At 76.4% G+C, this 115,343-nt stretch carries 106 protein-coding genes and 3 tRNA genes (2 of these 109 running past the window's edge); 39 read left to right on the plus strand and 70 right to left on the minus strand.

The features are described 5' to 3' along the window. Positions 1-613, minus strand: partial view of a heat-inducible transcriptional repressor HrcA gene (gene hrcA / locus GY42_RS06165; protein ID WP_046528666.1) — the 5' portion only. 410 nt of this gene lie to the left of the window's left edge; the window shows 613 of its 1,023 coding nt (coding positions 1-613); its start codon is at positions 611-613; the stop codon falls past the left edge of the window. 169 nt (positions 614-782) lie between these two features. On the opposite strand from hrcA, the gene GY42_RS06170 reads away from it, so the two are divergent. Beyond that, positions 783-1,652: a DUF3097 domain-containing protein gene (locus tag GY42_RS06170; RefSeq protein WP_046528667.1), complete on the plus strand. Its 870-nt coding sequence runs from the start codon at positions 783-785 to the stop codon at positions 1,650-1,652. Between the two features lie 66 nt (positions 1,653-1,718). On the opposite strand, the gene GY42_RS06175 is transcribed toward GY42_RS06170, so the two are convergent. Further along, positions 1,719-2,681: a hypothetical protein gene (locus tag GY42_RS06175; protein ID WP_152667225.1), complete on the minus strand. Its 963-nt coding sequence runs from the start codon at positions 2,679-2,681 to the stop codon at positions 1,719-1,721. Positions 2,682-2,826: 145 nt separating this feature from the next. Between GY42_RS06175 and GY42_RS06180 the strand changes: the two genes are divergently transcribed. Then, positions 2,827-3,216 carry a DUF4870 domain-containing protein gene (locus GY42_RS06180; protein ID WP_046528669.1) on the plus strand — a complete coding sequence of 130 codons (390 nt, stop codon included), beginning with the start codon at positions 2,827-2,829 and terminating at the stop codon, positions 3,214-3,216. Positions 3,217-3,276: 60 nt separating this feature from the next. On the opposite strand, the gene hemW is transcribed toward GY42_RS06180, so the two are convergent. Next, positions 3,277-4,515, minus strand: coding sequence for a radical SAM family heme chaperone HemW (gene hemW / locus GY42_RS06185; protein WP_046528670.1), 1,239 nt, complete (start codon positions 4,513-4,515; stop codon positions 3,277-3,279). A 31-nt stretch (positions 4,516-4,546) separates the two neighbouring features. Continuing rightward, complete coding sequence (lepA, locus tag GY42_RS06190) at positions 4,547-6,427, minus strand: translation elongation factor 4 (RefSeq protein WP_046528671.1); 1,881 nt, start codon at positions 6,425-6,427, stop codon at positions 4,547-4,549. A gap of 139 nt (positions 6,428-6,566) precedes the next feature. On the opposite strand from lepA, the gene GY42_RS06195 reads away from it, so the two are divergent. Beyond that, positions 6,567-7,286 (plus strand): maleylpyruvate isomerase family mycothiol-dependent enzyme, encoded by a 720-nt coding sequence (locus GY42_RS06195; RefSeq protein ID WP_046528672.1) that lies wholly within the window; start codon positions 6,567-6,569, stop codon positions 7,284-7,286. 21 nt (positions 7,287-7,307) lie between these two features. Here GY42_RS06195 and GY42_RS06200 read toward each other — a convergent pair whose 3' ends face one another. Genes GY42_RS06200 through GY42_RS06210 form a run of 3 tightly spaced genes read right to left on the minus strand, consistent with a single transcriptional unit; the run spans position 7,308 to position 10,647 of the window. Next, entirely contained in the window at positions 7,308-8,147 is an 840-nt protein-coding gene (locus tag GY42_RS06200) for a transglutaminase family protein (RefSeq protein WP_046528673.1), read from the minus strand. Further along, positions 8,144-9,073, minus strand: coding sequence for an alpha-E domain-containing protein (locus tag GY42_RS06205; protein WP_046528674.1), 930 nt, complete (start codon positions 9,071-9,073; stop codon positions 8,144-8,146). Before GY42_RS06205 ends, GY42_RS06200 begins: the two co-directional genes overlap by 4 nt. Then, complete coding sequence (locus GY42_RS06210) at positions 9,067-10,647, minus strand: circularly permuted type 2 ATP-grasp protein (protein WP_046528675.1); 1,581 nt, start codon at positions 10,645-10,647, stop codon at positions 9,067-9,069. Before GY42_RS06210 ends, GY42_RS06205 begins: the two co-directional genes overlap by 7 nt. Before the next feature lie 70 nt (positions 10,648-10,717). Between GY42_RS06210 and GY42_RS06215 the strand changes: the two genes are divergently transcribed. Then, on the plus strand, positions 10,718-11,242 hold the full coding sequence (locus tag GY42_RS06215; RefSeq protein ID WP_236686729.1) for a type II toxin-antitoxin system PemK/MazF family toxin: 525 nt from the start codon (positions 10,718-10,720) through the stop codon (positions 11,240-11,242). A gap of 145 nt (positions 11,243-11,387) precedes the next feature. Continuing rightward, the gene (gene rpsT / locus GY42_RS06220; RefSeq protein ID WP_046528676.1) at positions 11,388-11,648 is read left to right on the plus strand and encodes a 30S ribosomal protein S20; all 261 of its coding nucleotides are present in this window, start codon (positions 11,388-11,390) and stop codon (positions 11,646-11,648) included. Positions 11,649-11,766: 118 nt separating this feature from the next. Here rpsT and GY42_RS06225 read toward each other — a convergent pair whose 3' ends face one another. Both GY42_RS06225 and GY42_RS20005 read right to left on the minus strand, forming a co-directional pair. Continuing rightward, positions 11,767-13,095, minus strand: coding sequence for a helix-turn-helix domain-containing protein (locus GY42_RS06225; RefSeq protein WP_046528677.1), 1,329 nt, complete (start codon positions 13,093-13,095; stop codon positions 11,767-11,769). 114 nt (positions 13,096-13,209) lie between these two features. Continuing rightward, positions 13,210-13,338, minus strand: coding sequence for a hypothetical protein (locus GY42_RS20005; protein ID WP_255430519.1), 129 nt, complete (start codon positions 13,336-13,338; stop codon positions 13,210-13,212). 195 nt (positions 13,339-13,533) lie between these two features. On the opposite strand from GY42_RS20005, the gene GY42_RS06230 reads away from it, so the two are divergent. Further along, positions 13,534-14,301 carry an EAL domain-containing protein gene (locus GY42_RS06230; protein WP_046528678.1) on the plus strand — a complete coding sequence of 256 codons (768 nt, stop codon included), beginning with the start codon at positions 13,534-13,536 and terminating at the stop codon, positions 14,299-14,301. Between the two features lie 125 nt (positions 14,302-14,426). Here GY42_RS06230 and holA read toward each other — a convergent pair whose 3' ends face one another. The 5 genes from holA to leuS all read right to left on the minus strand — a co-directional run bounded on the left by holA (position 14,427) and on the right by leuS (position 21,883). Next, a complete protein-coding gene (gene holA / locus GY42_RS06235) occupies positions 14,427-15,392 on the minus strand; it encodes a DNA polymerase III subunit delta (protein ID WP_046528679.1) in 966 nt (321 codons plus the stop codon). A 115-nt stretch (positions 15,393-15,507) separates the two neighbouring features. After that, positions 15,508-17,061, minus strand: a complete 1,554-nt coding sequence (locus tag GY42_RS06240) for a ComEC/Rec2 family competence protein (protein WP_052748235.1) — start codon at positions 17,059-17,061, stop codon at positions 15,508-15,510. After that, positions 17,058-17,870, minus strand: coding sequence for a ComEA family DNA-binding protein (locus tag GY42_RS06245; RefSeq protein WP_052748236.1), 813 nt, complete (start codon positions 17,868-17,870; stop codon positions 17,058-17,060). Before GY42_RS06245 ends, GY42_RS06240 begins: the two co-directional genes overlap by 4 nt. A 99-nt stretch (positions 17,871-17,969) precedes the next feature. Beyond that, positions 17,970-18,923, minus strand: a complete 954-nt coding sequence (locus GY42_RS06250; RefSeq protein WP_082131699.1) for a DegV family protein — start codon at positions 18,921-18,923, stop codon at positions 17,970-17,972. Between the two features lie 44 nt (positions 18,924-18,967). Beyond that, positions 18,968-21,883, minus strand: coding sequence for a leucine--tRNA ligase (gene leuS / locus GY42_RS06255; protein ID WP_046528681.1), 2,916 nt, complete (start codon positions 21,881-21,883; stop codon positions 18,968-18,970). A 90-nt stretch (positions 21,884-21,973) separates the two neighbouring features. On the opposite strand from leuS, the gene GY42_RS06260 reads away from it, so the two are divergent. Further along, complete coding sequence (locus GY42_RS06260; RefSeq protein ID WP_046528682.1) at positions 21,974-23,875, plus strand: helicase HerA-like domain-containing protein; 1,902 nt, start codon at positions 21,974-21,976, stop codon at positions 23,873-23,875. Here the strand turns inward: GY42_RS06260 and GY42_RS06265 are convergent. The 5 genes from GY42_RS06265 to GY42_RS06285 all read right to left on the minus strand — a co-directional run bounded on the left by GY42_RS06265 (position 23,807) and on the right by GY42_RS06285 (position 32,390). Then, positions 23,807-25,093, minus strand: coding sequence for an MFS transporter (locus tag GY42_RS06265; RefSeq protein ID WP_046528683.1), 1,287 nt, complete (start codon positions 25,091-25,093; stop codon positions 23,807-23,809). The two genes, GY42_RS06260 and GY42_RS06265, sit on opposite strands and share 69 nt — an antisense overlap. Positions 25,094-25,169: 76 nt before the next feature. Then, entirely contained in the window at positions 25,170-25,850 is a 681-nt protein-coding gene (locus GY42_RS19345; RefSeq protein WP_046530623.1) for a metal-dependent transcriptional regulator, read from the minus strand. Between the two features lie 1,702 nt (positions 25,851-27,552). Beyond that, positions 27,553-29,610, minus strand: a complete 2,058-nt coding sequence (locus GY42_RS06275; protein ID WP_082131376.1) for a metallophosphoesterase family protein — start codon at positions 29,608-29,610, stop codon at positions 27,553-27,555. A gap of 107 nt (positions 29,611-29,717) precedes the next feature. Then, on the minus strand, positions 29,718-30,500 hold the full coding sequence (locus GY42_RS06280) for an LLM class F420-dependent oxidoreductase (RefSeq protein WP_201775301.1): 783 nt from the start codon (positions 30,498-30,500) through the stop codon (positions 29,718-29,720). Positions 30,501-30,599: 99 nt separating this feature from the next. Further along, positions 30,600-32,390, minus strand: a complete 1,791-nt coding sequence (locus GY42_RS06285) for a hypothetical protein (RefSeq protein WP_201775257.1) — start codon at positions 32,388-32,390, stop codon at positions 30,600-30,602. A 291-nt stretch (positions 32,391-32,681) separates the two neighbouring features. Here GY42_RS06285 and GY42_RS06290 point away from each other — a divergent pair, with 291 nt between their 5' ends. The 3 genes from GY42_RS06290 to GY42_RS18110 all read left to right on the plus strand — a co-directional run bounded on the left by GY42_RS06290 (position 32,682) and on the right by GY42_RS18110 (position 35,375). Continuing rightward, positions 32,682-33,683: a glutathione S-transferase family protein gene (locus GY42_RS06290; protein ID WP_046530626.1), complete on the plus strand. Its 1,002-nt coding sequence runs from the start codon at positions 32,682-32,684 to the stop codon at positions 33,681-33,683. Positions 33,684-33,795: 112 nt separating this feature from the next. Further along, positions 33,796-34,254 (plus strand): MarR family winged helix-turn-helix transcriptional regulator, encoded by a 459-nt coding sequence (locus tag GY42_RS06295; RefSeq protein WP_046528685.1) that lies wholly within the window; start codon positions 33,796-33,798, stop codon positions 34,252-34,254. 29 nt (positions 34,255-34,283) lie between these two features. After that, the gene (locus GY42_RS18110) at positions 34,284-35,375 is read left to right on the plus strand and encodes a DUF6544 family protein (RefSeq protein WP_152667227.1); all 1,092 of its coding nucleotides are present in this window, start codon (positions 34,284-34,286) and stop codon (positions 35,373-35,375) included. Between the two features lie 4 nt (positions 35,376-35,379). Here the strand turns inward: GY42_RS18110 and GY42_RS06305 are convergent, their stop codons facing one another. Continuing rightward, positions 35,380-36,012 carry a CYTH domain-containing protein gene (locus GY42_RS06305; RefSeq protein ID WP_046528686.1) on the minus strand — a complete coding sequence of 211 codons (633 nt, stop codon included), beginning with the start codon at positions 36,010-36,012 and terminating at the stop codon, positions 35,380-35,382. A gap of 173 nt (positions 36,013-36,185) precedes the next feature. Here GY42_RS06305 and GY42_RS06310 point away from each other — a divergent pair, with 173 nt between their 5' ends. Both GY42_RS06310 and GY42_RS06315 read left to right on the plus strand, forming a co-directional pair. Next, the gene (locus GY42_RS06310; RefSeq protein WP_052748238.1) at positions 36,186-37,964 is read left to right on the plus strand and encodes an alpha/beta hydrolase; all 1,779 of its coding nucleotides are present in this window, start codon (positions 36,186-36,188) and stop codon (positions 37,962-37,964) included. Positions 37,965-38,186: 222 nt separating this feature from the next. After that, complete coding sequence (locus GY42_RS06315; RefSeq protein WP_046528687.1) at positions 38,187-39,848, plus strand: DEAD/DEAH box helicase; 1,662 nt, start codon at positions 38,187-38,189, stop codon at positions 39,846-39,848. A gap of 115 nt (positions 39,849-39,963) precedes the next feature. On the opposite strand, the gene GY42_RS06320 is transcribed toward GY42_RS06315, so the two are convergent. Continuing rightward, on the minus strand, positions 39,964-41,031 hold the full coding sequence (locus GY42_RS06320) for a sigma-70 family RNA polymerase sigma factor (protein ID WP_233421264.1): 1,068 nt from the start codon (positions 41,029-41,031) through the stop codon (positions 39,964-39,966). Between the two features lie 116 nt (positions 41,032-41,147). Between GY42_RS06320 and GY42_RS06325 the strand changes: the two genes are divergently transcribed. After that, the gene (locus GY42_RS06325; protein WP_046528688.1) at positions 41,148-41,540 is read left to right on the plus strand and encodes a VOC family protein; all 393 of its coding nucleotides are present in this window, start codon (positions 41,148-41,150) and stop codon (positions 41,538-41,540) included. Between the two features lie 51 nt (positions 41,541-41,591). Continuing rightward, positions 41,592-42,110, plus strand: coding sequence for an NUDIX domain-containing protein (locus GY42_RS06330; RefSeq protein ID WP_046528689.1), 519 nt, complete (start codon positions 41,592-41,594; stop codon positions 42,108-42,110). Between the two features lie 148 nt (positions 42,111-42,258). Here GY42_RS06330 and GY42_RS06335 read toward each other — a convergent pair whose 3' ends face one another. Continuing rightward, positions 42,259-44,934 carry a phosphoenolpyruvate carboxylase gene (locus tag GY42_RS06335; protein WP_046528690.1) on the minus strand — a complete coding sequence of 892 codons (2,676 nt, stop codon included), beginning with the start codon at positions 44,932-44,934 and terminating at the stop codon, positions 42,259-42,261. 119 nt (positions 44,935-45,053) lie between these two features. Here GY42_RS06335 and GY42_RS06340 point away from each other — a divergent pair, with 119 nt between their 5' ends. Continuing rightward, positions 45,054-45,491 carry a hypothetical protein gene (locus GY42_RS06340; protein ID WP_236686730.1) on the plus strand — a complete coding sequence of 146 codons (438 nt, stop codon included), beginning with the start codon at positions 45,054-45,056 and terminating at the stop codon, positions 45,489-45,491. 8 nt (positions 45,492-45,499) lie between these two features. Here GY42_RS06340 and GY42_RS06345 read toward each other — a convergent pair whose 3' ends face one another. Continuing rightward, complete coding sequence (locus GY42_RS06345; protein WP_046528691.1) at positions 45,500-46,114, minus strand: NADPH-dependent F420 reductase; 615 nt, start codon at positions 46,112-46,114, stop codon at positions 45,500-45,502. An 81-nt stretch (positions 46,115-46,195) separates the two neighbouring features. Here GY42_RS06345 and GY42_RS06350 point away from each other — a divergent pair, with 81 nt between their 5' ends. From GY42_RS06350 to GY42_RS06360, 3 genes are all read left to right on the plus strand, one after another. After that, entirely contained in the window at positions 46,196-46,696 is a 501-nt protein-coding gene (locus tag GY42_RS06350; RefSeq protein ID WP_046528692.1) for a MarR family winged helix-turn-helix transcriptional regulator, read from the plus strand. 137 nt (positions 46,697-46,833) lie between these two features. Further along, the gene (locus GY42_RS06355; protein ID WP_046528693.1) at positions 46,834-47,592 is read left to right on the plus strand and encodes a DinB family protein; all 759 of its coding nucleotides are present in this window, start codon (positions 46,834-46,836) and stop codon (positions 47,590-47,592) included. Between the two features lie 86 nt (positions 47,593-47,678). Next, the gene (locus GY42_RS06360) at positions 47,679-48,083 is read left to right on the plus strand and encodes a pyridoxamine 5'-phosphate oxidase family protein (protein WP_046528694.1); all 405 of its coding nucleotides are present in this window, start codon (positions 47,679-47,681) and stop codon (positions 48,081-48,083) included. A 47-nt stretch (positions 48,084-48,130) separates the two neighbouring features. On the opposite strand, the gene GY42_RS06365 is transcribed toward GY42_RS06360, so the two are convergent. The 3 genes from GY42_RS06365 to GY42_RS06375 all read right to left on the minus strand — a co-directional run bounded on the left by GY42_RS06365 (position 48,131) and on the right by GY42_RS06375 (position 50,883). Next, entirely contained in the window at positions 48,131-49,192 is a 1,062-nt protein-coding gene (locus tag GY42_RS06365) for a serine hydrolase domain-containing protein (RefSeq protein WP_046528695.1), read from the minus strand. A 111-nt stretch (positions 49,193-49,303) separates the two neighbouring features. Beyond that, complete coding sequence (locus GY42_RS06370; RefSeq protein WP_175578557.1) at positions 49,304-50,026, minus strand: response regulator; 723 nt, start codon at positions 50,024-50,026, stop codon at positions 49,304-49,306. Next, a complete protein-coding gene (locus GY42_RS06375) occupies positions 50,023-50,883 on the minus strand; it encodes a sensor histidine kinase (protein WP_052748239.1) in 861 nt (286 codons plus the stop codon). The genes GY42_RS06370 and GY42_RS06375 overlap by 4 nt, the downstream gene beginning before the upstream one ends. Positions 50,884-51,015: 132 nt before the next feature. Here GY42_RS06375 and GY42_RS06380 point away from each other — a divergent pair, with 132 nt between their 5' ends. The 4 genes from GY42_RS06380 (at position 51,016) to soxR (ending at position 53,814) form a co-directional block, all read left to right on the plus strand. Continuing rightward, positions 51,016-51,726: an ABC transporter ATP-binding protein gene (locus GY42_RS06380; RefSeq protein ID WP_046528696.1), complete on the plus strand. Its 711-nt coding sequence runs from the start codon at positions 51,016-51,018 to the stop codon at positions 51,724-51,726. Positions 51,727-51,731: 5 nt separating this feature from the next. Then, positions 51,732-52,514 (plus strand): hypothetical protein, encoded by a 783-nt coding sequence (locus GY42_RS06385; RefSeq protein WP_046530633.1) that lies wholly within the window; start codon positions 51,732-51,734, stop codon positions 52,512-52,514. After that, positions 52,511-53,230 (plus strand): hypothetical protein, encoded by a 720-nt coding sequence (locus GY42_RS06390; protein WP_052748241.1) that lies wholly within the window; start codon positions 52,511-52,513, stop codon positions 53,228-53,230. Before GY42_RS06385 ends, GY42_RS06390 begins: the two co-directional genes overlap by 4 nt. Positions 53,231-53,298: 68 nt before the next feature. Then, entirely contained in the window at positions 53,299-53,814 is a 516-nt protein-coding gene (soxR, locus tag GY42_RS06395) for a redox-sensitive transcriptional activator SoxR (RefSeq protein WP_152667228.1), read from the plus strand. 62 nt (positions 53,815-53,876) lie between these two features. Here soxR and GY42_RS06400 read toward each other — a convergent pair whose 3' ends face one another. From GY42_RS06400 to GY42_RS06480, 18 genes are all read right to left on the minus strand, one after another. Further along, positions 53,877-54,872, minus strand: a complete 996-nt coding sequence (locus tag GY42_RS06400) for a LacI family DNA-binding transcriptional regulator (protein ID WP_046528698.1) — start codon at positions 54,870-54,872, stop codon at positions 53,877-53,879. A gap of 157 nt (positions 54,873-55,029) precedes the next feature. After that, on the minus strand, positions 55,030-56,121 hold the full coding sequence (locus GY42_RS06405) for a Gfo/Idh/MocA family protein (protein WP_046528699.1): 1,092 nt from the start codon (positions 56,119-56,121) through the stop codon (positions 55,030-55,032). Between the two features lie 4 nt (positions 56,122-56,125). Beyond that, positions 56,126-57,232 (minus strand): Gfo/Idh/MocA family protein, encoded by a 1,107-nt coding sequence (locus GY42_RS06410; RefSeq protein WP_046528700.1) that lies wholly within the window; start codon positions 57,230-57,232, stop codon positions 56,126-56,128. 23 nt (positions 57,233-57,255) lie between these two features. Beyond that, positions 57,256-58,422, minus strand: a complete 1,167-nt coding sequence (locus tag GY42_RS06415) for a Gfo/Idh/MocA family protein (RefSeq protein WP_046528701.1) — start codon at positions 58,420-58,422, stop codon at positions 57,256-57,258. Positions 58,423-58,607: 185 nt separating this feature from the next. Beyond that, the gene (locus tag GY42_RS06420) at positions 58,608-59,492 is read right to left on the minus strand and encodes a transketolase family protein (protein ID WP_046530635.1); all 885 of its coding nucleotides are present in this window, start codon (positions 59,490-59,492) and stop codon (positions 58,608-58,610) included. Further along, entirely contained in the window at positions 59,492-60,178 is a 687-nt protein-coding gene (locus GY42_RS06425) for a transketolase (protein ID WP_046528702.1), read from the minus strand. Before GY42_RS06425 ends, GY42_RS06420 begins: the two co-directional genes overlap by 1 nt. Positions 60,179-60,324: 146 nt before the next feature. After that, positions 60,325-60,397: transfer RNA gene (locus GY42_RS06430), tRNA-Ala, on the minus strand. 101 nt (positions 60,398-60,498) lie between these two features. Next, on the minus strand, positions 60,499-61,197 hold the full coding sequence (locus tag GY42_RS06435; protein ID WP_046528703.1) for a histidine phosphatase family protein: 699 nt from the start codon (positions 61,195-61,197) through the stop codon (positions 60,499-60,501). Further along, a complete protein-coding gene (gene rsfS / locus GY42_RS06440) occupies positions 61,194-61,577 on the minus strand; it encodes a ribosome silencing factor (RefSeq protein ID WP_046528704.1) in 384 nt (127 codons plus the stop codon). The genes GY42_RS06435 and rsfS overlap by 4 nt, the downstream gene beginning before the upstream one ends. Before the next feature lie 64 nt (positions 61,578-61,641). Next, on the minus strand, positions 61,642-62,403 hold the full coding sequence (locus GY42_RS18955; protein ID WP_152667229.1) for a hypothetical protein: 762 nt from the start codon (positions 62,401-62,403) through the stop codon (positions 61,642-61,644). A gap of 547 nt (positions 62,404-62,950) precedes the next feature. Beyond that, on the minus strand, positions 62,951-63,568 hold the full coding sequence (gene nadD, locus GY42_RS06450) for a nicotinate-nucleotide adenylyltransferase (protein WP_082131383.1): 618 nt from the start codon (positions 63,566-63,568) through the stop codon (positions 62,951-62,953). Positions 63,569-63,570: 2 nt separating this feature from the next. Further along, the gene (locus tag GY42_RS19595) at positions 63,571-63,726 is read right to left on the minus strand and encodes a hypothetical protein (RefSeq protein WP_163276453.1); all 156 of its coding nucleotides are present in this window, start codon (positions 63,724-63,726) and stop codon (positions 63,571-63,573) included. A 133-nt stretch (positions 63,727-63,859) separates the two neighbouring features. Beyond that, positions 63,860-65,167 carry a glutamate-5-semialdehyde dehydrogenase gene (locus GY42_RS06455; RefSeq protein ID WP_046528707.1) on the minus strand — a complete coding sequence of 436 codons (1,308 nt, stop codon included), beginning with the start codon at positions 65,165-65,167 and terminating at the stop codon, positions 63,860-63,862. Positions 65,168-65,286: 119 nt separating this feature from the next. Then, positions 65,287-66,435 (minus strand): glutamate 5-kinase, encoded by a 1,149-nt coding sequence (proB, locus tag GY42_RS06460; protein ID WP_046528708.1) that lies wholly within the window; start codon positions 66,433-66,435, stop codon positions 65,287-65,289. A 108-nt stretch (positions 66,436-66,543) separates the two neighbouring features. After that, positions 66,544-68,061 carry a GTPase ObgE gene (gene obgE, locus GY42_RS06465; protein WP_046528709.1) on the minus strand — a complete coding sequence of 506 codons (1,518 nt, stop codon included), beginning with the start codon at positions 68,059-68,061 and terminating at the stop codon, positions 66,544-66,546. A 112-nt stretch (positions 68,062-68,173) separates the two neighbouring features. Further along, positions 68,174-68,431 (minus strand): 50S ribosomal protein L27, encoded by a 258-nt coding sequence (gene rpmA / locus GY42_RS06470; RefSeq protein WP_046528710.1) that lies wholly within the window; start codon positions 68,429-68,431, stop codon positions 68,174-68,176. A 58-nt stretch (positions 68,432-68,489) separates the two neighbouring features. Next, complete coding sequence (gene rplU / locus GY42_RS06475) at positions 68,490-68,798, minus strand: 50S ribosomal protein L21 (protein WP_201775302.1); 309 nt, start codon at positions 68,796-68,798, stop codon at positions 68,490-68,492. Between the two features lie 293 nt (positions 68,799-69,091). Further along, positions 69,092-72,331, minus strand: coding sequence for an Rne/Rng family ribonuclease (locus tag GY42_RS06480; RefSeq protein WP_046528712.1), 3,240 nt, complete (start codon positions 72,329-72,331; stop codon positions 69,092-69,094). Between the two features lie 474 nt (positions 72,332-72,805). On the opposite strand from GY42_RS06480, the gene GY42_RS06485 reads away from it, so the two are divergent. Genes GY42_RS06485 through GY42_RS06505 form a run of 5 tightly spaced genes read left to right on the plus strand, consistent with a single transcriptional unit; the run spans position 72,806 to position 80,870 of the window. Further along, complete coding sequence (locus tag GY42_RS06485) at positions 72,806-74,332, plus strand: cytochrome ubiquinol oxidase subunit I (RefSeq protein ID WP_046528713.1); 1,527 nt, start codon at positions 72,806-72,808, stop codon at positions 74,330-74,332. A gap of 14 nt (positions 74,333-74,346) precedes the next feature. After that, positions 74,347-75,402: a cytochrome d ubiquinol oxidase subunit II gene (gene cydB, locus GY42_RS06490; protein ID WP_046528714.1), complete on the plus strand. Its 1,056-nt coding sequence runs from the start codon at positions 74,347-74,349 to the stop codon at positions 75,400-75,402. 37 nt (positions 75,403-75,439) lie between these two features. Beyond that, positions 75,440-77,221 (plus strand): thiol reductant ABC exporter subunit CydD, encoded by a 1,782-nt coding sequence (gene cydD / locus GY42_RS06495; protein ID WP_082131385.1) that lies wholly within the window; start codon positions 75,440-75,442, stop codon positions 77,219-77,221. Next, a complete protein-coding gene (gene cydC, locus GY42_RS06500; RefSeq protein WP_046528715.1) occupies positions 77,218-79,101 on the plus strand; it encodes a thiol reductant ABC exporter subunit CydC in 1,884 nt (627 codons plus the stop codon). The genes cydD and cydC overlap by 4 nt, the downstream gene beginning before the upstream one ends. 17 nt (positions 79,102-79,118) lie before the next feature. Continuing rightward, a complete protein-coding gene (locus tag GY42_RS06505; protein WP_052748242.1) occupies positions 79,119-80,870 on the plus strand; it encodes a sensor histidine kinase in 1,752 nt (583 codons plus the stop codon). A 158-nt stretch (positions 80,871-81,028) separates the two neighbouring features. Here GY42_RS06505 and GY42_RS06510 read toward each other — a convergent pair whose 3' ends face one another. Continuing rightward, positions 81,029-81,655 (minus strand): response regulator, encoded by a 627-nt coding sequence (locus tag GY42_RS06510; RefSeq protein ID WP_046530638.1) that lies wholly within the window; start codon positions 81,653-81,655, stop codon positions 81,029-81,031. Positions 81,656-81,739: 84 nt separating this feature from the next. Here GY42_RS06510 and GY42_RS06515 point away from each other — a divergent pair, with 84 nt between their 5' ends. Then, positions 81,740-82,684: an NAD(P)-dependent oxidoreductase gene (locus GY42_RS06515; protein WP_052748243.1), complete on the plus strand. Its 945-nt coding sequence runs from the start codon at positions 81,740-81,742 to the stop codon at positions 82,682-82,684. A 12-nt stretch (positions 82,685-82,696) separates the two neighbouring features. Here GY42_RS06515 and mutM read toward each other — a convergent pair whose 3' ends face one another. From mutM to GY42_RS06570, 11 genes are all read right to left on the minus strand, one after another. Then, positions 82,697-83,662 (minus strand): bifunctional DNA-formamidopyrimidine glycosylase/DNA-(apurinic or apyrimidinic site) lyase, encoded by a 966-nt coding sequence (mutM, locus tag GY42_RS06520; protein ID WP_046528716.1) that lies wholly within the window; start codon positions 83,660-83,662, stop codon positions 82,697-82,699. Between the two features lie 3 nt (positions 83,663-83,665). Continuing rightward, positions 83,666-84,388 (minus strand): ribonuclease III, encoded by a 723-nt coding sequence (gene rnc, locus GY42_RS06525; RefSeq protein WP_046528717.1) that lies wholly within the window; start codon positions 84,386-84,388, stop codon positions 83,666-83,668. A gap of 46 nt (positions 84,389-84,434) precedes the next feature. Next, positions 84,435-84,632 carry a 50S ribosomal protein L32 gene (rpmF, locus tag GY42_RS06530; protein ID WP_046528718.1) on the minus strand — a complete coding sequence of 66 codons (198 nt, stop codon included), beginning with the start codon at positions 84,630-84,632 and terminating at the stop codon, positions 84,435-84,437. Positions 84,633-84,634: 2 nt separating this feature from the next. Beyond that, complete coding sequence (locus GY42_RS06535; protein WP_046528719.1) at positions 84,635-85,213, minus strand: YceD family protein; 579 nt, start codon at positions 85,211-85,213, stop codon at positions 84,635-84,637. Between the two features lie 154 nt (positions 85,214-85,367). Next, positions 85,368-85,874, minus strand: coding sequence for a hypothetical protein (locus tag GY42_RS06540; protein ID WP_046528720.1), 507 nt, complete (start codon positions 85,872-85,874; stop codon positions 85,368-85,370). Continuing rightward, positions 85,871-86,365, minus strand: coding sequence for a pantetheine-phosphate adenylyltransferase (gene coaD, locus GY42_RS06545; RefSeq protein WP_046528721.1), 495 nt, complete (start codon positions 86,363-86,365; stop codon positions 85,871-85,873). The genes GY42_RS06540 and coaD overlap by 4 nt, the downstream gene beginning before the upstream one ends. A gap of 164 nt (positions 86,366-86,529) precedes the next feature. Next, the gene (gene rsmD, locus GY42_RS06550; protein ID WP_046528722.1) at positions 86,530-87,108 is read right to left on the minus strand and encodes a 16S rRNA (guanine(966)-N(2))-methyltransferase RsmD; all 579 of its coding nucleotides are present in this window, start codon (positions 87,106-87,108) and stop codon (positions 86,530-86,532) included. Then, a complete protein-coding gene (locus tag GY42_RS06555) occupies positions 87,105-88,796 on the minus strand; it encodes a DUF6297 family protein (RefSeq protein WP_236686732.1) in 1,692 nt (563 codons plus the stop codon). Before GY42_RS06555 ends, rsmD begins: the two co-directional genes overlap by 4 nt. Continuing rightward, a complete protein-coding gene (locus GY42_RS06560; protein ID WP_046528723.1) occupies positions 88,793-89,479 on the minus strand; it encodes an ABC transporter ATP-binding protein in 687 nt (228 codons plus the stop codon). Before GY42_RS06560 ends, GY42_RS06555 begins: the two co-directional genes overlap by 4 nt. 13 nt (positions 89,480-89,492) lie before the next feature. Beyond that, positions 89,493-91,730: an ATP-dependent DNA helicase RecG gene (locus GY42_RS06565; RefSeq protein ID WP_046528724.1), complete on the minus strand. Its 2,238-nt coding sequence runs from the start codon at positions 91,728-91,730 to the stop codon at positions 89,493-89,495. Between the two features lies 1 nt (position 91,731). Further along, a complete protein-coding gene (locus tag GY42_RS06570) occupies positions 91,732-93,261 on the minus strand; it encodes a DAK2 domain-containing protein (RefSeq protein ID WP_046528725.1) in 1,530 nt (509 codons plus the stop codon). A 364-nt stretch (positions 93,262-93,625) separates the two neighbouring features. Between GY42_RS06570 and rpmB the strand changes: the two genes are divergently transcribed. From rpmB to GY42_RS06595, 5 genes are all read left to right on the plus strand, one after another. Then, positions 93,626-93,817, plus strand: coding sequence for a 50S ribosomal protein L28 (gene rpmB / locus GY42_RS06575; protein WP_046528726.1), 192 nt, complete (start codon positions 93,626-93,628; stop codon positions 93,815-93,817). Between the two features lie 399 nt (positions 93,818-94,216). Further along, positions 94,217-95,335 carry an alpha/beta hydrolase gene (locus tag GY42_RS06580; protein ID WP_046528727.1) on the plus strand — a complete coding sequence of 373 codons (1,119 nt, stop codon included), beginning with the start codon at positions 94,217-94,219 and terminating at the stop codon, positions 95,333-95,335. Further along, on the plus strand, positions 95,332-96,105 hold the full coding sequence (locus tag GY42_RS18115; RefSeq protein ID WP_160309399.1) for a DUF998 domain-containing protein: 774 nt from the start codon (positions 95,332-95,334) through the stop codon (positions 96,103-96,105). The genes GY42_RS06580 and GY42_RS18115 overlap by 4 nt, the downstream gene beginning before the upstream one ends. After that, positions 96,102-96,797, plus strand: a complete 696-nt coding sequence (locus GY42_RS18120) for an alpha/beta fold hydrolase (protein WP_052748245.1) — start codon at positions 96,102-96,104, stop codon at positions 96,795-96,797. Before GY42_RS18115 ends, GY42_RS18120 begins: the two co-directional genes overlap by 4 nt. Positions 96,798-96,883: 86 nt before the next feature. After that, positions 96,884-97,408: a GNAT family N-acetyltransferase gene (locus GY42_RS06595; protein ID WP_046528728.1), complete on the plus strand. Its 525-nt coding sequence runs from the start codon at positions 96,884-96,886 to the stop codon at positions 97,406-97,408. Here GY42_RS06595 and GY42_RS06600 read toward each other — a convergent pair. Then, positions 97,393-98,388, minus strand: a complete 996-nt coding sequence (locus tag GY42_RS06600; RefSeq protein ID WP_046528729.1) for a thiamine-phosphate kinase — start codon at positions 98,386-98,388, stop codon at positions 97,393-97,395. The two genes, GY42_RS06595 and GY42_RS06600, sit on opposite strands and share 16 nt — an antisense overlap. Before the next feature lie 93 nt (positions 98,389-98,481). Here GY42_RS06600 and GY42_RS06605 point away from each other — a divergent pair, with 93 nt between their 5' ends. After that, positions 98,482-98,955, plus strand: coding sequence for a DUF3515 family protein (locus GY42_RS06605; RefSeq protein ID WP_046528730.1), 474 nt, complete (start codon positions 98,482-98,484; stop codon positions 98,953-98,955). 48 nt (positions 98,956-99,003) lie between these two features. Here the strand turns inward: GY42_RS06605 and GY42_RS06610 are convergent, their stop codons facing one another. Continuing rightward, on the minus strand, positions 99,004-100,164 hold the full coding sequence (locus GY42_RS06610) for a D-alanine--D-alanine ligase family protein (RefSeq protein WP_046528731.1): 1,161 nt from the start codon (positions 100,162-100,164) through the stop codon (positions 99,004-99,006). A 155-nt stretch (positions 100,165-100,319) separates the two neighbouring features. On the opposite strand from GY42_RS06610, the gene GY42_RS06615 reads away from it, so the two are divergent. Beyond that, positions 100,320-101,558, plus strand: a complete 1,239-nt coding sequence (locus GY42_RS06615) for a trans-sulfuration enzyme family protein (protein ID WP_046528732.1) — start codon at positions 100,320-100,322, stop codon at positions 101,556-101,558. Positions 101,559-101,612: 54 nt separating this feature from the next. Here GY42_RS06615 and GY42_RS06620 read toward each other — a convergent pair whose 3' ends face one another. The 5 genes from GY42_RS06620 to leuC form a co-directional block, all read right to left on the minus strand. After that, positions 101,613-102,632, minus strand: a complete 1,020-nt coding sequence (locus GY42_RS06620) for an NAD(P)H-dependent glycerol-3-phosphate dehydrogenase (protein WP_226239144.1) — start codon at positions 102,630-102,632, stop codon at positions 101,613-101,615. After that, positions 102,629-103,378, minus strand: coding sequence for a lysophospholipid acyltransferase family protein (locus tag GY42_RS06625; protein ID WP_046528733.1), 750 nt, complete (start codon positions 103,376-103,378; stop codon positions 102,629-102,631). Before GY42_RS06625 ends, GY42_RS06620 begins: the two co-directional genes overlap by 4 nt. Before the next feature lie 47 nt (positions 103,379-103,425). Next, a complete protein-coding gene (gene murA / locus GY42_RS06630; RefSeq protein WP_046528734.1) occupies positions 103,426-104,757 on the minus strand; it encodes a UDP-N-acetylglucosamine 1-carboxyvinyltransferase in 1,332 nt (443 codons plus the stop codon). A gap of 158 nt (positions 104,758-104,915) precedes the next feature. Next, on the minus strand, positions 104,916-105,584 hold the full coding sequence (gene leuD / locus GY42_RS06635) for a 3-isopropylmalate dehydratase small subunit (RefSeq protein WP_046528735.1): 669 nt from the start codon (positions 105,582-105,584) through the stop codon (positions 104,916-104,918). A 33-nt stretch (positions 105,585-105,617) separates the two neighbouring features. After that, positions 105,618-107,081 carry a 3-isopropylmalate dehydratase large subunit gene (gene leuC / locus GY42_RS06640; protein WP_046528736.1) on the minus strand — a complete coding sequence of 488 codons (1,464 nt, stop codon included), beginning with the start codon at positions 107,079-107,081 and terminating at the stop codon, positions 105,618-105,620. Positions 107,082-107,200: 119 nt separating this feature from the next. On the opposite strand from leuC, the gene GY42_RS06645 reads away from it, so the two are divergent. After that, complete coding sequence (locus GY42_RS06645; protein WP_013117541.1) at positions 107,201-107,920, plus strand: IclR family transcriptional regulator; 720 nt, start codon at positions 107,201-107,203, stop codon at positions 107,918-107,920. 269 nt (positions 107,921-108,189) lie between these two features. Here the strand turns inward: GY42_RS06645 and GY42_RS06650 are convergent. The 5 genes from GY42_RS06650 to GY42_RS06670 all read right to left on the minus strand — a co-directional run bounded on the left by GY42_RS06650 (position 108,190) and on the right by GY42_RS06670 (position 111,020). Then, positions 108,190-108,262, minus strand: a tRNA-Glu gene (locus GY42_RS06650). A gap of 143 nt (positions 108,263-108,405) precedes the next feature. Continuing rightward, positions 108,406-108,477: transfer RNA gene (locus tag GY42_RS06655), tRNA-Gln, on the minus strand. Between the two features lie 165 nt (positions 108,478-108,642). After that, on the minus strand, positions 108,643-109,101 hold the full coding sequence (locus tag GY42_RS06660) for a DUF6912 family protein (protein WP_046528737.1): 459 nt from the start codon (positions 109,099-109,101) through the stop codon (positions 108,643-108,645). Positions 109,102-109,126: 25 nt separating this feature from the next. Next, complete coding sequence (locus GY42_RS06665) at positions 109,127-110,368, minus strand: AAA family ATPase (protein WP_046528738.1); 1,242 nt, start codon at positions 110,366-110,368, stop codon at positions 109,127-109,129. A gap of 1 nt (position 110,369) precedes the next feature. Beyond that, positions 110,370-111,020, minus strand: coding sequence for a hypothetical protein (locus GY42_RS06670; RefSeq protein WP_046528739.1), 651 nt, complete (start codon positions 111,018-111,020; stop codon positions 110,370-110,372). A 180-nt stretch (positions 111,021-111,200) separates the two neighbouring features. Between GY42_RS06670 and GY42_RS06675 the strand changes: the two genes are divergently transcribed. Beyond that, positions 111,201-111,425: a helix-turn-helix domain-containing protein gene (locus GY42_RS06675; RefSeq protein ID WP_046528740.1), complete on the plus strand. Its 225-nt coding sequence runs from the start codon at positions 111,201-111,203 to the stop codon at positions 111,423-111,425. 80 nt (positions 111,426-111,505) lie between these two features. Here GY42_RS06675 and GY42_RS06680 read toward each other — a convergent pair whose 3' ends face one another. Further along, positions 111,506-112,063: a hypothetical protein gene (locus tag GY42_RS06680; RefSeq protein WP_226239141.1), complete on the minus strand. Its 558-nt coding sequence runs from the start codon at positions 112,061-112,063 to the stop codon at positions 111,506-111,508. A gap of 100 nt (positions 112,064-112,163) precedes the next feature. Here GY42_RS06680 and GY42_RS06685 point away from each other — a divergent pair, with 100 nt between their 5' ends. Beyond that, complete coding sequence (locus GY42_RS06685) at positions 112,164-113,105, plus strand: LysM peptidoglycan-binding domain-containing protein (RefSeq protein WP_046528742.1); 942 nt, start codon at positions 112,164-112,166, stop codon at positions 113,103-113,105. Further along, complete coding sequence (locus GY42_RS18125) at positions 113,102-113,746, plus strand: Rv3235 family protein (protein ID WP_052748246.1); 645 nt, start codon at positions 113,102-113,104, stop codon at positions 113,744-113,746. The genes GY42_RS06685 and GY42_RS18125 overlap by 4 nt, the downstream gene beginning before the upstream one ends. A gap of 59 nt (positions 113,747-113,805) precedes the next feature. On the opposite strand, the gene secA is transcribed toward GY42_RS18125, so the two are convergent. After that, on the minus strand, positions 113,806-115,343 hold the 3' portion of the coding sequence (gene secA, locus GY42_RS06695; RefSeq protein ID WP_046528743.1) for a preprotein translocase subunit SecA. It continues 1,276 nt past the right edge of the window; 1,538 of the gene's 2,814 nt are visible here — the last part of the coding sequence; its start codon lies off the right edge, out of view; the stop codon is at positions 113,806-113,808.

The raw sequence follows: 115,343 nt of genomic DNA on the forward strand, positions 1-115,343 counted from the left end.
GCGTGAACTCCGCCGCGAGGTCCTGCAGCGCGCCGTCCAGCTCGGCCAGCCGCATGCCGGCGGCCGCGACGTTGAGGCGCACGCGCAGCCGCGCGACGACCGACTCGTCGAGGTCCTCGCGGAGCTCGAGCGTGCGCTGCTCGACGCGCCCGGTGGTCGTGATGATGACGACCAGCAGGTGCCGCGCGCCGACGGGCACGAGCTCGACGTGCCGCAGGGCCGAGCGCCGCAGCGACGGGTACTGCACGACCGCGACCTGGTGGGTCAGCTGCGCGAGCAGCCGCACGGCGCGGTCGATGACGTCGTCGAGGTCGACCGCCTCCTCCAGCAGCAGGCCGATCGCGCGCTTCTCGGCCGCCGAGAGCGGCTTGACGCCCGAGAGCTGGTCGACGAACACGCGGTAGCCGAGGTCGGTGGGCACGCGACCGGCCGAGGTGTGCGGCTGGACGATGAGCCCGGCGTCCTCGAGCGCGGCCATGTCGTTGCGGATCGTCGCCGGCGACACGCCGAGCGCGTGCCGCTCCGTGAGCGCGCGCGACCCGACCGGCTCGCGCGTCGCGACGTAGTCCTCGACGATCGCGCGCAGCACGTCCAGCCGACGGTCCTCGCTCATCTCGCCTCCTCCGTCGCCCGTGCGCCCACCCGTGCGGGGGGCGCCCCGCGGCCCGTGACGTAGCACTCGCCCGGACCGAGTGCCAATTCTACGCGGTCCCTCCGGCGGGACCACGGCGAGGCAGCGCGTCACCCGTCACGTCCCGCACGGACCTCCTAGAGTCTCCCGCGTGACCCACGACCGCTACGGCTCCGACGTGCTGTCGTCGGACCGCTCCGCCCCGCGCACCGCGCACCACCGCCCGCCGCGCACGGCGCGCGACCAGCCGGCCGAGCACGGCCTCGTCGTCGAGGACGTCGAGACCGGCTGGGTCGGCGCGGTCGTGCGGGTCGAGAAGTCCGGCGGGCAGCACGTCGTCGTGCTCGAGGACCGGCGGGGCCGCACGCGGACCTTCCGGCTCGGCCCGGGTTTCTGGGTCGACGGCGAGCCCGTCGTCCTCACCGCGCCCGTGACGTCCCGCGCGCCCGCCCGGCCGACCCGCACCGCGTCCGGGTCGGTCGCCGTGCCCGACGCACCGGCGCGCGTCGCGCGGGGCTCACGCATCTGGGTCGAGGGCAAGCACGACGCCGAGCTCGTCGAGAAGGTGTGGGGCGACGACCTGCGCGTCGAGGGCGTCGTGGTCGAGCTGCTCGACGGCGTGGACCACCTCGCCGACGCGCTGCGCGAGTTCCGGCCGAGCGCCGACCGGCGCGTCGGCGTGCTGGTGGACCACCTCGTGCCGGGGTCGAAGGAGAGCCGGATCGCCGCCGAGGCCGTCCGCGGCGTGCCCGCGGGCAGCGTGCTGGTGCTGGGGCACCCGTACGTCGACGTGTGGCAGGCCGTGCGCCCCGAGCGGCTCGGGCTCACGTCGTGGCCCACGATCGAGCGCGGCACCGAGTGGAAGCGCGGGATCCTGCGCGAGCTCGGGTGGCCGGCCGCCGAGCAGGCGGACGTCGCGCGCGCGTGGCAGCGGATCCTGCGCTCGGTGCGCTCGTACGCGGACCTCGAGCCGAGCCTGCTGGGACGCGTCGAGGAGCTCATCGACTTCGTCACCGCCTGACACGACCCGGCACGACGAGGCCCGCCCGGGGAGCCCGGGCGGGCCTCGTGCCGTGCACCTTGGCCGTCAGGCCGCGATCTGCCCGTTCGTCACGCGGCGGTACGCGTACGCGGAGAACAGCGCGGCGACCGGGCCGGCGACCAGCACGCCGACGAAGCAGGCGATGATGCCCACCACGACGATCGCGATGGCGACGAGCACCACGAGCACCGAGGACCCGACGTTGCGGGTCTGCAGCTGCACCGACTCGCGGATCGCGTCGATCGCGCCGAGGTTGCGGTCGACGATCAGGTGGTAGCCGAAGAACACGAAGTACGTGATGGCGATCTGCGCGAGCGCGCCGAAGAACGGGATGAACGTGAGGACCCCGTTGGCGACCGCGAGCAGCAGGCCCAGCACGAACACCTGGGCCACGTGCGAGAAGTCGAACATGTCGGCCAGCGACACCGGACGCCCGGCCGTGACCTTGAGCGCGGTGCCGATGACGGCGGCGCTGAACAGCGACCCCAGCAGGATCGTCACGGCCGTGACGACCGCACCCGCGATGCCGGCCGAGGCCAGCGCGAAGCCGGCGCCGACGCCGCTGCCGTCGCGGCCGATCAGCGAGCCGAAGCCGCCGAAGATGCCCGACACGAGCGACGTCACGACGCTGATGCCGATGAACCACAGCAGCGTGCCGACCAGGAACGTCACCCAGTTCTGACCGAACTTGGAGAACGCCCACGAGAAGCCGTTGCCGATGTCGACCTGGCCCGGTGCCGGCGCGTACGGCTGGCCGTAGGGCTGCTGGCCGTAGGGCTGACCCGCCGGCTGGCCGTACGGCGACGCCGGCGGCGTGGTGCCGTACCCCGGGGGCGGCGGGTAGGCGCCGCCCGGGGCGGGGTGGGCGCGCCCGGCTGCGGCGCGGCGGGCGGCACGTCGCCGCCCGGCTGGCCGTGGCCCGGCGGGGGCGGCGGCACGTCGCGGCCGTCCTCGTCGCGGGGCGGCACGCCCCCGGTGTTCTCGCTCATCAAGGACCCTCCAGGTCACAGGAAGGGACGTGGGCCGTCCCGCGGGTCAGAGAACCGAAACGCGACAGAACGTGTCAAGTCCAGAAGTCCCGATCCCGCCACGTGCAGCCGTCCGCACCTGTACGCTACGCGCGGACTTCACCCCCTGCGACCGGAGCACCCACGTGACCCACCCCGCCGACGGACCACCGGCCTGGGGCCCGCCGCCACCCGCCCCGCCGCTGCGGCCCGACGAGGAGCGCACGTGGGCGATCCTGGCGCACGTGCTCCCGCTGCTCGGCCTCGGCTTCGTGCCGCCGCTCGTCGTGTGGCTCGTCTTCCGCGGCCGCGGGCCGTTCCTCGAGCACCACGCCAAGGAGTCGCTCAACTTCCAGCTCGCGTCGCTCGTCGCCCTCGCCCTGGCGGCCGTCGTGGCCGTCGTGACGTTCGGGCTGCTGTCGCCCGTGCTGCTCGGCGTGCTCGTGGCGTGGGTCGTGCTCGGCGTCCTCGCGGCCGTCGCCGCGAGCCGCTGGGAGTGGTACCGCTACCCGCTGACGATCCGCTTCGTCCCCTGACGGCGACGCCGCCGGTCCGTGGCGGGTCCGGCGAGCGCCGGCACCGGGGCGGACGGCGCGTCAGACGACGAGCGCGCGCACTACGGCGTCGGCCAGCAGCCGCCCGCGACGCGTGAGGACGACCCGGCGCTCGCCGTCGGCACCCAGCGCGGCGCGGCCGTCGACCAGGCCGTCCGCGACGAGCCCCGCGACCGCGGCCCGTGCGGCGGGCTCGAGGTCGGCGACCGGCAGCCCCTCGGCGACGCGCACGCCCAGCATGACGCGCTCGAGCTGCGCGGTGCCCGCGTCGACGAGCTCGCGGCCCGCGGCCGGGCTCAGCCCGCGTCCCAGCCGGTCCGCGTAGGCGCGCGGGTGCTTGACGTTCCACCACCGCACGCCGCCGACGTGGCTGTGGGCGCCCGGGCCGATCCCCCACCAGTCGTCCCCGCGCCAGTACCCGAGGTTGTGCTGCGACGCGTCCGCGGGCGTGCGGGCCCAGTTGCTCACCTCGTACCAGCGCAGCCCGGCGGCCGTGAGCAGGTCGTCGACGAGCTCGTACTTGGTCGCCTGGTCGTCCTCGTCGGGCAACGTCAGCTCGCCGCGGCGCACCTGCACCGCCATGCGCGTGCCGGGCTCGACGACCAGCGCGTACGCGCTGACGTGGTCGACCCCGGTGCTCAGCGCGACGTCGACCGAGCGCCGCCAGTCGTCGAGCGACTCCCCCGGCGTGCCGTAGATGAGGTCGAGCGACACCCGCAGCCCCGCGTCGCGCGCCCACCGCACGACGTCCGGGACCCGCGCGGGGTCGTGCGTGCGCTCGAGCGTCGCGAGCACGTGCGGCACGGCCGACTGCATGCCGAACGACACGCGCGTGACGCCGCCCGCCGCGAGGCGCGCGAGCCCCTCGGGCGTCACCGAGTCGGGGTTGGCCTCGGTCGTGACCTCGGCACCGGGCGCGAGCCCCCACGTGTCGCGCACGCCGGCCAGCAGGCGCGCGAGGTCGTCGACCGGCAGCAGCGTCGGCGTGCCGCCGCCGACGAACACGGTCGACACCGCGCGGTGCGGCACGCCCGCGTCGCGCAGCACGCGGTCGGCGAGCGCGACCTCGCCGAGCGCGGTCGACGCGTAGGCGTCGAGGCTCGCGCCACCGCCCAGCTCGGTCGCGGTGTAGGTGTTGAAGTCGCAGTACCCGCAGCGCACGGCGCAGAAGGGCACGTGCAGGTAGACGCCGAACCGGCGCGCGTCGGCACCGGCCGCCGCCGACGCGGGCAGCGTGCCGTCGGGCGGTGCGGGGTCGCCGTCGGGCAGCGCCGGGCTCACGCGGCGCCGCCCTCGACGGGCGCCGTCGCGCTCACTTCTTCTTCGCGTCCTTGGCGTCCTTGCCGCCGCTGCCGCCGTCGGACGAGAGCGCGGCGATGAAGGCCTCCTGCGGCACGTCGACCCGACCGATGGTCTTCATGCGCTTCTTGCCCTCCTTCTGCTTCTCGAGCAGCTTGCGCTTGCGGCTGATGTCGCCGCCGTAGCACTTGGCGAGGACGTCCTTGCGCATCGCGCGGATGGTCTCGCGCGCGATGATCCGCGAGCCGATCGCGGCCTGGATCGGCACCTCGAACTGCTGGCGCGGGATGAGCTCCTTGAGCTTGGCCGTCATCATGACGCCGTACGCGTACGCCTTGTCCTTGTGGACGATCGCGCTGAACGCGTCGACCTGCTCGCCCTGCAGCAGGATGTCGACCTTCACGAGGTCGGCGGCCTGGTCGCCGGTCGTGTCGTAGTCGAGGCTCGCGTACCCGCGCGTGCGCGACTTGAGGTGGTCGAAGAAGTCGAACACGATCTCGGCGAGCGGCAGCAGGTAGCGCATCTCGACGCGGTCCTCGGACAGGTAGTCCATGCCCTGCAGGTCGCCGCGCCGCGACTGGCACAGCTCCATGATCGTGCCGACGAACTCCGACGGCGTCAGGATCGTGGCCTTGACGACCGGTTCGCGGACCTCGCGGATCTTGCCCGCGGGGAACTCGCTCGGGTTCGTCACGACGACCTCGGTGCGGTCCTCGAGCGTGACGTCGTAGACGACGTTCGGCGCGGTCGAGATGAGGTCGAGGTCGAACTCGCGCTCGAGCCGCTCGCGCACGATCTCGAGGTGCAGCAGGCCGAGGAACCCGACACGGAAGCCGAAGCCGAGCGCGACCGACGTCTCGGGCTCGTAGTTCAGCGCGGCGTCGTTGAGCTTGAGCTTGTCGAGCGCGTCGCGCAGCGCCGGGTAGTCGGACCCGTCGATCGGGTACAGGCCCGAGAAGACCATGGGCTTGGGGTCGGAGTACCCGCCCAGCGCCTGGTCCGCGGGCTTGGCCGCGTTCGTCACGGTGTCGCCGACCTTCGACTGGCGCACGTCCTTCACGCCGGTGATGAGGTAGCCGACCTCGCCGACGCCCAGGCCCTTGGTCGGCACGGGCTCGGGCGCGATGACGCCGATCTCGAGGAGCTCGTGCGTCGCGCGCGTCGACATCATGACGATGCGCTCGCGCGGGTCGAGTCGGCCGTCGACGACACGGACGTAGGTGACGACGCCGCGGTAGGTGTCGTACACGGAGTCGAAGATCATCGCGCGGGCCGGCGCGTCGGCGTCGCCGACCGGCGCCGGCACGGTCTGCACGATCCGGTCGAGGAGCGCCTCGACGCCCTCGCCGGTCTTGCCGGACACCTTGAGCACGTCGGCCGGGTCGCCGCCGACGAGCCCGGCGATCTCCTCGGCGTACTTCTCGGGCTGCGCGGCCGGCAGGTCGATCTTGTTGAGCACGGGGATGATCTGCAGGTCGTTCTCGAGCGCGAGGTAGAGGTTCGCGAGCGTCTGCGCCTCGATGCCCTGCGCGGCGTCGACGAGCAGCACGGCGCCCTCGCACGCGGCGAGCGAGCGCGAGACCTCGTACGTGAAGTCGACGTGGCCGGGCGTGTCGATCATGTTGAGCGCGTACGGCGTGCCGTCGAGCTCCCACGGCATGCGCACGGCCTGCGACTTGATCGTGATGCCGCGCTCGCGCTCGATGTCCATGCGGTCGAGGTACTGCGCGCGCATGGCGCGCGCCTCGACGACGCCCGTGAGCTGCAGCATGCGGTCGGCGAGCGTCGACTTGCCGTGGTCGATGTGCGCGATGATGCAGAAGTTGCGCAGCAGCTCGGGCGCGGTCGCCGACGGGCGGATCCGCGCGGCGGCGGTGGCGGACGGGATGGGCAACTCGGCGTTCTCCGGCTTCTGGACGGGCTCGACGGGCGCTCGCGCCGACGGCGCTCGACCACGCGCGCGGCGTGATCACGACGGTCGGTGGCGGCCCCGGCCCTGTCGGGGTGTCGGTGGCGGGCAGCACCATGGTCCCATGACGGACGCCCTGGGCCACCCACCCGTCGCGACGACGGCCGTGCTGGCGGATCTGCAGGACCGGTTCCTCGCGTCGGTGCGCGAGGTCGACGCCGAGGTGCGCGTGCCCTGGTGCGGCCGCTGGCGCGTGCGGAACCTCGTCGAGCACCTGGGTCGGATCCACCACTGGGCGGCCGGGCAGGCGCGCCGCCGCCAGGAGACGTCGCTCGGCCGCGGGCCGTTCGTGCTCGACGCGTTCTACGCCGCGCAGGCCGCCGAGCTGCGCGAGACGCTCGCCGGGCTCGACCCCGACGCGCCGGCGTGGACGCTGGACGACTCCGGGGTCGTCCGGTTCTGGCACCGCCGTCAGGTGCACGAGACGCTCGTGCACCTGTGGGACCTGCGCGCGGCCGGCGGCCTGCCGCTCGACGTGGCGCCCGCGCTCTGGGCCGACACGGTCGACGAGGTCGTCACGGTCATGCACCCGCGCCAGGTGGCCCTGGGGCGCGCACCCGGGCTGCCGGGGCGGGTGCGGCTCGTGGCCGACGACGCGCACGGCACGTGGGACACGACGGCGGCACCCGACGCGCCCGCGGAGCCGTCGGTCATCGTCCACGGGCCCGCCGAGCGGCTCGCGCTGCTGCTGTGGGGCCGCACGACGCCCGCCGACGCCGCGCTGGCCGTCACGGGCGACCGCGCCGCGCTCGACGCGGCGCTCGCGGGGCGGATCACGCCGTGACGCGCGCCGAGGAGCGGCCGGTCACGCCTCGCGCGTGATCCGCACCCGCACCACGAGGTCCTGCGTCTGCGCGCCCGCGTAGATGCCGCGCAGGGGCGCGACGTCGTCGTAGCAGCGTCCGCGCGCGAGGACCACGTGGTGCTCGCCCGCCGGCACGCGGTTGGTCGGGTCGTAGCCGTACCACTCGCCGGCCCACCACTCGACCCACGCGTGCGACTCCCCCGTGACGGTCGTCCCGACCTCGCCCGACGAGTCCGGGTGCAGGTACCCCGAGACGTACCGCGCGGGCACGCCGATCGCGCGCAGCGCACCGAGCGCGAGGTGCGCCATGTCCTGGCACACGCCCGTCCGGCTCGCCCACGCCTCGGCCGCCGGCGTGTGCACGGTGGTGACCCCGGGGATGTACTCCATCTCGTCACGCAGCGCGCGGCACACCGCCTCCGCGGCCGCCGCCGGCTCGAGCCCCTCGGCCGCGGACCGCGCGAGCGCGACGACGTCGTCGGGGACGTCGGTGGCGTCGGTCGTGCCGAGGTGCTCCGCGAGCCGGTCGCGCACCTCGGGCCCGTGCAGCACGTCCCACGCGACCGACTGCGACGGCGCCGGGCGCTCGGCCACCTCGACGACGTGCTCGGCCGTCAGCACGAGCGAACGGTGCGGCGCGATCACCTCGAACGCGGTGACGTGCGTGCCCCAGTAGTCGCGGAAGTCGTGCGACCACGTCTGCGGCTGGATCTCGAGCCGTGTCTCCAGCACCGACTGGCCCGGCAGCGACAGCGGCGTCATGCGCGCCTCGTTGTACGACGCGACGACCGGGTCGGCATACCGGAACGTCGACGTGTGGACGATCCGCAACCTGCTCACAGCGCCTCCCCGACCCACGTCAGCTCCGCCCCGGACGGGAAGTACCGCGCCCGGATCGCGTCGGACGCCGCCGAGCACGCCCGCTGCACGAGCTCCATCTCGCGCGGGAGGTCGTCGAGGACCTCCAGCAGCGGCCGGTACTCGAGGTTCGAGCGCACGTGCCCGATGTGCCGGCGCGCGTCGTCGATGCCGGCGCGGTCCGCGACGGGCTCGAGCGCCGTGAGCGAGGCCTCCGCCTCGTTGAGCGCGTACACGATGGACCGCGGGAACAGCCGGTCGAGCAGCAGGAAGCCCGCGGCACGCTCGTCGGACGCCGTGCCGCGGTACGTCCGCAGGAACGCCTCGTGCGCACCGCACGAGCGCAGCAGCGTCGACCACCCCGGGCCGGCGGACCCGAGCAGCGCGCGCGTCGTCAGCAGACGGGCGGTCATGTCGGCGCGCTCGATCGCGCGGCCCAGCACCAGGAAGTGCCACGTCTCGTCGCGCGACGTGGTGGACTCCACGATCCCCGCGACGATCGCGGCCCGCTCGCGCACCCACGTGAAGTAGTCGTGCGGTCGTGCCGGCCGCATCTGCGAGGGCAGCTGGTTCCAGCTCGCGTTGAGGCACTCCCAGAGCTCGGTCGAGACGATCTCGCGCGCGCGCCGCGCGTTCTCGCGCGCCGCGACCAGCGCACCGGCGATCGACGACGGCGAGAACCTGTCGTACCCGAGCACGTCGAGCACGTGCTCGCGCCCCACCTCGACGTGGTCCGGCGGCGCCGGGCGGTCCATCACGGACAGCAGCGAGCGGCAGGCCAGGTCCTCCTCGGCCCACGGGTCCTCGAGCAGGATCTGCACGTGGACGTCGAGCAGGCGCGCCGTGTCGTCGGCGCGCTCGACGTAGCGGCCGATCCAGAACAGCGACTCCGCGATGCGGCTCAGCACGTCGTCCCCCCGACCGCGAGCGTCTGCTGCTGCTGCATGACCTGCACGCGCCGGTCCGACGGGTTCGAGTCGATCGGGACCGACGCGTCCTTCGGCACGGTCTGCGGCACCGTCTGCCCCGTGCCGGGCGCGCGGCGCGGCACGCGCCCCCCGAGCACCCAGGTGTCCTTCGACCCGCCGCCCTGCGACGAGTTCACGACGAGCTGCCCCTCCGGCAGCGCGACGCGCGTCAGCCCGCCGGGCAGCACGTAGACCGACTCGCCGTCGTTGACGGCGAACGGCCGCAGGTCGACGTGCCGGGGCCGCAGACCGTCCTCGACGAGCGTGGGCACGGTCGACAGCTGCACGACCGGCTGCGCGATCCAGCCGCGGGGGTCCTCGCGGAGCCGCCCGCGCAGCTCGTCCAGCTCGGATCGCGTCGCCCGCGGCCCCACCACGAGCCCCTTGCCCCCGGAGCCGTCGACGGGCTTGACCACGAGCTCGTGCAGGCGGTCGAGGACCTCCTCGAGCGCGCCGGGGTCCTCCAGGCGCCACGTGTCGACGTTCGGCAGGATCGGGTCCTCGCCCAGGTAGTACCGGATGAGGTCCGGCACGTAGGTGTACAGCAGCTTGTCGTCCGCGACCCCGTTGCCGACGGCGTTCGCGAGCGTCACCGTGCCGAGCCGCGCGCACGTCATGAGGCCCGGGCAGCCCAGCAGCGAGTCCGAGCGGAAGACCACCGGGTCGAGGAACTCGTCGTCGACGCGGCGGTAGATCACGTCGACGCGGCGGCGGCCCCGCGTGGTGCGCATCCACACGCGTCCGCCCGCGACGTACAGGTCACGCCCCTCGACGAGCTCGACGCCCATGGTGCGCGCGAGCAGCGTGTGCTCGAAGTACGCCGAGTTGTACACGCCCGGCGTCAGCACCACGACGGTCGGGTCGTCGACGCCCGCCGGTGCCGCCGCCATGAGCGCGGCGAGCAGCCGCCGCGAGTAGTCGACGACCGGCCGGATCCGCAGCGTCGCGAACAGCTCGGGGAACGTCTGGGCCATCGCCCGGCGGTTCGACAGCACGTAGCTGACGCCCGACGGGACGCGGACGTTGTCCTCCAGCACCCGCCACCCGCCCAGCGAGTCGCGCACGAGGTCGATCCCCGACACGTGCACGCGCACGCCGTTGGGCGGCTCGACGCCACGTGCGGCGCGGTGGAAGTGCGTCGAGGACACGACGACCGAGCGCGGCACGACGCCGTCGGCGACCGCCTTCTGCGGGCCGTACACGTCGGCGAGGAACGCCTCGAGCGCACGCACCCGCTGCGAGACCCCGGGCGCGACGTGCTCCCACTCGTCGCCCGCGAGCACGCGCGGCACGACGTCGAGCGGGAACGGCCGCTCCTCGCCCGCGAAGTCGAAGGTCACGCCCTGCTTGAGGTACGAGCGCGCGAGCGTGTCGGCCCGGGCCCGCAGCTCGCCCGCCGAGAGCTGCGCGAGCGCCGAGTGCACCTGCCGGTACGCCGCGCGGGCCTCGCCCTCCGGCCCGATCATCTCGTCCCACGCGGTCCCCGCCGGGTAGTCGTCGAAGAGGTCCGCCATGCCGCGAATGTAGCCGGACCGTGTCAACGTCGCGTTACGGGACGCACCGCTCACCCCTAGGCTCCTGGACGTGCGCACCGGACGACTGGCGGGACTGCTGCGGCAGGCCACGCGTGCCCTGCTCGCGCCGACGCGCGAGCGGGCGCCGCAGACCCGACCCGGCCCTTCCGCGCCGTCCGCGGGAGGCGCGGCGGCCACGCCGCCGGGCGGGGGCGTCCGACCCGCGTACGCGCCGCGCGACGACGGCCGGCCCGACCCCGGCGAGGTCGTCTGGACGTGGGTGCCCTACGAGGAGGACGCCACGCGCGGCAAGGACCGCCCCGTCCTCGTGCTGGCCGTCGAGGGCCCCGTGATCGTCGCGCTCATGCTCACGAGCAAGGACCACGACCGCGACGCCGCGGACGAGGCACGGCACGGCCGGACGTGGCTCGACGTCGGCACGGGCGCGTGGGACCCCCGCGGGCGGCCGAGCGAGGTCCGGCTCGACCGCGTGCTGCGCCTGCCCGCCGACGCGGTGCGCCGCGAGGGCGCCGCGCTCGACCGGCGGCGCTACGACGCCGTGGTGCGCGCCGCCGCACGGCTGCACGGCTGGTAGCATCGTCAGTTGCGTGTCCGCTCCGGGTCGGTGTGGACACACGCGCAGGCCTTTCCCGAGGGTGTCCCCACGCCCCAGTCCCGGCGCTGCGCACGCCCTCTACGACCTGTCAGATCGCTTCGGCGAACACAAAGAGAGTCCACACGTGGCGAACATCAAGTCCCAGATCAAGCGCATCCGCACGAACGAGAAGGCCCGGCTGCGGAACAAGGCCGTCAAGTCGGAGCTGAAGACGTACGTGCGTCGCGTCCGCGAGGCCGTCGCCGGTGGCGACAAGGAGGCTGCCGCGACCGCGCTCACGGTCGCCTCGCGCAAGCTCGACAAGGCCGTGTCGAAGGGCGTGATCCACGCCAACCAGGCCGCGAACCGCAAGTCGGCGCTCGCGAAGGCCGTCAACGGCCTCTGAGCCCGCCGCGCAGCTTCCACCTGCGCGCACGGTCACCTCGCGGTGACCGCACGAACGCCGGAAGGGCGGCACCCCCGCGGGGGTGCCGCCCTTCCGGCGTTCGTGCGTCGGGGCAGCCTCAGCTCTCCAGCGCCCACGTCTCGCGCGGCACGCCCGCCGGGACCGACGGCTGGAAGCCGGCCTCGCGCAGCGCACGGTCGAAGGCCCGGGCCGCGGCCTCGACGTCACCGCGCCGCAGGTACCGGTCGCCCAGGTCACGCCAGACGCCCGCCGAGTGCCGGGTCGCCGCCATCATGCCGAGCATGTCGGCGCCGCGCTGGTACGCGTCGGCCGCCCCGTCGTGGTCGCCCTGCGCGTCGAGCACGTCGCCGAGCGCGATCCGGGCCGTGGCCGCCTCCAGACGCGGCGCGTCCCCCAGACCCGCGAGCGCCGCCCGCGCGTCCGTCTCGGCCGCGGCACGGTCGCCGAGCAGCAGGTGCGCGCGCGAGCGCTCGACCTGCAGCCGCGCGACGTCGAGCGCCGACCCGACCGCCGTCAGCCCCGGCTCGGCCCGCTCGATCTGCTCAAGCGCGCCACGCGGGTCCGCCGGGTCCGAACGCAGCAGGAGCCACGCGTAGTTGACGCGCAGCCGCGGCAGGTCGCGGTCCGGCTCACCCTCCGAGAGCAGTGCGAGCGCGCGCTCGGTGTAGCGCTGCGCGAGCTCGTAGTCACGACGCTGCTCCGCGACGAGCGCGGCGTTCCAGTAGACGCTGCCACGCCCCCGGGGGGTGCCGAGCGACTCGGCGAGCCGCACGAGCTCGGCCGCGCGGTGCGTCGCGTAGAGCAGGTCCCCCCGCTCGACGTACGCCCACAGCACGGTCGACGCGAGACGCAGGTGCTCGTCGGTGCCGACGAGGTCCGCGCCGTCCAGCTCGGCGAGCGTGCGCTCCCCGACCTCGACCGCACGGTGCAGGTCCCCTGCCTCGAGGTAGCAGCCCACGAGCGCGGTCGTGAGGGTCGCCGCGCGCAGGTGGTCCGGGCGCTGCTGCGTCTCGAGGAGCAACGGCTCCAGGAGCGCGATCGCGGTCTCGAGCTCACCCAGCAGCTCGTGCGCGCGCGCGAGCGTGGTGTGCGCCTCGATGCGCAGCGTGGGCGTCACGACCGACAGGTCGAGCCCGCCGATCCGCTGGACGGTGCCGGCCGCGTCCCCGCTGGCCAGGTCCAGCCGCGCGTAGTCGAGCTCGAGTCGCGTGCGGGCCTCGTTGGGGCCGTCCTCGCCGTGCTTGAGGAACTCGAGCGTGGTGCCGAGCCGCTCGGCCAGCACGCCGAGCGCGGCGTCCGTCGGCTCGCGGTGCCCGGCCTCGATGAGGGAGATGTAGCTGGGCGAGAACGCGCTGCCCGCCAGGGCCGTCTGGGAGAGCCCAGCGGCCAACCGCGCCTCGCGGACACGGTCACCGATAGTCGTCATGAGAAGTCATTGTACGTATGACCTCTGGGTGCGCCAGACCCCATCGTCCCGGCGCGTCCACGCGGGTGCGGCGCCACGCCCGTGCGTGACGCCGCGACCCACGGATCGATCAGATCAGTGGAAGTCCTTGCAGCAGCCGCTCGCTCCACCGTTGAGCGAGGCGGACGCCGAGACGGCGGGCGTGGCGACCGCGAGCGAGCCGACGACCGCGAGAGCGGCGAGTGCGCTGGCCAGAGCCTTCATGTCGTATCTCCTGTCCGGTGTCTACGTATCTCCTGGGAACCGATGCCGACGGGCCTCCAGGCAGGCGGGCCGTCGCGGACAGGGTGACACACGGCACACCGTCGCCGCGACCCTGCGTTCACCCGGACGAGTGGTCCACGATTCCACCCGGCGGCCGAGGGATCACACGGTGCGACCTGTGGTGTCATAGTCCCCATGACATCGGACGGGCCCGACGCGGTCCTCGCGCAGCTGGGGGCGGCGGTCGACGCCGCGATCCCGCGCTCGCTCGCGCAGGCCTGGCAGGAGCACGTGGCGCACGCGCCCGTGCTCGTCGCGCGCCAGGGCATCTACTCGACGCACGGCCGCCCCTTCGCCTACCAGCTGTCGTACCGCGGCCCGGGTCTCCACCCCGAGCTCGCGCGGGAGTGGGGCCCCCTCGAGCACGAGCAGGCCACCGACCACGTGCTCGGCGCCACGTTCGGTCGCGCCGACCTGGAGCGCGTCGCGCACGGGCGGCTGCTGTTCGTGCGCTGCCCCCGCGCCCACCTGGTCGGGGACCTCGCGGTGCCGCACCGTCCGGACCGGCTCGTCATCGAGGTGAGCGCGACCGCCGACGTCGACGCGGCGGCCCTCGCCGGGCTGCGCCGGCTGCGGGAGGAGGGCTTCCGCATCGCGATCCCCGCGTTCGCGGACCGCCCCGAGCAGCGACGCCTGCTCCCCCACGCCGACTTCGTCAAGATCGACGTCCGCGACCTCGACGTCGAGGGCCACCCCGTCGTGCGGGTCGCGCGGTCGTTCGGCGCGATGCTCGTGGCCGAGTACGTCGAGACCGCGGACGAGCTGCGGCAGGCGCGCGACCTCGGGTTCACGCTGTTCCAGGGCAACCTCATCGAGCGCGCGGGCGTGCTGGACCGGGCCGACGACAGGCCCGTCGGCAGCGACGCCGGGCGGCAGCAGGGCGGACGACCCTTCCGCCCGTGACCTCGGGCGGGTGAATCCCGCACGCCACCGAGTCATGCCTCGCGCAGCGGTCCGTGACGCGCGGACGCGCACGACGGGCCGCTCGCAGCCCGCCGCCGCCCCGGGACGTGACGCCTCCGCAGACCTCAGCGGTCGACGGCGGCGGCGACGCGGAGCACGGCACGCTCGACCGCGAACCGCGGGTCTCGTCCTTCGCCCTTGACCTCGGCGTCGGCCTGCGCGACCGCCGAGATGGCGACCGCGAGACCCTCGGGCGTCCACCGCCGCAGGTCCTGCGCCGCGCGGTCGACCTGCCACGGCGCCATGCCGAGCTCCCGCGCAGCAGCCGCTCCCCTGCCGCGGACCGCACCGACCTTCGCGAGCGTCCGCAGGCGTGCCGCGACGGCGGCGACGATCGGGACCGGGTCCAGCCCTGTCGCGAGCGCGTGCCGCAGCAGGGCGACGGCCTTGCCCGCGTCGCCCGCGACGGCGGCGTCGGCGACCTGGAAGCCCGTGGCCTCCACGCGCCCCCCGTGGTACCGCTGCACCGCCTCCTCGCCGATGAGGCCCGTGGTGTCGGCGACGAGCTGCGCGCACGCGGCCGCGAGCTCGCGCAGGTCGGAGCCCACGGCGTCGACGAGGGCGCGCACGCCCCGGGCGTCGGCCCGGCGCCCGGCACGCCTCAGCTCGTCCTGCACGAACGCCGACTTGTCGGCGTCGGTCTTGACGGGGTCGCACGCCACGGTCGGCACCTGGGCCCGCTTCGCGGCGTCGAGGAGGCGCTTGCCGCGCTGCCCGCCTCCGTGGCGGAGCACCACGACGACGTCGGGCACGGGGTCGGCGAGGTACGCCTCGGCGTCGAGCAGGAGCGCGTCCCCGGCGCGCTCGACGCCCTCGACGAGCACGACCTTGCCCTCGGCGAAGAGCGACGGGCTGGTGAGGACCGTGAGCTCTCCCGCCGCGTAGGTCGCGGCGTCGACGCGCGTCACCTCGACGTCGGGGTCCGTCTCCCGCACGCGCGCGACGATCCGCTCGCTCGCGCGCTCGGACAGGAGCGCCTCGGCGCCGCTGACGAGCACGACCGGTGCGGGCTCGGCCTGCGACCACGGCACCCCGGCGGTGCCACCGCCGCGACCCGATCGCGCGGAGGTGCCACGGGAGGATCGAGCGGGGGCTGCCACGGGTCCAGCCTGCCAGACCCCGACGACACCGCCGCGCGCCGTCCGGTCACCCGTGCCGGGGCCGCACGAGCGCGGCCACCGCCACGACCACGAGGACCGCGCTCGCGGCCCCGACCGGACCGGGCCACCACGCCAGACCCGCGGCGGGCAGCCGCGCGACCCACCTCGCCACCGCCGCCACCCACCAGCACGCCGCGCCCGCGACCGCGGCGAGCGCCGCGCCGCCGGGTGGCCACACGGTCGCGACGAGCGCGGCGAGCAGCCCCAGCACGGTCGCGGGCGCGATCGCGGGCACCACGGCGAGGTTGGCGAGCACGGCCCACGGCCCGAACGTGGGCCACACCGCCAGCGCGACCGGCAGGCACCCGACCTGGGCGGCCACGGGTGCCGCGAGCAGGCCGGCGGCGTCCCGGCCGCACAGCGGGGCGAGCCGTTCGACGAGCGGGCGCGCGAGCAGCACGAGGCCCGCCGTCGCCGCGACCGACAGCCCGAAGCCCACGTCGACGGCGAGCCACGGGTCGGCCACCAGCAGCACCACGACCGCCGTGGCGAGCGCCGCGGGTCCCACGGAGCGGCGTCCCACGACGAGCCCGAGCAGACCGACGCCTCCCATCACGGCCGCCCGCACGACGCTCGGCTGCGGTCCGACGACGAGCAGCATCAGACCACCGGCCGCCGCGACCGCGGCCGCACGGACCACGAGCGGTGCCCGCAGCGCGCCGGCGAGCGCGAGGACCAGCGCACCCACGATCGCGAAGTGCGCGCCCGACACGGCCGTCACGTGCGTCAGCCCGGCGGTGCGCATCGCCGCCACCAGGTCCTCGGGCACGGCGCGCGTGTCGCCGACCGTCACGGCGGGCAGCAGGCCGCGCACGTCGGGCGGCAGCGGAGCCGCCACGGACCGCGCACCGGCACGCACGCGCTCCGCCCAGGTGTGCGCGGTGCGCGGGTCCGCCGTGACCGACGCGGGCCCGCGCACGCTCAGCCGCACCGCCGCGCGTCCCGCGCGGTCGGACGGGGAGAGCGTCCCGCGCAGGCGCACGACCGCGTCGGTCGGGAGCCCGGCCGGACCGAGCGTGGTCACGGGCGCCGCGACGGCCCGCCACGCCCCGTCGACCCGCACCGCGGTGGCCGCGACGGTCACGCGCTCGCGCGGCGCGGAGCCCGCGGTGACGGCGCGCGCGTCTCCGCCGACACGTCCGACCAGCTCGACCGCGTCTCCTCGGGCGGCCGCGGCGGCGAGCACGTCGGGTTCCGCCGCCGCCCGCTGCGCACCGCCCGCGACCAGCACGGCCGCGGCGGTCGCGAGGGCGAGCGCCGCGACCCGGGCGACCCGCCCCGGCAGGCCGCGACCCGCCGCGCGCGGGGCGGGTGCGGTCGCGCGACGCCACCGGGCGCTCGACGCGCCCGCCACGCGGCCCGCCGCCGCGGCGAGCACCGCCGCAGCGGCGGCCGCCAGCAGCCAGCCCGCGCCGGTCGCCGCGGGTCGCAGGACGCCGGGCGCGAGCGTGACGACGAGCGCGGCGCCCCACGCCGCGACGGCGGGCGGCACGAGGCGCAGGTCCGCAGCGGTCGTCGCGGCCGACGGCGACGCGCTCACACGCGGACCCGCGCACGCAGGTCGGCCATGAGCGCGGGTCCGATGCCGGGGACGTCGTCGAGCTCGTCGACGCTCGTGAAGGGCGTCCGGGTGCGGTGCTCGACGATGCGACCCGCGAGCACGGGCCCGACCCCGGGGAGCTCCTGCAACGCGGTCGCGTCGGCGCGGTTCAGGTCGACGAGCCCGTCGTCCGGCGCGGAGCCGTCGGGCGCCGCGGCGAGCTGCTCGCCGACGACCGGGACGCGGAGCTGCTCGCCGTCGGTCACCGTGCGCGCGAGGTTCAGGGCGCCGAGGTCCGCGTCCGGCGTGCCGCCGCCGGCCGCGGCGAGCGCGTCGGCGACCCGGGCGCCCGCGTCGAGCCGCACGACCCCGGGGGTCCCGACCGCGCCGACCACGTGCACGACGACGCCGCCCGGTGCGGTGGCGTCCGGTGCGGGGGCCGGGCCGCTCGCACCGGACGGGACCGCCGCCCCGGGTACGGGCAGCTCGACGGCGTCGCCTCGGGGCGCCGTCGACGCCCGGAGCGCGACGCCGCCCGCCGCGAGCGCGAGCACGAGGACCGCGGCGCCGACGGTCCGCCAGGACGGTGCCCAGCGCGTGCGCGGCGGGTGCGGCGCGGGCGGGCGCTCGACCCGGTCGGCCGCGTCGGCGAGGGCGGTGGCGACGTCGGGGTGCCACGGCTCCGGGGCGACGGGCCGCGGCGTCCAGCCCGTGTCGCGACGGTCCGCGACGGGCGTCGCCGGCGGTGCCGCGAGGGCCGCGAGCCGGCGGGCGACGTCGGGCGGGACGGGGGGACGGTCGGGACGCACCGTCGCGACGCTAGGGACCGTGACCGCCGAGCGGGTGCGCCGCTCGTCCCCGCGGGAGCGAGCGGCGGGTCCGTCGTGCTGTGGGCGGCTCGCCGGGCGTCAGGCGTCGGCGACGACCACGGCCAGAAGGCCCGGGCCGACGTGCGCGGCGAGCACCGCACCGGCGTCCGCCACGACCGTCTCGACCACGCGCGCCCCCGGCGTCGCCGCGAGCCTGGCGGCGAGCGCGTCGGCGACGTCGGAGGGCCCCACGTGGTGCACGCCCACGCGTGCCGCAGGTCGCGCGGCGAGCTCGGCGGCCGCGACCTGCTCGAGCCGCTCGCGCGCCGCACGCCGCGTGCGGATCTTCTCGGCCACGACCAGCCGGCCGTCCTGCAGCGACAGCAGCGGACGCAGACCCAGGACCGTGCCGAGCGCCGCGGCACCTGCGCCGAGGCGTCCGCCGCGCCGCAGGTGGTCGAGCGAGTCCACGAGGAACCACACCTGCGTGCCGCGCGCCGCCTGCGCCGCGACGCGCGCGACCCGCTCGGCGTCCGGCCACGTCGGCGCGGCGTCGGGCTCACGGCGCGTGACCCGCGCGACCCACCGCCGGACGGCCGCCGCGCGACCGTCGGCCGGCGCCGCCGTGACGTCAGGACCGGCGAGCTCCGACGCGTCGAGCGGCGTCGCGGCGCACCGGGCCGCCGCGAGCGCCGCGAAGCCGAGACCGAGGGCGGCGCTCCGCGAGTCCACGACGCGCACCGGCACGGGGCTCACGGTCGCCGCGGTGCGTGCCGACCGGACGGTCCCCGACATCTCGCCCGACAGGTGCACCGAGACGATCTCGTGCGCGCCGGCGGCCGCCGCGCGCTCGTAGGCGGCGGCGAACGCGGACGGCGGCGGCTGCGACGTCGTCACCTTCGCGCCGCGCTCGAGCGCCTGCAGCAGCTGCTCGGGCGTGACGTCGACGCCCTCGACGTGGCGCGCGCCGTCGACGCTCACGTCGAGCGGGACGACGTGCAGCCCGACCTGCGCGGCGAGCGCGGGCGGGAGCGCCGCGGTCGAGTCGGTCACGACCGCGACGCGCGGCACCGCCGCGGCGCCCCTCGGCGTGCCGGTCAGGCCGGCACCACGTTGACGAGCTTCGGCGCCCGGACGACGACCGTGCGCACGTCGCGCCCGGCGAGCGCGCGCTGCACGCCCTCGTCGGCGAGCGCGAGCTCGCGCAGCGCGTCGTCCGTCACCGACGTCGGGACCTCGGCGCGCCCACGGACCTTGCCCTGCACCTGGAACACGCACGTGACGGTGTCCTCGACGAGGTGCTGCGGGTCGGCCTGCGGGAACGACGCGTGCACGACCGACTCGTCGTGGCCCAGGCGGGCCCACAGCTCCTCGGTGATGTGCGGCGCGACCGGCGCCGTCATGACGACGAGCGCCTCGACGGCCGCGCGCGGTGCACGCTCGAGCGTCGTCAGGTGGTTGTTGAGCACGATGAGCTTGGCGATCGCGGTGTTGATGCGCATCGCCTCCATGTCCTCGCGGACGTCGGCGATCGTGCGGTGCAGCACGCGCAGCGTCTCGGCGGACGGCGCGTCGTCGCTGACGACGAGCTCACCGGTCGTCTCGTCGACGACGTTGCGCCACAGCCGCTGCAGGAAGCGCTGCGCCCCGACGACCGCGCGCGTCTCCCACGGCCGGGACAGGTCGAGCGGACCCATCGACATCTCGTAGACGCGCAGCGTGTCGGCCCCGTACGCCTCGTACATCTCGTCGGGCGACACGGCGTTCTTCAGCGACTTGCCGATCTTGCCGTACTCGCGGTTGACGGGCTGGCCGTCCCACGTGAAGCCCGTGGGCGACGCCTCGTCCTCGACGACCTCGGCCGCGGGCACGTAGACGCCGCGCTCGTCGGTGTACGCGTAGGCCTGGATGTAGCCCTGGTTGAACAGCTTGTGGAACGGCTCGGCGCTGCGCACGTGGCCCAGGTCGTAGAGGACCTTGTGCCAGAACCGCGCGTACAGCAGGTGCAGCACGGCGTGCTCGACGCCGCCGACGTACAGGTCGACGCCGCCGGGCGAGCCCGCGGGCTGCGAGCCGTGGCCCGGGCCCATCCAGTACTCCTCGAGCGCGGGGTCGACCAGGCGGTCGTCGGCGTGCGGGTCGAGGTAGCGCAGGTGGTACCAGCACGAGCCGGCCCAGTTGGGCATGGTGTTGGCGTCGCGCCGGTAGGTCTTGGGCCCGTCGCCCAGGTCGAGCTCGACGTGCAGCCAGTCGGTGTTGCGGCCCAGCGGCGGCTCGGGCTCGGAGTCGGCGTCGTCGGGGGCGTAGGTGCGCGGCGAGAAGTCGGGGACCTCGGGCAGCTCGACGGGCAGCGCCGAGTCGGGCAGCGCGATCGGCGTGTCGTCCTCGTCGTAGACGACCGGGAACGGCTCGCCCCAGTAGCGCTGCCGGCTGAACAGCCAGTCGCGCAGGCGGTAGGTGACGGTGCGCTCGCCGACGCCCTTGGCCTCGAGCCACGCGACGATGCGCTCCTTGGCCTGCGCGACGTCGAGCCCGTCGAGGCTGATCTCGTCGTTCGACGAGCCGACGACCAGGCCGTCGTGCGTGCGCGCACCGGGCGGCGTGCCCTCGGGCGCGTCGACCGTGTAGACCACCGGCAGCCCGAACGCCTCGGCGAACTGGAAGTCGCGCTCGTCGCCCCCCGGGACCGCCATGATCGCGCCGGTGCCGTAGCCCATGAGCACGTAGTCGGCGGTGAAGACGGGCAGCAGCTCGCCGTTCACGGGGTTGACGGCCAGGTGGCCCGTGAAGACGCCGGTCTTGCGGCCCGCGTCCTGCTGGCGCTCGCGCGCCGTCTTGGCGGCGGCCTGCGCGCGGTACTCGGCGACCGCGTCGGACGGCGTCGCGTGGCCGCCGGTCCACGCGCTCGACGTGCCGTCGGGCCACGCCGCGGGCACCTCGTCGAGCAGCGCGTGTTCGGGCGCGACCACGAGGAACGTCGCGCCGAACAGCGTGTCGGGTCGCGTGGTGAAGACCTCGACCTGCTCGCCGCCCTGCACCGCGAAGCGCACGCGTGCGCCCGTCGAGCGGCCGATCCAGTGCCGCTGCATCGACTTGACCTTCTCGGGCCAGTCGATGCGCTCGAGGTCGTCGGTCAGGCGGTCGGCGTACGCCGTGATCCGCATGTTCCACTGGCGCAGGTTGCGCTGGAAGACCGGGAAGTTGCCGCGCTCGGAGCGCCCCTCGGACGTGACCTCCTCGTTGGCCAGCACGGTGCCCAGCCCGGGCGCCCAGTTCACGGGCGTGTCGGACAGGTACGCCAGGCGGCGCGAGTCGATCACGCGGCGGCGGGTCGCGGCGTCGAGGTCGGCCCACGTCGCACCCGGCGTGACGCCCTCGACGTCGGCGGGCAGCGCGCGCGTGCCGGCCTCGTACTCGGCGACCAGCTCGGCGATCGGGCGCGCGCGCCCGGTGCCGCCGTCGGGGCGCACGGCGTCCTCGTCGTACCAGGACTGGAAGATCTGCAGGAAGATCCACTGCGTCCAGCGCACGTACTCGGGGTCGATCGTCGCGAACGAGCGGCGCGGGTCGTGCGCGAGGCCCAGCCGGCGCAGCTGGCGCTGCATGATCGCGATGTTCGCCTCGGTCGTCACGCGCGGGTGCTGCCCCGTCTGCACCGCGTACTGCTCGGCGGGCAGGCCGAACGCGTCGAAGCCCAGCGCGTGCAGCACGTTGTCGCCGCACATGCGCCGGTAGCGGCCGACCACGTCGGTCGCGATGTACCCCAGGGGGTGCCCGACGTGCAGGCCCGCGCCCGACGGGTACGGGAACATGTCCATGACGAAGAACGCGCGCGAGCCCGGCTCGGCGTGCCGTCCGGCGCCGTCGGTGAGCGCCCCGACCGGGTTGGGCGTGTGGAACGTGCCGCGCCGGTCCCACTCGTCCTGCCAGCGCAGCTCGATCTCCTGCGCGAGGGCGGCGGTGTAGCGGAACGGGACGTCGTCGGGGGTCGGGTTCGGGGACTGGTCGCTCACCCGGGAATCCTATCGACGCCGCACGGTCGCCCGGCGCCGCGGCCCGCGCCCGGACCGGCGCGGCGCCCGGTTCGTCCCTAGGATCACGTCATGTCGGACAGCACGCCGTCGTCGTCGGGCAGGTCGTCGGACGCGCCCGCGGGAGCCACCGCGGACGCCGAGCTCGCGCGGCTCGAGGCCGCGGCGGCGCGCGCGACGGCCGACGCCGCGCGCGCCCGCGCCGACGCCGCCGAGGCGGAGGCCGCCGCAGCGACCGCCGCGCTCGCGGCCGCCCGCCGCGCCGCCGCCGGTTCCGGGGGCGACGACGTCACGGCCTCCCCGCCGAGCGGGGCCGGCGACGACGTCACGACGCCCCCGCCGAGCGCGACCGCGTCGGCGACGACGGACGCACCGGGCGGGCCCGACGCGGGCGTCTCCGACCTGGAGCGCGCCGTGACCGCGGGCTACGTCGCTGCGGGGCCCACGCTCGACCTGGGCGTCCTGCTCGAGGACGGCACGCCCCGGCCCGGCGCGGTCGTGCGGCTCCCGCTGGGGATGCTCAACCGGCACGGGCTCGTGGCGGGCGCGACCGGCACGGGCAAGACCCGCACGCTGCAGCTCATGGCCGAGCGCCTGTCGGCGGCCGGCGTGCCCGTGCTCGTCGCCGACGTCAAGGGCGACCTGACCGGCCTGGCCGAGCCGGGCGCGCCCTCCCCGGCGCTCGCCGCCCGGACCGCGGCCCTCGGTCAGGAGTGGGCGGCGACGGGCTTCCCGGTCGAGCTGTACGCGCTGGGCGGCGAGGGCGACGGCGTGCCGCTGCGCACCACGGTGACCGACCTCGGGCCGCTGCTGCTGGCCAAGGTCCTCGGGCTCAACGCCACGCAGGAGTCGAGCCTGGGCCTGGTGTTCCACTGGGCCGACCGGCAGGGCCTCGCGCTGCTCGACCTGGCCGACCTGCGCACGACCCTGCAGTGGCTGACGAGCGACGAGGGCAGGCCCGAGCTGACGGGCATCGGGGGGCTGTCGGCCGCGACGGCCGGCGTGATCCTGCGTCAGCTCGTCGCGCTCGAGGCGCAGGGCGCCGGGGCGTTCTTCGGGGAGCCGGCGTTCGACGTGACCGACCTGCTGCGCACCGCGCCGGACGGGCGCGGCGTGGTCTCGGCGCTCGAGCTGCCCGGCGTGCAGGACCGCCCGGCGCTGTTCTCGACGTTCCTCATGTGGCTGCTCGCGGAGCTGTTCGAGGTGCTGCCCGAGGTGGGCGACCCCGAGCGGCCGCGGCTCGTGTTCTTCTTCGACGAGGCGCACCTGCTGTTCGCCGACGCGTCGAAGGCGTTCCTCGCCGAGGTCGTGCGGACCGTGCGTCTCATCCGCTCCAAGGGCGTGGGGATCGTGTTCGTCACGCAGAGCCCGAAGGACGTGCCGGCCGACGTGCTCGGGCAGCTGGGCAGCCGCGTGCAGCACGCGCTGCGCGCGTTCACGCCCGACGACGCGGCGGCGCTGCGGGCCGCGGCGCGCACCTACCCCGCGTCGGCCTACGACCTCGAGCGGGTGCTGCAGCAGCTCGGCACGGGCGAGGCCGTCGTGACGGTGCTGGGCGAGAGCGGCGTGCCGACGCCGGTCGCGTGGACCCGGCTGTTCGCGCCCGAGGCGTCGATGTCCCCCGCGGCGCCCGCGACGGTGCACGCGACCGTGGCGGCGTCGCCGGTCGCGGCGCGGTACGTGCAGCCCGTGGACCGCGAGTCGGCGCACGAGCTGCTGCAGGCCCGCATGGCGCGCGCCGACGCCGAGCGGGCCGCCGCCGACGCGGCCGACCGGGCGGAGCGCGACGCGCGCGCGGCGGAGCAGGAGGCGGCGCGGGCCGAGCGCGAGCGGGCGCGCAGCGAGCGGGCGGGCAGCGGGACCGCTCGGGGCCGGGGCGCCGACCCGCTGGACGCGTTCCTCAGGTCAGCGGGCACCCAGCTCGGCCGGGAGATCACGCGGACGATCTTCGGCACCCGGCGCCGGCGCCGCTGACGCGGGGGCCGCGGCGTGCGTCGTCGCGGGCGGGGGCGTGCGCCCCGCCGTGAGCACGACGACCAGGCCGACGGCGGTGAGCGCGGCGCCCACCCACGCGGGGGCGAGCAGCCCCCAGCCGGCCGCGATGACGAGACCGCCGAGGAACGCGCCGGCGGCGTTGCCGAGGTTGAGCGCCGAGTGGCACAGGGCCGCCCCGAGAGAGGGCGCGTCGGGCGAGACGTCCATGAGGCGCGTCTGCAACGACAGCCCGAGCACCTGCGACGTCACGCCGAGCAGCACGATCGCGGGCACGGCGGCCCAGACCCAGGGCCCGACGAGCGCGATGAGCACGAGCACGACGATCGTGGCGACCATGCCGGCGATCACGGTGCCGAGCACGGACCGGTCCGCGAGCCGACCGCCGACGAGCGTGCCGGCGGTCATGCCGACGCCGTAGAGCGCGAGCACGAGCGGCACGAGCCCGACGTCGAGCCCCGTGACGTCGGTGAGCAGCGGCTTGACGTACGAGTAGACCGAGAACATGCCGCCGAACCCGACGGCGCCCGCGGCGAACGCGACCCACAGCTGGCGGTTGCGGACGGCCGCGAGCTCGGTGCGCACGCTGGCGGCGGGGTCGGACGGCAGCGACGGCGTCCAGGCGAGCAGCGCGAGCAGCGTGAGGACGCCGATGACGCCCACGGCGACGAACGCCGATCGCCACCCGACCGCGTGGCCGACGACGGCCGTGAGCGGCACGCCGACCGCGCACGCGACCGTCAGCCCGGTCATCATCGCGGCCACGGCGCGCCCGCGGCGCTCGGGCCCGACGACGGCGGTGCCCATGACGGCGCCGACGCCGAAGAACGCGCCGTGCGGGAGCCCGGCGATCAGGCGCGCGGCGACGAGGGTCTCGGCGGTGGGCGCGAACGCCGAGAGCACGTTGCCGACGGTGAACGCGACCATGAGGAGCAGGAGCAGACGGCGTCGGTCGAGCCGTGCGCCGAGCGCCGCGAGCGTGGGTGCGCCGAGCACGACGCCCAGCGCGTACGCGGTGATCGCGTGGCCCGCGACGGGGATCGTGACGTCGAGGTCGTGCGCGATCTCGGGCAGCAGGCCCATGGTGGCGAACTCGGTGGTGCCGATGCCGAACCCGCCGAGGGCGAGCGCGAACAGCGCCGCGCCGGTGCGCGTGCCGGGCTCGCCGACGCGCGGCGCGGTGGGGGCGGTGGCGGTCACGGCCGGTCCTCGAATCGATTCGACACAGGGCGGGAGGACGCCGTCGGCCACACGCGGGGATGACGTCGAGGGTACGTCAGCCGCGCGGCGCGAGCCAGATCGCCCCGGCCGCGACCTCGCCCAGCTCGACCCGGTCGGCCGCGCCGTCGACCCGCACGCTCACGGTGCCCGTGACCGCGCGCCGCTCGTCGAGCTGCACCGGCGCGTCCAGCACCAGGCCGACGTCCTCGAGGTAGCGCAGCAGCTCGGGGTCGGCGTCCGAGATCCGCGCGACCCGGTACTCCCCCGCCGGGACCTCCCACATCGGGTGCGCGTCGGGCAGGTGCACGGTGCCGTCGGCCGCCGGGATCGGGTCCCCGTGGGGGTCCCGGTCCGGGTGCCCCAGCACGTCGGCGACCCGCTCGACGAACCGGTCGCTCACCGCGTGCTCGAGCACCTCGGCCTCGTCGTGCACCTCGTCCCAGCCGTACCCGAGCCGCTCGACGAGGTACGTCTCGATGAGCCGGTGCCGACGCACCATCGCGACCGCGTGCGCGCGCCCCGCGTCGGTCAGCTCGACCGCGCCGTAGGGGCGGTGCGTCACGAGCCCCGCGTCCGCGAGACGCTTCACGGTCTCCGACACCGTCGAGGCACCCACGCCCAGGCGACCGGCGATCAGCCCGGTCGTCACGGGCACGTCCGACCACTCCTGGGCGCCCCAGATCACCTTGAGGTAGTCCTGGCTCACCGCGGTCAGGGGTGCAGGGCTCTGGCTCACGGGCCCCAGCGTAGGGGGCTCACGAGCCGTCGACGCTCCAGTGCCAGGGCTCCCCGGGCAGGTTCTCGAGCCCGTACGCCTCCGCGTGCTCGACGAGCCACGCGTACGCCGCCGAGCCGGCGCCGAGCGTCCGACCGCCGCTCGTGAAGTCGATCGCCAGCCCGCGCTCGTGCCGCGAGGCCCCGGCCGCGCGGTGCTCGGCGAGCACTGCGACGCGGGCTTGTCGTACACGTCGTGGTCGGACGGGCCGCAGTGCGCGCGGCGCAGCGCGACCTGCTGGTCGGGGCTGCGCCACCCGCCGCCGCCCAGCACGACGCCGTCGGCGCGCGCCGCCTCGACGAGCGCGTCGACGGCCTCCGCGAGGCACGCGTGCACGCGGATCCCGGACCGCGTGCGGACCGTGTCGGCCTCCGGCACGGGCCCGTCGACCTGCGCGCAGTCGGCGGGCCGCACGCCCGTCGGGACGCGGTCCGCGGGCACCGCGACCTGCCACAGCACGCCGCCCTGCGGCCCGACGAGCAGCACCGCGGCCTCCTCGAGCACGAGGCGAGCGCCGTCGTGCCCGGCCGTCGCCGTGCCCCACACCGGCGTCCCGTCGGCGTCCACCAGCACGAGGTCGCCGTCGGGCTGCAGCCGGACGAGCGCGCCCCCGACGTCGCCCGACGTCCACACGTCCTCGCCGTCCCACGTCGCGACGAGCGCACCGTCGCGGACCACGAGACCCAGGTGCCCCGACGGCGAGCCGAGCGACGCGCCCGGTGCGAGCTCGCCGCCCGGGTCGAGGGTCGACGGCCCGACGGGTGCGCCCGAGCTCCACACCGCGTCGCCCGCGTCGTCGCGCAGCACGAGCGTCCCGTCGTCGCCGACCGCGAGCGACCTCGCACCCAGGCCCGCGGTCCGCGAGCGCCACACGCGGTCGCCGTCCTCGTCGACCGCGACCAGGTTGCCGTCCGCGCGCAGCTCGAGCGCGACGGCCGTGGCCGGCGCGGGCGCGCCCGGCCGCGCCGACGCGGTCGCGGTCTCGGGCGCCCACCGCACGCTCCCGTCGGGTCCCTGCAGCTGCACACCGGCGCCCGGCACGACGAGCAGCGTGTACCGCCCGTCCGGCGACGACAGCACGGCGTCGGCCGTGAGCCGCGCGGGGCCGTCGAGCGTCGACGGCGCCTGGGCCGTGCCGGCGCTCCAGACGACCGCGCCGGCGGGGTCGGTCACGACGACCTCGCCGTCGTCGCGGACGCGCAGCGTGCCGCCCGACCCGCCCGTCGCGGTGCTCCACACGAGCGTGCCGTCGGGCGCGACGAGCCGCACGTCACCGGTCGCGCCGGTCGTCAGCGCCGAGCCCGCGACGCCGCGGCCGGACGACCACCGCGGCGCGGTGCCGTCGCCCGCGTACAGCCCGAGCGCGCCGTCCGGCTGGACGACGAGCGTGTGCACGCCGCCGGGCGCGAGCAGCGACTGCCCGGGCTCGAGGTGCTCACCGGGTCGCAGCACGTCCTCGCCGGGGCCCGCGAGCGCCGGCCCGGCCCCCGCGAGCAGCACGACGGCCGCGACCACGCCGACCAGCAGCCGTCGCACGCCCACCCCCTCACGCCGCGCGGGCGCCGGCACGACGACGTGCCGGGTGCGCGCGCAGCACCCAGGCCAGCACCCCGGTGCGCGGTCGCGCAACCCCCGAGGGCGTTTCTCATCCGACCGAAGCGCTTCAGCCCGCCGTGGCGCCGTCCGTGCCGTCGTCCTGCGCGGGCGGCGCGAGCGGGGCCTCGGGCGGCTGGTCGGCGTCGTCCGCGGCGCCCTCCCCGGCGGGCGGCGCCCAGGGGTTCAGCGCGTCGTCCTGCGGGTCGACCACGCGCGGCCAGGGCCGGCGCGGGTTCACCGTCACGGTCGCCTGGGGGGTCACCTCGACGACCTGGTAGTCGAGCATGCGCCGCTCCTGCGGGTCGAACCGCAGGACGGTCAGCTGCGCCGTCCCGCGCAGCGGCCCGACGGTCGGCTGGTTGAGCGTGGCACCGGCCGTGCTCGACGAGATGTACCGGATGCCGAGGCCGACCTGCTCGGGGTCGACGCGCCGGTGGTAGTGCCCCGACACCTGCGCGGGCACGCAGCCCTCCTCGAGCGCCGCGTCGCCCACGGTCGGCGTGTGGATGAGCAGCAGGTCGACGTCGCCCGCCTCGCACGCGACCTCGGCGAGCCGCTCGCCCATCTCGGCGGGCGTCTCGGCGGACGCCGCCGCGGTGCCCCCGGCGCCCACGCGAGTCTCCTTCGGGTCGTGGTCGCCGAGGACCCGCACGCCCGCGACGTCGACGACGCCGCCGTCGAGGACCGTCGCCCCGGCGCGCGCGTACATCGCGGTGGTCTCGCGCGAGTCGTGGTTGCCGGGCGACGTCACGAGCCGCACCCCGGCCGGGACGGCGCGCGCGAACGACGTCACGCAGTACTGCTCGACCGACGTGCCGTTCATGGTGGTGTCGCCCGCGTCGAGCACGGCGTCGGCGCCCGCGAGGTCGGCGAGCGTGCCGATGAGCGAGGCCATGCCGACGTTGCAGTGCAGGTCGGACACGACCACGAGGACGACCGGCTCGACCTCGGGCGACGGGGTCGGCGTGGCGCTGCGCGTCGGTGCGCCGGTGGCGGTGGGCTCGTCGCCGGCGGCTGCCGCGCCCTGCTGCGCGTCGTCGTCGGCTGCGTCAGGGCCGTCGGAGCCACCCGGGCCGGCGTCGTCTCCCCCGGCGTCGGTGCCCGCGGCGGCGTCGGCGTCCGCGGCGGCGTCCGCGTCTGCGGCGGCGTCGGCGCCCGCCGCGTCCGTCCCGGGCTCGCCGTCGCCCCCCGGCACGGCCTGCGACCCGGCGTCGGGATCGTCCTCGGCCGGGGCGGACTCGTCGTCCTCCCACTGCTGCCACGCCGCGACGAGCGCCGCGTCGGCGTCGCGGTAGAACGTCTCGTTCTGCCGCCACGCGTCGACCGCGTACGCGCCGTAGGTGTCGATGACGCCGCCGAGCCGACCGGTGACGCGCGCGCCCGCGAGCGGCGTGCCGTCGAACACCGCGGACGACAGGTGCGCCTGCGACGGGCGGTCGCCGGGCCCGACGCTCGACGTGAGGACGGTCGCACCGAGCACGAGCGCGAGCCCGCCCGCGGTCACGGGCCGCGCGTGCGCGCCGAGCCAGCGGGCGAGCTCGTCGCGCCGCGCGACGCCGAGCAGCGCGCGCAGCACCCACCACGCGACGACGAGCACGACGAACGCCGACGCGGCACGGAACGCCGCGTCGCTGACCAGCGCGACCGCGATGTCGCGGATCGCGGCGGCGGGGCCCGAGAAGAACTGCACGTACGCCGACAGGTCGTTGCTCAGCGCCTGCAGCGTGCGGGCCTCGCCGAGCTCGGTGACCGACGACGGGATCTCCTGCACCGTGGCGCGCACACCGAGGGTGAGCGGCAGCGGCGAGTCGATCTGCAGCGTGCCGAGCGGCCCGAAGTCGATCGTCACGGTCGAGTCGGTCGTGACGTCGTACCGCGTGACGTGCGGCCCCAGCGCCGACTGCACCGACGCGGTCGTGACGCCGAACACGACGGACACGACCGCCGCGAGCACGACGAGGCCGACGGCGGGCCACCAGCCGTGCCGCGGCCGCCGGGGCCGCCACGCCCGGACGGCGCGCGCCGCGCGGACCACCCGGCGTCGCGCACGGGCCCCGACGGTGCGGGGAGCCCGCTCCGCGGGCGGCTGCGCCCCGTCGGGCGGGGCGGTCGTCGGGTCGTCCATCGGCACCGAGCCTAGACGCGGGCGCACGGGTCGGCGCGCGGGCCTCCGGGCCGCCGCACCTGCGCAGCGGCCCGGGGCGCCTCCCGGAGCCGGGGGTCAGCGCAGGCTCACCGGCGCTCGTCGCGCCAGCGCACCCACTTCTGCGTGAGCGACAGGTCGTAGTCCGGGCCGCTCGCGCTCGTCGTCAGCAGTCGCACGCCCGCCGCGAGCATCGCGTCCCCGGCGTCGGCCGGGTCCTGGCCGTCGACGGCCGCGGACCGCTCGACGAGCGTCGCGGTGTCGCGGCCCACGGCGGCGCCGTGCTCGTCGAGGATCGCGCTCTTGCGGCGCAGCGTCTCGACGTCGCCGAACGAGTGCCAGATGTCGGCGTGCTCGGCCACGACGCGCAGCGTCTTGCGCTCGCCGCCGCCGCCGATCATCACGGGGATGTCCCGCACGGGCGCCGGGTTGAGCCGCGCCCACCGGTCCTTGATGCGCGGCATCGCCTGCGCGAGGTCCGCAATGCGCGAGCCCGCCGTGCCGAACTCGTACCCGTACTCGTCGTAGTCGCGCTGGAACCAGCCCGCACCGATGCCGAGGATCAGACGGCCGCCGCTGATGTGGTCGACCGTGCGGGCCATGTCGGCCAGCAGCTCGGGGTTGCGGTACGAGTTGCACGTCACGAGCGCGCCGAGCTCGACGCGCTCGGTCTGCTCGGCCCACGCCGCGAGCATCGTCCAGCACTCGAAGTGCAGGCCGTCGGGGTCGCCGTACAGCGGGAAGAAGTGGTCCCAGTTGAAGATCACGTCGACGCCGAGGTCCTCGGCGCGCAGCACCGCGTCGCGGATCTGGCCGTAGGCGGCGTGCTGGGGCTGGAGCTGGACGCCGATGCGCACACCGGCCGTGGAGATCTCGGTCACACGCCCACGCTAGACCCGCGACCGCCCAGGTCGCGCGCCCGGGCGGGGGGCCACGGGGCCACGGGGCTGCAGGGCTGCAGGGCTGCGGGACTACTGGTACGTGACGAGGTCCGGCACCGGCTGCACCTGGTACGTCTGCGCCGGGTCGAGCATGGGCACGTCCTCGTCGTAGAAGTTCTTCCAGCCCCAGTGCACGGGCGGCGCGCCGGCGCGCAGCGTCGCCCACGTGCCGGCCTTGGCGGGCTGGCTGCCCTGCCCGTCGACGTGGATCAGGGGCGCGAGCTCGTCGTGCGACGTGTCCAGACGCTCGCGCTCGGTGATCATGCGCAGCGAGAACTGGTGCAGCACGAACATCTTCTGCGGCAGGCCGCGCTCGCGCGTGAACGACGCGAGCCACGCCGCTGTCGCGTTGACCTCGTCGATCCCGACCGAGCCGATCTGCCGCAGGTGCACCTGGTCGGGCGCGAGCCGCCACTCGGGGTCGAGCGCGAGCCCGACGTGCGGCAGGGCGAGCAGGTCGGCGTACAGCTGGGCCTGCGTCACGAAGTCCTGCCGGCCGGGCTGCAGGTCCAGCACCACGTACTGCCCCGCCGCGCCGGCCGCCTCGACCAGCGGGCGCAGGTCCTCGACCGGGCGCTTGCGCGAGTAGCTGCCGTCGGCCTCGGGCCCGCCCGACGCGATGGTCGCGATGATCTCGACCGCGGGCACCACGGTGTCGGCCGTGAGTTCGCGGTAGGGGGCGGCGTGCTGCTCGGCGCGCGCGATCGTCGCCGGCACGTCCTGCTCGCCGAGCACGCCGAGCGCCCCCGACCCGGGCGTGCCGTACAGCGCGACGTACTTCTTGCCGGGCTGCCCGGCGACGGCCGGGAACACGAGCTGACCGCCGCCGGGCAGCTCGACGCCCGTGCGCGCGGTCGCGACGCGGGCCGCGAGCAGCTCGGGCGCGCCGAACGTGTCGCCGTAGGCGATCACCGCCGTCGGGTCCGCCGACGCGACGGCCTGCACCGTGGCGGACGTCGCGCGCGGGTCGCCGCCCGGGACGTCGAGCACGGCGACGCCCAGCGCCCGCAGCGTCGCCGCCGCGGCGGGCGGCACGGGGCCGTCCGCGAGCGCGACGACGCCGTCGGCGGTCACCGGCGCGGTCGCGGGCAGCGTGTCCGCGGTGCCGGTGGGCGTCGTGGCCGCGGCGGTCGCGCCGCCACCCGGAGCGCCGGGCGCGGTCGCCGCGGGATCGGCCGCCGGGGCGTCGTCCGCGAGCAGCACGGCGGGCTCGGGACCCTCGAGCGCACGCACCGCGGCGGCCTCGTCGCCGGCCGCGACCGGCACCGGGGCGCCGAACGTCGCGCCCGTGGCGGCGGCGAGCGCGTCGGCGTCGGCGCCGGGAGCGACCGCGACGACGACCGCGTCGGCGGGCAGCGCGTCCGCGGGCACTCCCCCGACCGTGAGCACGTGGGTGGCGCCCAGGCGGTCGAGCTCGCCCGCGACGTCCGCGCCGTCGGCCGTGAGCAGCACGGGCGCGCCGACGGCGACGGCGGCGCTCGCGGCGGTCAGCGTCGCGGCGACGTCCCCGCCGGGGGCGACCACGACGACCGGCGCCGACGCCAGCAGCGTGCTCGACGTCGTGAGCGCCGCGCGCACCTCGTCGCCCGTGACGACCGACGCCGGCGGGGGCGCCTGCACGACCGGACCCACCGGGGCCGCGGACGCCGACGCGGACGGCGCGGTGGTGCCGCCGCCGTCGGGTGCCGTGCCCCACGAGCACGCGGCCGTGAGCGCGAGGGCGACGGCAGCGACGAGCGCGACCGTGCGCGGGCGGCCCGGTCGCCGCCGACCGTGGCGCCCGGTGGCGACCTCGGACCCGTCGGACGTCTGCACCTGCACCCGCACCTCCCGCGGTCGCGCGGCGCCCCCACCGCGGGCCGGCGGCCGCCGACGGGTCGCCACTGTAGGGGCGCGGGCCGTCCCGCGCAGCCGCGGAACCGGGGTGATCCGGGGCGAAGCCCCCGCGGCACGGGCGGCCGGGCGTGCCCACCTGCGACGACGCGTGCGGCGAGGGATGATCGACGCGTGGACGACGAGACGCGCACGGCACCGAGCAGCGGGACGACCGCCGACGCGGCCGGCGGGACGGCGCCCGACGGCACGTCGGCGCACGACCGGCCGGGCGTCTACGTGACGCCGGGGGCCGGGTACGAGCGCGACACGCGCTACCTGACGGACCGCATCACCGCCGACGGCGCCGAGGGCTGGCCCGTCGAGGCGGGCCGCTACCGGCTGGTCGTGTCGCGCGCGTGCCCGTGGGCGAGCCGCGCGGTGATCGTGCGGCGCCTGCTCGGGCTCGAGGACGCGCTGTCGATGGGCATCTGCGGGCCGACGCACGACGAGCGGTCGTGGACGTTCGACCTCGACCCGGGCGGCGTCGACCCGGTGCTGGGCATCCCGCGCCTGCAGGACGCGTTCCTGGCACGCGACCCGCACTACCCGCGGGGCATCACCGTCCCGGCGATCGTCGACGTGCCGTCGGGCAAGGTCGTGACGAACGACTTCGCGCAGATCACGCTCGACCTCGAGACGCAGTGGACGGCGTTCCACCGCGAGGGCGCGCCGGACCTGTACCCGCAGGCGCTGCGCGACGAGATCGACGCGGTGTCGGGCGAGATCTACCGCGAGATCAACAACGGCGTGTACCGGTGCGGGTTCGCGGGCTCGCAGGAGCAGTACGACCGCGCGTACACGCGCCTGTTCGACGCGCTGGACCGCGTGTCCGAGCGCCTGGCGGACCGGCGCTACCTGGTGGGCGACACGATCACCGAGGCGGACGTCCGGCTGTTCACCACGCTCGTCCGGTTCGACGCCGTCTACCACGGCCACTTCAAGTGCAACCGCAGCAAGCTCACCGAGATGCCGGTGCTGTGGGCGTACGCGCGCGACCTGTTCCAGACCCCCGGGTTCGGCGACACGGTCGACTTCGTGCAGATCAAGCAGCACTACTACGAGGTGCACCGCGACATCAACCCGTCGGGGATCGTGCCGCGGGGCCCGCAGACGCACGGGTGGCTCACCGCGCACGGGCGCGAGGTGCTGGGTGGGCGGCCGTTCGGCGACGGCACGCCGCCGGGGCCGGTGCGCGACGGCGAGGTCGTGCCGGCGGGGCACGGGGCCGCGCCGGCCTGACCTCCCGCACACCCGCGGGCACCCCGCGGCCCCGTGGCAGGACGCGCGACCGGAGCCGGCCCGGGACGACGGTCCCGTTCGGCGACCCGCGATGCGCAATACGTTGCGCATCATGGATCGCCCCACGACCGAGGACGACGTCCTCGGTGCCCTCTTCGTCCTCACGCAGCACCTCACGCGGTACGCCGACGACGCGCTCGCGCGCTACGGCGTCACGGCACGCCAGTGGCTGCTGCTCGCGGTCCTCGTGCGCGGGTTCCCCGGCGAGCGGCCGACGCTCACGCAGGCGGCGCGCGCCTACGGGACGTCGCGGCAGAACGTCACGCAGGTCGCGCGCCAGCTCGCGGCCCGCGGGCTGGTCGCGCTCGAGCCCGACCCCGCCGACCGCCGCGCCACGCGCCTGGCCGTCACGCCGCTCGTCGCGCGCACCTTCGACACCCCCGACGCGGCCGCGCACCAGCGCGCGGTCGTCGCGACCGTGTTCGCCGACCTCGGCGACGACGACCTCGCGGCGCTCGACCGGCTGGTGGGCCGCTGCCTGGGCACGCTGCGCGCGGCGGCCGACCGGTGAGCCGGTGGCCGGTCCGCACGCTCGCCCGCGTGGCGCTGGGCTGCGTCGTCGTCGCCCACGGGCTCGTGCACCTGCTGGGCGCCGTCGCCGCCTGGGCTCCGGGTGCGGTGCCCGCCCTGGGCGTGCCGCGCGCGGCGGGCGCCGCGTGGCTCGCGGTCGCGGCCCTCACCGTGGTCGCCGGCGTCGGCCTCGCGACGGGGCGCGCACGCTGGTGGCGGACCGGAGCCCTCGCGCTCGCAGGGTCGGTCACCCTCGTCGCGACGGCATGGCCCGCGGCGGCGGCCGGGCTCGTGCCCGACGCGCTCCTGCTCCTCGCCGTGCTGCACGCGTGGTGGTGCGGGCACGCCGCGTCGCCGCGCGGCCGCTACCGCTCGGCGGTCGCCGCGCTGGCCGCTCCCCCCGGACCGCACCCGGCACCCCCCGTGTCCGACGCCGACGTCGACGCGCTGCCGCCGCTCGTCGCGCGCTGGCTGCGCCGCACCGGCGTTGTCGGACGGCCACACGTCGGCGTCGTCCGGACGACCGTCACGGGCCGCCTGCGCGGCGGCCCGGACGAGCCCTGGATGCCGTTCACCGGCGAGCAGACCAACACGTTCGACGCCGCCCCCGCACGGCTGTTCCTGCTCGACGCGACGCGCGGCGGGCTGCCCGTCGACGTGCTGCACGTGCTGCGGGGCGGGCGCGCGACGATGGCGGCGCACGTGCTCGGCGTCGTGCCGGTGATGCGCGGCGCCGGCCCCGACCTGGACCGCAGCGAGGTCGTCACCGTGCTCGACGACCTGTGCCTGCTGGCGCCCGCCGCGCTCGTCGACGCCCCGGTCACCTGGCGGGACGTCGACGCGAGCCGTGTGCGCGCGACCTACCGGACCGCGACCGGGTCGGTCGACGCGGTGCTGACGTTCGACGCCGCGGGCGACCTGGTCGACGTCGCGTCCGACGACCGCGGGCGCGCGTCCGCGGACGGCCGCACGTCGACCCCCACGCACTGGTCGACGCCGGTGGACCGGGTGGAGCTCGACGCGCAGGGGCGGCGGGTGGTCACGGGGCGTGCGGTCTGGCACGGACCCGAGGCGCCGTTCACGTACGCCGACATGACGTTCACGGTGGAGCGCACGGCGTGAGGCGTCAGATCCCCGTCATCCGGTGGTCGTGCCCGAAGCCCTGCAGGAACCGCGGCCCGGTGCGCGCGAGCTCGTCCTCCCACGTCGTCGCCCAGCCCGCGTAGGGCGCGTGCGCGAGACCGTCGTTCGCGAACCGCGGGTCGGTCGTCACCTCGGTCACGCAGAAGTCGGGGATCGCGAGGTCCGTGACGGGGCCGCCGCGCTCGACCTCCGCGACCACGAGCGGCGCGTTCGCGCCCGCGAACACGTCGACGACCCAGCCGTCCTCGCCGAGCCACACCGAGTGCCGCACCTTCGCGACGAGCGCACCGCCGCGACGCACCATCTCGACGCCCACGAGCGGGTCGATCTCCCGCTCCGCCTCGTACCGCGTGCCGCCGTTCATGGGGCCCTTGACCGTGACGGCGCAGAAGTCGACCTGCGCGGCGTACCGCTCGAGCAGCGTGGCCTCGTCGTCGTGCACGTCGACGCCCGCCACGGCGGAGACCTGCGCGCGCACGCGCAGCGCGAACCCCTCGTCGGCCAGGTAGTAGCTCTGCACGATGAGCGCGGGCGCCGGGTCGAGCAGCTCGGCCGGCACGTCGCGCGCGACGAAGCGCCGCTCGAACTCGAAGTCGCCGTACCCGGTGTCGCTCATCGTCGCCCGCCGTCCTGACGGCCCGCGCGGCCGCCCGGCACCACGGTACCCACCCGGGCACCGGGACGGGCCTCTCGACCAGCGAGGACGCGCCTGCTCGACGCCCGGCGCGTCCCGCGGCTCCTGGCGGCCAGGCTCGTGGCGGGCCCGCGCGGCGTGGCACAGTGGCCAGCATGGCGACGGGGGCGTCGAGCGACGCGACGACGGCCGACGACTCGCGCCCGCGACCGGGGGCTCCGCCCCGCCGCGGCGCACGCGCGGTCGCCGCCCTCGCCCGCTGGTGCCGCCGCTTCTCCCCCGCGGGTCTCGTGGGTGCGCTCGTGCTCTTCGCGGCGGCGCTCGGGCCGTCGCTCATGCCCCGCAGCCCGCTGTACCAGGGGGCGATCGCAGGCGTGTGCGCGGCGCTCGGCTACGGCCTCGGCACGTTCGTCGGCTGGGGCGGACGCCGCATCGACCTGCGTGCGCCCTGGCCGCGTGCGCGGCGCACGCTCGTGCACCGCTGCTGCGCCGGGCTCGCGCTCGTCGTCGTCGTGTGGGCGCTGCTCGTCGACGCCGACTGGCAGGAGCGGTCGCGCGCGCTGCTCGGCATGGGCGACCCGACGCCCGCCCGGCCGCTGCTCGTGCTCGCCCTGGCCGCCGCGCTCGCGCTGCTGCTCGTGCTCGCCGCACGCGGCCTGCGGTCGGCCGTGCTCGCGGTCGCCCGGCTCGCGGGGCGGCTGCTGCCGCCGGTCGCGGCACGGCTCGTCGCCGTGGTGGTCGTCGCGGTGGCGGCGTACCTCGTCCTCGACGGGACCGTGGTGGCGGGGGTCAAGCACGTGCTGACGACGACGTACGCGGCGCTCGACCAGGACACGTACCCCGGCGACGAGCCGCCGACGTCGTCCCTGCGCAGCGGCTCGCCCGACTCGCTCGCGGCGTGGGGGACGCTGGGCCGCGAGGGCCGCCGGTTCGTCTCGGGCGGGCCCGACGTCGACGAGCTCGCGCGGTTCTCGCAGGCCGCGGGACTGGACCGCGAGGTGCGCGAGCCCGTGCGCGTGTACGCGGGCCTCGACGCCGGCGACGACCTCGACGCGGTCGCCCGGCTGGTCGTCGACGAGCTCGACCGCACCGACGCGTGGGAGCGGTCGGTGCTCGTCGTCGGGACCACCACGGGCACGGGCTGGGTCGACCCGCCGGCCGCCGCGGCCGTCGAGCTGCTGTGGGGCGGCGACACCGCGTTCGCGGCGATGCAGTACTCGTACCTGCCGAGCTGGGTGAGCTTCGTCGGGGACCGTGCGACCCCACCGGCCGCCGGGCGGGCCCTGTTCGAGGCCGTGCACGCGCGCTGGTCGCAGCTCCCCGAGGACGACCGCCCCGCGCTCTACGCGTTCGGCATCTCGCTGGGCAGCTACGGCTCGCAGGGCGCGTTCGCGTCGCTGCCCGACGTCGCCGCGCGCACCGACGGCGCCGTGTGGGCCGGCACGCCGGGGTTCACGCCGCTGTGGCGCGACCTCACCGACCACCGCGACCCCGGCTCGCGCGAGATCCTGCCCGTGGTCGACGACGGCCTGCGGGTCCGGTGGGGCGACACGTCCCGCACGGCCGACGCGGCGACGTTCGGCGGCGGCGCGCGCTGGGAGCGGCCCCGCGTCGTGTACCTCCAGCACGCGTCGGACGGCGTCGTGTGGTGGTCGCCGGACCTGCTGCTGGCCGAGCCCGACTGGTTGCGCGAGCCCCGCGGCGCGGACGTGCTGCCCGACGTCGACTGGTTCCCCGTCGCGACGTTCTTCCGCGTCGGGATCGACCTGTTCGTCGCGGGCGAGGCACCCGCCGGGCACGGGCACACGTACGTCGGCGAGTACGCCGACGCGTGGTCGGCCGTCGCGCCGCCACCCGGGTGGACGCCCGCGGCCACGACGCTCCTGCGCGGCGTCCTGGACGACCCGCACGGCACGTCGGTCGGCACGCGCTGAGCCCCGTGCGCCGGCGCCGAGGGGTGCCCGTGGGACCCCGCGTCCGGGTCGCCGACGCGGCGGCGACCGCGACGCGCCCGGCACCGTCCGCGGGCCGTGTGCGACACTGGGGGTCGAGTGGCAGCGCGACGACCGCGCGCCCCGCGTCGTGGAGTCCCCCCGGGCATCGTGCGGCGGACCCCGACCCCCACCGGCCGATCCCGGCCTGAGAGGCACCATCCTGTGACGACCTTCACCGACCTCGGCGTGCCCGAGGTGCTGGCCCGCGCGCTCGCCGCCCAGCAGATCACCTCCCCGTTCCCCATCCAGACCGCCACGCTGCCCGACACGCTGCGCGGCAAGGACGTCCTCGGCCGCGGCCGCACCGGCTCGGGCAAGACCCTGGCGTTCGCGCTGCCCGTCGTGGCGCGCCTGGCCGCGTCGGGCACGCCCCGCCGCGCCCGCCGCCCGCGGGCGCTCGTGCTGTGCCCGACCCGCGAGCTCGCGACGCAGATCGACGCGACGTTCGCGCCGCTGGCCGCCGCGGCCGGCCTGCGCACGACGACCGTGTTCGGCGGCGTCGCGCAGTCCCGCCAGGTGACGGCGCTCGACCGCGGCGTCGACGTGCTCGTCGCGTGCCCCGGCCGCCTCGAGGACCTGCTCCGGCAGAACCTCGTGACGCTCGACGGCATCGAGATCACGGTCCTCGACGAGGCCGACCACATGGCCGACCTCGGCTTCCTGCCCGTCGTGCGTCGCCTGCTGGACCGCACGCCGACCCGCGGTCAGCGCCTGCTGTTCTCCGCGACGCTCGACAACGGCGTCGGCACCCTGGTCGACCGGTACCTCACGTCGCCCGTCGAGCACGCGGTCGACCCGGCCGCGCAGACCGCGGTCGCGAGCACGCACCACGTGCTCGAGGTCGCCGACGTCGCGGTCAAGCGCGACGTCGTGCACGCGCTCGCGGCCGGCCGCGGCCGCCGCGTGCTGTTCATGCGCACCAAGCACCACGCCAAGAAGCTCGCCAAGCAGCTCAACCAGGCGGGCATCCCCGCGGTCGACCTGCACGGCAACCTCGGCCAGGGTGCGCGCGAGCGCAACCTCGCGGCGTTCGCGTCGGGCGAGGCCCGCGTGCTCGTGGCGACCGACATCGCCGCGCGCGGCATCCACGTCGACGAGGTCGAGCTGGTCGTGCACGTCGACCCGCCCGCCGAGCACAAGGCGTACCTGCACCGCTCGGGCCGCACGGCGCGCGCGGGCGCCGCGGGCACCGTGCTCACGCTCCAGCTGCCCGAGCAGCGCGCCGACGTGCGGGCCATGACGCGCGCGGCCGGCATCGCGGTGACCCCGGTGGCGGTGCGCGCCGACGACGCGCTCGTGCGGCAGCTCGCGGACGCGCCCGGCTCGGTCGCCCCCGCGGCCGGCAGCGCACCGCTCGCGCCCGCCGCCGCGACCCCCGTCCGGGCGCCCGGGTCGGGCGACGCCGCGCGCGGCGACCGGTCCCGCACGGCCCGCGGCTCCGGCGGCCGCGCCGAGGGTGGCCGGGCCGAGGGCGGCCGCGGCCGCGACGGCGCGCGGCGTGACGACCGCGCCGCGGGACGCCCCGCGGACGCGGCACGCACCGGCCGCGCCCCGGCGGGCGGGCAGCGCGACCGTGTCGACGCACCGGCCACGGCCGGCCGGACCGACGACGGTCAGCGCCGCCGGACCGGCGCGCGCAGCGCGAGCCGCCCGGCGGGTCCCGCGACGGCCGCCGCCCCGGCGGCCGGTCGGTCGGCCGGTCCGTCGGCCGAGCAGCACCGGGCGGGCGACCAGCAGCGCCCGGCCGACGGTGCGGGTGGTCAGCGCCGCCGTCGCCGCGGCGGGCGTGGTCGCGGCCGCAGCACCGCATCCACCACGGCCTGACGTCCCGGGGCCCCGTCCCCGCTCCTCGAACGCGGGTCCACGCCGCTTCTCGTCCGCGAGAACCGGCGTGGGCCCGCGTTCGTCGTCCCGGGCCGGCGTCCCGGGACGGCGTCCGTCAGGCGAGCTCGACCGGCAGCCCGAACCTCGCGAACAGCGCAGCCCCGAACCACACCGTGACGTGCCGCACGCCGTCCGCACCGACCGTCACCTGCTGCACCTGGAACGCGCGGTGCACGCCGTCCGGGTCGCGCATGTACAGCGCGAAGGCCGGGAGCCCGTTGGCGCTCGTCGGGACCATGCGCATGTCCCCCGGCCCCTGCGCGGGGCACCACGTGGCGATGAGCTCGCCCACCGCGCGCGGCCCCGCGTACCAGCCCGGGTACGGCGGCATCTCCCAGACCACGTCGGCCGCGAGCAGGTCGACGATCGCCGCGACGTCGTACGCCTCGAACGCCTCGACGTACCGCTCGAGCAGCTCCTTGTGCCGGGGGTCCGTCGGCTCGAGCGGCGTGACGTGCTGCACGCCGGCCATGTGCGCGCGGGCCCGCTGCAGGGTCGAGTTGACGGCCGCGACGGACAGGTCGAGCGCGTCGGCGACCTCGGCCGCGGACCACGCGAGCACGTCCCGCAGCAGCAGGACCGCGCGCTGCTGCGCCGTCAGGTGCTGGAGCGCTGCGACGAACGCGAGCCGGACCGTGTCGCGGTCGACCGTGACCTCGGCCGGGTCCCGCGGCGGTCGCGACCACACCAGGTCGTCGGGCAGCGGCTCGAGCCACGGCGTGGCGTGGTCCTCGCGCGGCTGGTCGCGCGGGTCGGCCGCGGGCGCGCCGATGCCGGTGGGCAGCGGGCGACGACGCCGACCGTCCAGGTGCGTGAGGCACGCGTTGGTCGCGATGCGGAACATCCACGTCCGCAGCGACGAGCGGTTCTCGAAGCCGCGCATCGCGCGCCACGCCCGCAGGTACGTCTCCTGGAGCATGTCCTCGGCGTCGTGCACCGAACCGGTCATGCGGTAGCAGTGCGCGAGGATCTCGCGCCGCAGCGGCGCGAGCCGCTGCGCGAACTCGTCGGCCGAGAGGTCGGTCGGGACGGGCTCGGCCCGACCCGCGGCACCGTCGGGCGCGGCGCCCGGGAGCGAGCCGGTCACGGCGCCGGGCGGAGTGCCAGGTGTGGTCGTCGTCACACCTGAGACGGTAGACCGCGCCACCGACATCGCACACCCCGACGACCCGGACGAGGCGCGCCGGTCGGTACCGGCGACGCCCCACCCACCTGCCAGGGAGCACCGCCGTGGACCGCATGATCGTCGTCACCCTGCCCGTGCGCGACCTGGCCGCGGCCCGCGCGTTCTACGCCGGCCTCGGCATGAGCGTGAACGAGATGCTCAGCGACGAGCACGTGGTCTGCGTGGTCGTGTCCGGCACGATCTGCGTCATGCTGCTGGACCACGCGCGGTTCGCCGACGTCGCGCCGCGGCCGATCGCCGACGCGCACGCCACGACGCAGGTGCTGCTCTGCCTGACCGCCGCCGACCGCTGCGACGTCGACGCGCTCGCGCAGGCCGCGCTCGCGCACGGCGGCACCGAGGTGCGGGACGTGCAGGACGACGGCCCGGTGTACGCCCGGGCCGTGTCCGACCCCGACGGCCACGTGTGGGAGCTGCTCCACACGGACCCCGCGGCGACCGCCTGAGCACCGCGCCACCCGGGCCCGACCGCCCGCCCGCCGTGCCAGACTCCCCGCATGCCCGCCGCACCCGGACCCGCCGCCGACAGCTACCCCGAGGACGACCACGTGGACGGTCGCAGCCTGCTCGTCGCGGCGGCCTACGTGGTGCTGCGCCGCCCGGGCCCGACGGGTGACGAGGTGCTGCTGCAGCTGCGTGCCGGCACGGGGTACATGGACGGCTGGTGGGCCACGGTCGCCGGCCACGTCGACCCGGGCGAGTCCGTGCACGAGGCGGCGGTGCGCGAGGCCGCCGAGGAGGCCGGCGTCGTCGTCGACCCCGCGGACCTCGAGCCGTTGACGGCGCTGCACCGGTTCGAGCGCGGCGGCCCGCAGGTCGAGCAGCGCGTCGACGTCTTCTTCCAGGTCACGCGCTGGCGCGGCGACCCGGCCCTGCGCGAGGCCGACCGCGCCGCGGCGATGGGCTGGTACCCGCTCGCGGCGCTGCCCGACCCCGTCGTCCCCCACGAGCGTCTCGTGCTCGACCTGCTCGCGGCCGGCGCCGCCGTGCCCGCCGTGCTGTCCGTGCCCCGCTGAGCCGTCGCGACGCCCCGGGCGTCGCCCGCGTTCCGCGCCGGCAGGACGAGCGGACCGGCGCCCTCGGCACCCTGCGGGCGGCACGGCGGCACGCACGACGCCCCGCCCCGCACGTGCGGGACGGGGCGTCGGCCCGGGTCGGCCCCGGTCAGCCCGTGTTCTGCAGACCCGCGGCCACGCCGTTGACGCTCAGCAGCAGCAGGCGCCGCAGGTCGTCGACCGACTCGGCGTCGTCGCCCGTGCGCAGGCCGCGCAGCGCGCGCAGCTGCAGCAGCGACAGCGCGTCGACGTAGGGGCTGCGCAGCTGGACGGCGCGCCCCAGGATGCGCCGGTTCGACAGCACGCCCGTGCTGCCCGTGATCGCGAGCACCCACCGGCGCGTGAGCCGCATCTCGTCGAGGATCATCTGCGCGAGGTCGTCGCGGTCGCCCAGCGCCAGGTAGCGCGCGGCGATGCGCTCGTCGGTCTTGGCGAGCGACATCTCGACGTTGTCGATGATGGTCGCGAACAGCGGCCACTCGGCGTACGCGGTGCGCAGCTCGGCGAGGTCGCCGACCGACTCGAGCGCGGTGCCCAGGCCGTACCAGCCGGCCAGGTTGATGCGCGCCTGCGACCACGAGAACACCCACGGGATCGCCCGCAGGTCGTCGAGCGAGGAGACCGAGAGGCCGCGGCGCGCGGGGCGCGAGCCGATCGGCAGGAGGCCGACCTCCTCGAGCGGCGTGACCTGCGCGAACCACGACGGGAACCCGTCGGCGCGCACGAGGCCGTGGAACCGCTCGCGCGACGCGACGTCGAGGCGCTTGGCGAGGTCGGCGAACCGCTCGGCGGCGTCGTCGTTGCGCCGCACGACGCTGGGCGCGTCGGCGAGGAGGGTCGCCGCCGTGACCTGCTCGATGTGCCGCGTCGCGATGTCGGCGTCGCCGTACCGGGCGAAGATGACCTCGCCCTGCTCGGTGAGCTTGAAGCGACCGTCGACGGAGCCCGGGGGCTGCGCGAGGACGGCGCGGTTGGCGGGGCCGCCGCCGCGCCCGAGCGCGCCGCCGCGCCCGTGGAAGAGCGTGAGGACGATGTCGTGCTCGCGCGCCCAGCGGGCGATGCGGCGCTGCGCGTCGTCGAGCGCGAGCGTGGCGGACACCGGTCCGACGTCCTTGGACGAGTCGGAGTACCCGAGCATGACCTCGACGCGGCGCCCGTTGGCGGCCAGGCGCTCCTGCACGCGCGGGTGCTGCAGCGACGCCTCGAGGATGTCGACGCTGTTCTCGAGGTCCGCGAACGTCTCGAACAGCGGGATCGCGTCGATGACGGGCGCGTGCTCGGCGCCGCCGAACGCGAGCTCGGCGAGCCGGTACACGGCCGCGAGGTGCTCGGGCGACTGCGTGAACGACACGATGTAGCGGCGCGCGGCCGCGACGCCGAAGCGGCGCTGCACGGTGCCGAGCGCCCGGAACGTGTCGAGCACCTCGACGGTCATGGGGGCGAGCTCGCCGTCGACGCCGTTGGCCTCGATGTCCGCGAGCGCGGCCGCGTGCACCTGGGAGTGCTGGCGCACCTCGAGCTCGGCGAGGTGGAACCCGAAGGTCTGCACCTGCCACACCAGGCGCTGCAGGTCGCCGTACGCGGCGCGACGCGCGCCCGCGGCCTCGAGCGAGGACTGCACGACGCGCAGGTCGGCCTCGAGCTCGGCGGCGTTCGCGTACGCGAGGTCCGCGTCGCGGCGGCGGGTCGCGGCGATCCGCTCGATCACGACGAGCAGCGCGCGACGGTGCGGCTCGTTGGGGGCGTCGTCGGCGGCCTTGGCGGCGATCTGCTCGGCGAGCGACCGCTGCCGCTGCCACAGGGCGCTGAGCTCGGGCGACGCCGGGGTGCCGACGCCGTCGAGCGTGAGCGCCGCGGCGGTGCGCCGCGCGGAGGCGAGGAGCGCGTCGAGCGCGTGCTCGGAGGCGAGCACGGCGGCGGCGCGCGTGACCTCGGCGGTGACGTTGGGGTTGCCGTCGCGGTCGCCGCCGATCCACGAGCCGAGCCGCGCGAACGGCGCGACGACGGGCGCGGTGGTGCCGGCGTCGCCTGCGAGCAGCCAGTCATCGAGGCGGCGGTAGACGGTCGGCAGCACGTCCGCGAGGGTCGAGTCGAAGATCGACAGCACGGTCGCGACCTCGTCGAGGACGGTCGGCTTGGCCGCGCGCAGCGGCGACGTGCGCCACAGCGTGTCGATCTCGGCCAGCAGGCGCCGCTCGTTCTCGACGAGCGACGTGCCGCCGACGTGCAGCGTGTCGCGCTCGGCGACGAGCTCGGCGATGCGGCGGATCGACCCGGCGACGGCGCGCCGGCGCGCCTCGGTCGGGTGGGCCGTGAAGACCGGGCGGAACTCGAGGCCGCGCAGGCGCTCGCGCGCCGCGTCCTCGCCGATCTCGGCCGCGAGCTGCTGGTAGGCGGCGGGCAGCGAGTCGTCGGGCGCGAGCTCGTGCGGCGCGAGACGCGACTCGCGGTCGCGCAGCACCCGCACGCGGTGGTACTCCTCGGCGAGGTTCGCGAGGTGGAAGTAGCACGTGAAGGCGCGCGCCACCTGCTCGGCGCGTTCGCGCGTGAAGCCGGCGACGAGCGCCTCGGCGGCGCCGAGGGCGTCACCCCCGGGCTCGCCGTGCGACGCGATGGTGAGCTCGCGGAGGCGCTCGACGTCGGCGAGCAGGTCCTCGCCGCCGGCCTCGCGCAGCACGCGACCCAGCAGCTCGCCCAGCAGGCGCACGTCGTTGCGCAGCGGCTCCGGTACCTCGTGGCTGACGACGCCGCGAGGGACGTCCGACCCGATCTGCGGTTCGTTCACGGGGCAAAGGTAAGGGACGTCCCACCACTCGCGCCCGTCGCGACCGACGGGTGGGCGCCACGACCTGGGCGCGCTCCGGCCGTGGACGCGCGCCGGAGGCCACGTGGCATGCTGGGCGCGTGGCCCTGTTCCGCCGCCGGCCCGAGGTGCCGGCGCACGTCGAGGACGGCTTCAGCGCTGCCGAGGCCCCGGCGATGCAGCGCTCGATCCTGGAGGCGCTGGGCCTCGGCGACCGCCCCGCCCCCGCGGTGGTCCCGGCGCGGCTGCGCGTCGAGGGCGGCGCGGACGGTCGGCTGGTCCTGGTGTGGCGCAACGTCATCGTGGGCTTCGTGCCCCCGGGTGCGACCGCGCCGCTCGCCGCGCAGCTCGCGGCGGCGGGCGACGCGACGCTGGTCGCACCCGGTGCGGTGCACCACGTCGACGGGACGTGGCGCGTGTGGGTCGGTGCGGTGCCGACCGGCGGCTTCCCGCCGGTGCCCGACGGGCTGGACACGCTCGCACCGCCCGAGACGACGATCCTGGGCGTGCCCGTCCGGCGGCTCGACCACCGCGGCTGAGCGGCCGGTCAGACCAGCGCGAACCCGCCGGTCCAGCCGATGGTCTCGCGGACGGCGAGCGTGAGCTGCAGGAACCCGAGCGCCTCGAGCTCGTGGGCCCGCGCGAGCGCACCCGCGTCGACGACGCGCACGGCACCGCCGAAGGCCTGCGTGAACGCGGCCTTGGCGTCGGCGTCGTCGCCCGCGACGAGCACGGTCGTCGGCACGTCGCCGACGGTGCCGGTCGCGAGCGTCGCGGCGAACGTCGTGTTGAACGCCTTGAGGACGTGGGCGCCGGGCAGCTGCGCGGCGATCTCCGCCGCCGCGGACGAGCCCGCGGGCACGACGAGCGAGTCGAACGTCGTGAAGTCGAGCGGGTTGGTGATGTCGACGACGACGCGCCCCGCGAGCTGGTCGCGGTAGGTGGCGAGCACCTCGCCCACGGCGGGGTAGGGCAGCGCCAGGACGACGACGTCGCCCGTGACCGCGTCGCCGAGGGCGCCGCTCGCCGCGCCCGCCGGAGCGGTCTGCGCGGCCTGCGCGGCGTCGCGCGCCAGCACCTGGACCTGCGTGCCCGCCCGGGCCGCGAGGCCCGCTATCGCCGCACCCATGCTGCCCGCGCCGATGACCGTGACCGTGCTCATGTCGACCTCCAGAAAACTTGTTGGTGCAACCAACGTAGACGTCGGTAGTTGTCGCGTCAACTTTCCGGTAGGATCGCCGCCGTGACCACGTCGACCCCCTGGCTCTCCCCCGCCGAGCTGCGCGCGTGGCTCGGCCTCGTCGCCGTCGCCGAGCTCCTGCCCGCGCAGCTCGACTCCCAGCTCCAGCGGGACGCGACCCTCACGCACTTCGAGTACCAGGTGCTCGCGATGCTCTCGGAGGCACCCGACCACGTGCTGCGGATGTCGGCGCTCGCGCAGCGCACCAACGCCACGCTCCCCCGCCTGTCGCACGTCGTCAAGAGGCTCGAGGACCGCGGCCTCGTACGGCGCGCCCCCTGCGCGGACGACCGCCGCGCCACCAACGCCCACCTGACGCCCGCCGGCTGGGACCTGGTCGTCGCGACCGCTCCCGGCCACGTGCGGACCGCACGCGAGCTCGTCGTCGACGCGCTCACGCCCGCACAGGTCGCCGAGCTCGAGACGATCACGCGCGCGCTCCTCGGCCGCCTCGACCCCGAGGGGCGGCTGACGCCCCCGCTCGACGGGGACACGGCCGGCTGAGCCCGGCCGGCTCCCGCCCGACGGACGCGGCGTCCCGAGCGACGCCGGCAGGACGGCGACGCGGGCAGGACGGCCACGCGGGGCAGGACGGCGACGCGGGCAGGACAGCAGCACGCGGCCGTGCCAGAGTCGGCAGCATGACCGAGGCCACGGGGGACGCCCACCGGCACGTCGAGTCGTTCGTCGACCGCGACCTGCGCGGCGCACGGTTCGTGCGCAGCGACCTCAGCGGCGCCGTCATGCGCGGCGTGCAGATCGGCGGCGCGGACATCGACGCGCCGTGGCTGCTCGACGGCCGGACCCGGCTGCTCGTCAACGGCGTCGACGTCGCGCCGTACGTCGACGCCGAGCTCGACCGCCGCTTCCCGGGCCGGGCGCTGCGCTCCGCCGGCACGCCGGACGGGCTCCGCGAGGCGTGGGCCACGGTCGAGGCCGCGTGGGCCGCCGCGCTCGCGCGCGCCGCGGCGCTGCCGCCCGGGTCCGTCGACCTCGCGGTGGACGGCGAGTGGTCGTTCGCGCAGACGCTGCGCCACCTCGTCATGGCCACCGACACGTGGCTGCGGCGTGCCGTCCTGGAGGTCGACGATCCGTACCACCCGATCGGCCAGCCGAACGTCGAGTACGCCGCCGACGGCCACGACCCCGCGGTCTTCGACCCGGGCACCCCGCCGTACGCCGACGTGCTGGCGGCCCGCGCGGACCGTCAGCGACTCGTCCGCGAGCACCTCGCGACGGTCACCGCCGACGACCTCACGGGCGTCCGCCGCAACCCCTGGGCGCCCGACCACCCCGAGACCGTGCTCGCGTGCCTGCACACGATCCTCGAGGAGGAGTGGGAGCACCTGCGCTACGCGCTGCGCGACCTGCACGTGCTGGAGGCCCGCGCGACCCCGTGATGGCGCTTCACCCGGGCCGCGGATCCCGCGCGGGCGGCCGCCGGGGTCGAGGGGACCCACCGGTCGGTCCGCCGTACGCTCGGGCGGTGCACGCCCTCACCGCACCCCAGCTGGCGTTCGTCACCGAACGCCACCTCGCGACGCTCACGACCCCGCGCGCCGACGGCACGCCGCACGTCGTGCCCGTGGCGTTCACGTGGGACGCGGCGGCGGGCGTCGCACGGACCACGACCGGGCCCGCGACCGTCAAGGCCGCGAACGCGCGCCGCGGGGACGGCCGGGGCGGCCCCGCGCGCGCGGCGCTGTGCCAGGTCGACGGCCGGCGCTGGCTCACGCTCGAGGGCACCGTGACCGTCACCGACGACCCCGGCGAGCTCGACGAGGCCCTGCGCCGGTACGCCGAGCGGTACCGCCCGCCGCGCGCGGGCGTCGAGCGCGTCGTGCTGCGCCTCGCCGTGGACCGCGTGATGTCGTCGCGCGACCTGCGCTGACGGCGGCGCGACAGCACGGCGACCCGGACGCATGCGGCACCGGGGTGTCACGCCCAGCCGTGCGCCGCGGCGAGCGCCACGAGGCGCCGCCCCACCACCGAGCCGGTCTGCGCGACGCCCGGCTCGCAGTTGACCAGCACCGCTGCCGCACCGCGCGAGCGGGGGTACCAGCGCACCTGCCCCTGGAAGCCCCGACCCCACCCCTGGGTCATGACGCAGGGGTGGGCGTCCGTGCCCAGCAGGAACGTCCCCGGTCCCGCGGACACGCCGTCGGGGTCGTGCCGCAGCGCAGCGCCCTGAGCCCGGTCGAGCAGGACGCCGTCGTCACCCGCGAGCGCACGCCCGAGATCGGCCAGCAGCACGGCGACGTCGGCGGGCGACGACCACAGGCTCGAGGCCGCGAGGCCCGCGTAGTGCGCGCGCCCGCCCGCCACGCGCGTGCCGTCGGCGTGGTGGCCGCTCGCCGCCGCGCGCGCGAACAGCTCGACCACGGCACGTCGCGGTCCCGCGACGGTCGCCTCGCCGCCCCAGTAGCCCGTCGCCGTGAGCCCGAGCGGGGCGACGACCTCGCGGTGCGCCACGTCCGCGAAGGACTCACCGGTCGCGACCTCGACCGCGCGCTCGACGAGGCAGTACCCGGCGTCGGAGTACGAGAACGTCGAGCCGGGCTCACGGGTGACCCGCACCGGGCCGGGATACACGTCGGTCCGCCCCTCGACGACGTCGCACGTCGACGCGGCGGGTCCGTCGGTCGGCTCGAACGACCCCGGGGGGTCGACCACGCCGCCGCGGTGGGCCAGCAGCTGCCAGGGCGTCGGCCCGGTCTCCCCCGGCACCTCGACGGGGACGAGCGCGCGCACGTCGTCGTGCAGGCCGAGCACGCCGCGCGCCGCGAGGCGCAGCACGACGACCGCGGCCACCGTCTTGGCCACGGAGCACAGGTGGAACGGCGTGCCGGGGGTCGCGGCGACACCTGTGACGGCGTCGGCGGGCCCCGTGACGTCCACGAGCACGGCGCCGTCGCCCGGGAGCACCACCGTCGCGACCGCGGCGGCACCGCCCGGCACGTGCCGGTCCTCGACCGCTCCTGCCGCACCGTCCTCGACCACGCGCCCCACCTCTCCCGTCGGTGACGCGACGCTAGCGCCCGGCACCCACACGGGCCGAGGCGGGTCGCCGACCGGCACGTGCGGCCACCGCGACCCGCGACCACCGCGCGGTCACGCCACCCCGACGAGCCCCGACTCGTAGGCCGCGATGACGAGCTGGGCGCGGTCGCGCGCGTGCAGCTTCGCCAGCAGGCTGCCGACGTGCGTCTTCACGGTCTTGACCGAGATCACCAGCGCGGCGGCGACCTCGTCGTTCGACAGCCCGCGCGCGACGAGCGCGAGCACCTCCGTCTCGCGCGGCGTCAGCGCGGCGAGGCTGCGCGCGGGCCGGGCCGCCGGACGCTCGACGTAGTGCTCCACGAGCCGCGCGAGGATCGCGGGAGCGAACAGCGCGTCGCCCGCGTGCGTGCGCCGCACGGCGTCGAGCAGCTGCTCGGGGTGCGCATCCTTGAGCAGGAACCCGCTCGCGCCCGCGCGCAGCGCGCCGTACACGTACTCGTCGAGCTCGAACATGCTCAGCACGAGCACGCGCGTGCCCGCGAGCGCGGGCGAGGTCGTGATGCGACGCGTCGCCTCGATGCCGTCGCCGCCCGGCATGCGGATGTCCATGAGCACGACGTCGGGCACGAGCGCGTGCGCCCGGGCGACGGCCTCGGAGCCGGTCGCGGCCTCGCCGACGACGACCGTGCCCGGCGCGCCGCCGACGAGGACACGCAGGCTGTGGCGCAGCAGCGGCTGGTCGTCGACGACGAGCACACGGACGTCCGGCACCGCGACGCCGTCGTGCCCGGGCGAGTCGTCGTGCGCGACGCCCTCGACCGCCGTGCCGGTCACGCCGCACCCCCGGCGGGCACCCGCGCACGCACCGCCCAGCCGTCGCCGTGCGGCCCCGCGGTCAACGAGCCGCCCGCGGCGGCGACCCGCTCCCGCAGACCCGCGAGCCCGTGACCGGCACCGGGTCGCGGCTCCCAGCCGACCTCGGGGCCCGCGTCGTGCACGTCCGCGACGAGGTCGTCAGCCTCGCGACGCACCACGACGGAGACGGCGGTCGGCCCGGCGTGCCGGACCGTGTTCTGGAGCGCCTCGCGGACGACGGCGCACACCGTGAGCTCAGCGAGCGGCGCGACGTCGCCGAGACGGTCCAGGTCGACCTCGAGCGTCGGGGCGGCCACGCCCGCGGCGGCGGCCTCGACGACCTCGGGGAGGTCGGCGAGCGTGTCCGCCGGGCGCAACGGCGCGGGACCGGGCGAGCGCAGCACCGTGAGCATGCGTCGCAGCTCGTCGGTGGTCTGCCGCGAGGCGTGCTCGATGTCCGCGAGCGCACGCTCCCGCTCGACCGCGCCGGCCTCGCCCGGGACGCTGCGCGCTGCGGCGGCCCGCAGCGTGATGAGCCCCAGGCCGTGCGACGCGAGGTCGTGCAGGTCCCGCGCGATCCGCAGCCGCTCGGCCTGCGCGGCGCGCTCGGCCGCCCACCCGGCGAGCTCGTCCTCGTAACGCCGCCGCTCGTCACGCAGCCGCAGGGACGCCGAGACGGTCGCACCCCCGACGACCGCGACCGCGAGGGTCCAGGCGACCCAGACCGCCCCGGGTCCCTCCACCCCGACGGTCGCGAACACGAGCACCACGACCCCGACCGCGGCAGCCACCGCGGTCCAGGCCCGGGAGCGCCAGATCGGCCGGTCGGTGTCCATGTGCGGCAGCGTAGGGACCCGGACGTGCGTGCGGATCGGACCAGGGTCCGAGGGACCGGGGTCGTGCCGCCTCCGCGTGGGACCGGTCCGGGGCCCGATCCGCGGCGCCGGGCCGGCTGGTGACATGGCGGCATGCTCTCGATCACGGGTCTCGGCAAGCGGCGCGGACCGCACCAGGTGCTCCACGACGTCACGTTCCAGGCGCTGCCCGGGCGTGTCACCGCGTTCCTCGGGCCGAACGGCGCCGGCAAGTCCTCGACCCTGCGGATCCTGCTCGGGCTCGACCGCGCGACGGCGGGCACGGCACTGGTCGACGGGCGGCCGTACCGGGCGTTGCGCGACCCGCTGCGCACGGTCGGGTCGATGCTCGACGGGCCCGGTGCGCACCGCTCGCGCACGGCACGCAACCACCTGTCGTGGGTGGCGCGCGCGGCCGGCGTCCCGCAGCGCCGCGTCGACGAGGTGCTCGAGCAGGTGGGCCTCGCGAGCGCGGGCCGCACGCGCGTCGGACGGTTCTCGCTCGGCATGGGGCAGCGGCTCGGCCTGGCGACCGCGCTCCTGGGCGAGCCGCGCGCGCTGGTGCTCGACGAGCCCGTCAACGGTCTGGACCCGGAGGGCATCCGGTGGATCCGCGGGCTGCTGCGCGGGCACGCGGACGCCGGTGGCACGGTGCTGCTGTCGAGCCACCTCATGGGTGAGGTGGCCGGCGTCGCGGACGACGTCGTGCTGCTCGCCGGCGGACGGGTCGTCGCGGCGGGGCCTCTCGCCGACGTCACCGCCGGGCACGCGTCGCTCGAGGACGCGTTCTTCGCGCTGACGACGGGCACGGGGGCGGCCCGGTGAGCGGGGTGCGCACGCTGAGGGCCGAGATCGGCAAGCTCGCGGCGCTGCCGGCGGCGTGGGTCGCGGTCGCGGTCGCGACGCTGGGCTCGCTGGGTGTCACGGTCCTCAACGCCGCGGGCGTGCGCGACGCCGTCGCGGCCGGCGAGAGCGCCGCCCTGGGCTACACGTCGGCCGTCGAGGCGGCGTTCTCGGCCGTCCCGCTCGGCACGGTGGGCGCCGTGGTCCTGGGCGTCGTCGCGATGAGCAGCGAGTACACGCCGAACGGCACCGAGGCCGGGGGTGGGCGGCAGATCACCACGACGCTCACGACGACGTCGTCACGGTGGCGCGTGCTCGTCGCGAAGGCGCTCGCCGTCAGCGCGCTCGTGCTGGGCACGGCCGCCGTGACGGTGCCCGCGTGCCTCACGGTCGCACACGCGCTCGTCGGTGACGTCCCGGACGTGGGCGCACCGCACGACGCCGTCGCGCGCACGGTGGGCACCGCCGTCTACTGGACCCTCACCGCCCTCCTCGCGCTCGCGGTCACGGTCGTCACGCGCAGCGGTGTCGTGCCCCTCGTGGTGCTGGTCGTCAACAGCTCGACGGTCTCGTTCTCGCTGCTCGTCGGGCGCCTCACGCCGCTGGCCCGGTTCCTGCCCGACGCGGCCGGGATCCCGCTGTTCGCGCGTGACTGGGAGCCGCCGGGCGGTGTCGCGCTCACGCCGCTCGCCGGCGGTCTGGTCATGGCGGCGTGGGCGGTCGGCGCCCTCGTGGTCGCGGGTCTCGTGCTCAGGCGGCGCGACGCGTGAGCGGGCCGCTCGCCCGCGTCGTGGCCGCCGAGCTCGTCAAGCTGCGGAGCCTGCCCGCGGTCGTGGGGGTGGTCCTCGGCACGCCCGTCGTGGCGGCCGCGCTCGCGGCGGCGTACGCGGCGGCCGCCGCCGCGCGGACCTCGGCGGGCGACCTCGCGCTGGCCACGGTCCCGTACCTCCAGGTCGCGACGGTGCTCGTCGGCGTCCTCGCGGCGGGCACGGAGCACGCCGGACGCCAGATCGCCACGACCCTGACGGTCACGCCCGCCCGGTGGCGCCACCTGGCGGCGCAGTCGCTGGCCGTCGCGGCGACGTCCGCGCTGACCGCGTGCGCGGGGCTCGCCGCCGCGCTCACGGCTGCCGCGGCGTGGGGGCCGGGCGACGGCGTCCCCGGCGCGAGGTCCGGCGTCCGCCCGCTGCTCGGGGCCCTCGTGGCGCTCGTGCTCGTCGGCCTCCTCGCGCACGCGCTGACGGTGCTCACGCGTTCCCTCGTCGGTGCGCTTGGCGCGACGCTCACGCTCCTGATGGTCGTCTCGCCGCTGCTGGCGACGGTCACCGAGCACGCGCGCTGGCTGCCCGACCGCGCGGGGTCGCTGCTGTACCTGCCGGGCCGCGACCCGGTGCTCGGTCCGGTCGGCGGGGGTCTCGTGCTCGTCGCGTGGGTCGCGGCGGCCGTCCTGGCCGCGGGCTGCGCGTCCGCGCGCCGCGACGTCTGACGGCGAGGCTTGAACCTCGACCGTGGTTGAGGTCTAGGGTCGGCTCGACGTCCACGACGGGAGACGCTGTGCGGTCCGACGACCTGCTCACGGTGGGCGAGGTCGGCGCGCGCACCGGCCTCGCCCCCTCGGCCCTGCACTTCTACGAGCGCGAGGGGCTCATCGCGTCGTCGCGCACGGCCGGGAACCAGCGGCGCTACCCGCGGCACATGCTGCGGCGGATCTCGCTGGTGCTGGTCGCCAAGCGGCTCGGCATCCCGCTGGGCGAGGTCGCCGAGGCGTTCCGCGACCTGCCGATGAACCACGAGCCGACGCGCGCCGACTGGCAGCGGGTGTCCCGCGTGTGGAAGGTCCGGCTCGAGCAGCGTCGCGAGGCGATCGTGCGGCTCGAGAAGGAGCTCGTCGGGTGCATCGGCTGCGGGTGCCTCGCGATGCGCTCGTGCGACCTGCTCAACCCCGAGGACGTGCTGGGCGCCGACGGGACGGGCCCGCAGCGGCTCGGTGCCGTGGTGGGGGGCCCAGGGTCCGCCGCCCGCCCGGCGCGCGGGCGTCCGGGGGGCGCACGCCGCGGTGACCTGCGCTGACGTCCGGGTCTGCGACGCCCGGCACCGGGCACGACGGTCACGCCCGACCGCACGTCGTCGGGTCACGACGCCGTGGCGTCCCCCGTGGACTCGCGCCAGACCACCGTCATCACGCCGACGTCCGACCGGTCCGGCTCGGCCCCGTCGATCTCGGCGACCAGCCGCCGCAGGCCCCGTCGGCCGATCCCGACGCGGTCCACGGCCACCGTGGTGAGCGACGGGGTCATGAAGCGCCCCATGTCCATGTCGTCCCACCCGCTCACGCCCAGGTCGCCCGGCACCGCCCAGCCCCGCTCCCGGGCCGCACGCACCGCCCCGGCCGCCAGCAGGTCGTTGGCCGCGACGAGGGCGAGCGGCCGGACGGACGCCGGCACGTCACGGACGGCGGCGTACCCGGCGCGCCCGCCCCAGTCGCCCTCGACCGCGCCGAGCGACTCCAGCCCGAGCGCGTCGACGGCCTCGAGGTAGGCACGGCACCGCGACCGCGCGGCCGCGTGGTCACCGGGCCCGCCGACGTGCAGGAACCGCCGGTAGCCCGCGGCGGCCAGGCGCTCGACGAGGGTGCGCACCGCCGACGCGTCGGTGAACGAGCCCGCGGGGCGCGTGCGCGCGTCGAACTCGTCGGACACGACCACCGGGCACGGGAGCGCGCCGTCGGCGACGGCGTCGGCCTCCACGGGGGCGTACACGGCCACGCCCTCGAAGCTCCCGGAGCGCGCGAGCTCGACCACGCGTTCCGTGCAGGACGCCACGGACGGTCCGGCGTCGTGCACCTCCAGCACGTAGCCCGCGTCCCGCGCGGCGGCACCCGCACCCGACAGGACGTCGGTCGCCCGGTACATGACGACGCCCAGGACGACCGCGAGCCGACCGGTCCGGCGCGTGCGCATGGACCGCGCGGCGAGGTTGGGGCGGTACCCGAGCTCGTCGATCGCCTGCAGCACCCGCGCCCGCGTCGCGGGCGCGACGTTGACCCGCCCCGTGAGGACGTGCGACACGGTCGCCTGCGCGACGCCCGCGAGCCGCGCGACGTCCCGGCTGGTCGGCTGCCGCGTCACGCCCCGTCACCTCCCGGACACCGACCGGCCCGCACCCGGCGGCCCGCGCAGGACCACGCGTCCCCGCTGCCGCCACCCTAGTGCGGACGACGCGCGGCCCGGGCCCGCCGTCGGCGGCCACCCGCACGGGCTGCCCCCGGGGTCGGGCCGGGTCAGGTCACGTCAGGTCGACGGGCGACCCGGACCGCGCCGAGCGGTAGACCGCGTCGACGACCTCCAGCGCGCGGATCCCGTCCTCCACGCCGACGCGCGGGGGTCGCCCCTCGCGCACGGCACGGACCACGTCGGCGAGCTGCCGCTCGTGCGCGACGCCCCAGCCGCCCGCCACCTCGTGCTCGGCCGTGCGGCTGCCGGTCCCCGCCACGGCCAGCGCGTCCGCGGTCACCTCGGCCCGCGGGCTCGGGACCTCGCCGAGCCGCGCGTCGACCACCACGCGGTCGCCCTCGACGACGACCGACCCGGCCGTGCCGTGCAGCGCGAGGCGCGCCGGGAACCCCGGGGCGACGGCGGTCGACGCCGCGAGCGTGCCGAGCGCGCCGCTGGTGAACGTCAGGGTCGCGCACACGACGTCCTCGACCTCGATGTCGTGCAGCCGCGTGGCCGCCGCCGCCTGGACCCGCGCGACGGGCCCGGCGGTGGCGAGCATGAGGTCGACCGTGTGGATCGCCTGGTTGACGAGCGCGCCGCCGCCGTCGCCGTCGACCGTGCCGCGCCACGCGTCCGCCGCGTAGTAGGCCGGGTCGCGCCACCAGGGCACGCGCGCGTCGACGAGCACGGGCACGCCGAGCGCGCCCGTCGCGACGAGGTGCTCGACGTGCGTGGTGGCGTCGTCGAAGCGGTGCTGGCTGACCACCGCGACGGTCCGTCCGTACCGGCGGGCCGCGGCGGCGAGGCGCCGCGCCGCGGCGAGCGTGACGTCGACCGGCTTCTCGACGACCACGTGCTTGCCGGCGGCGACCGCCTGCACGGCGAGCGCGGCGTGCCCGCCGCTGGGCGTGCAGACGCTGACGGCCTCGACCGCGGGGTCCGCGAGCACGTCGCCCCACGACCGCGCCTGCGCCCCGTGCTCGTCGGCGAGGGTCCGCGCGCGGCTCTCGACGACGTCGACGCACGCGACGAGGCGCGCCGCGGTCGCGCCGCCGAGCGCCGCGAGGCCCGCGAGCGCCCGCGCGTGCGTCCGCGCGACGTTGCCGCAGCCGACGATCGCGAACCCCAGCGGGGCGGCCGGCGTCCCGGACCCGGGCGTCATCGCGTCACGCCCCGGGCCGGGACGTCCCGCGCCCGGGACCGGGCGTGAGGTCGCGGGCGCCCAGCTGCGCGCGGATGCTCAGCTCGGCCGCCGCGAACGCGTGCTCCTGCGTCATGGCGGCCTCGGTCCGCTCGAGGCAGTCGAGGATGAGCCGCCCGAAGAACGGGTACCCGACGTCGCCGCGCGTGACGAGGTGGTGCTCGGAGGTCCCGTCGACGAGGAACACGTGGCCCGGGCCCTCGTCCGTGCCGACGTTCACGAACTTGCGCAGCTCGATGTAGCCGTCGGTCCCCAGCAGCAGCGTGCGCCCGTCGCCCCAGGTCCGCAGGCCGTCGGGCGTGAACCAGTCCACGCGGCAGTACCCGGTCGCGCCGTTGTCGAGCACGACGTTCGCGTCGCCGAAGTCGTCGAGCCCGGGCGTGCGCGGGTTCGCGTAGTTCGCGATCGAGGCGTTCACGACGGTGCCGCCGGAGGCGCCCGTGTAGTGAAGCATCTGCTCCATGTTGTGGCTGCCGATGTCGCACAGGATCCCGCCGTACCGCTCACGGTCGAAGAACCAGTCGGGACGTCCGGACCCGAGCCGGTGCGGCCCGAGCGCGAGCACCTGCACGACGCGCCCGATCGCGCCCCGTTCGACGAGCTGGCCGGCGAGCACCGCCGCCTCGACGTGGATGCGCTCGGAGTAGTAGACGGCGTACTTCAGCCCGGTGCGCGCCGTGGCCTCGCGCGCCGCGGCCAGCTGGTCGAGCGTCGTGAGGGGTGCCTTGTCGGTGAAGTAGTCCTTGCCCGCCGCGATGACCCGCAGGCCCAGCGCGCAGCGTGCGGACGGCACGGCGGCGCCGGCGACGAGCCGCACGGCGGGGTCGCCCAGCACCTCGTCCTCGGAGCGCGCCGCGCGCGCCTGCGGGAAGCGCGCGCGGAACCGCTCGACCTTGACGGGGTCGGGGTCCCACACCCAGGTCAGGGTGCCGCCCGCGCCGATCACGCCCTCGCACATGCCGTAGACGTGGCCGTGGTCGAGGCCGACGGCCGCGAACGGGAACTCCCCCGGCCCGACGACGGGCGCGGGCACGGGCTCCGGGGCGTACGCGGCCCCGTTGGCGGTGCTCATGGTCTCTCCTCGGTCTCGTCCGGTCACCGGGCGTCCGCGGCGCCGCCGCCGACCCGGATCTGGCCGGGCAGGCCCGCGACGGACCCGGTCTTCTCGTAGAAGTGCGGCGCGCGCTCGACGAGCGCGCCGGCGCGGTAGTACGGGTCGTCGGGCGTGATCGGCAGCGGCACCGTGCGGCGCTCGATGCCGGAGGCGTAGATCGCCGTGACCAGCTCGACGGCGTTCCTGCCGTCCTGCGCGTCGATCGCCGGGGCGCGCCCGTCGCGCACGGCGGCGAGGACGTCGCCGATCTGGCCCGTGTGCCCCTGGTGCGGCAGCGCGGGGAGCGCCGCCGCGAGCGCCTCGAGCCGCTCGACCAGCTCCGGGTCGCCGCCGGGGGCACCGAAGCCGTTGGGCGCGGCGACGTCGGCGACGACCTTCCACGGCTGCGACACGCGCGCCCGCTCACCCTGGACGACGATGCCCTGCTCCTCGCCGTGGTGGACGACGGACGCGGTGACCGTGGCCAGCGCGCGCTCGTAGGCCAGGACCGCGACCGAGAGGTCCTCGACCTCGGCGTTGTCGTGCTGCGCGTTGGTGAGGACCGCCGTCACGGCTCGGGGGCGACCCAGCAGCCAGAGCGTGAGGTCGAGGTGGTGGATCGCGTGGTTGAGCGTGCAGCCGCCGCCCTCCGACGCCCAGGTGCCGCGCCAGTCGAGGTCGTAGTACGCCCGGCCGCGCCACCAGGCGGAGTCCACCCGCGCGTGCGAGACCGTGCCGATCAGGCCCGAGTCGAGCGCCGCCTTGAGGGTCGCCATGTCGTCCCGGAACCGGTTCTGGGCGACGACGGAGCAGATCCGGCCCGCGCGCTCGGCGGCCGCGATCATGGCGTCGCAGTCCTCGAGCGACGGCGACATCGGCTTCTCGACCAGCACGTGCACGCCCGCCTCGAGCGCGGCGACCGCGAGGTCGCGGTGGGTCGCCGGCGGCGTCGCGACGCTGACGAGGTCGAGGTCCTCGGCCGCGAGCATGGCGCGCGCGTCGTCGTAGGCGCGGGCGCCGTCGAGCCCGAACTCGGCGCGCCGGGCCCGCGCCCGCTCCGGCTGGACGTCGCAGAGCGCGACCACCTCGCAGTCCTGGCCGAACCGGCCGTACCCCTGCAGGTGGGCGCCGGAGATCCCTCCGGCGCCGATGATCCCGACCTTCAGCATCGTCGTCCTCCCGATCGCGCGCGGGCCGCTCTGCCCACGGGCAGCCTCCCGGCCCGTCGGGGGGCGCGCGCGGCTTGATACGTATCAACATACGTGGCGCGCGGCGGCCTGACCACCCCGACGGCGCACGCGCGCGGAGGCGGACGGGACGCCGTGCGCCCCGCCCGCCTCCGGGCCGCCCGTGGTCAGGCGGCCGCACCCCCGTGCCCCAGCACGCGCGCACGGACGCCCGCCGCGTCGAGCCCGTGCAGCCGCGCGTGGTCGGCCGGCGTGCCGTACGTCCGCCGCTCCTCGCGCCCCACGCCGACGTGCTCGACCTCGACGCGCCGCCCCCGCAGCGCGGCGGCCACCTCGGGGGCGGTCGTGCCCTCGAGGTACGGCTCGACGACCACGACCCGCACGTGGTGCTCGGCGAGCGCGCGCAGCGTGCCGCGGTCGAGCGGGAACGGCGTGGCCGTGTACGCGAGCGTCACGCCGAGCCCCTCGACCGCCTGCTGCGCGGCCGCGAGCGCGGGCCCGACCGCGAGCACGAGCGTCCCGCGCCCGTGCCGGACCACGTGGATCCCCCCGTCGGCGGGCCACGCCTGCGGGTTCACCTGCGACGACAGCCGGACGTACTGCCGGTCGTCGGCACGCGCCGCGGCACGCACCAGCGTCTCGACCTCGTCGGGGTGCCCCGGGGTGTGCAGCCGCCAGCCGGGCAGCGCGCTGAGCAGCGCCACGTCGGCCGGGCTCTGGTGCGTGCGCCCCTCGCTCGCGGCGTCGAAGCTCGCGCCGATCGACACGAGCACCGCCCCGAGGTCCTGGTGGGACAGGTCGAGCTTGACCTGCTCGTACGGGCGCTCCACGAGGAACGGCGCGTAGCTGTGCACGAACGGGCGCAGACCCGCGAGCGCGAGCCCCGCGGCGACGCCGACCATGGTCTGCTCGCGGATCCCGACGTTGAGCACGCGCTCGTCGGCCGACTCGCCCGCGACGAGCCCGAGGGGGCCGATGTCCGCCAGCACGAGCGCCGTCCGCTCGTCCGTGCGCAGCAGGTCGGCCATCGTGGCGTAGAACCGGGCGCGCATCACGACCCCTTCCTGGCGGTGCGGACGACCGTCACGTGCGGGCGGTCGCCGTGCACGCGCAACGAGTCGCGCAGCGCGTCGTGGTCGGCCGTGTCGACGACGGCCCCCGTCCACCCCTCGTGCTGGAACCGCGTGACGATCCCGCCGGGCCAGCCGAGCGTCGCCGAGTCGTTGTCGACGACGACGCACGCGAGGCGACCGAGCCCCCAGCGGCCGGCGACCGCGATCGCCTCGTGGTTGCTGCCCTCGTCCAGCTCGGCGTCCCCGACCAGCACGACGACCCGGCCGGGCGCACCCGCGATCTCCAGGCCCCGCGCGAGGCCCACCGCGATCGGCAGCCCGTGCCCGAGCGAGCCCGACGAGATCTCCACGGGCGGCACGAGCAGCCGGTCCGGGTGGTGCCCCAGCGGCGAGCCGGGCCCCGCGAGGTCGTCGAGCCACGACGCGGGGATCAGGCCCTTCGTCGCGAGCACCGCGTAGTACGACGCCGGGCCGTGCCCCTTCGACAGCAGGAACCGGTCCCGCTCGGACCAGGGGTCGAGCCGCAGGACCTGGTCGTGCAGGACCCACAGCACGTCGAGCGTGGACTGCGCGGCGGCGTCGTGCTTCTCGTCGCCGGTGACGCGCGTGAGGTGGCGCAGCAGGGTGTCGGGCAGGCGGTCGGTCAGGGGTGGTGAGGTGCTCATGCCCCCACGCTCGGTGCTCAACAGAGGTTGAGGTCAAGGGGCGTGCCGCGTGCGACGTCGTCGACGTCGCGGCGCCGCGCGAACGACGGCGGCACCGTGAACGACGAAGGCACCGTCCAGATCCCTGGACGGTGCCTTCGTTCCGGTGGAGCTGAGGGGACTCGAACCCCTGACCCCCTGCATGCCATGCAGGTGCGCTACCAGCTGCGCCACAGCCCCGTGGTCCCCGAGAGGACCCCGTCGCCCCGAGGGGCGCCCGGAGAGTTTACGACGATCCGAGCGTCGAAAGCGAATCGGGCGCCGGGGCGACGGGTGTGACGTCAGTCCGGGTCGCGGACCGCGTCGTCGTCGTCCCCCGCCGGCTCCGGGTCGGGGCCCGCGTTCCAGTCGGACGACGCGTCCGTCGGGCCCACGTTGAAGCCCAGGAGGCGCCAGGCCGGGTCGACGCCCGGGCCCGAGCGCACGAGCTCGACCCAGTGCGCGTTGTGCAGCCCGCCGACCCCGCGCCACGCGGGGTCCTGCCCCAGCAGCGCCGCCACGAGCGCACCGATCGCCGCGCCGTGCGACACGACCACCAGGCCGCCGCCGTCCGGCGTCCGCTCGAGCTGGTCCGCGACCGCGCCCGTGAGCCGCGCCGCGAGGTCCGCGCGCGTCTCCGCGCCGACGCCCGTCGGGTCGCCCCCCGCGCGCCACACGCCGAACTCCCCCGGCCAGCGCGCGTCGATCTCCGCGCCCGTCAGGCCCTCCCACTCGCCGAACGACCGCTCGCGCAGCCGCGGGTCGGTCTCGAGGGGCAGGTCGAGCGCGCGCGTGAGGTAGGTCGCCGTCTCGACCGCACGCGTGAGGTCCGACGACACGACGCGCGCGGGGCGCGCCCGCTGCGCGAGCCGCGACGCCGCCGTGCGCGCCTGCCAGTGGCCGACCTCGTCGAGCGGGATGTCGACCTGGCCCTGCAGGCGCGCGGCGGAGTTGTACGCGGTGCGGCCGTGCCGCCACAGCAGGAGGTGCTGCTGGGTCATGCGTCGGCCTGCTCGCCGCGCGCCTCGGGCGGCAGCTCGATGACCGGGCAGTCCTTCCACAGCCGCTCGAGGGCGTAGTACACGCGGTCCTCGGCGTGCTGCACGTGGACGACCACGTCGCCGAAGTCGATGAGCACCCAGCGCCCCTGGGACTTGCCCTCGCGGCGCACGGGCTTCGCGCCCATCGTGTGCAGCGCCTCCTCGACGGCGTCGACGATCGCGCCGACCTGGCGCTCGTTCGTCCCCGACGCGATGAGGAACACGTCGGTGAGCACGAGCTGCTCGCTCACGTCGAGCGCGATGATCTCCTGCGCCTTGAGGTCGGAGGCCGCGCGGGCGGCCGCGTGGGCCAGCTCGACGGCACGGGGGCTCGCGGTCACGGGGCTCCTCGGGGTGGTGTCGGTGCGCGCGGTCGCCGGGGCGGCGCCGAACGCGAGGGGGATGTCAGAGAGGGCCGGAGCCGTCGTGCGCCACGACGCCGTCGACCACGCGGACGGCGGCGCCCGCGGCGGGCTCGTCGTTCCCGCTCGCCTGGATGTAGAGCAGCATCGCGAGGAAGCCGAGCACGAACGCGACGAGCGAGAGCACCAGCAGGTGCAGCCACGTGTAGGGGTGCCGGCGCGTCGTGGGCTCGTCGTCCTCGTCGAGGTCCTCGTCCTCGTCGTGCGCGACGGCCGACGCGGTGCGCGACGAGCCCCACGGCGTGGCCGCGGGTGCGTCGGACGCGCGCTCCGCGGGCGTGGGGGTCGCGGCCGGCCGCGGCCACGCGTCACCGGACGTCGTGCCCCCGGCGTCGGCCGCACCCTGGACGGCGGGCCACGCGCGCCCGTCGGCGTCGGTGCGCTGCGGCGCGGCCGTCTGGAAGGAGCTCAGCGCGGGAGCCGCTGCCTCGGCAGCCGCCGGCCGCGGCGCCTCGGCCGGTGCCGCGGGGGTCCACGACCGCCCGGGTGCGGGTGCGGGGACGGGGGACGCGTGGGGAGCCGCCGCGGGAGCACCGCCGCCCCACGGCGTCGGCCGTGCCGACGCGGCCGACGACGGGGCCGCCGCGGCCGCCCAGCTCGGGCCCCCGGACGTCGGGGCGGGCGCGGGGCCGCTCTCCCGGGCCCAGGCCGGACCCTCGGACGCCTGACGTGGCGTCGGGGCACCACCCGGGGCCGAGGCCGCCGGGGGCTGCGCCCAGGGGCGCGTCGCGGCGGGCGGCTGCACCGGTGCGGACGGTCGCGACGTGACGCGGGCGTCCGTCGACCCGGCACCGGACGCCGCACCCCAGGCGCCGCCGGACGCCGGCACGGGTCCCGCACCGGTCGCCGGGCGGGGCGCGGGGGCGGCCGGGCGCGGCGCCACCGGTGCGGTCGAGCGTGCGGTCGGGGCGGCGGGACGTGCCGCCGCGGGAGGCGTCGCCGCACGCGGGGCGGCGGTCGGGTCGAGCGCCGAGTCGCGGTACGAGCGGCGCGAGCGCGCACCGTCGGGCGACGCTCCGGGACCGGGCGCCGCGGGGGCCGACGGCGTCGGACCCGCCGGGACCGGGCCGGGCCGGGGCGCCGACGCCTGCGGTGCCGGCGCGGCCGACCACGCGGACGGTGCGGCGCCGTCCGTGCCCGCGGGCGGGGTCACCAGACGGCTGCGCAGGGCGCGTCGCGAGCCGGGCGCCGGGGCACCGCCCCCGGAGGCCGGGGACACGGGGGCGCCGGCGCCCTGTCCTCCGTCCTCGACCGCGCGCTCCATCTCACGACGGCGGCGACGCTCTCCGGGTTCACTCATCAGGACCTCGATACAACCTGTGCTTGGCGATGTACTGGACGACCCCGTCGGGGACGAGGTACCACACCGGCTCCCCCGCACGCGCTCGTGCGCGGACGTCGGTCGAGGAGATCGCCAGGGCCGGGACCTCCAGGACGTCGACCCGCCCGGAGGGCAGGCCGTCCACCGACAGCGTGTGCCCGGGGCGGGTGACCGCCACGAACCGCGCCATGTCGAAGAGCTCGGCAGCATCCTTCCACGTGAGGATCTGCGCGATCGCGTCGGCACCGGTGATGAAGAAGAGGTCGGCGTCCGGGCGCGCGGTCTTGAGGTCCCGGAGCGTGTCGACCGTGTACGTCAGGCCCGTGCGGTCGACGTCCACCCGGCTGACCGTGAAGCGCGGGTTCGACGCCGTGGCGATCACCGTCATGAGGTAGCGGTGCTCGGCCGGCGAGACGTCGACGTGCTGCTTGAACGTCGGCTTGCCCGTCGGCACGAACACGACCTCGTCGAGGTCGAACCGGGCGGCGGCCTCGCTGGCCGCGACCAGGTGGCCGTGGTGCACGGGGTCGAACGTGCCGCCCATCACCCCGAGGCGTGGGCGGGCAGGGACCCCCGCGGAGACCGGCACGGTCAGTGGCGGGTCCCGACGGACCGGAAGGCGTACGTGACGAGGAGCATCGCGAGGAGCCCCACGAAGGCGCCGACGCCGAACACGACGGGCGGGAACGGCAGCTCGCTCGCGTGGGCCGCGGTCTCCTCGGCGGCGGCGATCAGGGTGGCCTGCACGGCATCCTCCTGGGGGTCGTCGGTGGTGCGGGGACGGGGTGGTGCGGGGGCGGCACGTCGGACGGAGGCCGCCCGGCGCCGCAGCCACCCAGTGTCGCATGCCCGCCCGTGCGGACCGGGCACGCGACGGGTGTCAGGGGCGCACGTGCCCGTCGCCGTGCACGACCCACTTGGTCGTCGTGAGCTCCGCCAGCCCCATCGGGCCGCGGGCGTGCAGCTTCTGCGTCGAGATGCCGATCTCGGCGCCCAGCCCGAACTGGCCGCCGTCGGTGAAGCGCGTCGAGGCGTTGACGATCACGGCGGCCGCGTCGACCTCTGCGACGAACCGCTCGGACGCCCGCAGGTCCCGCGTGAGGATCGCCTCGGTGTGCCCCGTGGACCAGCGCCGGACGTGGTCGATCGCGGCGTCGAGGTCGTCGACGACCCGCACCGCGAGGTCGAGCGACAGGTACTCGGTGCCCCAGTCGGCCTCGGTCGCCGGCACGGTCGCCACGCCGTGCGGCGCGTGCGCGAGCGTCGCGGCGTCGCCGTGCACCGTGACCCCGGCCTGGCCGAGCGCGGCCAGCGCGGACGGCAGGAACGCGTCGGCGACGTCGCGGTGCACGAGCAGCGTCTCGACCGCGTTGCACACCCCGACGCGCTGCGTCTTGGCGTTGAGCAGGATCGGCAGCGCGTCAGCGAGGTCGGCGCTCGCGTCGACGTAGAGGTGGCAGTTGCCGACGCCGGTCTCGATGACCGGCACGGTCGCCTCGCGCACGACCGTCGCGATGAGGTCGGCACCGCCGCGCGGCACGAGCACGTCGACCAGGCCGCGCGCGTGCATGAGGGCGACGCCGCCGGGACGCCCCCAGGCGTCGACCGACTGGACGAGGTCGCGCGGCAGGCCCTGCGCGGCGAGCGCCTCGGCGAGGACCTCGACGATCGTCGCGTTGCTGCTCGCGGCGGCCGACCCGCCGCGCAGCACGACCGCGTTCCCGCTCTTGAGCGCGAGGCCCGCCGCGTCCACGGTCACGTTGGGCCGCGCCTCGTAGATCATGCCGACGACGCCCATGGGCACGCGCACCTGGCGCAGCCGCAGGCCGTTCGGCAGCGTCGAGCCGCGCACGACCTCGCCCACCGGGTCGGGCAGCGCCGCGAGCTCGCGCAGCGCGTCGGCGATCGCGACGACACGCTCCGGGGTCAGCGCGAGGCGGTCGAGCAGGCCCTCGGACATCCCCCCGGCGCGTCCGCGGGCGACGTCCTCGGCGTTCGCGGCCAGCACGCGGTCGGTCGCCGCGACCAGCGCGTCCGCGAGCGCACGCAGCGCGGCGTCCTTCGTCGCGCGTGTCGCGGTCGCGAGCGCGCGCGACGCCTCGCGGGCACGGCGCGCGACCTCGAGGACGGCGACCTCGGGGTCGTCCTGCGCGAGCGCGGGCGTCGACTGCTCCAGGGACGTGGTCATGCGCCCAGGCTAGTCGCGCACGCGCGCGCCCGTGCCGGGCGCCCGCCTCGCGGACCGGCGCGGCCCGGGACGCGTGACGGTCCCGCTCCGTTCGCCACGGGTGCCCGCCCGGCGGCCCCTCACCGCCGCCGACGCACCAGCACGAGGTCGTCGCGGTGCACGAGCTCACGGTCGTAGCCGGGCCCGAGCGTGTCGCGCAGGTCGCCCGTGCTGTGCCCCAGCAGCTGCGGCACCTCGTCGGAGCCGTAGGCCACCAGGCCGCGCGCCACGACGCCGCCCGCGGCGTCCACGAGCTCGACGGGGTCGCCCGCCTCGAACGCACCCTCGACGGCCGTCACGCCCGCGGGCAGCAGCGACGTGCGACGCTCGACGACGGCACGCACCGCACCGTCGTCGAGCACGAGCCGCCCGCGCGTGCGCGCCGCGTGCGCGAGCCACAGCAGCCGGATCGACCGGCGCCGGCCCGTCGCGGCGAACCACGTGCCGACGTCCTCCCCCGCGAACGCGGCCGCCGCCTGCGCGGCCGACGTCAGGACGACCGGGATCCCCGACTGCGTCGCGATCGCGACCGACTCGATCTTGGTGACCATGCCGCCCGTGCCGACCGCGCTGCCGCGGGCCGTCACGTCCACGCCGTCGAGCTCGCCCGGCGCGCGCACCTCGGCGATGCGTCGCGACCCGGGCCGCGACGGCGGGCCCGTGTAGAGCGCGTCGACGTCGGTCAGCAGCGCGAGCGCGTCGGCGTGCACGAGGTGCGACACGAGCGCCGCGAGCCGGTCGTTGTCGCCGAACCGGATCTCGTCGGTCGCGACGGCGTCGTTCTCGTTGATGATCGGCAGGACGCCGAGGTCGAGCAGGCGCGTCAGCGCACGGTGCGCGTTGCGGTACCGCCCGCGCCGCCACGTGTCCTCGGCGGTCAGCAGCACCTGCGCGACCGTGAGGCCGTGCGCGGCGAACGCGCGCTCGTAGTCGGCGACGAGCAGGCCCTGCCCCACCGACGCGGCGGCCTGCTGCGTCGCGAGGTCCCGCGGGCGCGCGGGCAGCCCCAGCGGGCCGATGCCCGCCGCGATCGCGCCCGACGACACGAGCACGACCTGCGTGCCCGCCGCACGCCGTGCCGCGAGCACGTCGACGACGGCGGCGAGCCGCTGCGGGTCGAGGTGACCGTCCGGGGTCGTCAGGGACGACGACCCGACCTTGACGACGATGCGCCCGGCGTGCGGCAGCTGGTCTCGGCCCTGGAGGGCGACGGCACTCACGCAGGCCATGATGCCGCGCCGAGCGCCGTCGCCCGTGCGACGCCCGCCCCGCGGACGGGGCCGCGGACCGGCGCCGGACGGGTGCGGGCCGCACGGCGTGCGCGCGGCCCGCCCGCGTCACGCGTCGGGGTCGGTCCAGACGCCCTTCTCGCGCTCGGTCCACAGCTCGGCGCGCGCAGCGGCCTTGGCGTCCATCCGCTCGGTGTACTCGCGCCGCTTCTGGCCGCGCGTGGGGCGCGACTGGTCGTCGAGACGCGCGTCCGTGCCACGGGGACCACCCAGCAGCTCGGAGCCCGTCAGCAGCGTCGGCTCCCAGTCGAAGACCACGGCGTTCTCGTCGGGACCGATGCGCACCTCGTCGCCCGCGACCGCGCCCGCCGCGTAGAGACGCTCCTCGACGCCCGCGCGTGCGAGCCGGTCGGCGAGGTAGCCGACCGCCTCGTCGTTGGAGAAGTCCGTCTGGCGCACCCACCGCTCGGGCTTCTCGCCGCGCACCACGAACCACACCTGGCCGTTGCCCTCGCGCCGCGTGACCGTGAACCCGGTCTCGTCGACCGCGCGCGGGCGTAGCACGACGCGCGTGGCCTCGGGCGGCGGCGCGTCGCGACGCGCCTGCACGACGCGCTCGGCGAGCGCGAACGTCAGCGGGCGCAGGCCCTCGTGGCTCGCGGTCGACACCTCGAACACCGGCAGGCCGCGCGCCTCCAGCTCGGGGCGCACGAGGTCGGCGAGCTCGCGGGCCTCGGGCACGTCGATCTTGTTCAGCACGACGACGCGCGGGCGCTGCGTGAGCGGTACGCCGCCCGCGGCGACCTCGAGGTCCTCGGCGTACGCGGCGAGCTCGGCCTCGATCACGTCGAGGTCGGTGAGCGGGTCACGTCCCGGCTCGAGCGTCGCGCAGTCCAGCACGTGCACGATGACGGCGCAGCGCTCGATGTGCCGCAGGAACTCCAGCCCGAGGCCCTTGCCCTGCGACGCCCCGGGGATCAGACCCGGCACGTCCGCGACGGTGTACCGCGCGTCCCCGGCCTGCACGACGCCGAGGTTCGGCACGAGGGTCGTGAACGGGTAGTCGGCGATCTTGGGGCGCGCGGCGGACACGGCCGCGACGAGGCTCGACTTGCCCGCGGAGGGGTAGCCGACGAGCGCGACGTCCGCGATCGTCTTGAGCTCGAGCACGACGTCGGCGGACTCGCCGGGCTCGCCGAGCAGCGCGAACCCGGGCGCCTTGCGGCGCGGCGAGGCGAGCGCCGCGTTGCCGAGCCCGCCGCGACCGCCCGCGGCGACGACGTAGCGCGCACCCGCGCCGACGAGGTCGGCCAGCACGGTGCCGTCGGGCGACTTCACGACGGTGCCGTCGGGGACCCCGAGCACGAGGTCCTCGGCGGTCGACCCGCTGCGGTGGTCGCCCATGCCCTGCGTGCCGGACGCGGCGCGCCGGTGCGGCAGGTGGTGGTACGGCAGCAGCGTGGTCACCTGCGGGTCGACCTCGAGGATCACCGACCCGCCGTTGCCGCCGTTGCCGCCGTCGGGGCCCGCCAGGGGCTTGAACTTCTCGCGGTGGATCGACGCGCACCCGTGCCCGCCGTCACCGCCGGTCGCGTGCACCACGACTCGGTCGACGAACGTCGCCACGGGTGTCCTCCTCGTCCTTCAGGGTGCGGGCGGGCGCCCGCCTCGGTCGTGCAACGACGAAGGGGCGCACCGCACCGGTGCGCCCCTCCGACGTCGATGGTGAGGCAGTGCCTCAGGCGTCGGCCGCCACGATGTCGACGACCTTGCGGCCGCGGCGCGTGCCGAACGCGACCGCACCGGCGGTCAGCGCGAACAGCGTGTCGTCGCCGCCCCGGCCGACGTTGTCACCGGGGTGGAAGTGCGTGCCGCGCTGGCGGACGATGATCTCGCCGGCCTTGACGACCTGACCGCCGAAGCGCTTCACGCCGAGGCGCTGGGCGTTGGAGTCGCGACCGTTGCGCGAGGAGCTCGCGCCCTTCTTGTGTGCCATGACAGACCTGCTCTCAGTGTTCCGGAGTACGGGGTGCAGCCGCCGAGGCGGCGCGAGCTCACTTGATGCCGGTGACCTTGAGGCGGGTCAGCTTCTGGCGGTGACCCTGGCGCTTGCGGTAGCCGGTCTTGTTCTTGTACTTGAGGATGTCGATCTTGGGACCCTTCTCGTCCCGCACGACCTCCGCCGTGACCGTCACCTTCGCGAGCGCCGCGGCGTCCGTGGTGACCTTCTCGCCGTCGACGAGCAGGAGCGCCGGCAGCTGGACCGACGAACCCGCCTCGGCGGCGAGGCGGTCGACGACGACGACGTCGCCGACGGCGACCTTCTCCTGGCGGCCGCCAGCCTTCACGATCGCGTACACCACGTTGCTGCTCATCTCTGCTCGTCGGACCTGCACGTCACTGCTCATCGGTACTGCACTCGGTGCCCGTGACCCGCCGAGGCCCGCGCACCACCCCGCCACGGGGGCGAGGGGTTCGCGTCGGCGAGGTCGTCCGCGGCGCCCGACCGTGGTGCCTGCCGGCGGCCCCGGCTCTCGCGAGCCCGGTGCGGTACCGGCACTGCCACGGCGCGCACGCGACGCACCGACGTTCTAGGGTACGGACCCGTCCGCGCCGGGTCAAACGCGCACGGACGGGTCCGGGTGGCTCCCGGGCGTCAGTCGCCCTCGCCGTCCGCCGGCGCGGCCCCGGCCTGCGCGGGCTCGTCGTCCTCGAACGACGCGAACAGGTCGGGGTCGACCGCGTGGAGCTCGAGCGGCGCGTCGGTCTCGACGACCGGCGCAGCCGCCGCGCGCGCCGCACCGAGCTCCGCGAGGACGTCCAGCACGGGCGCCGCCGGCACCGGGGCGGCCTCGGGCGCGGCGTCGGCCTGCGCCGCCGCGTCCGTGCCGTCCTGCTCCGGGGCGTCCGCATCCTCGGTCCGCTCGTGGTCGTGGTCGTGCGCGTGCGCGGCGGCCGCCGCGATCGTCGCGAGGGTCGCCTTCACGGCCTCGCGCGCCTCGGGCAGCACCGGGACGGCCGCGGCCGCCACCGGGGCGGCGGCGCTCCCCTGCTCGGCGGTGGCCCGCTTGCGGCGCGAGCGCTTCGACTCGCCCTGCTCGGGTGCGGGCTGCGCGCCCGCGTCCTGGCGCGAGCTCTTCGACACGGGGTCGGTGTGCACGATGAACCCGCGACCGTGGCAGTGCTCGCACGTCTCGCTGAACGCCTCGACCAGGCCCTGGCCGACCCGCTTGCGCGTCATCTGCACGAGGCCGAGCGAGGTCACCTCGGCGACCTGGTGCTTGGTGCGGTCGCGCCCCAGGCACTCGACGAGGCGGCGCAGCACGAGGTCGCGGTTGGACTCGAGCACCATGTCGATGAAGTCGATGACGATGATGCCGCCGATGTCGCGCAGCCGGAGCTGGCGCACGATCTCCTCGGCCGCCTCGAGGTTGTTGCGCGTCACCGTCTCCTCGAGCGTGCCGCCGGCGCCCGTGAACTTGCCGGTGTTGACGTCGACGACGGTCATGGCCTCGGTGCGGTCGATCACGAGCGAGCCGCCCGACGGGAGCCAGACCTTGCGGTCCATGCCCTTGGCCAGCTGCTCGTCGATGCGGTGCACGCTGAACAGGTCCTGCGTACCGGTCCACTTCTCGACGCGGGCGGCGAGGTCGGGCGCGAGCTCGCCGACGTAGGTCGAGATGGTCGTCCACGCGTCGTCGCCCTGGACCACGAGCGAGGAGAAGTCGTCGTTGAAGATGTCGCGGACCACGCGGATCGCCATGTCGGGCTCGCCCTGCAGCAGCGCGGGAGCGTTGGCGGTCTTCGTCTTGCGCTCGATCGCCTCCCACTGGCCCTGCAGGCGCACGACGTCGGCGCGCAGCTCGTCCTCGCTCGCACCCTCCGCGGCGGTGCGCACGATGACGCCCGCCGAGTCCGGCACCACGTCGCGCAGGATCTTCTTGAGACGCGAGCGCTCGGTGTCGGGGAGCTTGCGGCTGATGCCGGTCATGCCGCCGCCCGGCACGTACACGAGGTACCGGCCGGCCAGCGTGACCTGGCTGGTCAGGCGCGCACCCTTGTGCCCGATGGGGTCCTTGGTGACCTGGACGAGCACCGAGTCGCCCGACTTGAGGGCCTGCTCGATGCGGCGCGGCTGTCCCTCGAGGCCGGCCGCGTCCCAGTTGACCTCACCGGCGTACAGCACGGCGTTGCGGCCCTTGCCGACGTCGACGAACGCGGCCTCCATGGACGGCAGCACGTTCTGGACGCGGCCCAGGTAGACGTTGCCCACCATCGAGGCCTGCGCCTGGTGCGACACGTAGTGCTCGACGAGCACGCCGTCCTCGAGCACCGCGATCTGCGTGCGGCCGTCGCGCTCGCGCACGACCATCGACCGCTCGACCGACTCGCGGCGCGCGAGGAACTCCGCCTCGGTGATGATCTGGCGCCGGCGGCCCGCGTCGCGTCCCTCGCGGCGGCGCTGGCGCTTGGCCTCCAGGCGCGTCGACCCGCGCAGCGCGGTGACCTCGTCGCCGCCCGAGCGGCGGCGCGGCTCGTCGCCGCCCTCGGCGCGGGCGCCACGGCGGCGACGGCGACGGCGGCGGCTCGAGCCGCCCGTCGACTCGTCGTCGCCGGCGTCCTGCTCGGCCTCCTGCTCGGCGTCCTCGTCCTCGTCGCCCGTGTCGGGGGCGTCCTCGGCGCTGTCGTCGCCCGCCTGCTCGGCACGGCCGCGACGGCCGCGGCCGCCCCGCCGCCGACGACGGCGCGGGCCGCCGTCCTCGTCGCCGGACTCGTCGTCGGCGGTGTCGGCGGTCTCGGCCGCCTCGGCGGCGCCGTCGGCCGCGTCCTCGGTCTCGTCCTGCGTGTCCTCGGTCGCGTCGTCCGCGGTCGCGTCGTCCGCGGACGCCTTGCGACCCCGGCCGCGACGACGGCGCGCGCGCGGCGCGGCCTCCTCGGCGACCGGCGCGTCGTCGACGACGACCTCCTCGACCGTCTCGACGGCGGTCTCCTCGTCGCTGCGCGCGGCCTCCGAGATCTCCTCGGGCGAGCCGGTGGACGCCTGCGCGCGCCGACGCCGGGGGCGGACGGCGGGGTCGGGCGCCTGGAAGAGGAGGGCGGTGGTCGCGAGGCGGGCGCGCGCGGGCGCCTCCTCCGCGGTGCGGTCGGTGCCACGCTCGGCTGCGCGTCCGGCGCTGCGCTCGGCCGTGCCGTCGGACGCGGGCTGCGCGGCGCGTCCGGCAGGACGGACCGCACCGAGCTCGGCGAGCACGTCGAGCGCGCCCCGGTCCGCGGGGGCGACGGGCTCGACGGCGGCCGGGGCGTCCTCCTGCGGCGCGTCGGCGGTGGCCTCGTCGGCGTCCTTCGCGGTGCGCGCGGACCGGCCGCCACGACGGCTGGGGCGGCGACGGCGCGGCGCGCGCTCCTCGGCGTCCTCGGCCACGGACTCGGCGACACCCGAGGCCTCGGGCTCGTCCGCGGGCGCCTCGGCCTCGTCGGCGGGTGCGGGGTCGACGACCTCGTCCGCCGGCACGTCCTCGTCGGTCTCGTCGGCCGCGGGCTCGACCGCGGCCGGCTCGGGCTCGGCCGGCGGCGCGACGGGCGCGGGCGCGGCGTCGTCCAGGACGACGGTGCGGGTCACGCGGCGCGAGCGCCGGGCGCGCGCGGCGGGCTTCTCGGGCGCCTCGACCGCGACCGGCGGCTCCTCGGCGACGGGCGGCTCGACGACGGGGGCCTCGGTAGGCGTCGCCGCCGCCTCAGCGGCGGTGGCCGGCGCGTCGTCGGCGACGGGCGGCGCGGCGGACGCCTCGGGGGGTGTCACGACGTCCCGCACGACCCGCCGGCGGCGCTTCGCGGGCGCCTTCTGCGTGGCCTCGGTGGCGTCGGTGGTGTTCTCGGGGGTGTTCGCGGGAGACAAGCGGGGTGCTCCTGGGTACCCCGGGGCCCCGTCCACACGTCGTACGCCCCCGGGCGGTCGGTCGTCGCTCACGTCCGGCTGCCCGGTGCGGCGACGGAAGTCGTCGGTCGGGCCCGCCGCGGCGTTCGGCGCCATCGCCTGCCGGGCCGTCTCGGGGCTTCCGGGGAAGCCCGCCGAGGGCGGGGCGGCGGCTGGCCTGCACGATCACGTGACGGCGAGCTCGTCGGACCCGACGGTGTGGGCGTCAGGACCTGTGGTCAGTATCGCACAGACGGCCGCGACAGCCCGGCCGACACGGGACGAGGTTCACGACGAGACGTCAGCACCCGGGACGTTGGTCCTGTCGGCCCGAGGCCTCCCGGCCTACGGTTCGAGGGGCAGGACTCGCACCCGGCGTGCGCACCGTCGCGGCCCCCACCGCGACCCGTCCGACCCCCGTCAGCCCGCCCGCCTCGCACCAGCACGGAGAACCGCGTGGACGTCCTCGACCTGGCACGGTGGCAGTTCGGCATCACGACCGTCTACCACTTCATCTTCGTCCCGCTGACGATCGGGCTCTCCCCGCTCGTCGCGATCATGCAGACCGCGTGGGTCCGCACGGGCAACGAGCGGTGGCTGCGGCTGACCAAGTTCTTCGGCAAGCTCCTGCTGATCAACTTCGCGATCGGCGTCGCCACGGGCATCGTCCAGGAGTTCCAGTTCGGCATGAACTGGTCCGAGTACTCGCGGTTCGTCGGCGACGTGTTCGGCGCGCCGCTCGCGATGGAGGCGCTCGCCGCGTTCTTCGTCGAGTCGACGTTCCTGGGCCTGTGGATCTTCGGCTGGGACCGCCTGCCCAAGAAGATCCACCTCGCGTGCATCTGGGCCGTCGCGATCGCGACGAACCTGTCCGCGTTCTTCATCCTCGCGGCGAACTCGTGGATGCAGCACCCCGTGGGCACGACCTACAACTTCGAGACCGGCCGCGCCGAGATGACCGACATCGTGGCGGTCCTCACCAACCCGACCGTGCTCGCGGCCTTCCCGCACACGATCGCGGCCGCGTTCCTCACGGCCGGCACGTTCGTCGCGGGCATCGCCGCCTGGTGGATGGTCCGGCTGGTGCGCCGCGGCGACATCGCCAAGGCGCGCGACGTCTACCGCCCCGCCGTCATCCTGGGCCTCGTGACGATGCTCGTCTCGGGCGCCGGCGTCGCGCTGACGGGCGACTGGCAGGCCAAGCTCATGTTCGACCAGCAGCCGGCCAAGATGGCCGCCGCGGAGGGCCTGTGCGAGACGCAGGACGGCGCGGCGTTCTCGATCCTCGCGATCGGCGACCTCACCAACGACTGCGACGGCGTCAAGCACCTCATCGAGCTGCCCGGGTTCACGTCGTTCCTCGCGACCGGCGACTTCAGCGCCCGCATCCGCGGCGTCGACGAGCTGCAGGAGCACTACACGCAGTGGGTCACGCAGTGGGAGCAGGACAACGGCGTCGAGGCGACGTTCGACCCCGCCGACACGCGCTTCTACCCCAACCTCGCCGTCACGTACTGGTCGTTCCGGCTCATGATCGGCTTCGGCGTCGGCTCGGCCGCGCTGTCGCTCGCCGCCCTGTGGCTGCTGCGCCGCAAGGGCTCGGTCACCGGCAAGCCGTGGTTCGGGCGGCTCGGCATCGCGGCGATCGCCACGCCGTTCCTCGCGTCGGCGTTCGGCTGGATCTTCACCGAGATGGGCCGCCAGCCGTGGGTCGTCGCACCGAACCCGAACAGCTCGGGCGTCGACGGCGTGTGGCTGCTGACCGCCCGCGGCGTCAGCGAGGTCGTCTCCCCCGGCATGGTCTGGTTCTCGATGATCGGCTTCACGCTGCTGTACGGCGTGCTCGCCGTCGTGTGGTTCCGGCTCATGAAGCGCTACGCCGTCGAGGGCGTCGCCGACACCGAGCACGACCCCAGCCCTGACAACCCCGACAACGCCCCCGACGCGGACGGCACCGACCGTCCCCTGTCCTTCGCGTACTGAGGAGAGCGGCCACCATGGACCTGTCGACCGTCTGGTTCCTCCTCATCGCCGTCCTGTGGACCGGCTACCTCGTCCTCGAGGGCTTCGACTTCGGCGTCGGCATGCTGCTGGCGATCTTGCCGAAGGGCGACAAGGCGCGGCGCGAGAAGGAGCGCCGCCTCATGATCAACACCGTCGGACCCGTGTGGGACGGCAACGAGGTGTGGCTCCTCACGGCGGGCGGCGCGACCTTCGCGGCGTTCCCCGAGTGGTACGCGACGCTGTTCTCGGGCTTCTACATCCCGCTGTTCATCATCCTCGTCGCCCTGATCGTGCGGGTCGTCGCGTTCGAGTGGCGCGGCAAGATCGACTCGCCCGTGTGGCGGGCCTGGGCCGACCGCGCGCTGATCTTCGGCTCGTTCGTGCCGGCCCTGCTGTGGGGCGTGGCGTTCGCGAACCTCGTGCGGGGCGTCGAGCTCGACGCGAACCACCAGTACGTCGGCGGGTTCTTCGCGCTGCTGTCGCCGTTCGCGCTGCTCGGCGGCCTCGTGACGCTGACGATCTTCCTGACGCACGGCGCGATCTTCCTGGCGATGAAGACCGACGGGGACGTGCGCGAGCGGGCCGGCGCGTTCGCGGCGCGCAGCTCGGTCGTGACGCTCGTCCTCGCGGGCGTGTGGGCCGTGTGGGCGCAGTTGGAGTTCAGCGGCAAGCCCTGGACGTGGGCGGCCGTCGCGGTCGCCGCCGTCGCGCTCGTGCTGGTCGTGGGTGCCACCCGCGTGCGCCGCGAGGGCATCGCGTTCACGGCCTCGGCCGTCGCGATCGTCGCGGCCGTCGTGCTGATCTTCGGCTCGATGTTCCCCGACGTCATGCCCGCGTTCGACGCGGCGAACTCGCTCACCGTCGACAACGCGTCGTCCACGGACTACACGCTCACGGTCATGACGTGGGTCGCGGTGATCCTCACCCCGCTCGTGCTGCTCTACCAGGGCTGGACGTACTGGGTGTTCCGCAAGCGCCTGACCGTCGAGCACATCCCGGACTCGATCGGGCTCACGTTCGACAAGGTCCTGCCGAAGACCCGCGCGTGACGCCGCCCGTGCGCCCGCTCGTGATCTCCTGGACCGCGTGAAGCCTCTCGACCCCCGGCTGCTGCGGTACGCACGCGCCGCGCGCGGGTACCTCGCGCTGACGGTCGCGCTCGGCGTCGTCACCGGCGCGCTCGTCGTCGCGCAGGCCCTGCTGCTCGCGCACGCGCTCGGCTCGGCCGTCGCCGACGGCGCGACGCTCCCCCGCGTGCTGCCGCTCGTCGGCGGCCTCGCGGGGGTCGTCGCGGTGCGCGCGCTCGTGGCCGGGGTGCAGGAGCGGTACGCGCACCGCGCCGCGACGCGCGCCGTCGCCGAGCTGCGCGAGCGCGTCGTCGCGCACGCGGCCACGGTGGGTCCCCGTCGCGCCGCGCCGGCCGACGGCGCGAGCCTCGTGACCCTCGCGACGCGCGGACTCGACGCGCTCGAGCCGTACTTCGTCCGGTACCTGCCGCAGCTCGTGCTGGCCGCGACGCTGACGCCCGCGACGCTGCTCGTGGTGCTGGGGCTCGACTGGATCTCGGCCGCGATCATCGCCGGCACGATCCCGCTCGTGCCGGTGTTCATGTGGCTCGTGGGCGTCATGACGCAGGGCCGCTCCGAGCGCGGCCTGGCGACCATGCAGCGGCTGGGCGCGCAGGTGCTCGACCTGCTCGCGGGCCTGACGACGCTGCGCGCGTTCGGCCGCGAGCGCGGGCCGGTGGCGCGCGTGCGGGACCTGGGCGACGCGCACCGGCGCGCGACCATGGGCACGCTGCGCGTCGCGTTCCTGTCCGGCATGGTCCTGGAGCTGCTGACGACGCTGTGCGTCGCGCTCGTCGCCGTCGCGATCGGCATGCGCCTGGTCTACGGGCAGATGGACCTGGTGACGGGCCTCGCGGTGCTCGTGCTCGCCCCCGAGGTGTTCAACCCGCTGCGCCAGGTCGGTGCGCAGTTCCACGCGTCGACCGACGGCGTGGCCGCCGCGGACCGCGCGTTCGCGGTCCTCGAGGTCCCCGTCCCGCCCACGGGCACCCGCCCCGCGCCGGACCTCGCGGGCGGTGCGGTCCGCGCACGCGGCGTCGCGGTGCGGGCGCGGTCGGGCTGGGCCCCGGCGCCCCTGGACGTCGGCCTCGCGCCCGGGCGCGTCGTCGCGCTGGTCGGTGCGTCGGGCGCCGGCAAGTCCACGACGGTCGAGGTGCTGCTGGGCCTGCTGACGCCCGACGCGGGGCGCGTCGAGCTGGTCGCCGCCGACGGCACCGCGACGGACCTGGCCGACGTCGACGTGCACGGCTACTGGCGCCAGGTCACGTGGCTGCCGCAGCGCCCCGTGCTCGAGCCCGGCACGGTGCACGAGGTCCTCGGCTCCCCCGACCCGGCCGACCGGGACCGCGCCGCCGCGCTCACCGGCCTCGACGCCGTGGTCGCGACGCTGCCCGAGGGCTGGTCCACCGCGCTCGGCACGGGCGGGACGGGGCTGTCGGTCGGCCAGCGGCAGCGCCTCGCGCTGACGCGCGCGCTGCTGCACCCCAGCCCCGTCGTCGTGCTCGACGAGCCGACGGCGCACCTCGACGCCGCCGGCGAGCGGGTCGTGCTCGCGACGCTCGCCGCGCTGCGGGACGCGGGCAGCGCGGTGCTGCTCGTCGCGCACCGCGCGTCGCTCGCGGCGCGCGCCGACGACGTCGTGCACGTCACGTCGGCCCCCGACCCGACGGGGTCGGACCCGCGCGGCGGCGCACCGTCGCCCCGGGACGTCCCGACCGCCCGCGGCGGGACCGCCGCGGGCGTCGCTCCCGCGCGCGCCACCGGGCCCGTTCCCACCGACCCGACCGGAGGGACCCGATGACCGCGCCCCCCGCGGCACCGACCACGGTCCCCGCGACCGCAGCCACCGCCGCACGGCCGCCGCGCGGGACGCTGCGGCGCGCGGTCGCGCTGCTCGAGGTCGACTCGCGCCGCGTCGCCCTCGCGGTGCTGCTGGGCACGCTCGCGCTCGGCTCGGCGGTCGCGCTGGCCGCCGCGAGCGCGTGGCTGATCGCGCGGGCCTCGCAGATGCCGCCCGTGCTCCAGCTCTCGGTCGCGACCGTCGGGGTCCGCGCGTTCGGCATCGGGCGCGGTCTCATGCGCTACCTCGAGCGGCTCGTCTCGCACGACGTGGCGCTGCGCGGCATGGCGACGCTGCGCACCACGCTGTACGACCGGCTCGCGGCCGGCTCGCCGCGCGCACTGCTCGCGGTGCGGCGCGGCGACCTGCTCGCGCGCGTCGGCGCCGACGTCGACGCGGTCGGTGACGTCGTGGTGCGCGGCCTGCTGCCCGCCGGCGTCGCGGTGACGCTGGGCGTCGGGACGTCGGTCGCGATGGCGCTGTTCTGGCCGCCGGCGGGGCTCGCGCTCGCGCTGTGCCTGCTCGCGGCCGGCGTGCTCGCGCCGTGGCTGGCGGCGCGCGGCGCCCGCACGGCCGAGGAGCGCGGCGTGGCCGCACGCGCGCGCATGAGCGCGGTGTCGCTGGGCGTGCTCGACGACGCGGGCCCGCTCGCGGTGTCGGGCCGGCTGCCGCACGAGCTGGCGGCCCTGCGTGCCGCGGACGCCGAGCTCGCGCGCGCGACCGACGCGGGCGCCCGTCCCGCGGCGCTCGCCGCGGCCGTGGGCCAGCTCGCGGTCGGCGTGGCCGTGCTCGCGGCGCTCGTCACCGGCGTGCCCGCGGTGCGGGCCGGGCTGCTCGCGCCCGTCGAGCTCGCCGTGGTCGTGCTGACCCCGCTCGCGGCGTTCGAGGCGACCTCGCTGCTGCCCGCCGCGGCGGTGCAGGTGCAGCGCTCGCGCGCGGCCGCGGCGCGCGTGCTGGCGCTGCTCGACGACGCCGCCACCCTCGCACGGGCGCGCGGCGCGGCACCTGACGCCCCCGTCGCCGCGACCGGCGCCCGCGGCACCACGCGCACGTCCGTCGACGACGACGCTGCCCCGGACCCGTCGGAGCGCGGACCGGTGCTCGTCGCGCGCGGCCTCGCGTGCGGCTGGCCCGGGCGCGGCCCGGCCGTCGCGGGCGTCGACCTCGTGCTCGAGCCCGGCGCCCGGCTCGCCGTCGCGGGCCCGAGCGGCGAGGGCAAGACGACGCTGCTCCTCACGCTCGCGGGCCTGCTGCCCCCCGTCGCCGGCACGGTGACCCTCGACGGCGTGCCGCTCGACCGCGCCGACCGCGCGGACGTCGTGCGCAGCGTCGTCGTGACGGGCGAGGACGCGCACGTCTTCGGCACGTCGGTGCTCGAGAACCTGCGCGTCGCGCGCGGCGACGTCACGCCCGAGGAGGCCACGGACGCGCTGCGGCGCACGGGGCTCGGCGCGTGGCTCGCCGGTCTCCCCGACGGCCTCGACACCGTCCTCGGCTCCGACGCGCGCACCGTCTCGGGCGGTGAGCGTCGCCGCCTGCTGCTGGCGCGCACGCTGCTCTCGGACGCCCCGCTGCTGCTCGTGGACGAGCCGGGCGAGCACCTCGACCCCCGTACGGCCGACGCCGTACTGGACGAGCTCTGGCACGCGCCGGCGACCCGCGAGGGGACGGCACGCGGCCTCGTCGTCGTGAGCCACCGCCTCGCACCCCTCGCCGCGGCCGACGAGGTGCTGTGGCTCACGGGTGGGCGGGTCGCGGCGCGCGGCACGCACGCGCACCTCGCGGCGCACGTCCCGGGCTACGGTGAGGCGGTGCGAGCCGAGCAGCGGGACCAGACGTGAACGAGCACCGGGGCGAAATGCGCGAGGTCACGGCGTCACCGCCCGTCGCGGGGGCGCCGTTCCAGCGCGGCGTGCTCGTCGACTCCCGCCCCACGCAGACGCCCCTGACGGGCGACGCGCTGACGGACCTGCTGAGCGCGATCCTCGCGGTCGCCGGGCAGCTCGACCTCACGACGGTCCTCGACCGGTTCGTGCAGGTCAGCGCCGAGCTCACGGGTGCCCGGTACGGCGCGATCAACGTGCTCGACGACCAGGGCGCGTCCACCACCTTCGTGTACACCGGCATCCCGACGGCCGTCGCGCGCATGCTGCGCCGCCCGCCGCACGCCGAGGGCGTGCTCGGGCAGATCCCCGTGGACGGTGCGCTGCGTCTCGACGACCTCACGCAGCACCGCGCGTTCCAGGGCTGGCCCGCCAACCACCCGCCGATGGGCTCGTTCCTCGGCGCGTCGGTGAAGGTCGGCGAGCACGTGTACGGCCAGCTCTACCTCTCGGAGAAGGTCGACGGCGGCTCGTTCACCGACACCGACGAGTCGATGGTCGTCGCGCTCGCGGCCGCCGCGGGCGTCGCGATCTCCAACGCGCAGCTCTACGCCGAGGCCGAGCGCCGCGAGCACTGGCTGCAGGCCGGGCAGGACATCACGACGATGCTCCTCGAGGGCGTCGACGAGGAGTCCGCGCTCGAGCACGTCGCGCGCACGGCCCGCGAGGTCGCGGGGGCCGACACCGCGGCGCTCGCGCTGCCGGGGCTGGGCGGCGAGCTCTACCTCGAGCTCGCGGACGGCTACCAGGCCGACGTGCTCACGGGGCTCGTGATGCCGCGCGGCGGGCGCGCGTGGACCGTCCTCGAGGAGGGCCACGGCCTGCTGACGCCCTCGCTGAGCGCGTCCCGGACCGTCAAGCTCGAGGAGATGCGCGCGTTCGGGCCCGCGATGTTCGCGCCGCTGCACTCCTCGGGGCGCGGCGTCGGCGTGCTGCTGCTGCTGCGCCGCATCGGCCGGACCCCGTTCGACGAGGGCGACCTCGCGACCGCCGAGTCGTTCGCCGCGCAGGCCGCGCTGGCGTACGTGCTCGCCGAGGCGCGGCACGCGCAGGACCTCGCGGCGCTGCTCGACGAGCGCGAGCGCATCGCGCGCGACCTGCACGACCTGGCGATCCAGCAGCTCTTCGCGACGGGCATGCAGCTCGAGACGGTGCGGCGCCGCTCGGCGCGCGGGGTCGACGCGCACGAGCTCACGAGCATCGTCGAGGAGGCCCTCGACAACGTCGACAGCTCGGTGCGCGAGATCCGCCAGATCGTGTACGCGCTGCGCGACCCCGACGCGGCGACCGGCCTCGTCGAGCGGCTGCGCCGCGAGACGTCGCTCGCGCGCACGGGCCTGGGCTTCGCGCCGTCGCTCGTGCTGTCCCTCGACGGCGAGGTGCTCACGCCCGGCGACGGCGAGGGCGAGGACCGCATCGACGAGCGCCTCGAGCAGGAGCTCACCGACGACGTGGTCGCCGTGGTCCGCGAGGGGCTGGCGAACGCCGCACGCCACGCGCACGCGTCCTCCGTCGGCGTGTGCGTGAGCGTGCGCGGGTCGGGGCACACGGGCTCGGTGACGGTCGACGTCGAGGACGACGGCGTCGGGCTGCCGGCCGACCGCGAGCGCAGCTCCGGCACCGGCAACCTCGCGTCGCGCGCGCGGCAGCACGGCGGCGCGTTCAGCCTCGGCGTCGCCCCCAGCGGCAAGGGCACCCTGCTGACCTGGCAGGCCCCGCTCGCCTGACGGGTCGCGGGCGCCGACGACGCCCGCGTGGCGCGACGACGTGCCGGGCGGCGTCGCCCGGCACGTCGTGACGTCGCAGCGGTGTCGTGTCGCAGACGCGTGACGTCGCCGTGCCGGGAGTCCGGCAGGGCGCGGCGTCGGCGGGGTGGACCGGCGGCTCAGTGGCCGGGCTCGGCCCGCCAGCCGGAGTTCTTGCGGGACGCGACCCACGCCGCGACCTGCGTGCGCCGCTGCAGACCCATCTTGGCCAGCAGCGACGTGATGTGGTTCTTCACGGTCTTCTCGGCGACGCCGAGCCGCTCGGCGATCTCGCGGTTCGACAGGCCCTCGCCGATGAGGTCGAGCACGCGCAGCTCGCTGGGCGTCAGGCTCTCGGTCGGGTCCTCGTGGCCGGCGCGCCGGCGCGCGACCGTGCGGTCGTCGAGCAGCGTGCGACCCGCGGCGACCGCGCGGATCACGTCGGTGATCTCGGCACCGCGCACGCTCTTGAGCAGGTACGCGGACGCGCCCGCGTCGAGCGCGGCGGCCAGCGCGTCGTCGTCGTCGAACGACGTGAGCACGATCGCGCGCGCGGTCGGCAGCGTCTCCTTGACGGCGCGCATGAGGTCGATCCCGGTGCCGTCGGGCAGCTGCAGGTCGACGAGCATGACCTGCGGGCGCACGAGCGTGGCGCGGCGGACGCCGTCGGCGACCGACCCCGCCTCGGCGACGACGGTCATGCCGTCGGTCCGCTCGACGACCTCGGCGATGCCGCGGCGGACGACCTCGTGGTCGTCGACGATCATGACGGAGATGGGCGCCGTGCGGGCGCCCGGACCGGGCGCAGGCGTCGACTGGCTCGTGGCTGACACGATGGCATCGTATCGACCGTGACCACGATCCTCGTCCCCCGGACCGTCGACGGCGTGCCGCCCGTCCCCGACGGCGTGCGCGTCGTGCCCTACGACGTCGACGCGCCCCCGCCGCCCGCGGCGGCCGACGCGGACGCGGTGGTCGTGTGGGGCAACCCGGCCGACCGCCTCGCCGAGCTGGCCGCGGCGGCCCGGCGCGTGCGCTGGGTGCAGACGCTCGCGGCCGGCCCGGACGCCGTCCTGGCCGCGGGCTTCGGGCGGGACGTCGTCGTCACGAACGGCCGCGGGCTGCACGACGCGACGGTCGCCGAGCACGTGCTCGCGCTGACCCTCGCGTGCGTGCGCCGCGTGCCGGAGCTGCTGCGCGCGCAGGCCGAGCACCGCTGGGCGGGCGAGCTCGGCGGCCTGCAGCCGCTGCACCCCGCCGGGGAGGTCCGCACGCTCGTCGGCGCGCACGTCACGGTCTGGGGGTTCGGGTCGATCGCCGCGCGCCTCGCTCCCCTGCTGGCGGGGCTCGGGGCGCACGTGACGGGCGTCGCGACCACGCCCGGCGAGCGGCACGGCTTCCCCGTCGTCACGCCCGCCGCGCTGCCCGACGTGCTGCCGCGCACCGACGTCCTGATCGGGCTGCTGCCCGCGCTCGACGCGACCCGCCACGCGATCGGACCGCGCGTGCTGGACCTGCTGCCGTCGCGCGCGTGGGTCGTCAACGCGGGGCGCGGCACGACGCTCGACGAGGCGGCGCTGCTCGCCGCCGTGTGGGCGGGCGCCGTGGCGGGTGCGGCGCTCGACGTGTTCGAGACCGAGCCGCTGCCGCCCGGGTCGCCGCTGTGGGACGAGCCGCGCGTGCTCGTCAGCCCGCACGCCGCCGGGGGCCGACCCGTCGGGTGGCAGGACCTCGTGGCGGACAACGTCGCGCGGTTCGTGGCACGCGAGCCGCTGCGCAACGTCGTCACCCGCTGAGGGACGTGCCGCTCAGGTGCGACGTGCGCGCGGCCGCGGCTGGCACACCGGGCACGTGAACGACGACCGGTTGGCGAACGCGTCGCGGCGCACGGGCGTGCCGCAGCGCCGGCACGGGCGGCCCTCCTGGCCGTAGACGGCCAGGGAGCGGTCGAAGTACCCCGAGGCCCCGTTGACGTTGACGTAGAGCGCGTCGAAGCTCGTGCCGCCCTGCGCGAGCGCCTCGCGCATGACCTCGGCGGCGGCGTCGAGCAGGCGTCCGACGTCCGCACGGCGGGCCGTGGCGGTGGGGCGGGCACCGTGCAGCCGCGCGCGCCACAGCGCCTCGTCGGCGTAGATGTTGCCGACGCCCGACACGAGCGTCTGGTCGAGCAGCGCGCGCTTGAGCTCGGTGCGGCGCGCCCGCACGGCGTCGACGAGCGCGGGGCGGTCGAGCGCGGGGTCCAGCAGGTCGCGCGCGATGTGCGCGACGGGCAGCGGCACGACCGCGCGGTCGGACCCGAGCCCGCCGGGGGCGCCGTCCGGCGTCGCGACGAGGTCCGGCACGGCGAGGTGGCCGAACGTCCGCTGGTCGACGAAGTCGAGCGCCGAGCCGTCGTCGAGCTCGAACCGCACGCGCAGGTGCGGGTGGTCGACCCAGCCGTGCGGCCCCGGTGCCGCGACCGGGTCCGCGACGGCGCCCTCGCCGGCGTGCGCCGCCGGCCCGCGCACCAGCAGCTGCCCGCTCATGCCGAGGTGCGCCAGCAGCGCGTCGTCGCCGCGCCCGGCGCCCTCGTCGAGCAGCAGCCACAGGAACTTGCCGCGCCGCACCGCGGCCTCGAACCGGCGCCCCGTCAGCCGGGCGGCGAAGTCGGACGGACCGCCGTCGTGGCGGCGCACCGAGTAGTCGCGGTGCACGCGAACGGCCTCGACCGTGCGGCCCAGGACGTGGCGGGCCAGACCGTCACGGACGGTCTCGACCTCGGGGAGCTCGGGCACGCGTCAGCGGACGTCGGCCGTGCTGCCGGCGTCCTGGGCGTCGCGCAGCTCGGACAGCGTCGCGTAGGCCGCCGCGGCGGCCTCCTGCTCGGCGATCTTCTTGGCGCTGCCGGTGCCGCTGCCCCGCACCTGACCGCCCACGACCGCGTGCGCGGTGAACGTGCGGGCGTGGTCGGGGCCCTCGCCGGTGACGTCGTACGACGGCGCGCCGAGGCCGAGGTGGGCCGACAGCTCCTGGAGCGACGTCTTCCAGTCGAGCCCGGCGCCCAGCCCCGCGGCGGCCGCGAGGGTCGGGCTCACGAGACGGTCCACGAGCTCGCGCGCCGTCTCGAGGCCGTGCGACAGGTAGACGGCGCCGAAGAGCGCCTCGAGCGTGTCGGACAGGATCGAGTCCTTGTCCTTGCCGCCGGTCGCGAGCTCGCCCTTGCCGAGCAGCACGAAGTCGCCGAGCTCGAGGTCGCGCGCGACGTGCGCGAGCGCGCGCTGCGACACGGTGGCCGCACGCATCTTCGCGAGGTCGCCCTCCGACTGCGCGGGGTACGTGCGGTACAGGTGCTCGGTGACGACGAGCCCCAGGACGGTGTCGCCCAGGAACTCGAGACGTTCGTTGGTCGGGATGCCCCCGGCCTCGTGCGCGAACGAGCGGTGCGTCAGGGCGAGCACGAGAAGCTCGGGGTCCAGGTGGACCCCGAGCTTCTCGAGGAGCGACTGCGCTGCCGTGCTCACGCGACGCCGGTGTCGACGGGTGTGCCGGTCATCGTGGCCGCGAGGGTCAGACGGCCTCGTGCTCGCTGCGCACGGCCTCGACGTAGCGACGGCCGTTGTACGCACCGCACGTCGGGCACGCCACGTGCGGGCGCGTCTGCGACTTGCACTGGGGGCAGGTGGTGAGCGTCGTGGCAGTGGTCTTCCACTGCGACCGACGCGCACGGGTGTTGCTGCGCGACATCTTGCGCTTCGGAACCGCCACGGTCAGCTCTCTCTCTTCTCGTCGTCAGAACCCGCCAGGCCGCCGAGGGCCGCCCACCGGGGGTCGATCAGGTCGTGCGCATGGTCCGGGTCGTCCGCGAGCCGTGCACCGCACTGCGAGCACAGACCCGGGCAGTCCGGCCGGCACAGGGGCCGGAACGGCAGCGTCGGGACGACCGAGTCCCGGAGCGCGGGCTCGAGGTCGACCAGGTCGCCCTCCAGCTCACGCACGTCCTCGTCCTCGTCGTCCCCGCTCGCGACCGCGGCCTGCGCCCGCTCAGGGTAGACGTACAGCTCCTGGATCGGTGCATCGACAGGCTCGACGACCTTCTCCAGGCACCGCACGCACTCCCCGACGGCCTCGCCGCGGATCGAACCGGTGACCAGGACCCCCTCCATGACCGCCTCGAGCCGCAGGTCCAGCTCGAGGTCGCTCCCGGAGGGGATGCCGATCATGCCGCTGCCGAGCTCGTCGGGGGCCGCGACCGTGCGCTGCACCGTCCGCATCGATCCCGGACGTCGGCCGAGCTCGTGGGTCTCGAGCACGAACGGCGAGCGGGGATCGAGGTGGGATGGGCGCACGGTCCGTTCCCCTCGTTCCCGGCCGTGCCCCGCGGGTGCGCGGCACGGCTGTTGTGGCGACATGACTGACTCGGCCCGCGCCCACGACAGGCAGGACCAGCGGACAACTGTACGGCACCCGCGAGCCCCGCCCAAACGGCCGGTGCGCGTCGGGTCAGACCGAGGCGGCCCCGTCACCGGGTGCGAGCCGCCCGGCGAGCTTCGCGCGCCCGGCCTGCACCTGCGACAGCACCTTGCCCAGGTCGATCTCGAAGTCGGCGAGCCGCCGGTCGCAGTAGTCGTCGGCGTCGCGGCGCAGCCCCTCGGCGGTCTCCTGCGCCTCCGCGACGATCTGCGCGGCCCGCTCGCGGGCCTGCGCCACGACGCTCTCCTGGTCGACCAGCTCGGCCGCGCGCGCCCGCGCCCGGGCGAGCACCGCGTCCGCGTCCGCCTGGGCCTGCGCACGCGCCGCGTCCGCGTCCGCGAGCACCTCGTCCGCGCGGTGCAGCTGGGCCGGCAGGGCCGCGCGCACCTCGTCGACCAGCTCGAGCAGCTCCGCGCGGTTGACCAGCACCGACGAGGACATCGGCATCGCGCGCGCCTGCACCACCGCCTGCTCGATCGCGTCGAGCACGCCGCCGACGCCCTCGACGCGCTCCTGCGTGTCGTCCTGCTCCGTCATCGTCCGTCCTCTCCCCCGGCCGCGAGCGCGCGGCGTACCGCCGCCGCGACCGCCGGCGTCACCATGTCCTCGATCCGCCCCCCGTGCCGCGCCACGTCCTTGACGAGCGACGACGCGACGTGGGCCAGCGCCGGGTCGCCGAGGACGAAGACCGTCTCGACCCCCGACAGGTGCCGGTTCATGAGCGCCATCGCGTGCTCGGCGTCCAGGTCGGCCCCGCTGCGCAGCCCCTTGACGACGGCGCTCGCACCGACGTCGCGCACGAGGTCGACCAGCAGGCCGCTCGTCGCGACGACCCGCACGCCGTCGAGGTCCGCGAGCGCGTCGGCCGCGAGCGAGACCCGCTCGTCCGGCGTCAGCAGCGCACGCTTGGACGCGTTGTGGGCGACGGCCACCACGACCTCGTCGAACATCGACCGCGCGCGGCGCACGACGTCGGCGTGGCCGAGCGTGATCGGGTCGAACGACCCCGGGCAGACCGCTGTGCTCACGGACGCCAACCTACGTCACGCACCCGTCACCGACCGGCCGCGTGACGCACCGGCGCTACCGTGTCGGGCGTGGTGACCCTGCGCCGCGCGACCGCCGTCGACGTCCCCGTGCGCGTGCCGGACACCGGGACGGTCGCGACGACGGGCCCGCGGAACCTGCCGTCCTACGCGGGCCGTTCCGCGAACCACACCTGCGTCTCGCCGTAGCGCCGGTCGTCGAGCGGCTCGAGCGGTGCGGGCCACGTCGGCGACGACGCCCGCGCCGAGCGCTCGACCACCACCACCCCACCGGGGGCGACGCACCGGGCGACCGCGTCGACGGCGGCCTGCAGGACGTCGTCGCGCAGGTCGTAGGGCGGGTCGAGCAGGACGAGGTCGAACGCGTCGCCCTGCCCGTCGGCGTCCGCCGGCGGTGCGAGCCGCGCGAGGTACCGGTCGACCCGATCGGCGACCACGTCGACCCGGTCGGCGAGGCCCAGCGTGCGCGCGTTGCGGCGGCACGCGTCGACCGCGACGCGCGCGCTGTCGACGAGCACGGCGCTGCGCGCACCGCGGCTGACGGCCTCGAGCCCGAGCGCGCCGGACCCCGCGAAGAGGTCGAGCACGCGCGCGTCGTCGACGGCGTCGAGGTGCTCGAGCCGGGAGAACAGCGCCTCGCGGACGCGCTCGCTGGTCGGGCGCGTGCCGGACGACGGGACGACGAGCGTGCGACCGCCCGCGGAACCCGCGACGACGCGCGTCACGCGCCGGCCTTCTTGCGCTCGTCCTGCTCCTCCATCATGCGCTCCAGCCATCCCTTGTCGTGGACCGACGACGCGATCGTCACGGCGATCGCCGAGAGCGCGACCTGCGCGGTCACCATGACCGTCGTGACCGTGTGCAGGCCGATCGCGATCCACAGCGGCAGCAGGCAGAACGCGATGAGGTCCGGTCCGCGCGCGACGACCTGCAGCACGCCCGTGGGCAGCGCCCCGGCGGGCGTCGCGACGAGCGGCTTGTCCCAGCTCGGCGCGGGACGGTACGCCGCGCGCACGGCCGCCGCCGCCCACACCGGCACCGCGGCGAGGCCGAGCAGCACCCAGTCCACGGGCGCGCCCGCCCAGACGCCCACGGCACCGAGCGCGACGACCGTCCAGAGCAGCACGGCGATCCCCGGCACGACCATCCGCAGGCGTCGCACGGTGCGCGCCTCGAGCGGCAGCAGCCGGTCGACGACGGGCGCCATCTCCGCCCAGCGGGCGCCCTCGGCGCTCGCACTCGCCGCCATCCAGCCGCCCACGAGGACCGCGACGAGCACGCCGACCGTGCTCGCGAGCTGCGGCACGACGGTCGCGAGCACGGGCAGACCGGCCGCGACGACGAGCTGCACGACGTGCCGCAGCGACCGGCGCAGCACCACGAGGTCGGCCGTGACGAGCGCCGTGGCGGGGCCGCGTGCCGTCCGTAGGCGCGACACCCGGCGGTGCGACGACGCCGCGGCACCGCCCGTGAGCGCGCGCCCGAGCTCGCGCGAGTCGAGCGAGACCACCGCGCCGACGGCCTGCGTCGCCGCCGAGCCGCCCTCCCGGAGCGTGCGGCCCGGCAGCGCGCCCAGGCGCGCGTCGACGAGCGCCGCGAGCAGCCCGGCCACGACGGCGGCGACCGCGACGGCGACCCACGACGGCGCGGGCAGCGACGCGGGCGTGCGCCCCGTCAGCACGAGGACGAGCGCGACGACCGGCGCCGCGACGAGCACGAGGTCACCCACGACCGCGGTGCGACGGCGCGGCACCCCGCGCGACTGCGCGACCGCCGCGAGCAGCACGACGACCGCGGCGACCAGCGCGCCGAGCAGCCCCGACCGCACGAGCGCGCCGCCGCCGGACGCGAGCAGCCCGGCGTCGAGCACCACCACGACGGCGCCGCCCGCGAGCGCCGCGACCAGCGGGCCGCGCGCGGCTGCCGGCCGCAGCAGGCCCCGACGGTCGACCGGCAGCGGGAGCCACCACGCCGCCTGCGGTCCCTCCGCCCCGACGGGTCCGAGACGGCCGGCCGTCGAGAGCAGCGCGCCGACGCCCGCGAGCAGCAGCACCGCGACGAGCGCGGGCAGGCTCAGGCCGCCGGGCGCGTGCACGGGCGGTGCGGGCGGCAGCGCCTCGCCGAGCTGCTGCACGACGCCGAGCACGATGAGCACCGAGATGACGACGCTCGTGACGGCGGTGTACACGTCCGTGAGCAGCGACCCGACGCTCGCGCCCGCCCGGGAGCGCGCGGCCCGGGCCGTGAACCGGCGGATCGAGCTCGCCGAGGGGACCTCGCCGAGCTCGAAGTCGCCGACGCGCGGGTCGTCGTGGTCGCCGTGGTCGCCGCCCGCCTCGTCGAGGTCGACGGCGTCCGTGTCGGCGTCGGTGTCGAGGTCCGGGTCGTCGGGCTCGCGCACGCCCGAGCTCACAGCGCGACCCGCGCGATGCGGTCGGCGGCCTCGGCCGCCGGTAGCACGACCGACGCGGCGTCGTCGACCAGCACGGCCTGCGTGCACACGGCCGCGACCAGGTCGGGGTCGTGCGTCGCGAGCAGCACCGCACCGCCGGCCTCGCGCTCGGCGCGCAGCCGGTCCGCGAGCCGGGCCCGCATGCGCTGGTCGAGCCGCGCCTCGGGCTCGTCGAGCACGATCAGCGAGCGCGGCCGTGCGAACCCCGCGGCGAGCAGCAGGCGCCGCCGCTGGCCGGAGGACAGCGACACGGGCGTCGCGCGCGCGTGGTCCGCCAGGCCGAACTCCTCGAGCAGCACGTCGACCTCCTGCTGCGCACCCATGACGCCGTGGCCGCGGGCCGTGAGGTACAGGTGCTCGGCGACCGTCAGCGCCGGGAAGTACGCGTCGTCGTCGAGCACGGCCGAGACCTCGCGGCGGAACCGCACGTCCCGCTCGTCGACCGGCCGGCCGAGCACCTCGACCGAGCCGCCGATCGGCGTGAGCAGGCCGATGACGGTCTTGAGGACCGTGGACTTGCCCGAGCCGTTGGCCCCGACGAGCGCCACGGCGCGTCCTTCGCCGAGCGTGAACGACACGGGGGCGCACACGGGTGCCTCCCCGTAGCCGACCTGCAGGTTGCGCGCGCGCACCACGGGAGCCATGGCGCCAGGGTAGTCACGCGCGCTCGAGGAACTCCTCACGCTCACCCGTGAGCGACTCCTCGATCGCCGCGCGCAGGTGCGGCCACGGCGCGAGGTCGACGTCCTGCTCGACGAGCGCACGCGCGTCGGTGCGCGCGCGCTCGATGACCGCGGCGTCGCGCGTGACGCGCAGCAGGCGCAGCGACGTCGAGCGGCCGTGCTGCGCGGCGCCGAGCACGTCGCCCTCGTGGCGCAGCTCGAGGTCGAGCGCCGCGAGCTCGAAGCCGTCGGTCGTGCTCGCGAGCGTCTCGAGCCGCGTGCGCGCGTCGGTCCCGGGCTCGGCCGCGCTGACGAGCAGGCACAGGCCCGGGCGCGTGCCACGACCCAGGCGGCCACGCAGCTGGTGCAGCTGAGAGAGCCCGAACCGGTCGGCGTCGAGCACGACCATGACCGTGGCGTCGGGCACGTCGACGCCCACCTCGATGACGGTCGTCGAGACGAGCACGGGCGCGGCGCCCGACGCGAAGTCGGCGAACGCGCGCTCCTTGTCGTCGGGCGCCATGCGGCCGTGCAGCACGCCGATGCCGACGCCCGCGAGGTCGGGGCGCGCCGCCAGCTCCTGCGCGACGTCGAGCACCGCGCGCAGCGGGCGACGCTGCGCGGCGTCGGACGCGTCGGACGCGTCGGGCGCGTCGGTCACGAGGTCGGTGCCGTCCTCCTCGACCGCCAGCGCGGCGGCCGCCGCGTCGTCGTCGCCGTCGATGCGCGGGCACACCACGTAGGCGCGGCCGCCGCCGCCGACCTCCTCGCGCACGCGCTGCCACGTGCGGTCGGTCCACCGCGGGTTGTCGGCCGGCACGACGTGCGTCGTGATGCCCTGGCGCCCGGCGGGCAGCTGGTCGAGCACCGACGTCTCGAGGTCGCCGAACACGGTCATCGCGACGGTCCGCGGGATGGGGGTCGCGGTCATCACGAGCGTGTGGGGCGTGCGCGCGGCCTTGGCGCGCAGCGCGTCGCGCTGCTCGACGCCGAACCGGTGCTGCTCGTCGACGACCACGAGGCCGAGGTCGGCGAACTGCACGTGCTCCGAGAGCAGCGCGTGCGTGCCGACGACGATGCCCGCGGCGCCGCTCGCGGCGTCGAGCATCGCCTCGCGGCGCGCCGCGGTCGGCAGCGACCCGGTGAGCAGCGCGACGCGCGTCGCGTCGCTCGCACCGCCGAGGAACCCGCCGTCGGCGAGGTCGCCGAGCATCCCGCGCAGCGTGCGCGCGTGCTGCGCGGCGAGCACCTCGGTGGGCGCGAGCAGCGCGGCCTGCCCGCCCGCGTCGACCACCTGGAGCATCGCGCGCAGCGCGACCACGGTCTTGCCCGAGCCGACCTCGCCCTGCAGGAGGCGCTGCATGGGGCGCGCCGCCGCGAGCTCGGCGGCGATCTCGTCACCGACGGCGCGCTGCCCGTCGGTCAGCGTGAACGGCAGACGCGCGTCGAACGCGTCGAGCAGCCCGCCGGCCCGGGGCGGGCGCGCGACGGCCTCGGTGCGGGCCACGCGCGCGCGGCGGCGCGCCAGCTCGGCCTGCAGCACGAGCGCCTCCTCGTAGCGCAGCCGCGCGCGGCCGCGCCGCCACTGCGCCTCGTCGTGGGGCACGTGCACGAGGCGCAGCGCCTCCAGGAGCGTGGGCAGGTCGTCGCGCTCGCGCAGGTGCGCCGGCACGGGGTCGGGGACGTCCTCCTCGCGCAGCGGGTCGAGGACCGCGCGCACGGCCTTGCCGATCTTCCAGGACTCGAACCCGGCCACGGCCGGGTAGACGGGGATCGGCCGCTCGGCCTCCTCGAGCGCCGCCTCCTCGTCCTCGTCGAGGTGGCACTCGGGCTGCGTGAGCTGCAGCGTGTCGCGGTACACCGAGACGGTGCCCGTGAACAGGCCACGCCGCCCCGGGCGTAGCTGCGCCTTGCGCCACTCGAGCTTGTGCACGTTCGACGCGAAGAACGTCAGCTCGAGCCGGTGCGTGCCGTCGGTGATCGTGGCCTGCAGCAGACCGCGCCCCTGCGACGTCGGCCGCGCCGAGCTGCGCACGACCTCGGCCATGACCGTGACGTGCTCGCCCACGCGCAGGCTCGCGATGTCGGTGAGCGTGCCGGGCTCGGCGTACCGCCGCGGGTAGTGCCGCAGCAGGTCGCCGGTCGTGGCCAGGCCGAGCTTGGCGAGCGGCTTGGCGGTGCGCGCCCCGAACTGCTTGGCCAGGGGCACGGCGAGCGGGTCGACGGCGGTCACGTCAGTCGACCCCCGCCCACCACGCCTCGCCCGCGACGGGTCCCACCAGCAGCACCTCGAGCTCGGGGTGGGCACGGGCGACGACGTCGGCGGCGGCGCGGGCCTCGACGGCGTCGAGCCCGTGCGCGAGCGTCACCGCCTGCGCCGCGGGGACGGCGGCCACGAGACCGTCCACGACCGCCGCCAGGCCGGACGCGTCGTGCGCCGTGCCCGTGCGCAGCCGGTCGAGCGCGGCCCGCCCCGCGGCCGGGTCGCCGTCGGGGTCGGCGAGCAGCGCGAGGCACGCGACGACGGCCGCGCCGTCCCCCGCCGCGGCGACGACGTCGTGGTCGCGCACGTCGGCGCCCGTCCCGGCGTCGACGACCACCGCACGGCCGGTCCGGGCGTCGGCGGTGGCGCGCGCGAGCTGGTCGGCGTCGGGCGCGTCGCCGACGAGCGTCACGGCGCCGCACGTCGCGTACCAGGCCGCGAGCCCGGGCGACCGCGTGAGCACCACGAGCCCGCGGGTCGCGGGCGGCCCCTCCTCGACGCGTCGCACGACGACGCGCTCCCGGTCGGCGGCCGGGACCAGCGCGAGCACCGCGGCGGGGTCGTCGGCGTGCACGTGCGCGTGCAGCGCACCGCCCGCGTCGGCCACCGCGACCGCGTCGCCGACCCCCCGCAGCGCGCCCACGAGCCGGTCCGCGGGCACGCCGCGCACGAGCATCATGACCTCGAACGCACCGCCCGCGCCGGGTGAGCACCCCGCCACGACCTCGGGCGACGCCGCCGGCAGCCAGGACAGGTCGACCTCTGCGCCGGTCGCGCCGCGCAGCGCCGCGACCAGCGCGTCGAGCACGACCAGCAGCGCGCACGCGCCCGCGTCGACCACGCGCGCGGCGCGCAGCACGTCGTGCGCGGCGCTCACGCGGCGCAGGTCGCCGCGCGCGGCGTCGACGGCGCCCGCGAGCAGCTCTGCGGGGTCGGCCCCGTCCGTCGGGGCGTCGTCGTCCGCGCCGACCGCCGCGCGCGCGGTCCGTGCGACGTCGCGCGCGACCGTGAGGACCGTGCCCTCCTGCGGGTCCGGCACGGCCGTCGTCGCGGCGTCGGCGGCGGCGGTCAGCGCGCGCACGAGGCGCACGGCGTCGCGCGCGGCGGTGTCCCGCGCCGCCGGGCCGGCACCGCGCTCGTCGGGCTCGTCCGGCTCGTCGGCCCGGCCGCCCTCGTCGGGCCCGTCGTCGCCGATGCCCGCGGCGAACCCGACGAGCCACTGGCTGAGGATCACGCCCGAGTTGCCGCGCGCGGACCGCGCCGCTCCGTGCGCGAACGCCGTCGCGGCGCTCTGCACGGGCACGCCCGTGACGTCGCGCACGGCGTCGCGACCGCCCGCGACCGTCAGGGCGACGTTCGAGCCGGTGTCACCGTCGGGGACGGGGAAGACGTTGACGGCGTCGATGCGGTCCCGCGCCGCCGCGCACGCCGCGGCCGCCGTCGCGGCCCAGCCGCGCACGAGGTCGACGTCCAGCCGGGCACGCCGCGCGACCACGTCCACGCCGTTCCTCCTGTCCGAGTGCCTGCCGTGCCGTCCGTGCGGGCGGCGGGTCGCCGCCCGGGGGCGGCCCGGGCCGGTGCCGCCGCCGACGCGACCGCGGCCGGCCGTGACGGGTACCGTCGCAGCGCCGGGGCACGCGTCCGCCGCCGCCCCACCTTGCCGCACGGGACCCACATTTGGGTGACGTGGACGCGATGGGCTAGTCTTGCCCGGTTGCCCGGACCACGTCCGGCACCCCTCACAGACCTCCGATGCACCGTCGCGCGGTCCGAGCCTCCGGGTCCGGTCCGTCGACGTGTGCGCGGGACGTGCACGACACGGGGCCGCTCGTCGGCCCGACAGGAATCAGAACCAGGAGAAGACCGTGGCTGCCAACTGCGACGTCTGCGCCAAGCGCCCGAGCTTCGGGCACAGCATCTCGCACTCGCACGTGCGCACGAAGCGGCGCTGGAACCCGAACATCCAGCGCGTGCGCGTCGTCGTCGCGGGGACGCCCAAGCGTCTCAACGTCTGCACGTCGTGCCTCAAGGCCGGCAAGGTGCAGCGCGCCGTCTGACCGAGACCCCGGCCGCCCGCACGGCGACCGGCACCCGCACGTCGAAGGCCCGTGAGCAGCGCTCACGGGCCTTCGTGCTGCCCCGGCAGCCACGGCACCGCACCCGGCGACGACGGCGGGGCACGGGCACGCGCCGTGCCGACGTACGACCCGGGGCTGACTCGCACCCGCCGCGCGACCGACCCGACCCCACCCCTGCTCCGACGACACGCGCCACCTCGGCGGGGTTGACTCGACGCGGCCCGACCCGTGGCCCGCCCGCACCGACCCGGTGCCGGGCGGCCGGGTCCCGACGCCCGGCGGAGCGATGCGCACGACGACGACCCAGCCCGACGCGCCGTGCGCGCTCGCCGCAGGCGACCGCGCGGCGCCCGTGACCGCCCGCCGCCGGGTGGCCGCATGAGCCCCAACGCGCCGATCGACCTGCCGACCACGCTCCCCGGGCGCGTCGAGGGCGACCTCCTGCTGGGCTCCCCCGTCCCCGTCGTGCTCGCCCTCGGCGTCGCCGTCGTCCTGCTCGTGCACGCCCGCCGCGCGCACCGCGGGCCCACCCGCCGACGCACGGCCGCCGCCGTCGGCGGGGCCTCGGCGCTCGTCGCGCTCGCGGCCGTGCTGGGCGTCAACCTGTGGGTCGGGTACCTGCCGTCGGTCCAGACCGCCGCACGCTGGGTGCAGACCCGCACGTGGACGCCGCACGCCACGAGCCCCGAGGTGCCCGCGCCCCCGCACGCGCGCGACCCGCGGCACGGGCGCGTGCTCCACGTGACCGTCCCGTCGACGAGCCCGGGCGTGCCCGACTCCCCCGCCTGGGTGTACCTGCCCCCGCAGTACGACCGTCCCGGGAGCACGGCGCGCTTCCCGGTCGTCTACGCGCTGCACGGCGCGCCCGGGACGGCCGCCGACTGGTTCGCGGGCGGTCGTGCCGACGCCACGGTCGACGAGCTCGTGGCGACGGGTCACCTGCCGCCCGTGGTGGTCGTCGCACCCGACCTCAACGCGGGGGCCGCGCCCGCGGGCACCGAGCCGCTCGACGTCCCCGGCGGGCCGCAGCTCGGCACGTACCTGCGGACCGACGTCGTCGCCTGGGCCGACCGGACGCTGCGCACGCGCGACGAGCCGGCCGGGCGCCTCGTCGTCGGGATGTCCGCCGGGTCGCTCGGCGCGCTCGTGACCGGCCTGGGGCACCCGGACGTGTTCGGCGGCGTGGTCGCGCTCATGCCGTACGCCGCGCCGGACACGCCGGCCGTGGTCGCCGACCCGCGGGCCGCGGAGCGGTCGACGCCGACGTCCGTGCTGCGTCGACGCGACCCCGCGACCGTGCAGCCGGTCTTCCTCGGCGTCCCCGGTGCCGAGTCGCCGGCCGCGGGGCAGGCGCTGGCGCGCGCGCTGCGCGACGCGCACCAGCCGACGACCCTGCGGGTGTACCCCGGGCTCGGGCACACGTGGGTCGGCGCGCGCACGATGCTGCCCTACGGGCTCGTGTGGTGCGCCGGGCAGCTCGGCTGGGTCGCGCCGTGACGCCGGCCCGCACGCTCGGCGACGCACCTCCCGGCGCCGTCCCCGCCGTCGCCCCCGGACGCGCCCTGCGGACCGTCCACGTGCTGCTCGTCGTCGCCGCCGTCGCCTACGCGGGACTGCCGCTCGAGGTGATCACGGGCTTCCCGCTCGACCCCGTCACGTCGTACCTGTCGGAGCACGCCGCGCGCGGGCAGGCGTGGCGCGGCGTGTTCGTCACCGCGGACGCGCTGGCAGGCCTCGCCGTGGCCACGGCCGGTGCGATCCTCCTGGGAGCCCGCGCCGCGGCCCTGCCGGCGACCCCCGACGGCCCGCGCCGGTGGGCCGTCGTGCTCGCCGTCGCCCTCGTGGTCGCCGGTGCCGCGACCGTCGTCGACGTGCTGAGCCCGATGGCCTGCGCGCCGTCGGCCGACGCCTGGTGCGCCTCCGCCGAGGCCGCGCGCGAGCTGGGCGCGCAGCACACCGTCCACGAGGTGTCGAGCAGCCTCGTGTCCCTCGCGCTCGTGGCCGCGTGCGTGGCCGCGCTCGCCCTGGTGCGCGGCGCCCGCGGCGGCAGCCTCTCGCGCGTGGTGCGGCACGCGCTCGCGCCGCTCGTGGTCCTCGCGACGAGCGCGGTCGTGGGCACCATCGCCGTCGCCTCGACGCTGGGCGCCGACGCGCCGCCGGTCGGGCTGTGGCAGCGCGCGCAGACCCTCGCGGCGTGCGCGACGTTCGTCGTCCTGGTGCCGCTGCTGCGCGCCGCTCGCGTCGCGCGCCGTGCGGTCCGGCCGTGAGCGCCTCGCGCTGGCTCGTGCTGCCCGGCCTCGCCTGCCCGGCGTCGTCGTTCGACGCCGTGCGGCGCCTGCTGCCCGCGCACGTGTCGCTCGACGTGCGCGTGCACACCCTGACCGCGACCGTCGCGCAGGCGCTCGCCGACGGGCCGTACCACGGCGTGGTGGGTCACTCGCTGGGCGGCCTGCTCGCGCTCGAGGCCGCGCTCACGCACCCCGACCAGGTGCCGCGCGTGCTGCTGCTGGACCCGACGCGCCTGCACGAGCAGGGACCGCCGGCGCCGTTCCGTCGCGGCCTGCTCGCGGTGGCCGGCGCGGCGACCCGCGCGCCGGCGGCGGCACGCGCGGCGGCGCCCGTCGAGCGGCGGGTCGACCGCTGGTGGGCGCGCCGCGGCGTCGTGCGAACCGCTCAGGACCGGGGGCCGGCGGCGTGGCGGCACGGCGTCGACGCGCTGGCGGCGGGCTGGGACCGCGCGGCACGCGTCGACGCGCTCCTGGCCACGGGCCGGCCGCGCGCGGAGGTCGTGCTCGCGGTGCCGGTGCGCGGCGCCGCGCGCGAGCGCCGGGCCGACGGGCGCCTCGCGGCCCGGACGCGCGCCCGCACGGTCGCGGTGCGCCGCGCGGGCCACCTGCTCATGTGCGACCGTCCGGACGCGGTCGCGGCGCTCCTCGTCGCGCTGTCGGACGGCCCCTGACCGTCCCGCGGCCGCGACGCGCGCCCGGCACGTCCGGATCGGCACGACCCCTTCAAGCGCGCGGGGCCGTGTGGCAGGGTGGACGCATGGTCGAGCAGATCGACGAGGTGACCATCCGCCCGGCGACCACCGACGACGCCGCCGGCATCGCGGGCGTGCACGTCCGCTCCTGGCAGGAGGCCTACGCGGGCATCGTGCCCGACGACTACCTGCGCGCGCTCGACCCGGCGCAGCGTGCGCAGCGCTGGGCGCAGCTGCTCGCGCAGGGCCCGGCCGACCACGTCCGCACGATCGTCGCCGAGGCGGGGCCCCGGCTGCTGGGCTTCGCGTCGTACGGTCCCGCGCGCGACGAGGACGCGCGCCGCGGCGAGCGCGAGATCTACTCGATCTACCTCGACCCGGGGACGTGGGGCCACGGCGTGGCCCGGGACCTCATGCGCACCGTGCTGTCGGAGCTCGGCGACGGCACGCCGGTGTCGCTGTGGGTGCTCGCCGACAACGCGCGCGCCCGGCACTTCTACCGGCGGCACGGGTTCACGCCCGACGGGGTCGAGCGCCTGGAGAACCGGGGCGGCGTCGACCTGCTCGAGGTGCGCTACCGCCGCGGCTGACCTCGGTCGCGGAAGTGGTCCCAGCCGGACCCCGCGGCGCGTGGCGGCTCGCCCCCGACGCGGACGAGGTCCGCCGAGCGCGTCGACACCACGCCGATGCGCCGGAACGGCTCCGGCAGCGGCACGCCCGCCGGGAACGTCGCGAGCAGGCCGTGGTCCTCGCCGCCCGTCAGCAGCCACTCGGCGAGGTCCGCGCCGAGCGCGTCGGCCGCCGCGGCCAGCCGTCGGGCGTCCGCCGCGAAGGCGACGCGCACGTCGTCGAGGTCGAGCGTGACCCCGCTGGCCCGCGCGAGCCGTCGGCCGTCGCGCAGGAGACCGTCCGACACGTCCATCATCGCGGTCGCGCCCGCGCGCGCGGCGTCGGGGCCCGCCGCGAGCACGGGCTCGGGCGACCGGTGGTCGGCGACGAGCCCGGGGTCGACGTCGGGTCGCTCTGCCGTGAGCAGCGCGAGGCCCGCGGCCGACCACCCGCACCGTCCCGCGTACGCCACGACGTCGCCGGCGCGCGCCCCGCTGCGCCGCACGGCCGCGCGGCCCTCGAGGTCGCCGTGCGCGGTGATCGACACCATCACGACGGGCCCGGACGACAGGTCGCCGCCCACCACGCCGACGTCGAGCGGCCGGCACGCGTCGCCGAGGCCGCGCGCGAGGCCCTCGACCCAGGACACGGGCGTCGCACCGGGCGTGACGAGACCGACGACGAGCGCGACGGGTCGTGCGCCCATCGCGACGACGTCCGCGAGGTTCTGCATCGCCGCGCGACGCCCCACGTCCTGCCCGGTCGACCAGCGCCGACGGAAGTGCACGTCCTCGACGAGCACGTCGCACGTGACGACGAACCGGCCGTCCGGCGCGGTGACGACCGCGGCGTCGTCGCCCGGCGGCACGAGCGTGCGCGACCCGACGGGCAGGTGCGGGAAGATCCGGTCGAGCAGGTCCTGCTCGGTCAGGTCGGCGACGACGGGACTCTCGGCGGGCACGCGCCCACGCTAGACCGTCCGCGGCGCACGGGGTGCACCGGGGCAGGTGCCGGTGCCGACGGCGCACCTCACCCGGGCGGGTACCGTGGCGGCGTGCTCCCGCGTCCCGTCGTCCCCGCGGCCGCCACGACCGGCGCCCTCCTGCTCCTCGCGGCCTGCGCGCCCACCGTGCCCGTGACGGCCGCGCCGTACGCGACCGACCCCGTGTGCGCGGCGGTCGTGCTGGCGACCCCCGACTCCCTCGGCGACGGCCTCGACCGCGTCGCGACCGACGCGCAGGCGACGACCGCGTGGGGCGAGCCGCGCGACGCGGTCGTGCTGCGCTGCGGCGTCGAGCCCCTCGGCCCCACGACCGAGCGGTGCGAGTCGGTGACCACGCCGAACGGGCCGGCGATCGACTGGGTGATCGTCGAGGACGACGGCGACTGGACGTTCACGACCTACGGGCGCGAGCCCGCGGTGCAGCTGCTGGTGCCCGGCGCCGTGGCCGAGTCCCGGTCGACGTCGTTCGTCGACGCGCTGGGCCCGGCGGTCGCCCGCACCGAGCAGCTGCGGCAGTGCCTCTGACGCGACCCCGCCGGACCGGCGGACGCCGGGCGTGCGCGGCCGTGCGGCTCAGCGCAGCCCGGTGGGCCGCTCGAGCGCGAGCGCGAGCAGCTCGTCGACGAGCTCCGGGTAGTCCACCCCGCTGGCCTGCCACATGCGCGGGTACATCGAGTACGGCGTGAACCCGGGCATCGTGTTGATCTCGTTGACGACGACCTCGCCGTCGTCCGTCACGAACACGTCGACGCGCGCGATGCCCTCGCACCCGACCGCCTCGAACGCACGCACCGCGGCGTCCTGCACGCGCGCGACGACGTCGGCGGGCAGGTCGGCGGGGCACGCGAGCGTGACGCCGGTCTGGTCGAGGTACTTGGCGGCGAAGTCGTAGAACGTGTGGCTCGCCTCGGCGACGACGATCTCGCCCGGCAGCGACGCGCGCGGTGCCGCGCCGCCGCGTCCCCCGAGCACGCCGCACTCGACCTCTCGCCCGACGACGGCGGCCTCGACGACGACCTTGGGGTCGTGCTCGCGGGCCGCGGCGATCGCCGCGGGCAGGTCCGCCGCGTCGGCGACGCGCGTGATGCCGAGGCTCGAGCCGGCGCGCGCGGGCTTGACGAACAGCGGCAGCCCGAGGTCCGCGACGATCGCGTCGAGCACCGCCGGATCGGGGGCCGGACCGGCCGGGACCACGCGGAACGCACCGACCCGCAGGCCGGAGCCCGCGAGGACGAGCTTCATCATGTGCTTGTCCATGCCGACCGCCGACGCGAGCACGCCCGAGCCGACGTAGCGGACGTCGGCCAGCTCGAGCATGCCCTGCAGCGTGCCGTCCTCGCCGAACGGCCCGTGCAGCAGCGGGAACACGACGTCGACCGCGCCGAGCGGCGCACCGAGCCGGCCCTCGTGCAGCACCTGGACGTCGCGCTCGGCCGTGCCCTGCGGCAGCAGCACGCGCGTCGCGGTGTCCTCGACCTCGGGCAGGTGCCCGTCGCGAATCGCCCACCGGTCCGGGTCGTCGTCCGCGAGGACCCACTCGCCGCGACGCGTGATGCCGACCGCGAGCACGTCGTAGCGGTCGCGGTCGATCGCGCGCAGCACGCCGCCGGCGGTGGCGCAGCTGATCGCGTGCTCGCCGGACCGGCCGCCGAAGAGCACCATGACTCGGGGCCGACGCGGGTCGGTCGCGCCGGGGCGGGCGTCGTCGCTGAGGGGGGTGCTGGTGGCGTCCATCGCGGACCGACCCTACCGCCCGCGCCGGGCTCGGCCCGGCACGGCGCACGTCCGGTTCGTCACCCTCCCGACGCCGGGGCGGTGGCGGTCCCGGCCGACCGTGCGCACGCGGACCGGCGGCGCGGCGCCGCGGCGGCCTCACGTAACCTGCCCGGGTGACCACCCCGGCGCCCGCCTCCCCGGACCAGTCCCCCGCCCCGCACGCGTCCGACGTGTCGCCGCGCACGCTCGCGGTGAGCGCGGGACGCCCGCCGCGCGCGCCCGGCGGCGCGCTCAACCCGCCCGTGGTGCTGACCTCGACGTTCGTGTCGCAGGGCGCGCCGACCGCGGGCGAGCACCTGTACGGCCGCATCGGCACGCCGGCGTGGGAGCCGTTCGAGGAGGCGCTCGCGGCGCTCGAGCGCACCGACCACGTCGCGACCGGCCGCCGCACCGACGGGCCGCCGGCCACGGTGTTCGCGTCGGGCATGGCGGCGATCGACGCCGCGCTGTCGCTCGTGCCGCTCGGCGGTCGCGTCGTCGTGCCGCGGCACGCGTACCAGGTGACGCTCGTGCTGCTGCGCGAGCAGGCCGAGCGGGGCCTGCTGCGCGTCGACGCGGTCGACGTCGCCGACACCGACGCCGTCGTGGCGGCCGTCCGCGGCACCGGCGACGACGCGCCCGCGGCGCTGCTGTGGCTCGAGTCGCCGACCAACCCGATGCTCGAGGTCGCCGACGTCGCGGCGCTGGTCGCGGCGGCGCACGACGTCGGTGCGCTCGTCGTGGTCGACAGCACGTTCGCGACGCCGCTCGTGCAGCGTCCGCTCGCGCTCGGCGCCGACGTCGTCGTGCACTCCGTGACCAAGTACCTCGCGGGCCACTCGGACGTCGTGCTCGGCGCCACGGTGACGGACGACCCCGCGCTGCACGCACGCCTGGTCGCGCACCGCACGACGCACGGCGCGATCGCCGGACCGTTCGAGGTGTGGCTCGCGCTGCGCGGGCTGCGGACGCTCGCGCTGCGCGTCGAGCGCGCGCAGGCGAACGCGGGCGAGCTCGCGCGCCGGCTGGCCGCGCACCCGGGAGTCGCCGAGGTCCGCTACCCGGGCCTGCCCGGCGACCCGGGCCACGCGCGCGCGGCCGCGCAGATGGACGGCTTCGGCGCGATCATCGGGCTGCGCCCCGCGGGCGGCGCCGCGGCGGCCGACGCGCTCGTCGCGGCCGTGGCGCTGTGGGTGCCCGCGACGAGCCTCGGCGGCGTCGAGTCGACGCTCGAGCGCCGTCGCCGCTTCGCGACCGAGTCGCCCACCGTGCCCGAGGACCTCGTGCGGCTGTCGGTCGGCGTCGAGGACGTCGAGGACCTGTGGCGCGACCTCGACGCCGCGCTCGCGGCGGCGGTGCCGTCGGCCGACTGAGCCTCCCGGCCGGACGGCCCGGGCGCGCCCCGCCGAGCGGCCGTCGGCCGGCCGCTAGACGCCCTCGGCCCGGTGCGGGCGCGCGAGCAGCAGCCCGGCGAGCTCGTCGACCGGCAGGCCCTGGTGCAGCACCTGCACGACCGCCGACGTGATGGGCATCTCGACGCCCAGCGACGTCGCGAGCTCGAGCACCGACCGGCACGACTTCACGCCCTCGGCGGTGCCGCCGGTCGCGACGACCGCGTCGTCGAGGGACATGCCGCGGCCGATGTGCACGCCGAGCGTGTGGTTGCGCGAGTCGGGCGACGCGCACGTCGCCATGAGGTCGCCCATGCCCGCGAGGCCCGGGAAGGTCTCGGCGTCGGCACCGAGCGCCAGGCCGAGCCGCGTGATCTCCACGAGCCCGCGCGTGATGACCGTGGCCATCGTGTTGTAGCCCATGCCGCGGCCCTGCGAGATGCCGACCGCGAGCGCGATGACGTTCTTCACGGCGCCGCACAGCTCGACGCCCACGACGTCGGGGTTGGTGTACGGCCGGAAGTACGACGACGCGCACGCGCGGGCGACGAGCTGCGCGGTGTCGGCGCTCGTCGAGGCGACGACCGTCGCCGTCGGCTGGCGCAGCGCGATCTCGCGCGCGAGGTTGGGCCCCGACAGCACGGCCACGCGGGCGGGGTCGATCGCGAGGCTCTGCGCGACGACCTGGCTCATGCGCTGGTCGGTGTCGAGCTCGACGCCCTTCATGAGCGACACGACCACCGCGGCGTCGGGCAGCGCGTCGGCGAGCGGCGCGAGCACGTCGCGCGCCCGCTGCGACGGCACGGCGACCGCGACGACGTCCGCGTCGGCGACCGCGGCGCGCGGGTCCGTGGTCGCGGACACGCCCGCGGGAAGCTCGACGCCCGGCAGGTACCGCGAGTTGCGGTGCTCGTGCGTGATCTCCTCGACGGTCGCGGCGTCACGGCCCCACACCGTGACCGCGCAGCCCGCGTCGGCGAGCACGGCGGCGAAGGTCGTGCCCCAGCTGCCGGAGCCGAGCACGGCGGCCCGCAGGGGTGCGGCCGGCGGCGTCACGCCGCACTCCCCTCGTCGTGCGCGCCGCCGCCCGGAGCGGGCCGCCGGCGCATGTCGTGCCGCTCGGCGGGCGGCTCCTCGCCGCGGATCTCGGCGAGCATCGTCGTGATCGCCGCCATGAGGCGCTCGGTGGCCTCGCGCAGCGTCGCGGCGTCCTGGGGGCGGTCGTACAGGTCCGACAGGTCGACGGGCGGCCCGGCGACGACCGTGACCTTCTTGCGCGGGAACGGGCGCAGCAGCTTGCCGTAGCGCGGCAGCAGGTCCTGCGGCCCCCACTGGGCGACCGGGACCAGGGGGGCGCGCGTCGTGAGCGCGAGCCGCGCGGCACCCGTGCGCGCCTTCATGGGCCACAGGTCGGGGTCGCGCGTGAGCGTGCCCTCGGGGAAGACCGCGACGCACTCGCCCGCCTCGAGGGCCGTGACCGCGGACCGCAGCGAGTCGCCCGCCGCGGCCGTGTCGCGGTGCACCGGGATCTGGCCCGTCGCGCGCAGCACCGGCCCGACCACGGGCACCGAGAACAGCGACGCCTTGGCGAGCACGCGCGGCACGTGGCCGTTGTCCCACAGGTAGTGGGCGAACGTCAGCGGGTCGACCTCGGTCATGTGGTTCGCGGCCGCGACGAACCCGCCCTCGACGGGCAGGTGCTCGGCACCGTGCCAGTCGGGTCGGGTCGTCGCGAACAGGAACGTGCGCACGACACGGGCGACGTTGCGGTAGGCGCGGTTGGAGCGCGACGGCGACGGCACGGGAACCGATGGTAGCCGCGTGCCGACGCGCCCCGGACGGGCGTCCGTCAGCGGCGGACGTCGGCCTCCCGGCTGAACTGCGCGCCGAGCGCGTCGAGCTTCTCGGTGAAGTGCTCGTAGCCGCGGTCGATGAGGCTGATGCCGCGCACCGCGGACTGGCCCTTGGCCGCGAGCGCGGCGATGAGGTGGCTGAAGCCGCCGCGCAGGTCCGGCACCTCGATGTCGGCCGCGGACAGCGGCGTCGGGCCCGAGATGACGGCCGAGTGGTAGAAGTTGCGCTGCCCGAACCGGCACGGCCGTCCGCCCAGGCACTCCTTGTAGACCTGGATGGTCGCGCCCATGCCGCGCAGCGCGTCGACGAACCCGAAGCGGTTCTCGTACACGGTCTCGTGGACGATCGACAGCCCGCGCGCCTGCGTGAGCGCGACGACGAGCGGCTGCTGCCAGTCGGTCATGAAGCCCGGGTGCACGTCGGTCTCGAGCTGGATCGAGTTGAGGTCGCCGCCGGGGTGGAAGAACCGGATGCCCTCGTCGTCGATCGTGAACTCGCCGCCGACCTTGCGGAACGTGTTGAGGAACGTCGTCATCTCGGGCTGAGTCGCACCGCGCACGTAGACGTCGCCGCCGGTCGCGAGCGCGGCCGCGGCCCACGACGCGGCCTCGATGCGGTCGGACAGCGCGGTGTGCTGGAACCCGACGAGCCGGTCGACGCCCTCGATGCGGATCACGCGGTCGGTCGCGACCGAGATGATCGCGCCCATCTTCTGCAGGACGTTGATGAGGTCCATGATCTCGGGCTCGATGGCCGCGTTGGACAGCTCGGTGATGCCCTCGGCACGCACCGCGGTGAGCAGCAGCTGCTCGGTCGCCCCGACGCTCGGGTACGGCAGGGCGATCTTGGTGCCCTGCAGGCGGTGCGGGGCACGGATGTGGATGCCGTTGTGCGTCTTGTCCACGACCGCGCCGAACTGCCGCAGGATGTCGAGGTGGTAGTTGATCGGCCGGTCGCCGATCCGGCAGCCGCCGAGGTCGGGGATGAACGCCTCGCCCAGCCGGTGCAGCAGCGGGCCGCAGAACAGGATCGGGATGCGGCTCGAGCCGGCGTGCGCGTCGATGTCCGCGACGTGCGCGGACTCGACGTCCGTCGGGTCGAGCCGCAGCGTGCCGGCGTCGTCATCGATGTCGACGCTCACGCCGTGCAGGCGCAGCAGCCCGGAGACCACGGCGACGTCACGGATCTGGGGGACGTTGCGCAGCTCGCTCGGCGTCTCGCCGAGGAGCGCGGCGACCATCGCCTTGGAGACGAAGTTCTTGGCACCCCGGACGGTGATCTCACCGCGCAGCGGGTTGCCGCCGTCGACGTACAGCAGGTCGGTCATGTGCACATCGTCCCTCACGCGCGGGCGTGGCGACGCCATCGCGCCCCCTCGCGTCCAGCGTCCACCCAGAACCCTCACATCGCACCTCGGCGGGCGCACGGTCGTCCGTGCGCCCGCCGAGGGGTCGGGCCGCTGGTCACGCGGCCCCGGGGGCCGTGTCAGGCCGTCTGCGTGGGACCCAGGCCGAGCGGCACGACCGGGCGCGCGGGGCGCACCGGCACGGGCGGCAGGTGCTTGGCCGGCAGGGTCGCCGGGCGCCACGCCTCGCGGTGCTGCTCGAACTGTGTGATCTCGTCGGCGTGCTGCAGCGTCAGGCCGATGTCGTCGAGGCCCTCCATGAGGCGCCAGCGCGTGTAGTCGTCCACCTGGAACGGCACGACGACGTCGTCGCACGTGACCGTCCGCGCGTCGAGGTCGACCGTCACCTCGGTGCCCGGACGCGTCTCGAGGACCTTCCACAGCAGCTCGACGTCCTCCTGCGCGACCTGCGCCGCGAGGAGCCCCTGCTTGCCCGAGTTGCCGCGGAAGATGTCCGCGAACCGCGAGGAGATCACGACGCGGAAGCCGTAGTCCTTGAGCGCCCACACGGCGTGCTCGCGCGACGAGCCGGTGCCGAAGTCGGGGCCGGCCACGAGGACCGACGCCGACCGGTAGGCGTCCTGGTTGAGGATGAACTCCGGGTCGCCGCGCCACGCCGCGAACAGCGCGTCCTCGAACCCCGTGCGCGTGACGCGCTTGAGGTAGACGGCCGGGATGATCTGGTCGGTGTCGACGTTGCTGCGGCGCAGCGGGACGCCGACCCCGGTGTGCTGGGTGAACTTCTCCATGATGAGCCTGCCTGTCGGGGGGTCGCGGGGGCGTCAGACGGTCTGCAGCGTGGCGTCGGGCGCCAGCGGGCTGCCGTCGGGCACGGGCACGTCGTCGCCGAGGTCGGCGACCGAGGACAGCGTGCCGCGGATCGCGGTGGCGGCCGCGACGAGCGGCGACACGAGGTGCGTGCGCCCGCCCTTGCCCTGCCGGCCCTCGAAGTTGCGGTTCGACGTCGACGCCGAGCGCTCCCCCGGCGCGAGCTGGTCGGGGTTCATGCCCAGGCACATCGAGCAGCCGGCGTTGCGCCACTCGGCACCGAAGTCGAGGAAGATCTTGTCGAGCCCCTCGGCCTCGGCCTGCAGCCGCACGCGCGCCGACGCGGGCACGACCAGCACGCGGACGTCCTCGTGCTTGGTGCGGTCCTTGACGAGCTTGGCGACGGCCCGCAGGTCCTCGATGCGCCCGTTGGTGCACGAGCCGATGAAGACCGTGTCGACCTTGATGTCGCGCAGCGGCTGCCCGGGCGTCAGGCCCATGTACTCGATCGCGCGCTCGGCGGCGACGCGCTCGTTGGCGTCGGCGATCTCCTCGGGCACGGGCACGCGTCCCGACAGCGGCAGGCCCTGGCCGGGGTTGGTGCCCCACGTGACGAACGGCTCGAGGTCGGCGGCCTCGAGCACGACCTCGGCGTCGAACTGCGCGTCGTCGTCGGTGCGCAGCGTGCGCCAGTACTCGACCGCGGCGTCCCAGTCGGCGCCCTCGGGCGCGTGCGGGCGGCCCTGGAGGTACTCGAACGTGGTCTCGTCGGGCGCGATCATGCCCGCACGCGCACCGGCCTCGATGGACATGTTGCAGACCGTCATGCGGCCCTCCATCGACAGGCTGCGGATCGCCTCGCCCCGGTACTCCAGGACGTACCCCTGCCCGCCGCCGGTCCCGATCTTCGCGATGACGGCGAGGATGATGTCCTTGGCCGTCGCGCCGATCGGCAGCGCGCCGTTCACGGTGATCGCCATGGTCTTGAACGGCGCGAGCGGCAGCGTCTGCGTCGCGAGCACGTGCTCGACCTCGGACGTACCGATGCCGAACGCGAGCGCGCCGAACGCGCCGTGCGTCGACGTGTGGGAGTCGCCGCAGACGACCGTGAGGCCGGGCTGCGTGAGCCCGAGCTGCGGGCCGACCTGGTGCACGATGCCCTGGTCCGCGTCGCCGAGCGAGTGGATGCGCACGCCGAACTCGGCGGCGTTGGCGCGCAGCGTCTCGATCTGCGTGCGGCTCGTCGCGTCGGCGATGGGCCGGTCGATGTCGAGCGTGGGCGTGTTGTGGTCCTCGGTCGCGAGCGTGAGGTCGGGGCGCCGCACGGGACGACCCGCGAGCCGCAGACCCTCGAACGCCTGCGGGCTCGTGACCTCGTGCACGAGGTGCAGGTCGATGTACAGCAGGTCGGGTGCGCCGTCCGTGCCGCGCCGCACGACGTGCGCGTCCCAGACCTTCTCCGCGAGCGTGCGGGCCATGTCAGTTCGTTTCCTCTCGTCCGGGGCGGGGGCCTCCCGGTGTGGCTGTCGACCTCGTCGCCGGGGGGTGTGTCGCCCTCCGGCTTGCATCTCAGCCTGCGAGACGCCAATATCGACCTATGGACAACTCTAGCGGAGTCGGCGTCCTGGACAAGGCCGCGTCGGTGCTGAGCGCTCTGGAGGCCGGACCCGCGACCCTCGCACAGCTGGTCGCCGCCACCCATCTTGCCCGCCCGACGGCCCACCGGCTGGCCGTCGCGCTCGAGCACCACCGCCTGGTCGCCCGCGACCTGCAGGGTCGGTTCGTGCTCGGGCCCCGTCTCTCGGAGCTCGCGACCGCCGCGGGCGAGGACCGGCTGCTCGCGGCCGCGGGCCCCGTGCTCACGCTCCTGCGCGACCACACGGGCGAGAGCGCGCAGCTCTACCGCCGCCAGGGCGACCAGCGCATCTGCGTCGCCGCCGCCGAGCGGCCGATCGGGCTGCGCGACTCGATCCCCGTGGGCGCGACGCTCACGATGCAGGCCGGGTCGGCCGCGCAGGTCCTGCTCGCGTGGGAGGAGCCCGACCGGCTGCACCGCGGCCTGCAGGGCGCCAAGTTCACCGCGACGATCCTGTCGGGCGTCCGCCGCCGCGGGTGGGCGCAGTCGGTCTCCGAGCGCGAGGTCGGCGTCGCGTCGGTCTCGGCCCCCGTGCGCGGACCGTCGGGCCGCGTCGTCGCCGCCGTCTCCGTCTCGGGTCCGCTCGAGCGCCTGTCGCGCCAGCCGGGCCGGCTCCACGCCGCCGCGGTCGTCTCGGCCGCCAACCGCCTCACCGAGGTCCTCCGGCGCACCGCCGACTGAGCACGTCGCAACCGGCCCCGTCGCGGGCGCCCCGACCACGGTCGGAGCGCCCTCGGCGGGGCCGGTCCGTCCTCGGGCGGCCCGGACGTGGGGCACGACGCGTGGCACCCCACGGAGAGGCACGACCCCCGGGTGCGACGTCACGGGACACGACGCCCTGAGGGCACGCAGCCAGCGAGCACGCAGTCACCGGGCAGGCAGTCACCGGGCACGCAGTGAAGCGGACACGAAGAAGGCCCGGTCACCTGTGGTGACCGGGCCTTCGACCGTACCCCCGACCGGATTCGAACCGGCGCTACCGCCGTGAGAGGGCGGCGTGCTAGGCCGCTACACAACGGGGGCCTTGCTCACGTCCCGAAGGCCGTGTGCCGAGTGAGCACTCTACCCGATGACCTCGCCGAGTCGAAACTCGCCGTGGCCCGCGGACCCACCACCAGGATGGACGCGCTCGTGCAGCACGAAGAACCGAAGCTCTCCGTGCAACGCTGGGGTACCAGGACTCGAACCTAGACTAACTGAACCAGAATCAGTCGTGCTGCCAATTACACCATACCCCAAGGGCTGTGACCTGCCCCGACGGGGAAACCACGGCTCCTGCGGTGCGCGCCTCGCGGCCTCGCACCGGCCGTGAACATTACCCGAGCCGAGGGCGTGCGGTCCAACCGGCCCGGGGTGGTGCGGATCACGTCACGGGGCCGCCCGCCACCGGGCCGCGACGCACGTCACACCGACGGGATGTCGGCGACCTCGGAGACGTCGTACCAGAGCAGGTCGCGTTCCTCGAGGCGCTCGATCGCCGCCTCGTCGCCGTCCACGACGGCGCGCACGTCGGCGGCGGCCTCGGGCTCGTCGACGTGCACGCTGACGACCGCCGCGAGGTCCACGGCCGCCGTCAGCTCGACCGCCGACGGCACCGGAGGATCGCTCAGGGCGCGCACCGCGGCGTCGGGCACGTCGGCGGCCACGACCACGCGCAGCGGCGGCGCGTCCGGGCTGCCCGCGACACGCACGAGGGAGTCGTCGGCCGCGCACGCCTGCGCGGCGTACTCCCACCCCTCCTCGTCCTCGTCGGGCCACGTCGCGCGCAGCTGCGGCGTCACGGCGTGCGCGACGCGCGGGGTCAGGAGCACGGGCGACCCGTGCTGCAGCTCGTCGAGGGTCACGGGCAGGTAGACGCGCACGGGACCAGTGTGCCGCCGCGCGGCCTCAGGCGACGGGGACGCGCACCTCCGGCGCGTCGACCGTCAGCCCCGCGACGACCTCGGCCGCGAGCGCCGCGAGGCTGCGCCGCGCGGGCGACCCGGGCGCCACCTCGCGCAGCGCTCGCCCCTCGAGCATCGCGGCGTCGACCGCGGCACGGTCCTCGGGCACGAGCACGACGTCCTGCACACCGGCGTACCGCGCGAGCGCCGCCGCCACGGCGTCCCCCGGTCGTGCACCGGCCACCGTCGGGCGCACGCGGTTGACGACGACGCGGCGCGTCGTGGCGAGCCCGGCGTCGGCCGCGTCCCCGAGCGCCCGCACGAGGCGCTGGACGCCGACCGGGTCGGCCGCGCCGACCACGACGACGAGGTCCGCCTGCTCGAGCGCCGTCAGCGTGGCCGCGTTGCGCGCGGGTGCGCGCGTGTCGTAGCTGAGCACCTCGTCCTGCTCGAGGCAGAACCCGGTGTCGACCACCGTCACGTCGGCGAGACCACGTGCCTGGCCGAGGACGACCTCGAGCGAGCTGCCGGGCAGCTCGGGCCACCGGTCGGCCCGGGCGATGCCCGACAGCAGGCGCAGGTCGGGCAGCACGACGGGCGCGAGCCGCGCCAGCGTCGGCAGGTCGAGCGCGCCCTGGCCGGCGGCGCGCGCCGCCGCCGCGAGCCCGGGCGCCTCGTCGAGGACGCCGAGCACCTGCCCCACGACGCCGCCGTACGTGTCGGCGTCGACGAGGAGCGTGGCGCGCCCCAGCGCCGCGATCTCGGCGGCCAGGTTCACCGCGACGAACGTCCGCCCGGGCGCGCCGGTGGGCCCCCACACCGCGACGGTCGCGCCGCGGCGCGTCGCCGCGACGGGCACGGGGTCGGCCACCGCGGGCGGGCCGTCCCCCAGCACGCCGAGCGCACGGCTCACGACGTCGGCGCCGTCGTCGTCGGCCGTGACGTCGACGACGACGTCGGCGCCGTGCGCCGCGAGCCGCTCGGCCAGCCAGGGCCGCGCCGGGTCGCCCAGGCCGACGACGCGCACGCCGCAGCGGTGCAGCACCGCGACCGCCTCACGGTCGAGCCGGTCGAGGTCGCCCGACACCACCGCGAGGCCGCCGAGCCCCGCCTCGGCGGCCGCGAGCAGCTCGGTGAGGTCGGCGCAGCGCCGCGTGACGGACAGCAGCCCGCCCGATCCCTCGACGGCCTGCACGATCGCCGTCTCCGCGGCGCCCTGCACCGCGCACAGCACCCCGACGCCCACGTCAGGCCCCCGGCACCGGCACGACGCCGACGGTGCCCTCGCCGGCCAGCGCGCCCAGGACGGTCGAGAGCTCGGAGCGCGGCACGAGGACGTGCACGGTCCGTGCCCCGCGGGCGGCGAACGCGCCGTCCGGCGTGCTGAGCTCGGCGACCGTCAGGCCGTCCGCGAGCTGCTCGGGCGCCGCCCTGCCCGTCTCCGCGACGTCGGCCGGCGTCCACCACAGGTCGACCCGCCCACCGGCGACCAGCCCGCTGGGCGCCGGCCCCGTGAGCGGCACGGGCACGGCGCGCACGTCGAGCTCGGCGGCCGCACCGACCGCGGCCGACGGCACGAGCTCGCCGCCGCCGACGGTGCGCAGCAGCACCGCGTCGGGCGGCAGCGGTCGGTCGGCGCGCAGGTAGGCCTCCACGTCGTCGCCGAGCCGGACGTCCGCGACGACCATCGCGTCGGCCGTCAGCGCGGCGCCCGGCACGAGCGCGTCCCGGGCGACGTACACCGGCACGGTGCGCTGCGCGTCGGTGACGACCCAGCTGCCCAGCGCGACCGATCCCGCGATGAGCGCGATCCCCACGAGCAGGCGCGGGTCGCGCCAGCCCGGCCGGCGGACGCGCGCGGCGACGGGGGTGGGCAGGTCGAGTACGGAGGTGTCCACGGCGGCTCCTGGTCGGTCGGGTCGAACGGGTGGCGCACCCGCGCCCTCGGCGCCCGGGCACGGACGGCGAGGAGCGGCGGATGAGGGTCGAGTGTGGCGCGTCGGCGCGGCGCCCGGGGGTGCGGAGGCCAGGCCTGTGGACGACTGCCGATCGGCGCGTGCCCGTGCGAGACTGCCGCCATGGCACCGCGGTTCCTCACGCTCGCCGACGTGTCCGAGATCCTCAACGTCTCGGCGCCGCAGGCGTACGCGCTCGTGCGGTCGGGCGAGCTGCCCGCGATCCAGATCGGCGGCCGCATGCAGTGGCGCGTCGAGGCGTCCGAGCTCGAGCGGTACATCGAGCGCATGTACGCCGAGACGCGCGCACGCAACGCGCACGGCGCGACCTCCGACGGCGCCGTCTGACCCGCTCGCGCGCTCGGAGGCCGTCGCCCCGGGCCGTCGTCGCGCGGTCCCGCCGGTCGAGCCCGCGCGCCCGTGCGGCCTCATCGCGAGACGACCGCCAGCACCGCGCCGAACGGCACCACGGCGACGCGCGAGGCGGGCGCCTCGAGCGCGACGTCGACGTGGTCCGCACCGACCCTCTCGAGCCGGCCGACGAGGGTGGCCGCCTCGGTGCGGACCGACGCGACGACGCGGTCGCGCGCCAGCGCCCGCAGCACGTGGCCGAGCCCCAGGGCTGACGCGGCCCGCGTCGCGGGCGGGGCGACGTGGGCACCCACGCCCTCGACGACGCGGACGGCCGCCGTGGGCACGACGGCGCGCCGCCCGACCCCGAGGTCGACGAGCAGCCACTCGTCCGCGGCCTCGACGAGGAGGCCGTCGACAGCGTCACCACCCCCGGTCACGACGCGCACCCGGCTCCCCACCGAGGCGCGCAGGCGGTCGACCAGCCGGACCCGTGACCGCTCGGCACGCGTGAGCTCGGCGACGTCCCAGCGGGCGTCCTGCTCGCGGCCGGCCGCGAGCTGCGCCTCGAGGTCGGCGAACAGCTGCTCCCAGCGACCTGGGAGGGGCTGCCGCACCGGGTGGTCGCTCGTCACGCGCCGGACCTTACTGGACATATCCCCCCGCATGGACTACACCTAACGGCATCCCGCTTCATCAAACGACATCAAACGACATCATCAGGGGAGATGCCACGTGGAGACGACGACGACACCCACCCGATCGGGCGCCCGCCGTCCGGTCGTCGCGGCGACGACCCTCCTGCTGACGGGGGCGGCCGCGCTCGCCGTCGCGCTGCTCCTCGCGTGGTGGTCGCTCGACCAGGTCACGAGCACGCGCCTGTGGCGGGTCGAGTCGTTCGTGGGTCCGGGCGTGGTGACGGCCGGGGCGGCTGCCGCGGCGTGGGTGGGGGCCTCCGCGCTGACCGCCGCCGTCTGCGCGCTCGCGCGGGCGACGGGTGGCGTCTGGGCCTCCGGCGAGCGCGTGGTGCAGCGCTGGGCGCCCGGGCTCGTGCGCCGTTCGCTCGCGCTCGCCGTGGCCGCGGGCGTCGGGCTCGGAGCCGCCACCGGCGCGCACGCGACCACCGACGCCGCTCCCCCGGCCGCCGCCGTCACGACCGTCGTCGACCTGGGGTGGGCACCCACGGACGCACCGGGCCCCGTCGGTGCGCCGTCACGGACCCACGACGCCACGCAGGGGCGCACGCCGTCCCCTCCGGCGCCCGCGGAGCCCGCGGACGCCGACGACGCGTCCCCCGCGCACGGCCGCACCGCCACGCACGACGACGCCGACGAGGTTCGCGCCGACGCACCGGCCGCCGTGACCGGGAGCGCGCGTGACGCGGCGCCCAGCGCCACGGAGGCGTCGGACGGGCCGTCCGGCGCCTCGCCCGGAGACCCGACGACCCTCACGACCTTCGAGCACGACACGGAGGGGACGGTCGTCGTGGCCGTCGGTGACAGCCTCTGGGCCGTCGCGGCACGTCAGCTCGGGCCCGGCGCCACGGACGCGCAGATCGCCGCGGAGTGGCCGCGCTGGTACCGCGCCAACGAGGCCACGATCGGGCCGGACCCCGACGTCGTCCGTCCCGGCCAGGTGCTGCGCGCCCCCGGCCCGCTCGAGGGGGCCGCCCGATGAGCGAGCTCTCGCACGACGACCTCCCGACGCCGCTCGAGGCCGTCTTCGCCGCACGGGACACCGCGCGGGCCGCGCACCCGGTCGCGCCCGCCCCGGACGTGACCGTCGCCCACCGGGCAGGACCGCCGCCCGACGCACCCGGCGCCGCCCACGGGTCTCGACCCCGCCTGCGCCTGGTCCCGGCGCCCGAGCCCGCCGCCGTGCGTGCGGCACCGCAGGCTGAGCCGCCGCCGACCCTGACCGAGCGCGTCCGGCGGCTCTCGGTCGTGGACCGCTCGCTGGTGGTCGACGAGGACGACAGGGGCGCGCCTCCCACGACCGACCCGCGGCGGTTCGCGCACGGGGTGGGCATCGCGTGCGTGGAGGCGGCGCTCGGGCGGCGCCCGGCGGCCCAGCTCGCGCGATGGGTCGCGCCGGGCGTGCTGGACTCGCTGCAGCGGCGCGCCGACCTCGTGCGCCGCACCGGCGTGCTGACCCACGCGCGCCAGCCGGCGGCTCGCCGGGTGCGCGTGTGCGCGGTCGACCCGCACGCGGCCGAGGCGTGCCTCGTGGTCGACGACGGCGTCCGCGTCCGCGCCGTGGCGCTGCGGATCGAGGCGCACCGCGGGACGTGGCGCGTCACGACGCTCGACATCGGCTGACCCGCCCGAGCACGACGACGCCCGCCGCGGGTCTCCCCGCGGCGGGCGTCGTCACGTGGTCAGCGCTTGCGCTGGCCCTTGGCCTTCTTGCGGCGGTCCGCGCGGTTGCCGTCGCCCGAGGCGGCGCTGCGGGCCGGGGCGCCGTCCTCGCCGCTCGTGACGACCGCGCCGTCACCGTCGGCCGACGGGGCCGTGTACTGCAGCGGCGTCCGCTCGGCCGGGCCGTCGAGCCCCTTGGCGACCAGTCGCCCCTCGCCCGCGTCCGCCGGGGCGGGCCGCTGCGCGGCCGCCGCGGCACCCGCAGAACCCGCCGCGAGCGCGGCCGAGTCGGCGCTGACGACCGGCGCACCCGGCGTCGCGGCGTCCGTGGGCTCCTGGACCTGCACCTCGAGGTTGTAGAGGTACTGGACCGACTCCTCCTTGATGGCGTCGGTCATCGCGTTGAACAGCTGGAAGCCCTCGCGCTGGTACTCGACCAGCGGGTCGCGCTGCGCCATCGCCCGCAGCCCGATGCCCTCCTTGAGGTAGTCCATCTCGTAGAGGTGCTCGCGCCACTTGCGGTCGAGGACCGACAGCACGACGCGCCGCTCGAGCTGGCGCATGTTCGCCTCGCCCAGCTGGGCCTCGCGCTCGGCGTACGCGTGCTCCGCGTCCGAGAGCACCTCACGCAGGATGAGCTCGGACGACAGGCGCGTCTCGCCGCCGGCCTGCTCGACGACCTCCTCGGGCGTGATCGTGATCGGGAACACGCCCCGCAGCGACGTCCACAGCGCCTCGAGGTCCCAGTCCTCGGGGCGCCCCTCGGCGGTCGCGAGCTGCACGTAGTCCGTCAGCACGTCGGTGCGGAAGTGCGCGACCTGCTCCTGCAGGTCCTCCCCCTCGAGCACGCGCCGCCGCTGGTCGTAGATGACCTCACGCTGGCGGGACATGACGTCGTCGTACTTGAGGACGTTCTTGCGGATCTCGAAGTTGCGCGCCTCGACCTGCGACTGCGCGGACTGGATGCCCCGCGTCACGATCTTCGACTCGAGCGGCATGTCCTCGGGGAAGCCCGCGCGCGTCATCATCGACTCGGCCAGCCCGGAGTTGAACAGGCGCATGAGGTCGTCCTGCATCGACAGGTAGAACCGCGACTCGCCGGGGTCGCCCTGACGGCCCGAGCGTCCGCGCAGCTGGTTGTCGATGCGGCGCGACTCGTGGCGCTCGGTGCCCAGCACGTACAGGCCGCCGAGCTCGGTGACCTCCTCGTGCTCGGCCGCGACCGACGCCTTCGCCTTCTCGAGCACCTCGGGCCACGCGGCCTCGTACTCCTCCGCGTTCTCGGCGGGGTCGAGACCGCGCTCGGCCATCTCCGCGATCGCGGTGAACTCGGCGTTGCCGCCGAGCATGATGTCGGTGCCTCGACCGGCCATGTTCGTGGCGACCGTGACGGCGCCCTTGCGCCCGGCCTGCGCGACGATCGCGGCCTCCCGCGCGTGCTGCTTGGCGTTGAGGACCTCGTGCGGCACGCCCTGCTTCTTGAGCTTGGCGGACAGCAGCTCGGACTTCTCGACGCTCGTCGTGCCGACGAGGACGGGCTGGCCCTTGGCGTGCCGCT

This window comes from Cellulomonas sp. FA1 (genome assembly GCF_000986825.1).
GTDB lineage: Bacteria > Actinomycetota > Actinomycetes > Actinomycetales > Cellulomonadaceae > Cellulomonas > Cellulomonas iranensis.

Coding starts and splice junctions, on each gene's coding strand:
- GY42_RS06195 (WP_046528672.1), top strand. CDS start 6,567: ATGACGGACGCCCTGGGCCACCCACCCGTCGCGACGACGGCCGTGCTG.
- GY42_RS06210 (WP_046528675.1), bottom strand. CDS start 10,647: ATGGCGGACCTCTTCGACGACTACCCGGCGGGGACCGCGTGGGACGAG.
- GY42_RS06225 (WP_046528677.1), bottom strand. CDS start 13,095: ATGACGACTATCGGTGACCGTGTCCGCGAGGCGCGGTTGGCCGCTGGG.
- GY42_RS20005 (WP_255430519.1), bottom strand. CDS start 13,338: ATGAAGGCTCTGGCCAGCGCACTCGCCGCTCTCGCGGTCGTCGGCTCG.
- GY42_RS06230 (WP_046528678.1), top strand. CDS start 13,534: ATGACATCGGACGGGCCCGACGCGGTCCTCGCGCAGCTGGGGGCGGCG.
- GY42_RS06260 (WP_046528682.1), top strand. CDS start 21,974: ATGTCGGACAGCACGCCGTCGTCGTCGGGCAGGTCGTCGGACGCGCCC.
- GY42_RS06275 (WP_082131376.1), bottom strand. CDS start 29,610: ATGGACGACCCGACGACCGCCCCGCCCGACGGGGCGCAGCCGCCCGCG.
- GY42_RS06295 (WP_046528685.1), top strand. CDS start 33,796: ATGGATCGCCCCACGACCGAGGACGACGTCCTCGGTGCCCTCTTCGTC.
- GY42_RS06305 (WP_046528686.1), bottom strand. CDS start 36,012: ATGAGCGACACCGGGTACGGCGACTTCGAGTTCGAGCGGCGCTTCGTC.
- GY42_RS06310 (WP_052748238.1), top strand. CDS start 36,186: ATGGCGACGGGGGCGTCGAGCGACGCGACGACGGCCGACGACTCGCGC.
- GY42_RS06325 (WP_046528688.1), top strand. CDS start 41,148: ATGATCGTCGTCACCCTGCCCGTGCGCGACCTGGCCGCGGCCCGCGCG.
- GY42_RS06330 (WP_046528689.1), top strand. CDS start 41,592: ATGCCCGCCGCACCCGGACCCGCCGCCGACAGCTACCCCGAGGACGAC.
- GY42_RS06345 (WP_046528691.1), bottom strand. CDS start 46,114: ATGAGCACGGTCACGGTCATCGGCGCGGGCAGCATGGGTGCGGCGATA.
- GY42_RS06355 (WP_046528693.1), top strand. CDS start 46,834: ATGACCGAGGCCACGGGGGACGCCCACCGGCACGTCGAGTCGTTCGTC.
- GY42_RS06375 (WP_052748239.1), bottom strand. CDS start 50,883: ATGGACACCGACCGGCCGATCTGGCGCTCCCGGGCCTGGACCGCGGTG.
- GY42_RS06380 (WP_046528696.1), top strand. CDS start 51,016: ATGCTCTCGATCACGGGTCTCGGCAAGCGGCGCGGACCGCACCAGGTG.
- GY42_RS06405 (WP_046528699.1), bottom strand. CDS start 56,121: ATGACGCCCGGGTCCGGGACGCCGGCCGCCCCGCTGGGGTTCGCGATC.
- GY42_RS06410 (WP_046528700.1), bottom strand. CDS start 57,232: ATGAGCACCGCCAACGGGGCCGCGTACGCCCCGGAGCCCGTGCCCGCG.
- GY42_RS06415 (WP_046528701.1), bottom strand. CDS start 58,422: ATGCTGAAGGTCGGGATCATCGGCGCCGGAGGGATCTCCGGCGCCCAC.
- GY42_RS06420 (WP_046530635.1), bottom strand. CDS start 59,492: ATGCGCGCCCGGTTCTACGCCACGATGGCCGACCTGCTGCGCACGGAC.
- GY42_RS06425 (WP_046528702.1), bottom strand. CDS start 60,178: ATGAGCACCTCACCACCCCTGACCGACCGCCTGCCCGACACCCTGCTG.
- GY42_RS06435 (WP_046528703.1), bottom strand. CDS start 61,197: ATGACCCAGCAGCACCTCCTGCTGTGGCGGCACGGCCGCACCGCGTAC.
- GY42_RS06455 (WP_046528707.1), bottom strand. CDS start 65,167: ATGACCACGTCCCTGGAGCAGTCGACGCCCGCGCTCGCGCAGGACGAC.
- proB (WP_046528708.1), bottom strand. CDS start 66,435: ATGGCCTGCGTGAGTGCCGTCGCCCTCCAGGGCCGAGACCAGCTGCCG.
- rpmA (WP_046528710.1), bottom strand. CDS start 68,431: ATGGCACACAAGAAGGGCGCGAGCTCCTCGCGCAACGGTCGCGACTCC.
- cydB (WP_046528714.1), top strand. CDS start 74,347: ATGGACCTGTCGACCGTCTGGTTCCTCCTCATCGCCGTCCTGTGGACC.
- cydC (WP_046528715.1), top strand. CDS start 77,218: ATGACCGCGCCCCCCGCGGCACCGACCACGGTCCCCGCGACCGCAGCC.
- GY42_RS06505 (WP_052748242.1), top strand. CDS start 79,119: ATGCGCGAGGTCACGGCGTCACCGCCCGTCGCGGGGGCGCCGTTCCAG.
- GY42_RS06510 (WP_046530638.1), bottom strand. CDS start 81,655: ATGATCGTCGACGACCACGAGGTCGTCCGCCGCGGCATCGCCGAGGTC.
- GY42_RS06540 (WP_046528720.1), bottom strand. CDS start 85,874: ATGACGGAGCAGGACGACACGCAGGAGCGCGTCGAGGGCGTCGGCGGC.
- GY42_RS06560 (WP_046528723.1), bottom strand. CDS start 89,479: ATGGCTCCCGTGGTGCGCGCGCGCAACCTGCAGGTCGGCTACGGGGAG.
- GY42_RS06580 (WP_046528727.1), top strand. CDS start 94,217: ATGAGCCCCAACGCGCCGATCGACCTGCCGACCACGCTCCCCGGGCGC.
- GY42_RS06595 (WP_046528728.1), top strand. CDS start 96,884: ATGGTCGAGCAGATCGACGAGGTGACCATCCGCCCGGCGACCACCGAC.
- GY42_RS06610 (WP_046528731.1), bottom strand. CDS start 100,164: ATGGACGCCACCAGCACCCCCCTCAGCGACGACGCCCGCCCCGGCGCG.
- murA (WP_046528734.1), bottom strand. CDS start 104,757: ATGACCGACCTGCTGTACGTCGACGGCGGCAACCCGCTGCGCGGTGAG.
- leuD (WP_046528735.1), bottom strand. CDS start 105,584: ATGGAGAAGTTCACCCAGCACACCGGGGTCGGCGTCCCGCTGCGCCGC.
- leuC (WP_046528736.1), bottom strand. CDS start 107,081: ATGGCCCGCACGCTCGCGGAGAAGGTCTGGGACGCGCACGTCGTGCGG.
- GY42_RS06645 (WP_013117541.1), top strand. CDS start 107,201: ATGGACAACTCTAGCGGAGTCGGCGTCCTGGACAAGGCCGCGTCGGTG.
- GY42_RS06675 (WP_046528740.1), top strand. CDS start 111,201: ATGGCACCGCGGTTCCTCACGCTCGCCGACGTGTCCGAGATCCTCAAC.
- GY42_RS18125 (WP_052748246.1), top strand. CDS start 113,102: ATGAGCGAGCTCTCGCACGACGACCTCCCGACGCCGCTCGAGGCCGTC.